Origin of the sequence: Pseudomonas beijingensis, from assembly GCF_030687295.1 — a bacterium.
GTDB classification, from domain to species: domain Bacteria; phylum Pseudomonadota; class Gammaproteobacteria; order Pseudomonadales; family Pseudomonadaceae; genus Aquipseudomonas; species Aquipseudomonas beijingensis.
Genome location: NZ_CP117425.1, coordinates 402694 through 518036, shown reverse-complemented (window position 1 = coordinate 518036; position 115343 = coordinate 402694). Strand labels below are relative to the sequence as shown.

General features: G+C 61.5%; 90 protein-coding genes and 5 pseudogenes (1 of these 95 running past the window's edge). 46 read left to right on the top strand and 49 right to left on the bottom strand.

From position 1 onward, the window contains the following. Positions 1–349, bottom strand: the 5' portion of a protein-coding gene (locus PSH84_RS02355) for a tetratricopeptide repeat protein (protein WP_122567103.1). The gene continues 23 nt to the left of window position 1, outside the view; 349 of the gene's 372 nt are visible here — the first part of the coding sequence; its start codon is at positions 347–349; the stop codon falls past the left edge of the window. 345 nt (positions 350–694) lie between these two features. Here PSH84_RS02355 and pyk point away from each other — a divergent pair, with 345 nt between their 5' ends. Further along, entirely contained in the window at positions 695–2146 is a 1452-nt protein-coding gene (gene pyk / locus PSH84_RS02350; RefSeq protein ID WP_122567104.1) for a pyruvate kinase, read from the top strand. 442 nt (positions 2147–2588) lie between these two features. Here pyk and PSH84_RS02345 read toward each other — a convergent pair whose 3' ends face one another. From PSH84_RS02345 to PSH84_RS02335, 3 genes and pseudogenes are all read right to left on the bottom strand, one after another. After that, positions 2589–3338, bottom strand: coding sequence for an enoyl-CoA hydratase (locus PSH84_RS02345; protein ID WP_305468269.1), 750 nt, complete (start codon positions 3336–3338; stop codon positions 2589–2591). A gap of 28 nt (positions 3339–3366) precedes the next feature. Next, on the bottom strand, positions 3367–4302 hold the full coding sequence (locus PSH84_RS02340; RefSeq protein ID WP_122567106.1) for an iron-sulfur-binding ferredoxin reductase: 936 nt from the start codon (positions 4300–4302) through the stop codon (positions 3367–3369). Further along, a pseudogene (locus tag PSH84_RS02335) lies at positions 4295–5402 on the bottom strand (GGDEF domain-containing protein). The gene PSH84_RS02340 and the pseudogene PSH84_RS02335 overlap by 8 nt, the downstream one beginning before the upstream one ends. 470 nt (positions 5403–5872) lie before the next feature. On the opposite strand from PSH84_RS02335, the gene PSH84_RS02330 reads away from it, so the two are divergent. From PSH84_RS02330 to PSH84_RS02305, 6 genes are all read left to right on the top strand, one after another. Beyond that, positions 5873–7396: a fumarate hydratase gene (locus PSH84_RS02330; RefSeq protein WP_305468270.1), complete on the top strand. Its 1524-nt coding sequence runs from the start codon at positions 5873–5875 to the stop codon at positions 7394–7396. A 502-nt stretch (positions 7397–7898) separates the two neighbouring features. Continuing rightward, complete coding sequence (locus tag PSH84_RS02325) at positions 7899–9665, top strand: sensor histidine kinase (protein ID WP_305468272.1); 1767 nt, start codon at positions 7899–7901, stop codon at positions 9663–9665. Next, the gene (locus PSH84_RS02320) at positions 9658–10983 is read left to right on the top strand and encodes a sigma-54-dependent transcriptional regulator (protein WP_305482246.1); all 1326 of its coding nucleotides are present in this window, start codon (positions 9658–9660) and stop codon (positions 10981–10983) included. Before PSH84_RS02325 ends, PSH84_RS02320 begins: the two co-directional genes overlap by 8 nt. A gap of 419 nt (positions 10984–11402) precedes the next feature. Further along, positions 11403–12722 carry an MFS transporter gene (locus PSH84_RS02315; protein WP_305482245.1) on the top strand — a complete coding sequence of 440 codons (1320 nt, stop codon included), beginning with the start codon at positions 11403–11405 and terminating at the stop codon, positions 12720–12722. 300 nt (positions 12723–13022) lie between these two features. Continuing rightward, a complete protein-coding gene (locus tag PSH84_RS02310) occupies positions 13023–13562 on the top strand; it encodes a heme utilization protein (RefSeq protein ID WP_305468275.1) in 540 nt (179 codons plus the stop codon). Between the two features lie 290 nt (positions 13563–13852). Further along, positions 13853–14473, top strand: coding sequence for a flavin reductase family protein (locus PSH84_RS02305; protein ID WP_122567111.1), 621 nt, complete (start codon positions 13853–13855; stop codon positions 14471–14473). 172 nt (positions 14474–14645) lie between these two features. Here PSH84_RS02305 and PSH84_RS02300 read toward each other — a convergent pair whose 3' ends face one another. Then, positions 14646–14876 (bottom strand): hypothetical protein, encoded by a 231-nt coding sequence (locus PSH84_RS02300; protein WP_305471269.1) that lies wholly within the window; start codon positions 14874–14876, stop codon positions 14646–14648. Positions 14877–14919: 43 nt separating this feature from the next. Next, the gene (locus tag PSH84_RS02295; protein WP_122567112.1) at positions 14920–15273 is read right to left on the bottom strand and encodes a putative quinol monooxygenase; all 354 of its coding nucleotides are present in this window, start codon (positions 15271–15273) and stop codon (positions 14920–14922) included. 327 nt (positions 15274–15600) lie between these two features. On the opposite strand from PSH84_RS02295, the gene PSH84_RS02290 reads away from it, so the two are divergent. Beyond that, positions 15601–16530, top strand: a complete 930-nt coding sequence (locus PSH84_RS02290; RefSeq protein ID WP_305482244.1) for an AraC family transcriptional regulator — start codon at positions 15601–15603, stop codon at positions 16528–16530. Positions 16531–16671: 141 nt separating this feature from the next. On the opposite strand, the gene PSH84_RS02285 is transcribed toward PSH84_RS02290, so the two are convergent. Continuing rightward, entirely contained in the window at positions 16672–18303 is a 1632-nt protein-coding gene (locus PSH84_RS02285; protein WP_305468278.1) for a 5-guanidino-2-oxopentanoate decarboxylase, read from the bottom strand. Positions 18304–18449: 146 nt separating this feature from the next. Between PSH84_RS02285 and PSH84_RS02280 the strand changes: the two genes are divergently transcribed. After that, the gene (locus PSH84_RS02280) at positions 18450–19331 is read left to right on the top strand and encodes a LysR substrate-binding domain-containing protein (protein WP_305482243.1); all 882 of its coding nucleotides are present in this window, start codon (positions 18450–18452) and stop codon (positions 19329–19331) included. A 153-nt stretch (positions 19332–19484) separates the two neighbouring features. Here the strand turns inward: PSH84_RS02280 and PSH84_RS02275 are convergent, their stop codons facing one another. Together PSH84_RS02275 and metE are read right to left on the bottom strand one after the other, a co-directional pair. Continuing rightward, entirely contained in the window at positions 19485–20504 is a 1020-nt protein-coding gene (locus PSH84_RS02275) for an alpha/beta fold hydrolase (protein ID WP_305482242.1), read from the bottom strand. A 273-nt stretch (positions 20505–20777) separates the two neighbouring features. Beyond that, complete coding sequence (gene metE, locus PSH84_RS02270; protein WP_305468282.1) at positions 20778–23090, bottom strand: 5-methyltetrahydropteroyltriglutamate--homocysteine S-methyltransferase; 2313 nt, start codon at positions 23088–23090, stop codon at positions 20778–20780. A 109-nt stretch (positions 23091–23199) separates the two neighbouring features. Between metE and metR the strand changes: the two genes are divergently transcribed. Beyond that, positions 23200–24117 carry a transcriptional regulator MetR gene (gene metR / locus PSH84_RS02265; RefSeq protein ID WP_122567117.1) on the top strand — a complete coding sequence of 306 codons (918 nt, stop codon included), beginning with the start codon at positions 23200–23202 and terminating at the stop codon, positions 24115–24117. A 105-nt stretch (positions 24118–24222) separates the two neighbouring features. Here metR and PSH84_RS02260 read toward each other — a convergent pair whose 3' ends face one another. The 4 genes from PSH84_RS02260 to nosR form a co-directional block, all read right to left on the bottom strand. Further along, positions 24223–24720 (bottom strand): GNAT family N-acetyltransferase, encoded by a 498-nt coding sequence (locus PSH84_RS02260; RefSeq protein WP_122567118.1) that lies wholly within the window; start codon positions 24718–24720, stop codon positions 24223–24225. Next, positions 24717–25355, bottom strand: coding sequence for a LysE family translocator (locus PSH84_RS02255; RefSeq protein ID WP_305482241.1), 639 nt, complete (start codon positions 25353–25355; stop codon positions 24717–24719). Before PSH84_RS02255 ends, PSH84_RS02260 begins: the two co-directional genes overlap by 4 nt. Before the next feature lie 24 nt (positions 25356–25379). Next, positions 25380–25796, bottom strand: a complete 417-nt coding sequence (locus PSH84_RS02250; RefSeq protein WP_122567119.1) for an NUDIX hydrolase — start codon at positions 25794–25796, stop codon at positions 25380–25382. A 215-nt stretch (positions 25797–26011) separates the two neighbouring features. Then, on the bottom strand, positions 26012–27379 hold the full coding sequence (gene nosR, locus PSH84_RS02245) for a response regulator c-di-GMP phosphodiesterase, NosR family (protein ID WP_122567121.1): 1368 nt from the start codon (positions 27377–27379) through the stop codon (positions 26012–26014). A gap of 228 nt (positions 27380–27607) precedes the next feature. Between nosR and PSH84_RS02240 the strand changes: the two genes are divergently transcribed. The 7 genes and pseudogenes from PSH84_RS02240 to PSH84_RS02215 all read left to right on the top strand — a co-directional run bounded on the left by PSH84_RS02240 (position 27608) and on the right by PSH84_RS02215 (position 37817). Further along, the gene (locus tag PSH84_RS02240) at positions 27608–29899 is read left to right on the top strand and encodes a GGDEF/EAL domain-containing response regulator (RefSeq protein WP_305468287.1); all 2292 of its coding nucleotides are present in this window, start codon (positions 27608–27610) and stop codon (positions 29897–29899) included. Next, positions 29896–31770, top strand: a complete 1875-nt coding sequence (locus tag PSH84_RS02235; RefSeq protein WP_305482240.1) for a two-component system response regulator — start codon at positions 29896–29898, stop codon at positions 31768–31770. Before PSH84_RS02240 ends, PSH84_RS02235 begins: the two co-directional genes overlap by 4 nt. Positions 31771–31812: 42 nt before the next feature. Then, complete coding sequence (locus PSH84_RS02230) at positions 31813–32772, top strand: cytochrome-c peroxidase (RefSeq protein WP_305482239.1); 960 nt, start codon at positions 31813–31815, stop codon at positions 32770–32772. Then, positions 32769–34571 carry a DAHL domain-containing sensor histidine kinase gene (locus PSH84_RS02225; RefSeq protein WP_122567125.1) on the top strand — a complete coding sequence of 601 codons (1803 nt, stop codon included), beginning with the start codon at positions 32769–32771 and terminating at the stop codon, positions 34569–34571. The genes PSH84_RS02230 and PSH84_RS02225 overlap by 4 nt, the downstream gene beginning before the upstream one ends. A 590-nt stretch (positions 34572–35161) precedes the next feature. Next, positions 35162–35248, top strand: a pseudogene (locus PSH84_RS28890) (hypothetical protein); the annotation flags it as partial. A gap of 57 nt (positions 35249–35305) precedes the next feature. After that, positions 35306–35974 carry an ATP-binding protein gene (locus PSH84_RS28885; protein ID WP_439800563.1) on the top strand — a complete coding sequence of 223 codons (669 nt, stop codon included), beginning with the start codon at positions 35306–35308 and terminating at the stop codon, positions 35972–35974. A 223-nt stretch (positions 35975–36197) separates the two neighbouring features. After that, a complete protein-coding gene (locus PSH84_RS02215; RefSeq protein WP_122567127.1) occupies positions 36198–37817 on the top strand; it encodes an FMN-binding glutamate synthase family protein in 1620 nt (539 codons plus the stop codon). Positions 37818–37887: 70 nt separating this feature from the next. On the opposite strand, the gene PSH84_RS02210 is transcribed toward PSH84_RS02215, so the two are convergent. From PSH84_RS02210 to PSH84_RS02195, 4 genes are all read right to left on the bottom strand, one after another. Beyond that, positions 37888–39414 carry a glucosyltransferase domain-containing protein gene (locus PSH84_RS02210; RefSeq protein ID WP_305482238.1) on the bottom strand — a complete coding sequence of 509 codons (1527 nt, stop codon included), beginning with the start codon at positions 39412–39414 and terminating at the stop codon, positions 37888–37890. A 103-nt stretch (positions 39415–39517) separates the two neighbouring features. Beyond that, complete coding sequence (locus PSH84_RS02205; RefSeq protein WP_305482237.1) at positions 39518–40468, bottom strand: glycosyltransferase family 2 protein; 951 nt, start codon at positions 40466–40468, stop codon at positions 39518–39520. Beyond that, positions 40465–40839: a GtrA family protein gene (locus PSH84_RS02200; RefSeq protein WP_122567130.1), complete on the bottom strand. Its 375-nt coding sequence runs from the start codon at positions 40837–40839 to the stop codon at positions 40465–40467. Before PSH84_RS02200 ends, PSH84_RS02205 begins: the two co-directional genes overlap by 4 nt. Before the next feature lie 166 nt (positions 40840–41005). Next, positions 41006–42427: an amino acid permease gene (locus PSH84_RS02195; RefSeq protein ID WP_305482236.1), complete on the bottom strand. Its 1422-nt coding sequence runs from the start codon at positions 42425–42427 to the stop codon at positions 41006–41008. Between the two features lie 656 nt (positions 42428–43083). Here PSH84_RS02195 and PSH84_RS02190 point away from each other — a divergent pair. Continuing rightward, entirely contained in the window at positions 43084–46191 is a 3108-nt protein-coding gene (locus tag PSH84_RS02190; protein WP_305482235.1) for a transglycosylase domain-containing protein, read from the top strand. A gap of 224 nt (positions 46192–46415) precedes the next feature. Here the strand turns inward: PSH84_RS02190 and PSH84_RS02185 are convergent, their stop codons facing one another. From PSH84_RS02185 to PSH84_RS02155, 7 genes and pseudogenes are all read right to left on the bottom strand, one after another. Next, entirely contained in the window at positions 46416–46898 is a 483-nt protein-coding gene (locus PSH84_RS02185) for a CS1 type fimbrial major subunit (RefSeq protein WP_122567191.1), read from the bottom strand. A 59-nt stretch (positions 46899–46957) separates the two neighbouring features. Then, positions 46958–47701 carry a molecular chaperone gene (locus tag PSH84_RS02180; RefSeq protein ID WP_122567135.1) on the bottom strand — a complete coding sequence of 248 codons (744 nt, stop codon included), beginning with the start codon at positions 47699–47701 and terminating at the stop codon, positions 46958–46960. A 60-nt stretch (positions 47702–47761) separates the two neighbouring features. Further along, a complete protein-coding gene (locus PSH84_RS02175) occupies positions 47762–49015 on the bottom strand; it encodes a hypothetical protein (RefSeq protein ID WP_305482234.1) in 1254 nt (417 codons plus the stop codon). A gap of 47 nt (positions 49016–49062) precedes the next feature. Next, positions 49063–50313: pseudogene (locus tag PSH84_RS02170) on the bottom strand (hypothetical protein). 46 nt (positions 50314–50359) lie between these two features. Then, positions 50360–51604 carry a hypothetical protein gene (locus PSH84_RS02165; protein ID WP_305482233.1) on the bottom strand — a complete coding sequence of 415 codons (1245 nt, stop codon included), beginning with the start codon at positions 51602–51604 and terminating at the stop codon, positions 50360–50362. A 225-nt stretch (positions 51605–51829) separates the two neighbouring features. Beyond that, positions 51830–54362 (bottom strand): annotated as a pseudogene (locus PSH84_RS02160) (CS1-pili formation C-terminal domain-containing protein). 125 nt (positions 54363–54487) lie between these two features. Further along, positions 54488–54973 (bottom strand): CS1 type fimbrial major subunit, encoded by a 486-nt coding sequence (locus PSH84_RS02155; RefSeq protein ID WP_305482232.1) that lies wholly within the window; start codon positions 54971–54973, stop codon positions 54488–54490. A 427-nt stretch (positions 54974–55400) separates the two neighbouring features. Between PSH84_RS02155 and PSH84_RS02150 the strand changes: the two genes are divergently transcribed. The 4 genes from PSH84_RS02150 (at position 55401) to purT (ending at position 58742) form a co-directional block, all read left to right on the top strand. Continuing rightward, positions 55401–55979 (top strand): helix-turn-helix transcriptional regulator, encoded by a 579-nt coding sequence (locus PSH84_RS02150; protein WP_305468302.1) that lies wholly within the window; start codon positions 55401–55403, stop codon positions 55977–55979. Beyond that, positions 55976–56761 (top strand): siderophore-interacting protein, encoded by a 786-nt coding sequence (locus PSH84_RS02145; protein WP_305482231.1) that lies wholly within the window; start codon positions 55976–55978, stop codon positions 56759–56761. Before PSH84_RS02150 ends, PSH84_RS02145 begins: the two co-directional genes overlap by 4 nt. A 241-nt stretch (positions 56762–57002) precedes the next feature. Next, positions 57003–57470, top strand: coding sequence for a preQ0 transporter (locus PSH84_RS02140; protein ID WP_305468304.1), 468 nt, complete (start codon positions 57003–57005; stop codon positions 57468–57470). 90 nt (positions 57471–57560) lie between these two features. Then, entirely contained in the window at positions 57561–58742 is a 1182-nt protein-coding gene (purT, locus tag PSH84_RS02135) for a formate-dependent phosphoribosylglycinamide formyltransferase (protein WP_305482230.1), read from the top strand. A 195-nt stretch (positions 58743–58937) separates the two neighbouring features. Here purT and PSH84_RS02130 read toward each other — a convergent pair whose 3' ends face one another. Then, entirely contained in the window at positions 58938–61352 is a 2415-nt protein-coding gene (locus tag PSH84_RS02130; RefSeq protein ID WP_305482229.1) for a glucose/quinate/shikimate family membrane-bound PQQ-dependent dehydrogenase, read from the bottom strand. A 498-nt stretch (positions 61353–61850) separates the two neighbouring features. On the opposite strand from PSH84_RS02130, the gene PSH84_RS02125 reads away from it, so the two are divergent. Then, positions 61851–62081 (top strand): VF530 family protein, encoded by a 231-nt coding sequence (locus tag PSH84_RS02125; protein ID WP_003205228.1) that lies wholly within the window; start codon positions 61851–61853, stop codon positions 62079–62081. 6 nt (positions 62082–62087) lie between these two features. Continuing rightward, entirely contained in the window at positions 62088–62741 is a 654-nt protein-coding gene (locus PSH84_RS02120; RefSeq protein WP_122567145.1) for a Pr6Pr family membrane protein, read from the top strand. Positions 62742–62980: 239 nt separating this feature from the next. Here PSH84_RS02120 and PSH84_RS02115 read toward each other — a convergent pair whose 3' ends face one another. From PSH84_RS02115 to PSH84_RS02105, 3 genes are read right to left on the bottom strand one after another with little or no spacing between them, the layout of a single operon-like run. Then, positions 62981–63190: a DUF1289 domain-containing protein gene (locus PSH84_RS02115; RefSeq protein ID WP_018603343.1), complete on the bottom strand. Its 210-nt coding sequence runs from the start codon at positions 63188–63190 to the stop codon at positions 62981–62983. Further along, the gene (locus PSH84_RS02110; protein WP_060740825.1) at positions 63187–63711 is read right to left on the bottom strand and encodes a gamma carbonic anhydrase family protein; all 525 of its coding nucleotides are present in this window, start codon (positions 63709–63711) and stop codon (positions 63187–63189) included. The genes PSH84_RS02115 and PSH84_RS02110 overlap by 4 nt, the downstream gene beginning before the upstream one ends. A gap of 15 nt (positions 63712–63726) precedes the next feature. Next, on the bottom strand, positions 63727–64326 hold the full coding sequence (locus tag PSH84_RS02105; RefSeq protein WP_122567146.1) for a CoA pyrophosphatase: 600 nt from the start codon (positions 64324–64326) through the stop codon (positions 63727–63729). 146 nt (positions 64327–64472) lie between these two features. On the opposite strand from PSH84_RS02105, the gene PSH84_RS02100 reads away from it, so the two are divergent. The 8 genes from PSH84_RS02100 to nagE all read left to right on the top strand — a co-directional run bounded on the left by PSH84_RS02100 (position 64473) and on the right by nagE (position 75322). Continuing rightward, on the top strand, positions 64473–65024 hold the full coding sequence (locus PSH84_RS02100) for an NUDIX hydrolase (RefSeq protein WP_122567147.1): 552 nt from the start codon (positions 64473–64475) through the stop codon (positions 65022–65024). Between the two features lie 41 nt (positions 65025–65065). Further along, positions 65066–65572 (top strand): L,D-transpeptidase family protein, encoded by a 507-nt coding sequence (locus PSH84_RS02095; RefSeq protein WP_305468312.1) that lies wholly within the window; start codon positions 65066–65068, stop codon positions 65570–65572. A gap of 671 nt (positions 65573–66243) precedes the next feature. Next, positions 66244–67035, top strand: a complete 792-nt coding sequence (locus PSH84_RS02090; RefSeq protein WP_436278739.1) for a scabin-related ADP-ribosyltransferase — start codon at positions 66244–66246, stop codon at positions 67033–67035. Between the two features lie 1111 nt (positions 67036–68146). Then, positions 68147–68878, top strand: coding sequence for a GntR family transcriptional regulator (locus PSH84_RS02085; RefSeq protein WP_305482228.1), 732 nt, complete (start codon positions 68147–68149; stop codon positions 68876–68878). A gap of 17 nt (positions 68879–68895) precedes the next feature. Beyond that, positions 68896–70002, top strand: coding sequence for an N-acetylglucosamine-6-phosphate deacetylase (nagA, locus tag PSH84_RS02080; RefSeq protein WP_122567152.1), 1107 nt, complete (start codon positions 68896–68898; stop codon positions 70000–70002). Then, entirely contained in the window at positions 69983–71005 is a 1023-nt protein-coding gene (locus PSH84_RS02075) for an SIS domain-containing protein (protein ID WP_305482227.1), read from the top strand. The genes nagA and PSH84_RS02075 overlap by 20 nt, the downstream gene beginning before the upstream one ends. 54 nt (positions 71006–71059) lie before the next feature. Beyond that, positions 71060–73573 carry a phosphoenolpyruvate--protein phosphotransferase gene (gene ptsP, locus PSH84_RS02070; protein WP_305482226.1) on the top strand — a complete coding sequence of 838 codons (2514 nt, stop codon included), beginning with the start codon at positions 71060–71062 and terminating at the stop codon, positions 73571–73573. 33 nt (positions 73574–73606) lie between these two features. Further along, on the top strand, positions 73607–75322 hold the full coding sequence (gene nagE, locus PSH84_RS02065; RefSeq protein ID WP_305482225.1) for an N-acetylglucosamine-specific PTS transporter subunit IIBC: 1716 nt from the start codon (positions 73607–73609) through the stop codon (positions 75320–75322). Between the two features lie 337 nt (positions 75323–75659). Here the strand turns inward: nagE and PSH84_RS02060 are convergent, their stop codons facing one another. Next, on the bottom strand, positions 75660–75971 hold the full coding sequence (locus tag PSH84_RS02060; RefSeq protein WP_122567156.1) for a YqfO family protein: 312 nt from the start codon (positions 75969–75971) through the stop codon (positions 75660–75662). Between the two features lie 4 nt (positions 75972–75975). After that, a pseudogene (gene purL / locus PSH84_RS02055) lies at positions 75976–79873 on the bottom strand (phosphoribosylformylglycinamidine synthase). Positions 79874–80161: 288 nt separating this feature from the next. Here purL and mltF point away from each other — a divergent pair. Next, entirely contained in the window at positions 80162–81622 is a 1461-nt protein-coding gene (mltF, locus tag PSH84_RS02050; RefSeq protein ID WP_305482223.1) for a membrane-bound lytic murein transglycosylase MltF, read from the top strand. A 188-nt stretch (positions 81623–81810) separates the two neighbouring features. On the opposite strand, the gene pdxJ is transcribed toward mltF, so the two are convergent. The 8 genes from pdxJ to lptF form a co-directional block, all read right to left on the bottom strand. Beyond that, positions 81811–82554, bottom strand: coding sequence for a pyridoxine 5'-phosphate synthase (pdxJ, locus tag PSH84_RS02045; protein ID WP_305482221.1), 744 nt, complete (start codon positions 82552–82554; stop codon positions 81811–81813). 49 nt (positions 82555–82603) lie between these two features. After that, positions 82604–83293: a DNA repair protein RecO gene (gene recO / locus PSH84_RS02040; RefSeq protein WP_122567160.1), complete on the bottom strand. Its 690-nt coding sequence runs from the start codon at positions 83291–83293 to the stop codon at positions 82604–82606. 170 nt (positions 83294–83463) lie between these two features. Further along, entirely contained in the window at positions 83464–84366 is a 903-nt protein-coding gene (gene era, locus PSH84_RS02035) for a GTPase Era (protein WP_072345611.1), read from the bottom strand. Further along, positions 84359–85048, bottom strand: coding sequence for a ribonuclease III (gene rnc, locus PSH84_RS02030; RefSeq protein ID WP_122567161.1), 690 nt, complete (start codon positions 85046–85048; stop codon positions 84359–84361). Before rnc ends, era begins: the two co-directional genes overlap by 8 nt. Before the next feature lie 183 nt (positions 85049–85231). Further along, positions 85232–86086 carry a signal peptidase I gene (gene lepB / locus PSH84_RS02025; protein ID WP_122567162.1) on the bottom strand — a complete coding sequence of 285 codons (855 nt, stop codon included), beginning with the start codon at positions 86084–86086 and terminating at the stop codon, positions 85232–85234. A 5-nt stretch (positions 86087–86091) separates the two neighbouring features. Then, on the bottom strand, positions 86092–87891 hold the full coding sequence (gene lepA, locus PSH84_RS02020; protein WP_122567163.1) for a translation elongation factor 4: 1800 nt from the start codon (positions 87889–87891) through the stop codon (positions 86092–86094). 199 nt (positions 87892–88090) lie between these two features. Beyond that, positions 88091–89152 (bottom strand): LPS export ABC transporter permease LptG, encoded by a 1062-nt coding sequence (gene lptG / locus PSH84_RS02015; protein WP_305468320.1) that lies wholly within the window; start codon positions 89150–89152, stop codon positions 88091–88093. Then, entirely contained in the window at positions 89145–90266 is a 1122-nt protein-coding gene (gene lptF / locus PSH84_RS02010; protein WP_122567165.1) for an LPS export ABC transporter permease LptF, read from the bottom strand. The genes lptG and lptF overlap by 8 nt, the downstream gene beginning before the upstream one ends. 313 nt (positions 90267–90579) lie before the next feature. Between lptF and PSH84_RS02005 the strand changes: the two genes are divergently transcribed. The 5 genes from PSH84_RS02005 (at position 90580) to rlmF (ending at position 97302) form a co-directional block, all read left to right on the top strand. Further along, the gene (locus PSH84_RS02005; RefSeq protein WP_305482220.1) at positions 90580–92070 is read left to right on the top strand and encodes a leucyl aminopeptidase; all 1491 of its coding nucleotides are present in this window, start codon (positions 90580–90582) and stop codon (positions 92068–92070) included. A 60-nt stretch (positions 92071–92130) separates the two neighbouring features. After that, positions 92131–92559 carry a DNA polymerase III subunit chi gene (locus PSH84_RS02000; protein WP_305482219.1) on the top strand — a complete coding sequence of 143 codons (429 nt, stop codon included), beginning with the start codon at positions 92131–92133 and terminating at the stop codon, positions 92557–92559. An 8-nt stretch (positions 92560–92567) separates the two neighbouring features. After that, the gene (locus PSH84_RS01995; RefSeq protein ID WP_122567168.1) at positions 92568–92933 is read left to right on the top strand and encodes a DNA polymerase III subunit chi; all 366 of its coding nucleotides are present in this window, start codon (positions 92568–92570) and stop codon (positions 92931–92933) included. 236 nt (positions 92934–93169) lie between these two features. Next, positions 93170–96016, top strand: a complete 2847-nt coding sequence (locus PSH84_RS01990) for a valine--tRNA ligase (RefSeq protein WP_305482218.1) — start codon at positions 93170–93172, stop codon at positions 96014–96016. A 263-nt stretch (positions 96017–96279) separates the two neighbouring features. Next, the gene (gene rlmF, locus PSH84_RS01985) at positions 96280–97302 is read left to right on the top strand and encodes a 23S rRNA (adenine(1618)-N(6))-methyltransferase RlmF (RefSeq protein WP_122567170.1); all 1023 of its coding nucleotides are present in this window, start codon (positions 96280–96282) and stop codon (positions 97300–97302) included. Between the two features lie 188 nt (positions 97303–97490). Here rlmF and PSH84_RS01980 read toward each other — a convergent pair whose 3' ends face one another. Then, positions 97491–97772 carry an HU family DNA-binding protein gene (locus tag PSH84_RS01980; RefSeq protein ID WP_122567171.1) on the bottom strand — a complete coding sequence of 94 codons (282 nt, stop codon included), beginning with the start codon at positions 97770–97772 and terminating at the stop codon, positions 97491–97493. Positions 97773–98168: 396 nt separating this feature from the next. Here PSH84_RS01980 and yejK point away from each other — a divergent pair, with 396 nt between their 5' ends. Further along, positions 98169–99173, top strand: coding sequence for a nucleoid-associated protein YejK (gene yejK, locus PSH84_RS01975; protein WP_024777637.1), 1005 nt, complete (start codon positions 98169–98171; stop codon positions 99171–99173). 212 nt (positions 99174–99385) lie between these two features. On the opposite strand, the gene PSH84_RS01970 is transcribed toward yejK, so the two are convergent. The 5 genes from PSH84_RS01970 to PSH84_RS01950 form a co-directional block, all read right to left on the bottom strand. Further along, the gene (locus tag PSH84_RS01970; RefSeq protein ID WP_305482217.1) at positions 99386–100321 is read right to left on the bottom strand and encodes a glutathione S-transferase family protein; all 936 of its coding nucleotides are present in this window, start codon (positions 100319–100321) and stop codon (positions 99386–99388) included. A 79-nt stretch (positions 100322–100400) separates the two neighbouring features. Continuing rightward, the gene (locus PSH84_RS01965; protein ID WP_439800549.1) at positions 100401–100724 is read right to left on the bottom strand and encodes a GIY-YIG nuclease family protein; all 324 of its coding nucleotides are present in this window, start codon (positions 100722–100724) and stop codon (positions 100401–100403) included. Between the two features lie 40 nt (positions 100725–100764). Beyond that, complete coding sequence (locus tag PSH84_RS01960) at positions 100765–101235, bottom strand: nuclear transport factor 2 family protein (protein WP_305468328.1); 471 nt, start codon at positions 101233–101235, stop codon at positions 100765–100767. A gap of 87 nt (positions 101236–101322) precedes the next feature. Next, positions 101323–102651, bottom strand: coding sequence for a CynX/NimT family MFS transporter (locus PSH84_RS01955; RefSeq protein WP_305468329.1), 1329 nt, complete (start codon positions 102649–102651; stop codon positions 101323–101325). Then, the gene (locus tag PSH84_RS01950; RefSeq protein WP_305468330.1) at positions 102641–103300 is read right to left on the bottom strand and encodes a FadR/GntR family transcriptional regulator; all 660 of its coding nucleotides are present in this window, start codon (positions 103298–103300) and stop codon (positions 102641–102643) included. Before PSH84_RS01950 ends, PSH84_RS01955 begins: the two co-directional genes overlap by 11 nt. A gap of 157 nt (positions 103301–103457) precedes the next feature. On the opposite strand from PSH84_RS01950, the gene PSH84_RS01945 reads away from it, so the two are divergent. Next, positions 103458–103769, top strand: coding sequence for a type II toxin-antitoxin system MqsR family toxin (locus PSH84_RS01945; protein ID WP_122567178.1), 312 nt, complete (start codon positions 103458–103460; stop codon positions 103767–103769). After that, entirely contained in the window at positions 103766–104248 is a 483-nt protein-coding gene (locus PSH84_RS01940; protein WP_305482216.1) for a type II TA system antitoxin MqsA family protein, read from the top strand. Before PSH84_RS01945 ends, PSH84_RS01940 begins: the two co-directional genes overlap by 4 nt. Before the next feature lie 61 nt (positions 104249–104309). Here the strand turns inward: PSH84_RS01940 and PSH84_RS01935 are convergent, their stop codons facing one another. The 4 genes from PSH84_RS01935 to PSH84_RS01920 form a co-directional block, all read right to left on the bottom strand. Then, positions 104310–105074 (bottom strand): amino acid ABC transporter ATP-binding protein, encoded by a 765-nt coding sequence (locus tag PSH84_RS01935; RefSeq protein WP_003178331.1) that lies wholly within the window; start codon positions 105072–105074, stop codon positions 104310–104312. Between the two features lie 11 nt (positions 105075–105085). Beyond that, complete coding sequence (locus PSH84_RS01930) at positions 105086–106183, bottom strand: amino acid ABC transporter permease (protein WP_122567180.1); 1098 nt, start codon at positions 106181–106183, stop codon at positions 105086–105088. 10 nt (positions 106184–106193) lie between these two features. Beyond that, a complete protein-coding gene (locus tag PSH84_RS01925; RefSeq protein WP_122567181.1) occupies positions 106194–107375 on the bottom strand; it encodes an amino acid ABC transporter permease in 1182 nt (393 codons plus the stop codon). 65 nt (positions 107376–107440) lie between these two features. After that, positions 107441–108472, bottom strand: a complete 1032-nt coding sequence (locus PSH84_RS01920) for an amino acid ABC transporter substrate-binding protein (RefSeq protein WP_305468334.1) — start codon at positions 108470–108472, stop codon at positions 107441–107443. Between the two features lie 472 nt (positions 108473–108944). Here PSH84_RS01920 and PSH84_RS01915 point away from each other — a divergent pair, with 472 nt between their 5' ends. From PSH84_RS01915 to PSH84_RS01895, 5 genes are all read left to right on the top strand, one after another. Continuing rightward, positions 108945–109601, top strand: coding sequence for an alpha/beta hydrolase (locus PSH84_RS01915; protein ID WP_305482215.1), 657 nt, complete (start codon positions 108945–108947; stop codon positions 109599–109601). A 98-nt stretch (positions 109602–109699) separates the two neighbouring features. After that, complete coding sequence (gene rhlB, locus PSH84_RS01910; RefSeq protein ID WP_122567184.1) at positions 109700–111163, top strand: ATP-dependent RNA helicase RhlB; 1464 nt, start codon at positions 109700–109702, stop codon at positions 111161–111163. 123 nt (positions 111164–111286) lie between these two features. Then, positions 111287–112234, top strand: a complete 948-nt coding sequence (locus tag PSH84_RS01905) for an ornithine cyclodeaminase family protein (RefSeq protein WP_122567185.1) — start codon at positions 111287–111289, stop codon at positions 112232–112234. Positions 112235–112382: 148 nt separating this feature from the next. Then, complete coding sequence (locus PSH84_RS01900; RefSeq protein ID WP_305482211.1) at positions 112383–113510, top strand: NAD(P)/FAD-dependent oxidoreductase; 1128 nt, start codon at positions 112383–112385, stop codon at positions 113508–113510. Between the two features lie 87 nt (positions 113511–113597). Beyond that, positions 113598–114224: a helix-turn-helix transcriptional regulator gene (locus PSH84_RS01895; protein WP_122566528.1), complete on the top strand. Its 627-nt coding sequence runs from the start codon at positions 113598–113600 to the stop codon at positions 114222–114224. Between the two features lie 127 nt (positions 114225–114351). Here the strand turns inward: PSH84_RS01895 and PSH84_RS01890 are convergent, their stop codons facing one another. Beyond that, positions 114352–115128, bottom strand: coding sequence for an ABC transporter substrate-binding protein (locus tag PSH84_RS01890; RefSeq protein WP_305482209.1), 777 nt, complete (start codon positions 115126–115128; stop codon positions 114352–114354). Between the last annotated feature and the right edge of the window lie 215 nt (positions 115129–115343).

Sequence of the window (115343 nt, the reverse complement as noted above, 5' to 3'; positions counted from 1 at the left end):
ACGCACTGCGGGTCGGGTAATGACCCAGGCTCTGCAAAGTTTCGAGCCGAGCGCGGGCGCGGAACGCGTATTCGCTGTTAGGGTATTGGGTGATGATGAACTGGTAGGTCTGCGCCGCATCGATAAACAGCTTCTGCCGTTCCAGGCACTGGCCGCGCAGCATCGAGACTTCCGGCTGCATGTAGCGGCGGGCGCGACTGGCGCGGTCGACCTTGGACAGTTCGAGCATGACCTGCTCGCAATTGCCACGGTCATAGGCTTTGTAGGCCAGGTTCATGTGGTGGTTCATCGACCAACGGGTGCAGCCCGTGACGCTCAGGGCCAGGGCAACAAAAAGCACGAATCGCATGGGAGGTTCTCCTGTCTTGAGCTCTGTATCGACCTGGGCCAGAAAATCTTCAGCCCGAAAATGGGCCGGGCGCCGCCCCTCTGGCAAGGGGAATGATGAACGGTGGGAACAGGGATGTGAATGAAGGCCCTGTGGGAGCAAGGCTTGCCCGCGATGGCGCACTCAAGATCGCCATCGCGAGCAAGCTGTGCTCCCACAGGTCATTCCATCGCAGTTCTTCCAAGGCGCAAAAATTTTCAGGAATGTTCATTTCGAAAAACAAACGAAAAAGTAGTGCATATGAACAATGACTACACCCAAAGAGCATAGTAGCCTTCGCTGGCGCTTGAACTTGAGGAGTCTTGCATGTCCGTCCGTCGCACCAAAATCGTCGCTACCCTTGGCCCGGCCAGTAATTCGCCGGAAGTTCTCGAACAGCTGATTCTGGCTGGCCTGGACGTTGCCCGTCTGAATTTCTCCCACGGCACTCCCGAAGAGCACAAGGCTCGTGCCAAGCTGGTACGCGACCTCGCCGCCAAGCACGGCCGCTTCGTTGCCCTGCTGGGTGACCTGCAAGGCCCGAAGATCCGCATCGCCAAATTCGCCAACAAGCGCATCGAGCTGAAGATCGGTGACAAATTCACCTTCTCCACCAGCCATCCGTTGACCGAAGGCAACCAGCAAGTGGTCGGCATCGACTACCCGGACCTGGTCAAGGACTGCGGCGTGGGCGACGAACTGCTGCTCGACGACGGTCGCGTGGTGATGCGTGTCGAGACCGCCACCGCCACCGAACTGAACTGCATCGTGACCATCGGCGGCCCGCTGTCGGACCACAAGGGCATCAACCGTCGCGGTGGTGGCCTGACCGCTCCGGCCCTGACCGAGAAAGACAAGGCCGACATCAAGCTGGCCGCGGAAATGGAAGTCGACTACCTCGCCGTGTCCTTCCCCCGTGACGCCGCCGACATGGAATACGCCCGTCAACTGCGCGACGAAGCCGGCGGCACCGCCTGGCTGGTGGCCAAGATCGAACGCGCCGAAGCCGTGGCCGACGACGAAACCCTCGATGGCCTGATCAAGGCGTCCGACGCGGTGATGGTGGCCCGTGGCGACCTCGGCGTGGAAATCGGCGACGCCGAGCTGGTGGGCATCCAGAAGAAAATCATTCTGCACGCACGCCGTCACAACAAAGCGGTGATCGTCGCGACCCAGATGATGGAGTCGATGATCCAGAACCCGATGCCGACCCGCGCCGAAGTGTCCGACGTAGCCAACGCCGTGCTCGACTACACCGACGCCGTGATGCTCTCGGCCGAGAGCGCCGCCGGCCTCTACCCGCTCGAAGCGGTGCAGGCCATGGCGCGTATCTGCATCGGTGCTGAAAAGCACCCGACCAGCAAGACCTCCAGCCACCGCATCGGCAAGACCTTCGAGCGCTGCGACGAGAGCATCGCCCTGGCAACGATGTACACCGCCAACCACTTCCCGGGCGTGAAGGCGATCATCGCCCTGACCGAAAGTGGCTACACGCCGCTGATCATGTCGCGCATCCGTTCCTCGGTGCCGATCTACGCGTTCTCCCCGCACCGTGAAACCCAGGCTCGTGCGTCCATGTTCCGTGGCGTCTACACCGTGCCGTTCGACCCGGCCGCCCTGCAACCGGGCGAAGTCAGCCAGGCGGCGGTGGATGAGCTGGTCAAGCGCGGCGTGGTGCAGACTGGCGACTGGGTCATCCTGACCAAGGGCGACAGCTACCACACCATCGGCGGCACCAACGGGATGAAGATCCTGCACGTTGGCGACCCGATGGTCTGAGTGACCAAGCGCTGAAAAACAAAAGCCCTGCCATGTGAATGGTGGGGCTTTTTGGTTTTTGCCTGCAAAAAATGTGGCGCTTGGACTGGCCCCATCGCGAGCAAGCTCGCTCCCACATTTTGGACTGCGTACCCATCTCACCTGTGGGAGCGCGCTTGCTCGCGAAGGCGTCAGCCCATTCAAAATGGATGCAAGCTGACCCACCGCTTTCGCGAGCAAGCTTTGCTCCCACATTTTGGACTGCGTACACATCTCACCTGTGGGAGCGGGCTTGCTCGCGAAGGCGTCAGCCCATTCAAAATGGATGCAAGCTGACCCACCGCTTTCGCGAGCAAGCCCGCTCCCACAGGGGTCTTGTGTTGGACACATTATTCATGAACACCACAGATCTACTGTGGGAGCGAGCTTGCTCGCGATAGAGCCGGGCCAGGCACCACAAAACTCAATGCCTGTTGATAAATCCCGACAACGCCTCTAGCGCCTCGGGCGAGCGCAGGCGTTGGGTGAACAGCTTGCCCTCTTCTTCAATCACCTTGCGCAACAGTTCCCGGTCCGGCGCTTTCATCAGTTGCTTGCTGATGCGCACCGCATCAGACGGCAGCGATTCGAAGCGCAACGCCACCTCCCGCGCCTTGGCCAATGCCGCTTCACCGCTGTCCAGCGCTTCGGTGGCAATGCCCCACGCAACCGCCTGTTCGCCACTGAAGCCCTCGCCCAACAGCAGCAATTGCGCAGCCCTGGCCTGACCCAGCAGCCGCGGCAGAATCAGGCTGGAGCCAAACTCCGGGCACAGCCCCAGGTTGACGAACGGCATGCGCAGCCGCGCGTCCCGGCTGACGTAGACCAGGTCACAATGCAGCAGCAACGTGGTGCCGATGCCCACCGCGGGCCCAGCCACGGCGGCGATCACCGGTTTACGACAATCGAGCAGGCTGAGCATGAACTGGAACACCGGGTTATCGAGGTCGTTGGGTGGCTGTTCGAGGAAGTCGACGATGTCGTTGCCGGCGGTGAAGCAATCGCTGGAACCGCTGAGCAGCACCGCGCGAACCTGCGGGTCGCTGTCCGCCACCGCCAGGGCTTGGGCCAATTGACTGTACATGGCCCGGGTCAGGGCGTTTTTCTTTTCCGGGCGGTTCAAGCGCACGGTCAGCACGCCGCGTTCACGGTCGAGCAACAGGGTTTCGGTCATGATCGGTCTCGCGTCTGGAAATCAGCGCTCAACCACGGGGCAGGAAGACGTCGGCCAGCAGTTGATTGCGCGGCAAGCCAGCCAGGTACAAACGCTTGGCAAAGGCCTCGACCCGGTCGGGATGGCCGCAGAGTAAGGCTTGGGTTTGCCGGGAAACAAGCCGCAGTTGCGCCAAGGCGGGCGGCGCCTCGGCCGCGGTCAGCAGCTCCACCGAGAGGTTTTCATGCTTGGCCGCTAGCGCCGCCAGGGGTTTGGCCAGGTAATGCCCGGCCGCGTCATGGGCCACGTGAATAAGGCGAATCGCGCCTTGGTGATGCTGGCGCAAAGCTTCGCGCAACAAGCCGAACAGCGGCGCCAGACCCGTGCCGGCGGCGAGCAGCCACAGCGGCCTGGCGTGCCAGTCGGGGTCATAGTGCAAAGCGCCGCCACGCAGTTCGCCCAGGCGGATCGGGTCGCCGGCCTTCATCTGCCGGGCCGCCTCGATGAACTGGCCGGGCTCGCGACAATCGAGGTGGAACTCCAGAAAACGGTCTTCTTCGGGCAAGCTCGCCAGGGAATACGGCCGGGCCACGTCTCCGGCCCACAGCACCAGATGCTGCCCGGCCCGATACCGCAGCGGCCGCTCGGGGGTGACGCGCAAGCGCAGCACCTCACCGCCCAGCCAATCCACAGCCGCCACCTGGGCGCCCTGGCCATCGCGTTGCGGGTCGAAGGTGTGGATCTGCACATCCTCGACCACCTGGCATTGGCAGGCCAGCCGCCACCCCTGGTCGCGCTGTGTCGGGCTCAAGGCGTCGGGCCGGCTGTCACGCACATCGCCCCCCACGCATTGCACCAGGCAGGCGTGGCAGCTCCCGGCGCGGCAACTGTAGGGCACCGCCACGCCAGCGCCGTTCAAGGCGTCCAGCAGGTTGCTGCCGGCCGCCACCGTCCATCGCCGGCCAGCGACTGTCAGTTCAGGCATCGACGTTCTCCCAGGCGGCGGCGCAACGATTGCGGCCGTCTCGCTTGGCACGGTACAGGGCCTGGTCGGCACGCTGCAACGCGTTGTCCAGGTCATCGCCCATGTCCAGCATCGTCATGCCCGCCGACAGGCTGAGGGCGCCGACCTGCAGGCCGATCAACTCGACTTCGGTGAATGCCAGCCGCAGCCGCTCGCAACAGGCCGTCAGACGCTGGGGATCGCAAGCGGGCAACAACATGACGAATTCCTCGCCGCCATAGCGGGCCAGTACATCGCCCTCGCGCAGGCACGCCGTGGCGACTGCGGCAAACGCCTGCAGCACCTGGTCGCCAGCGGCGTGGCCGTGCAGGTCGTTGATGCGTTTGAAATGGTCGAGGTCGATCAAGGCCAGGCCATGGGCGACGCCGGGCCTGAGGGTGTTGAGTTCGCGCGAAGCCAGGCGCAGGAAGTGCCGGCGATTGAACAGCCCGGTCAATTCATCAGTGGCCACCAGGTCTTCGAGCTGGCGCATCATGCCGCGCAAGGTGTCCTGGTGCGCCTGCAAGGCAAATCGCCGCTGACGCATGCGCTGGCGTGAGGTCTGGACGTAGCGGGCGTAAAACACCAGCCACACCAGCACGAGAAACAGCACGGCCACCTGCAACCCGGCCAGGGTGGGATCGGGAAGCCTGAAGAAGTAACCGTCCCAGAGGGTAATCGCGGTGAAGCTGATGAACACCAGTGACGCGCAGCGCACAAAGGCCCGGCGTGACAGGTGGAACAGCCCGAACAGCAGGATCAGCACATAGAACACCAGGAACACGCCCCGGGCCTGGTCCAGGTGCGCCATCATCCAGGTCTGCCAGCCCAGGCCGATCAACACCTGGACTTCGGTGAGGCTGGGGTCGGCGAAACGCAGGTTGCGGTCGGTGATAAACAGCGCGAACAACCCGGCCTGGCACAGCACGACCAACACGCTGCCGATGATGGCACCGCGCAACGAATCCAGGTAATGCCCACTGAAAAATGCCAGCCACAACAAAACCAGTGCCAGCGCGTACGTCGCGGCCGCCAAAGCGAAGCGTTTCAGCAAAAGACGTTTGAATGGCGTTATGGGTCAATCGTTGACTCACCATGGGAAAGGAAACTGACAGGAGGCGTCCTACGCTACAGGCCAGACGCCACTTTAGTGGCGTGTAGGACAAATGACCATTCAATTCTGGAGCAGAAAAATGGCGTCAAAGCAATGGCCCAGATTGACGCAGTTGTTTGATGCTGGCAGGTGACCCTGTGGCGAGGGGATTTATCCCCCGCTGGGCTGCGAAGCAGCCCTGAAAGTCAGTCAACTCGGTGTGTCAGGGTGTTCGCCTTCAGTCATTTTGGGGCTGCTTCGCAGCCCAGCGGGGATAAATCCCCTCGCCACAAAGGCAGCTCGCTCCCACAGGGTGCCGGCCTGCGATATACTGCCGCGCCTTTTTAGCGTCGCGCCAGCATGCCCGGCGTGCCTTATAGAGGTGCCGCCCGTCGACCGATGCACCCAAGCGGCCGGCACCTTATTGAATGTTCCCGTCTTTAGAGAGGAGCGCGACTCATGACCGTGATCAAGCAAGATGACCTGATACAGAGCGTTGCCGACGCCCTGCAGTTCATTTCCTACTACCACCCCGTGGATTTCATCCAGGCGATGCACGAAGCCTACCTGCGCGAAGAATCGCCGGCGGCCCGTGACTCCATGGCGCAGATCCTGATCAACTCGCGCATGTGCGCCACCGGCCATCGGCCGATCTGCCAGGACACCGGCATCGTGACCGTGTTCGTGCGCGTGGGCATGGACGTGCGTTGGGATGGCGCGACCATGGGCCTGGACGACATGATCAACGAGGGCGTGCGTCGCGCCTACAACCTGCCGGAAAACGTCCTGCGTGCCTCCATCCTCGCCGACCCGGCAGGCGCACGTAAAAACACCAAGGACAACACCCCGGCGGTCATCCACTACTCCATCGTCCCGGGCAACACCGTGGAAGTGGACGTGGCGGCCAAGGGCGGCGGCTCCGAGAACAAGTCGAAGATGGCCATGCTCAACCCGTCCGATTCCATCGTCGACTGGGTGCTGAAAACCGTTCCGACCATGGGCGCCGGCTGGTGCCCACCGGGCATGCTCGGCATCGGCATCGGCGGCACCGCCGAGAAAGCCGCGGTGATGGCCAAGGAAGTCTTGATGGAGTCCATCGACATCCACGAACTCAAGGCCCGCGGCCCGCAGAACCGTATCGAAGAGATGCGCCTGGAGCTGTTCGAGAAGGTCAACCAACTGGGCATCGGCGCCCAGGGCCTGGGTGGCCTGACCACCGTGCTCGACGTGAAGATCATGGACTACCCGACCCACGCCGCCTCCCTGCCGGTGTGCATGATCCCCAACTGCGCCGCCACCCGTCACGCCCACTTCGTGCTGGACGGCACGGGCCCGGCGTCGCTGGAAGCGCCACCGTTGGACGCCTACCCGGAAATCGTCTGGGAAGCCGGCCCGTCGGCCCGTCGCGTCAACCTCGACACCCTGACGCCGGAAGACGTGCAGAGCTGGAAGCCGGGCGAAACCGTGTTGCTCAACGGCAAGATGCTCACCGGCCGCGACGCGGCGCACAAGCGCATGGTCGAGATGCTGAACAAGGGTGAAACCTTGCCGGTGGACCTCAAGGGCCGCTTCATCTATTACGTCGGCCCGGTCGACCCGGTAGGCGAAGAAGTCGTCGGCCCTGCTGGTCCGACCACCGCCACGCGGATGGACAAGTTCACCCGCCAGATCCTCGAGCAGACCGGCCTGTTGGGCATGATCGGCAAATCCGAGCGCGGCCCGACCGCCATCGAAGCGATCAAGGACAACAAGGCTGTCTATCTGATGGCCGTCGGCGGTGCTGCTTACCTGGTGGCTCAGGCGATCAAGAAATCCAAAGTCCTGGCGTTCGCCGAACTGGGGATGGAAGCGATCTACGAGTTCGAGGTCAAGGACATGCCGGTGACTGTCGCCGTAGACAGCAAGGGCGAGTCGGTGCACATCACGGGTCCTGCCATCTGGCAGAAGAAGATCAGCGACAGCCTGGCGGTCGAAGTGCAGTAACAGGCATTTTGGCGCAGTGAAAAAGGCCGGTGGGGCGACAAGTCCACCGGCCTTTTTTGTGCGCACAGAAACCAGCCACAACGGTTTGTATCCAGCATTCAAGTAAAACTGACCCGCCGCTATCGCGAGCAAGCTCGCTCCCACAGGGGATAAGCGGTGAATTGAGGTGCTGTGGTCACCTGGGTCCCAGTGTGGGAGCGAGCTTGCTCGCGATGGCGGTGGGTCAGCCGACATCAATGTTGAATGTGCCGGCGTCTTCGCGAGCAAGCCGCTCCCACAGGGGATAAGCGGTGAATTGAGGTGCTGTGGTCACCTGGGTCCCAGTGTGGGAGCGAGCTTGCTCGCGATGGCGGTGGGTCAACCGACATCGATGTTGGATGTGCCGACGTCTTCGCGAGCAAGCCCGCTCCCACACTGGTCATGGGCAGGCTCAAGTACATGATCGCTCAAAGCAACCGCCATGCTATCGTGCCCGCCCGACTTTCCACTGGTTTACGCCAGCATGCTGCCGACCACCCGTACCTTGCGTCTGTCGTTGTACACCTTGCTGATCCTCACCGGCGCGGCGGTTGCCGCCACCCTCGCCGTGCGCCACGCCGAACGCGTGGCCTTGGAAGAGGACGCCAGCCGGGCCAGCCAACAGTTGGCGCTGTACGCCAACTCGTTGCACACCCTGATCGAACGCTACCGTGCCCTGCCCGCTGTGCTGGCGCTGGATCCGGAGTTGCGCTCGGCCCTCAAGGGGTCGGTCAGTGCGACGCAGCAGGACGCGTTGAACCGCAAGCTCGAACAGATCAATGGCGCCGCCCAGTCATCCACCCTGGAATTGCTCGACCACACAGGCCTGGCCGTCGCGGCTAGCAACTGGCGCCTGCCCAGCAGCTATGTCGGGCACAACTATGGTTTCCGTCCCTATTTCCTCCAGACCCGCACCCAGGGCACCGGGCGGTTTTATGCGGTGGGCGTGACCAGCGGCATCCCGGGGTATTTCCTCTCCAGCGCCGTGACCGGCGACAACGGCGAGTTCCTTGGCGCGATGGTGGTGAAGCTGGAGTTTCCGGAGCTGGAACGCGAATGGCGCCAGGGCAGCGACACCCTGCTGGTCAGCGATGCCCGGGGCATCATCTTCATCGCCAATCGCCCAGGCTGGCGTTATCGCCACTTGCAGCCGCTGACCGACAGCGACCGTGCCGAACTCAAGGCCACCCGCCAATACGACAAACAACCGTTGCAACCCCTGGCCTATGAACCGCTGCGACGCTTCGATGACAATAGCCATTTGGCCCGGGTCGAGGCCCCCGATGGCTCGGCGGACTACCTGTGGGAATCCTTGCCGTTGAGCGCCGAAGGCTGGACCCTGCACTTGCTGCGTCGCCCACAGATCGCCTTCGAGGACCTGCGCAACGCCGGGCTTGCCGCCGCCGGGTTGTGGCTGACGCTGGTGTTCCTGTTGCTGTTTCTCAACCAACGCTGGCGCCTGGCAAGGTTGCGCCAGCGCAGCCGCGAAGAGCTGGAACGGCTGGTGGAGGAGCGCACCCGGGATCTGCGCACCGCCCAGGACGGCCTGGTGCAATCGGCCAAGCTGGCGGCGTTGGGGCAGATGTCGGCGGCCCTGGCCCATGAAATCAACCAACCCTTGACCGCCCAGCGCATGCAATTGGCAACCCTGCGCTTGCTGCTGGATCACGGTCGGGTCGATGACGCCTACAAGGCCCTCAAGCCGGTGGACGACATGCTGACCCGCATGGCCGCCCTCACCGGCCACTTGAAGACGTTCGCCCGCAAAAGCCCCAGCGGCCTGCGCGAACGCCTGGACCTGGCGGCGGTGGTGGACCAGGCCCTGCAACTGCTGGACACGCGCCTGCGCGACGAACAGGTCAGCACCGTGTTGCACCTGACCCGCCCGGCGTGGGTGCGCGGCGATGCGATCCGCCTCGAACAAGTGTTGATCAACCTGTTGCGCAACGCCCTCGACGCCATGGCCGACCAACCCATCAAGCGCCTGGAAGTACGCCTGGAAGCCGATGAGCAATTGTGGCGCCTGAGCGTCAGCGACAGCGGCACCGGGATCGCCGAGGAACACCTGGCCCAGGTGTTCGATCCGTTTTTCACCACCAAGGCCGTGGGCGATGGCCTGGGCCTCGGGCTGGCGGTTTCGTTTGCAATCATCCATGAGTCCGGCGGGCGCCTGAGCGCGGACAACCACGAGCACGGCGCGGTATTCTGCGTGACCTTGCCCATCGATCAGGAGGCGCAACTGCATGCTTGATTCAGTCATGGTCGTGGATGACGAAGGCAGCATTCGCAGTGCCGTCGAGCAATGGTTGAGCCTGTCGGGGTTCCAGGTGCAACTGTTCAGCCGCGCCGACGAATGCCTGGCCCGGTTGCCGGAGCATTTCCCCGGAGTAATCCTCAGCGACGTGCGCATGCCCGGCCTCAGCGGCCTGGAGCTGCTGGCCGAAGTACGCCGCCGCGATCCGGACCTGCCGGTGATCCTGTTGACCGGCCACGGTGACGTGCCCATGGCCGTGGAGGCCATGCGCGACGGCGCCTACGACTTCCTGGAAAAACCCTTCAGCCCCGAAGCCCTGCTCGGCAGCCTGCGTCGGGCCCTGGACAAGCGCACCCTGGTCCTGGAAAACCGCCGCCTGCATGAACAGGCCGACGCCCGGGCCCGGCTCGATGGCACGCTGCTGGGGGTGTCCCGTGCCCTGCAAAACCTGCGGCGCCAGGTGCTGGACCTGGCGGCACTGCCGGTCAACGTCTTGATCCGCGGCGAGACCGGCAGCGGCAAGGAACTCGTCGCCCGCTGCCTGCACGACTTCGGCCCGCGGGCGAGCAAACCCTTCGTCGCGTTGAACTGCGCAGCCATTCCCGAGCCGCTGTTCGAGGCGGAGCTGTTCGGCCACGAAAGCGGCGCCTTCACCGGTGCCCAAGGCAAGCGCATCGGCAAACTCGAATACGCCGACGGCGGTACGCTGTTTCTCGACGAAATCGAAAGTATGCCCCTGGCCCAGCAGGTCAAGTTGCTGCGGGTGTTGCAGGAGAAGAAACTCGAACGCCTGGGTTCCAACCAGAGCATCCAGGTGGACCTGCGCATCATCGCCGCCACCAAGCCCGACCTGCTGGACGAAGCCCGGGCCGGACGCTTTCGCGAAGACCTGGCCTATCGCTTGAACATCGCCGAGCTCCGCCTGCCGCCGCTGCGCGAACGGCGCGAGGACATTCCCCTGCTGTTCGAACACTTCACCCATCACGCCGCCGAACGCCTGGGCCGCCCCGCTGCGCCCCTGAGCGGTCCGCAGTTGAGCCATCTGCTCAGCCACGACTGGCCGGGGAACGTGCGGGAACTGGCCAACGTCGCCGAGCGCCAGGTGTTGGGGCTGGATCAACTGCCCGTCCTGGAGACGGAGCCGGGCCAGTCCCTCGCGGCCCAGCAGGAAGCCTTCGAAGCCCAGTGCCTGCGCGCCGCCCTGACTCGGCACAAAGGCGATGTGAAAGCCGTGCTAGAAGAACTGCAACTGCCACGCCGCACCTTCAATGAAAAGATGCAGCGACATGGCTTGAATCGGGAGATGTTTTTGTAGGGCCCGCTGAATTTGCTGTGTCTGTACCGGCCTCATCGCGAGCAAGCTCGCTCCCACAGGGTGATGTGTACGCCGGACGAATGTGGGAGCGGGCTTGCTCGCGAAGGCGTCGAGTCAGTCGGTATTGAATGGGCTGACACACCGCTTTCGCGAGCAAGCCCGCTCCCACAGGTTGATGTGTACGCCGGACAAATGTGGGAGCGAGCTTGCTCGCGATAGGGCCGCCACAGACGAAGAATCTCTCCCCGCATAAGCGGATTACCGCCCACACACCCAGCCACAATGAGCGGATTTCCGCTCACGCAACGCCCCGCCCCCCTCTAAACCGGCCCTCCGCCACCTGGCACAGCTCCTGCTATAGCCCTGTCAGGCTGCGTTCCCACGCGCTCCACAAAAACAATTAAACGAAGGATCCTTCAATGGACAACTCCAACGCCCTGCCCATTGGGTCGGCTGCCGTGCCCGCCCGTGAAAGAACCACCGCCAGCCGGATCAAATCGATCTTCAGCGGCTCGGTCGGCAACATGGTCGAGTGGTATGACTGGTACGTCTACGCCGCATTCTCGTTGTACTTCGCCAAAGTCTTCTTCCCCAAGGGCGACACCACCGCCCAATTGCTCAACACTGCAGCGATCTTCGCCGTGGGCTTCCTGATGCGCCCGATCGGCGGCTGGTTGATGGGCCTGTACGCTGACCGCGCCGGTCGCAAACGTGCGTTGATGGCCTCGGTGTACCTGATGTGCTTCGGCTCGCTGATCATCGCCTTGAGCCCGAGCTACGAAACCATCGGCGTCGGCGCGCCGATCCTGCTGGTGTTTGCCCGCCTGCTCCAAGGTCTGTCGGTGGGTGGCGAGTACGGCACCTCGGCGACCTATCTGAGCGAGATGGCGACCAAGGAACGTCGCGGCTTCTTCTCCAGCTTCCAGTACGTGACCCTGATCTCCGGCCAGCTCATCGCCCTGGGCGTGCTGATCGTGCTGCAACAATTCCTCACCACCGAGCAACTGTATGCCTGGGGCTGGCGCATCCCGTTCGCCATCGGCGCGCTGTGTGCGGTGGTGGCGCTGTACCTGCGTCGCGGCATGGAAGAAACCGAGTCGTTCACCAAGAAGGAAAAAGCCAAGGAAAGCGCGATGCGCACCTTGATGCGCCATCCCAAGGAACTGTTGACCGTGGTCGGCCTGACCATGGGCGGCACCCTGGCGTTCTACACCTACACCACCTACATGCAGAAATACCTGGTGAACACGGTCGGCATGAGCATCTCCGACTCCACCACCATTTCCGCCGCCACGCTGTTCCTGTTCATGTGCCTGCAACCGGTGATCGGCGGGCTGTCGGACAAGGTCGGGCGCCGGCCGATCCTGATCGCCTTCGGCATCCTCGGCACCCTGTTCACCGTACCGATCCTCACCACCCTGCACACCATCCAGACCTGGTGGGGCGCGTTCTTCCTGATCATGGCGGCGCTGATCATCGTCAGCGGCTACACCTCGATCAACGCCGTGGTGAAAGCCGAGTTGTTCCCTACCGAAATCCGCGCCCTGGGTGTGGGCCTGCCCTATGCACTGACCGTGTCGATCTTCGGCGGCACCGCTGAATACATCGCCCTGTGGTTCAAGAGCATCGGCATGGAAACCGGTTACTACTGGTACGTGACGGCCTGCATCGCCGTGTCGCTGCTGGTGTACATCACCATGAAAGACACCCGCAAGCATTCGCGGATCCTGACCGACTGACCTCCAAGGTCGTACAAACAAAAGGGGCGAACCTGACAGGTTCGCCCCTTTTTTTCGTTCCATGTCTAAAGATTTATCCGACATTAATCTCTGGTTAATGCCTCCCCTCCATCCTCATCCTCAACAGAACGCCATTCGATATGCCGGTAAGGGATCTCATTGACCGTTCTACGGCAACTGACAACATATCGATTAAATAGATTTGTTTTAGCCATTTTTTGCGCTTTTTAATCAAATTAACGAGCGTAATATGAACTCCACACCCAAGGCGCTAACGCCAAAACATTCTGGAGCACGACCATGAAAACCAAACTGATCATCGCCCTGACCCTGTCCGTACTGGCCGCCAATACTTTTGCTGCCGATGGTTTCGACCGCACCAGCTCGGCCATCGCCGCTGATGGTTACGACCGTACTGGCGCTGCCACCCTCGCTGCCGATGGCTTCGATCGCACTAACGGCGCAATCGCTGAAGATGGTTTCGACCGCACCAACGGCGCTACCGTCGCTGAAGATGGTTTCGACCGCACCAACGGCGCCCTCGCTGCCGACGGTTTCGACCGCACCAACGGCGCCCTCGCTGCCGACGGTTTCGACCGCACCAACGGTGCCCTCGCTGCCGACGGTTTCGACCGCACTAACGGTGCCCTCGCTGCCGACGGTTTCGACCGCACCAACGGCGCCCTCGCTGCCGACGGTTTCGACCGCACTAACGGTGCCCTCGCTGCCGACGGTTTCGACCGCACTAACGGTGCCCTCGCTGCCGACGGTTTCGACCGCACTAACGGTGCCCTTGCTGAAGATGGCTTCGACCGCACCAACACTGCTGCCATCAGCTAATCCGATCACCACACCCTCACAGCCCGGCTTCGGCCGGGCTTAGTTGTTTTTGGGGTAAGTGAACCCCCCATGGCTATAACAGCGGAGCACGACTTGTCTGGTTTCAGAGATCCAATGTGGGAGCGAGCTTGCTCGCGATAGCGGTGTTTCAGTCGACAACGATGCTGACTGACCCACCGCTATCGCGAGCAAGCTCGCTCCCACAGGGTTCCAAGGGTGCTGACAAAAACAGTGGGGCCCTGCACTATCTTCAAATCCCTTTAAACTCCCTCGCAGGATCCTCTCCAGCCATGCCCGAAGATATCCACTTCTACGAACCCGCCAATGGCCACGGCCTGCCCCACGATCCATTCAACGCCATCGTCGGCCCGCGCCCCATCGGCTGGATTTCGTCCCAGGATGGCGAAGGCCGCTTGAACCTGGCGCCCTATAGCTTCTTCAACGCCTTCAATTACATTCCACCGATCATTGGATTCTCCAGCGTCGGGCGCAAAGACAGCCTGAACAACATCGAACAGACCGGTGAATTCGCCTGGAACCTGGCCACCCGCCCGCTCGCCGAACAGATGAACCAGAGCTGCGCGATGGTCGCGCCAGAGGTCAACGAGTTCGAACTGGCGGGTTTGACGACCGCCCCGTCACGGGTGATCCAGGTGCCGCGTGTGGCCGAAAGCCCGGTGTCCTTCGAATGCAAGGTCACGCAGATCATTCAATTGCAGCGGGCGGACAAAGGGCTGGTGCCGAGCTGGCTGATCCTCGGCGAAGTGGTCGCCGTGCATATCGCCCAGTGGCTGTTGAAGGATGGGGTGTACGACACCGCCGCCGCCGAGCCGATCTTACGCGGGGGTGGGCCGGCGGATTATTTCCAGCTGGGGCCTGAGGCGTTGTTCAAGATGCATCGTCCAAAGTAGGAGCAACGCGATCCCCTGTGGCGAGGGGATTTATCCCCGTTGGGCTGCGAAGCGGCCCCCCAAACAGTCACCTCAATCTATCTGAGCTACCGAGTTGGCAGGTTTTAGGGCTGCTTCGCAGCCCAGCGGGGATAAATCCCCTCGCCACAAAAGCAATCCCTTCTATGCTGGTTTACCAGACCAACCTGCCCTCGTCGTCGACCCCCTTTAGACGGGTCAACCGCATGGCAGCCGCAGCGTCGGCCTCGGCAGCAGTCTTGAAGGTCTGCTTTTCAAGCACCTTGTTGAAGCGCGGCGCACCTGAGCCGCCGATGGCCTTGGTGGCAATGGCGGCATGGTAGCCGCCTTCCGTGGGAACAACAGCAGAAACAGCTTCAAACGTTTCAAAGGCTTTACGTGCCATGTCTTGTGCATCCCGGCGGTGGAAAATGACGGTCATTAAACCTTCAACCGGCCAGTTTGTGTACCTGCGCCCGGCACCCTTCGGTCGCCTGGGCGGCGGAGACTTCCCGGAAGGTGTGGAAATCCAGGCTGCTCACCACCAGGTCCTGCACCAGCTCGGCGAAAATCGCCATGGCCGGTGAATTGAAGTAGGCGTCCATCGACGGCTGGTTAACCCAGAGCCCGGACACCAGCCACAAATCAGCGTCGCATTGCGATTGCTGCAAGGCAAAGTGCAGGCAACCGGGTGCCTGGCGCGAAGGCGCGATCAGCGTGCTCAGGCGTGCCCCCAGTTGCTTGGAGCACCCGCCGCGGGCCCGGACGAAAGCCATGTGGCTGACGGGGATCTGTGTAGTCATGTTCAACCCTCCCAGGTAATCCGTTGTGCAGCCGGGGACAGGCTGCGACAGGATCAAAGGTTAAGCGCCACGCCGCCAGCTTCGTTAGTCGATTCCTGCCGACCCATTGCACAATCCTGCGCACCCGCCGCACAGAATCCGCCATCGATCCCGTTGCAACTCGAGAAGTTGAAACAAAAGGTTTCAAGCAAGTTTCGCCAGCGTTGCACCGTCATGGCCCATTACGCCGTGCAGGATCAGGCAAGCTTTCAACAGGATGTTGCTACCGCTGCGCCTTGCACAAACATAAGCTTTGCTCATCGCTCCCTATCGCCTGAGGATCCCGGCATGTCGCCACTCGATCACGCCCACGTCCCGCTGGGCACGTACCTGGAACAACAGCGCGCCGAACTCGCGTCGATCATCGACCGCAACACCAGCGAAGACGGCAGCTACGCCACGGCCATCGGCTCGCTGCACCTGTCGCGGCACAGCCAGCCGCACAGATTCGCCCCGGTGCTGGCGCAACCGGCGCTGTGCATCATGGCCCAGGGCAGCAAGCAGGTGTGCCTGGCGGACGAGTCGTTCCAATACGACCCGCTCCATTACCTGGTGGTCTCGGTCTCGATGCCGCTCAGTGGCTGCATCACCGACGTTTCGGCCGGCCAGCCGGTCCTGGCCCTGCGCCTGGACATCGACCCGACGGAAATTACCGCGTTGATCGCCGATGCCGGCCCCTTGGGCGTGCCGACCCGCCCCGCCGGGCGCGGGCTGTATATCGAGCGCCTGGACACGCCGATGCTCGACGCCGTGCTGCGTCTGGCACGGCTGCTGGACACGCCGAAAGACATCGCCATGCTCGCGCCTCTGGTGCGCCGGGAAATCCTCTATCGCCTGCTGCGCAGTCCGCAAGGCTATCGGCTGTATGAAATCGCCATCGCCAACAGTCAGAGCCATCGCATCAGCCAGGCGATCAAATGGCTCAACGGCCATTTCGAACAGCCGCTGCGTATCGATGACCTGGCCCGGGAAGTGAACCTCAGCGTCTCGACCCTGCATCACCGCTTCAAGGCCATGACCGCCATGAGCCCGTTGCAATACCAGAAGCAACTGCGCCTGCAGGAAGCCCGCCGGCTGATGTTGGCCGAGGGGCTGGAAGCCTCGGCGGCGGGGTATCGGGTGGGTTATGAAAGCCCTTCGCAGTTCAGCCGCGAGTACAGCCGGTTGTTCGGTGCGCCGCCGTTGCGGGATCTGGCGCGGTTGCGGATGACCGTTTGAGCTGGGTTTTGTGTTGGGTGGGCCGGCCTCATCGCGAGCAAGCTCGCTCCCACATTGGGTCTGTTGTGAACAAAGAATCTGTGTTCACTGAAGATCCCCTGTGGGAGCGAGCTTGCTCGCGATGGGGCCAATAAAAACACCTCAACACTTCGCTGTCCAAACACCCTGGTCAATCTCAATCAATGTCGGCCCCTGCCGCTCACGGGCCGCCAGCAACGCAGCTCGCAGTGACGGCACATCCTCGATGGCTTGGGCAAAGCAGCCCAAGGCCTTGGCGACACCGATGAAATCCGGGGTATAGATGTCCACGCCTACCGGTTCGATGGCGCGGTTGAGCATGTATTTCTTGATCTCTTCGTAGCCCTGGTTATTCCACAGCAGCACGATCACTGGCGTGCGCGCTTCCACGGCGCTGGCCAGTTCCGGCAAGGTGAACTGCAACCCGCCGTCGCCGATCAGGCACACCACCGCGGGGCGGCAGTGACCCAGGTCCTTGCCGCCGAGCCAGGCGCCGATGGCCGCCGGCAACGCGTAGCCGAGGGTGCCGTAGCCGGTGGAGGCATTGAACCAGCGGCGCGGCTGATCCGGGTTGAAGGTCAGGTTGCCGGTGTACACCGGTTGCGTGGAGTCACCAACAAACACCGCCTCCGGTAGCGTCTGCAAGACCGTGTCGAGAAACAAGGTCTGGGCCCGGGTCGCGGCGTCCCAACTGCCTTGAAGCTCCGCGCGCAACCGAGCGGCACGCGCCGGCCCCCAATCGGCGTGACGCTCGGCCAAGGGGTGCCGGTCCAATTCATCGAGCAAAGCCCGGGCGGCGACACGGGCGTCGGCCACCAGGGCCAAGTGCGGCGGGTAATTGCGCACGGTCTGGTCCGGGTCGATGTCGATACGCAGCAGCGCACCGGGAATCTCGAAGCCGCCGGCGAAGGTAATGTCGTAATCGGTCTCGGCCAGTTCAGTGCCGATGGCCAGCACCACATCCGCCTCGGCCACCAACGCACGGGTGGCCACCAGGCTCTGGGTAGAGCCGATCAGCAACGGATGGCGCGCAGGCAGCAGGCCTTTGGCATTGATGGTCAACGCCACGGGCGCGCCGAGCCGTTCGGCCAGTTCGGTCAATTCAGCCGCTGCGTCGATGGCTCCGCCACCGGCCAGGAACAAAGGCCGTTTGGCCGATGCCAGCTTTGCAGCCATTTGCGCTACGGCACTCGGTGCGGCACCGGCGCGGCTGATGTTCACCGGCACGCTAGCGAGTAAGGCATCGGCGTCTTCAACCAAAACATCCAACGGAATTTCAATGTGCACCGGCCGCGGGCGCCCGGCCTGGAACACCGCGAACGCTCGGGCCAGCACGCCGGGCAACTCGGCGGCGGACATCAGCGTGTGGGAAAACGCCGCGACACCGCCCACCAATGCAGACTGGTTCGGCAGTTCATGCAGCTTGCCGCGTCCACCGCCCAACTGGCTGCGCGACTGTACGCTGGAGATCACCAGCATCGGGATCGAATCGGCGTAGGCCTGGCCCATGGCGGTGGTGATGTTGGTCATGCCGGGGCCGGTGATGATGAAACACACGCCGGGTTTGCCGCTGACCCGGGCGTAGCCGTCGGCCATGAAGCCTGCGCCCTGCTCATGACGCGGCGTCACATGGCGGATGCTGGAACGGGCCAGTCCACGGTACAGCTCGACGGTATGCACGCCGGGAATGCCGAACACCTGCTCCACACCATAACCTTCGAGTAACTTGACCAATACTTCGCCGCACGTCGCCATTGCCATCGCCTTTTTTCTTGTCTTGGACAGAGCCCTGCGGGGCCCTTTTTGTCCTTGGAGTGGCGTTATTGGAACGGGCGAGGCGTGGCGACAACAATGGATAAAAAGTCATACTAGCCATGTCCTCACGTCATGGCTTGATCGAAATGAAACGACTCCCCCCGTTGCCAGCGCTGCACGCGTTTCTGATCACGGCCCAATGCTGCAACTTCACCCGGGCCGCCGAACAACTCCACATCACCCAGGGTGCGGTGAGCCGGCAGATCGCCGGGCTGGAAGATCATTTGGGTTATGCCTTGTTCCAGCGCCAGGCCCGCGGCTTGAGCCTGACCGCCGAGGGCCAGGCGTGGCTGCCACGGGTGCAGCAAGTGTTCAGCCTGATCGGCGAAGCGGTCGAGCAGATCGGCGAGAAGCGCCAGACCCTACAGCTCAAGGCCCCGACCTGTGTGATGCGCTGGTTGCTGCCGCGCCTTTTGCAATGGCAAAAGGAACGGCCGGACGTGCCGGTGGAACTGACCACCACCGTCAGGCACGGGGTGGATTTCCAGCGCGAAGCGTTCGACGCCGCGGTGGTCTATGGCCCACCACCGGACTCCGCGCTGGCATGCCTGCACCTGTTCGATGAACAACTGACGCCCGTCTGCTCCCGCCCGGTCCTGGAAGGTGCGGTGCCGCTGCATGAACCCGCCGACTTGCAACACCACCTGTTGTTGCACCCGGCCCTTGACGAGCGCGACTGGAACGCCTGGCTGGCGGCGGCCGATGTGCACTTGAACCAGGTCAACAAGGGCCAGCACTTCGAAACCCTGGACCTGGCGATGTCCATGGCCTCCCAGGGCACCGGCGTGGCGATTGGCGACTGGGCGCTGATCGGCGACGACCTGAGCGCCGGCCGGCTGGTGATGCCGTTCGAGTTGAAGGTCAAGACCGGGCTGGGCTATCACCTGGTGCACCCACGTAAACCCGAGGCGTCGGGGCCGTTGCAGGAGTTGATGGGGTGGTTGGTGGAGCAGGCACGGGCGCGGTAGCAACGTCACAGCAAGCCCCTGTGGGAGCAAGGCTTGCCCGCGATGAAGGCGACGCGGTCTCTCAGAGATCGAGGTGGCTGTTTCGCGAGCAAGCTTTGCTCCCACAAATCCGCTCGCCACATAAGCCGGGCAGGCCTCAAGCCATCAGGATTATCAGAGCAGATTCGGCGCCTGCGCCGGCTCGATCTGTGCCCAATGCGAAGTGTCTTCACGGTGCTGCTGCAGGTACGGCAACACCGCCCCCAGCAACGGCGCCTTGAACGCATCCTGGAAACGATGGGCCAGGCCCGGGATCAGTTTCAACTGGCTGCCTTGGATGTGCGCCGCCAAGTGCACGCCATGCATCACCGGCAGCAACGGGTCGGCGGTGCCGTGGACGACCAGGGTCGGCACCCGCAGTTGATTGAGCAGTGCCACTCGGCTGGGCTCGGCCATGATCGCCATGATCTGGCGCTTCACGCCTTCGGGGTTGAAGGCTCGGTCATAGGCCACGGCGGCCTGATGCAGCAAGGCCTGGCGATCGTCCACCACCATCGGGCTGCCCAACGCGGCCAACAGATCGGCCTGCTGCTGCAGTGCCGCTTCGCGATCCGGCGCGCTGCGCCGCGACAGCAACTGCACCAGCCCGGCGCTGGGTGCGGGCAAGCCTTCGGCACCGGAACTGGTCATGATCAGGGTCAGGCTTTCGACCCGCTGCGGCGCCATGGCGGCCATGTGCTGGGCGATCATCCCGCCCATACTCACACCCAACACGTGGAAGCTTTGCACCTGCAACGCGTCCATCAGTCCCAGCCCGTCGTCGGCCATGTCCGTCAGGGTATACGGCGCGGCCACGGGCAAACCGAGCTTGTAGCGCAGGGCTTCAAAGGTCAGGTTGGCGCTGCCGGGCGCCTGGCGCCACGTGGACAGGCCGACGTCGCGGTTATCGTAGCGAATCACCCGGAAACCCTGCTCGCACAGGGCGACCACCACTTCGTCCGGCCAATGGATCAATTGTCCACCCAGGCCCATCACCAAGAGCAATGCCGGATCCGAGGCACGACCAACGCTCTGGTAGGCCAGGCTGACCTGATCCAGATCGACATGGTGGGTTGCAACATTGACATCACAACGAGACGCCGCCATCGACGGCAGGCCGAAACACAACGCGGCCAGGAAAATAAGTACACGCATGAAGAAACACCGAAACGCAGAACCCCAGTAGAGCGCGAGTCTGATGAAGTTTGTTCAAGCGCGCTGCCACAGTTGCGTGACAGTTTGATGAAGATTGCCGAGCGGTTGCCTGCGCGAAGGATGTATCTATGGGAAAGGAAGTACCTGTGGGAAAGGATGTACCTGTGGGAGCAAAGCTTGCTCGCGATACAAGCACCTCGATTCCAGAGAAATCGCGTTGGCTTCATCGCGAGCAAGCTTTGCTCCCACAGGTACCCGCTCAAGGCGCCGGTTTCAGGCCAACTGACTACGCAACTGCCGCGCCGCCGCCACCATGTTCACCAGTGCCGCTTCCGTCTCCGGCCAGGCCCGGGTTTTCAGCCCGCAGTCGGGGTTGATCCACAGCCGCTCGGCGGCGATCCGCTTTACCGCCTTGCTCATCAGCGCCACCATCTCGGCCGTGTCCGGCACCCGTGGCGAGTGGATGTCGTAGACGCCCGGGCCGATGTCGTTCGGGTAGTCGAAGGCCTCGAATGCTTCCAGCAACTCCATGTCCGAACGGGAGGTCTCGATGGTGATGACGTCGGCGTCCATGTCGGCGATAGCCTTGATCACGTCATTGAACTCGCTGTAGCACATGTGCGTATGGATCTGGGTTTCGTCGCCCACCCCCGACGCACACAAACGGAACGCGTCAACCGCCCAGTCCAGGTACTCCTGCCATTGTCCGCGACGCAACGGCAACCCTTCACGGAACGCCGCCTCGTCGATCTGCACAATCTTGATCCCGGCTTTTTCCAGGTCCAGCACTTCGTCCCGCAGGGCCAGGGCCAATTGTCGGGCCTGGACCTGGCGCGACACATCTTCGCGGGGGAACGACCACATCAGCATGGTCACGGGACCGGTGAGCATGCCTTTCATGACCCTGTCGGTCAGGCTTTGCGCGTAGCGGATCCAGTCGACAGTCATGGCTTTCGGGCGGCTGATGTCGCCGTAGATGATCGCCGGTTTCACGCAACGCGAGCCATAACTCTGCACCCAGCCGAAACGGGTGAAGGCGTAGCCGTCCAACTGCTCGGCGAAATATTCCACCATGTCGTTGCGCTCGGCTTCACCGTGCACCAACACGTCCAGGCCCAGGCGTTCCTGGATCTGCACGGCATGGCGGATCTCGGTGTGCATGGCGTCCTGATAGTCGTTGGCCGACAACTTGCCCTGCTTGTAGGCCTGACGGGCCAGGCGAATGGCCGGGGTCTGCGGGAAGGAGCCGATGGTGGTGGTAGGAAACGTCGGCAGCGCCAGGCGTGCGCGCTGGCGTTCGATGCGCTGGGCAAACGGTGAATGCCGCTGGCTGTCCTGTGGCCCGATCGCCGCCAGGCGCGCCTGGACCTCGGCTTTGTGAATGCGCGTCGAGCCGGCGCGACGGGCCTGCACCGCGCGGCTGTCGCTCAAGGCCTGCTGCACGGCGGGGGCCTGTGGATCGTTCAGTGCATCGCGCAGCACCGCGACTTCACCACACTTCTGCACGGCAAAGGCGAGCCAGCTCTTGAGTTCGGGATCGAGCCGGTCTTCACGTTCCAGGTCCACCGGGCTGTGCAGCAGCGAACACGAGGTGCTGACCCAAAGGTTGTCGCCAAAGCGCTCCTGGGCCGGTTGCAATTGCGCCAGTGCCTGTTCCAGTTCGCAGCGCCAGACGTTGCGCCCGTTGACCAGGCCCACCGAGAGAATCTTGTACGTCGGCAGGCGGTCCAGCACCTGGCCCAGTTGTTCCGGGTCACGTACCGCGTCGATGTGCAAACCGTCCACCGGCAGGCTCACCGCCAGGCCAAGGTTGTCTTGCAGGCCACTGAAATAAGTGGCCACGAGTTTTTTCAGCGGCGAGTACTGAAGAATGTGGTAGGCCCGCTCGAAGGCGCTTTTCCAGGCCAGGGGCAGGTCGAGGGTGAGGATCGGTTCGTCGATCTGCACCCATTCCACGCCCTGGGCCTTGAGGCGGTTGAGGATTTCACCGTAGACCGGCAGCAGGCGCTCCAGCAGGTCGAGCTTGTCGAACGCCTCGCCCTTGGCCTTGCCCAGCCACAAGTAGGTCAACGGGCCGATGATCACCGGTTTGACCTGATGACCCAAGGCATGGGCCTCGTCCACTTCGTCGAACAACTGTTCCCAACTCAGGGCGAAGGCCTGGTCAGCGGAAAACTCCGGGACCAGGTAGTGGTAATTGGTGTCGAACCACTTGGTCAACTCCTGGGCGTATTGTGCCTGGCCGTGGTCGGCACCGCAGCAACTGGCCGTGGCGCCACGGGCCATGGCGAACAGGGTGTCGAGGGTCGGTCGGCCCTGGGTATTCAGAGTGCTGTGGAAACGCGATGGAACGGCGCCCAGGGTCAAGCTATGGCTGAGCACCTGGTCGTACCAGGCAAAATCGCCGACGGGCAGCAGGTCGATGCCGGCGTCTTTTTGCAGTTGCCAATGCCGGGCCCGCAGTTCACGCCCCACGGCTTGCAACGCGGCCGGGGCCAGGTCGCCCTTCCAGTAGGCTTCGAGGGCTTTTTTCAGTTCGCGGTCGGCGCCGATGCGGGGAAAACCGAGGGTGTGGGCCAGGGCCATGGTGTGCGTCCTCCTGTAAAAGATGGCGCCATTGTCGACAGCTCGACCCACATGAGACAAACTCAACCTTTTCGTGTTGATCACAAGTTTTACTCATGGAGCAACTCCGGTGCTTGAACTCCGTCACCTCAAGACCCTGCACGCCCTGCGTGAAGCCGACAGCCTGGTCGAAGCCGCCGAACGCCTGCACCTGACTCAATCCGCCCTCTCCCACCAGTTCAAGGAACTGGAAGAGCGCCTGGGCATGCAGTTGTTCGTGCGCAAGACCAAGCCGGTACGCTTCACCAGCGCCGGCCTGCGCCTGTTGCAACTGGCCGATGCCGCCCTGCCGTTACTGCGCAGTGCTGAACGGGACATCGCCCGCTTGGCGGGCGGCACCGCCGGACGGCTGCACATGGCCATCGAGTGCCACAGTTGCTTTCAGTGGTTGATGCCGACCATCGACCAGTTCCGCGATGCCTGGCCGGAAGTCGAACTGGACCTGGCCTCGGGCTTCGCCTTCGCCCCCCTGCCGGCCTTGGCCCGGGGCGACCTCGACCTGGTGGTGACCTCCGACCCGCTGGAATTGGCCGGCATCACCTACGTGCCGCTGTTCACCTACGAAGCGATGCTCGCCGTCGCCAACCAGCATCGGTTGGCGGGCAAGGCGTACATCGTCCCCGAAGACCTGATCAGCGAAACCCTGATCACCTACCCGGTGGAGCGCGATCGGCTGGACATCTTCACGCGCTTCCTGGAACCGGCCGACATCGAACCGGCCCAGGTGCGCACGTCTGAGCTGACAGTGATGATGATGCAACTGGTGGCCAGCGGCCGTGGCGTCTGCGGCATGCCGCACTGGGCGCTGCACGAATACAGCTCGCGGGGCTACGTGAAGGCCAAGCGGCTGGGGGAGAAAGGTTTGTTCGCCACGCTGTACGCGGCGGTGCGCACCGACATGCTCGACGCACCGTACATGCGCGACTTTTTGCTGACGGCCAAGGACACGTCGTTTTCTACCCTCGATGGGGTGAGTGCCGTGCGCTGATAGCTTCTGTGGGAGCAAGGCTTGCCCGCGATGGCGATTGCGAAAACGCCATCGCGGGCAAGCCTTGCTCCCACAAAGAACCACACACAGGGGATGGTGGTGGGATTAGAGTTCTAGCCACATATGGATCTTGTCGAGGTATTCGTCGTCCATGCGGATCGCCATCGGTTCGAGGCCGTAGAGGACGAAGCCGCAGCGCTGGTAGAGCTTGAGCGCCGGATCGTTGCCGGCGGTGACGGTCAGTTGCACCAAGCGCAGGAAGGTGTGGCGCCGGGCTTCGTCGAGGGCGGCCTGTACCAGTTGGTGGCCGAGGCCCCGATGACGATGTGCGTCGGCGACGTACATGCCGAACAGCAGCGCCTTGTGCCGGGCTTTTTCCCGGGGTTCCAGGGCCAGGCCGACGATGCCGACCAGTTCTTGCTCGACAAACGCCCCCAGCAGCACATCGAGTCGGCTGCCCAGACGTGCCTCCCACCAGTTGATGGGCAATTTCTCCCGCTCGCTGACGCTGGAGGTGAAGGCCTGGGGATGCAAGGCGTACGCCTGGAGCATCAGCTCGCGATACACCTGGGCATCGCTGGCCCGCAGGCGTCGAATGTTCACGCCGAACGCCGTTGCTCAAGCATCAGGCGCAGCGCCAGGGCACCGAGGACAAACCCCATGAAGTAGCGCTGCACCGCCAGCCAGCTCGGTTTGTGGACAAACCACGAGGCAATGCCGGCGGCGAACAGGGCGATCAGCAGGTTGACGCTGAAACTGACGCTGATCTGGGTCAGCCCGAGGATGATGCTCTGGGTGAACAGCGAACCGTGCTCCGGGCTGATGAATTGCGGGAACACCGACAGATAGAACACCGCGATCTTGGGATTCAGCGCACTGGTGAGAAAGCCCATGGTGATCAGCTTGCGCGTCGAATCCGCCGGCAATTGCTGGGCCTCGAAGGGCGAACGCGCGCCCGGTTTCACGGCCTGCCAGGCCAGCCACAACAGGTACAGCGCGCCGGCCCACTTCAACACCTCATAGGCCATGGGCACCGCCAGGAACACCGCCGTCAGCCCCGCAGCGGCGGCAAACATGTGCACGAAGAACCCCGCCACCACGCCCAACAGCGACGTGACGCCGGCCTTGCGGCCCTGGCAGATCGAACGGGAGATCAGGTAGATCATGTTCGGGCCGGGCGTCAGGACCATCAACAACGCGGCGGCGGCGAAAATCAACAGGTCCGGCAATGGAATCATGGGCGTCAGTCCTTGAGGCGTGAATCAGCAGGTAGCGAGCAGTGTCGCTCGATAAAACGGCAGGATGACCTCGCCTGTCAACGGTGCCAGTACCAGATCGCTGTCGCCGGCCGGGTCGATCCAACGCACCTCTTCGATTTCGGCCGCCGGCGAAACCGGGGCGTCGATGCTCAGCAAGAACACCTCGGCCTGCACGGTAAACCCCGGTTCGTTGGCCGCCGGCGCGCTGAACACGCCCAGGTGGCGGGCCTGGGTCGGGTCGATCCGCAACCCAAGCTCTTCTTCCAGCTCGCGGGCCAGCGCCTGCACCGGTTGTTCATGGGCCTCGATCTTGCCGCCCGGTTGCATGAAGGCTCGGGTGCCGCGCTTGCGCACCAGCAGGGTTTGCCCGTCCGGCCCGAGCAACAGGGCGGCGGCGATGCGGATGAGGGAAGTGGTCATGAGGGATAAAAGCCTTGGCCGGGGAAATGGCGGGGAGATTACAGACCGCAGCGGCGACAGCAAAGCCTGGCGCGACCTCAAAACCAACACAGCCCCCTGTGGGAGCGAGCTTGCTCGCGATAGCGGTATGTCAGTCAAAACATCATTGACTGATACTCCGCTATCGCGAGCAAGCTCGCTCCCACAGGGAATTTGCGTTGTTTGTCAGAGCCCGGTCACCCCAACATCGGCTTCGGCGCCGAAGGGTCGGCCTCCTCTTCGGGGATCTTGACGAACACGCTGTACCGCGCCCCTTCCATCGACTCGAAGGCGATGAGCTTTTCCACCAGCGGACCGCTCAGGATCTTGCCGGCGTTGAGCAGCAACATGCCGTTGTCGGCGTTGAGGTTGCGCGCCAGGATCATGCCGGCCGCCAGTTCCCGGGTGTTCATGACCTTCACCGTCGGATCCGACAAGGTCACGTCTTCCAGGTATTCACCGCAGGCCTTGATGAAATCCTCGATCATATTCGGGTCGTACAACTTGCCGGCGTACTTGCGGATGTAGACCAGCGCTTCGTCGCTGTTCATCTGCCGCTCCAGAATCAACCCGCGCTGCAGCTCGATGAAGTCCACCGCCAGTTTCAACAGCCGCGAGCCAAACGGAATGGCCTCGCCCTTGAGGTGCTCGGGGAAACCGCTGCCGTCCCAACGTTCCTGGTGATGGCGGATGATCCGCGCCGCGTCCTTCATCGGGTCCAGGGTCATCAGCAGCGATTCGCTCTGCTTCGGATAGGCTCGGTACAGCTCGAGCTCAGTGTGGTGCAGCATGTCGGCGGGCGTGACCATCATGTTGTCGGTCCAACTCAGCTTGCCGATGTTGTAGAGCGCCGCGGCCATGGTCAGGTCGCGGTCGGTGGACTCATCAAGGAAATGCAGCCGGCTGTAGACCCTGATCAACTCGATGATCTGCCGGTTGGTCTGCTTGGCCTTGGGCAGGCGCAGGTTGGCGATCAGCGAAAATACCTCGGTGCTGGTCACATAACTGCGCTTGAGCTCGTCATAGGCCAGGTCGAGCATGTCGGCGGTCTGCTGCAGCTCGGAGGTGCGCGACGCCACGCGTTTTTCCAGGGTGGCGTTCAGGGTCTTGAGTTGTTGGTTCTGCTCGCGGTTCAGCGCTTCGAGGCGCTGGCGCTCGCTTTCGGAATGCTGGTGGGCCAGGGCCTGGCGCAAGGCCTGCACCAGTTCTTCATCGTTCCAGGGCTTGCTGAGGTAGCGATAGAGCTGCCCCTCGTTGATGGCCTTGGTCATCATGTCCACATCGGCATAACCGGTGAGCAGGATGCGCAAGGTCGATGGATACAACTTGCGGATCTCGGCCAGCAACGTGGCACCGTCCATGTTCGGCATGCGCGCATCGGTCATCACCAGGTCGACCGGCCGCTCCTTGAGGATTTCCAGGGCCTTGGCGCCACTGTCGGCCAGCAGGATCTCATACGGCTGGCTGCGCAACAGCCGACGCAGGCTATTGAGAATCGACTCTTCGTCATCGACCAGCAGCACCGTCGGCTTCTTTACCGGAACGTCCGGCGTTTGATCTTCCATTTGAAACCCCCTCCTGATTCACGACAACCGTTCTACCTTAGCCCCAAAATACAGGCTAGTAGATTGCGAAAATTTAGACACATTTGCCATCAGTGACCGAGCGCATCGCGATGAGACGGCTATGCTCTACCCCATGAAGGGCCATGTACAGGCCGAATACTCATGCCAGCGAAAGGGATATCAGATGTTTCCAAGGTTCTATCGTCAGCATCAAAGTGGTGCACGGCCATGAGCCTGCCTTTGGATAAAACCAACCGGCGGATCCTGATCGTCGACGACACCCCGACCATCCATGAGGATTTTCGCAAGATCCTCAGCCCCCAGATGAACGCCGAAGACAACCTGAGCAGCGCCGAAGAAGCCCTGTTCGGCGCGCCGGTGGCCGTCTCGAGCATGAGTTTCGTGCTCGATTCGGCGTTCCAGGGCATGGAAGCCCTGAACAAGGTCGAAACGGCGCTGGCCCAGGGGCAGCCCTTCGCCATGGCGTTCATCGACATGCGTATGCCGCCCGGCTGGGACGGCTTGGAAACCATCGAACGGCTGTGGCGCGCCGACCCCAAGCTGCAGGTGGCCCTGTGCACCGCTTATTCGGATTATTCCTGGGAGGATATTTCCGAGCGCCTGGAACTGGGCGACCGCCTGCTCATCCTGAAAAAACCCTTCGATGCCATCGAGATCCGCCAGATGGCCAGCGCCTTGACCGTCAAATGGCAGATGACCGAGGACGCGGCGCTGAAAATGGACATGCTCGAACGGGCGGTCGAGGAACGCACCCGCGAGTTGGCCGACGCCAACATCATCGTGCAGAACAGCCCGACCATCCTCTATCGCCTGCGGGGCGAGCCGCCGTTCCCACTGATGTACATCTCCCACAACATCACCAAGTTCGGCCATGTCGCGGCGCACCTGATCGACTCGCCGGACTGGGCGCAAACCCTGATTCACCCCGACGACCAAGATAAGGTCCACGAGGCCATGGTCCGCGTCCTCGACCGCGACACTGCGGGGGCGTCCATCGAGTTCCGCATGCGCACCGGCGACGACACGTTCCGCTGGGTAGAGAACCGCTACATCCCGGTGCGCAACGAACAGGGCCTGTTGTTGGAGGTGGAAGGCATCATCCTCGACATCACCGAGCGCAAGCTGGCCGAAGAGAAGATCGCCCTGCTGGCCCGCACTGATGGCCTGACCGGGCTGGCCAACCGCGCCACCATGATCGAGCGCCTCCACCAGGCTTTCGCCGCCGCTCGTCGGGGGGCAGCACCGTTTGCCATGTTCTACCTGGACCTGGACCACTTCAAACGCATCAACGACACCTTGGGCCATCCCATCGGCGACCTGCTGTTGCAGGAAGTCGCCACCCGCATCAAGGCCTGTACCCGGGAAAACGACGTGGTGGCGCGCCTGGGCGGCGACGAATTCGCCCTGCTGCAACTGGACGTCCATGAAGCGACCCACTGCGCCGCGCTGGCGGGCAAGATCCGTGATGCGCTGGTGGCGCCGTATTCCCTGGACGGCAACGACGTGCGGATCTCGGTGAGCATCGGCATCGCCCTGTACACCCCGCAAAGCCTGAGTGCCGACAGCCTGATGGCGCAATCCGACATGGCCCTGTACCGCTCCAAGGAAAAGGGTCGCAACCAGTATCACTTCCATAACGAGGAAATTAACCAGGAAGTCACCGACCGGGTCGCCCTGGCCAACGACCTGCGCCAAGCCATCGAAAACCACGAACTGCACCTGCACTACCTGCCGGAAGTCGACCTCGGCTCCGGCAAGATCCTCGGCATGGGCGTGCAAGTGCGCTGGAACCACCCCGAACGGGGCTGGCTGGAACCGGAGGCCTTCATGCCGGCGGCCGAGAAGACCGGGATCATCATTGGCCTGGGGCATTGGGTGCTGGACCAGGCCTGCCAACAAATGCGCCAGTGGCGCGACCAGGGCATGGCGCCGCCGGTGATCGCCATCGACCTGTCCCTGACCCAGCTCAAGACCGGCCCGGAACTGATCTACGACGTGCTGCGCACCACCGCGCGCTGGGAACTGGCGCCCTGGGACCTGCGTTTCGACGTCACCGAAGCGACCCTGGCCCAGACCAAGTGGACCCACAACGACGTGCTGCCACGCCTCTGCGAATTGGGCGTGCAGATCGCCATCGATGACTTCGGCACCGAGTACTCCTCGTTCGATTACCTCAAGACCTACCGGGTCAACCACCTCAAGCTCGCCCAGCGCTTTCTCGACAGCGCCAACGACGACCCCGAGAACGCCACGACGTTGCGGGCGATCATCAACTTCGCCCGGGACGTGGGCATCGGGATCATTGCCGAGGGCGTCGAGACCCAGGAACAACGCACCACGCTGATGTCCAGCGGCGGGGCGATGCAGGCCCAGGGGCATTACTTCAGCACCGTGGTCGACAGTGGCCAGGCCGCCGAACTGCTCAAGGCCGGCGCCATCATTCCCGCGACAGACCATTGGACCCGGCCGGCGAGCCAGCTATCGGAGAGCAATCCATGAACCCCATGTCGGTACCTGCCAACCGGCGGATCCTGGTGGTAGACGACACGCCGGCGATTCACCAGGACTTTCGCAAGATCCTCAGCCCCAGCGGCGGCGGCGATGACTCGCTGGACGACACCGAAAGCCTGCTGTTCGGCACTCCACAGGTCAACCGGCTGCAATTCCAGATCGACTCGGCCTACCAGGGCGAGGAGGCGCTGGAACTGGTCAAGCGCGCCCAGGCCGAAGGCCAGCCCTATGCGCTGGTGTTCGCCGACATGCGCATGCCACCGGGCTGGGATGGCCTGCAAACCATCGAGCAACTGTGGAAAGCCGATCCGCGCCTGCAAATCGCCCTGTGCACGGCCTTCTCGGATTATTCCTGGGAAACCATGTCCGAACGGATCGAGTTCGACGATCAACTGCTGATCCTCAAGAAACCCTTCGACACCCTGGAAATCCGCCAGATGGCCAGCGCCATGACCTGGAAATGGCAACTGGCCCAGGACGCGGCGAGAAAAATGCGCAGCCTGGAACGCACGATCGAAGAGCGCGTCCAGGAATTGCTCAAAGTGTCCCACCTGCTGCAATACGACGTGCTCACCGAGCTGCCCAACAGCATGTTGCTCGGCGATCGCCTGACCCAGGCCATGGCCCAGTGCCGTCGGCATGACCGGCAACTGGCGGTGATGTTCATCGGCCTGGACCGCTTCAAGCGCGTCAATAACGCACTGGGCCATCCGGTCGGCGACGAAATGCTCAAGCGCGTGGCCCGGGCGTTGGCGACCGTGGTGCGTGAATCCGATTCGGTGTTTCGCTACGGTTCCGATGAATTCGTGGTGATCGCGGGGGACATCGTCGAGGCACAGCAAACCAAAGGCGTGGCCGAAAAACTGCTGGCGGCCATCAGCACCCCCCAGCCCATCGACGGCCATGACCTGAGCGTCACCGCGAGCCTGGGCATCAGCGTGTACCCAACCGACGGTTTCGACGCCGTGGCCCTGATCAAGAAAGCCGAGACGGCGATGCGCAACGTCAAGGAGACCGGTCCCAACGACTACCGTTTCTTCACCGAGGACATGAACCGCCGGGCACGGCAGCAACAGACCATCGAATCGGGCCTGCGCCTGGCCCTGCAGCGCAAGGAATTCGTGCTGCATTACCAACCCAAGCTCGACCTCAAGAGCGGCAAGGTGGTCGGTGTCGAGGCGTTGGTGCGCTGGAACAGGCCCGAACATGGCCTGGTCTACCCATCGGACTTCATCCCGGTGGCCGAGGACAGTGGCCTGATCGTTCCACTGAGCCAATGGGTGCTTCAGGAAGCCTGCCAGCAGGCCTGCCGCTGGCAAGCCCAGGGCATGCGGCCGCTGTACCTGTCGGTGAACATCTCGGCCATCGATTTTCGCCAGCGCGGCTTCGTCGAAGGCATCGCCCGCACCCTCAAGGAAACCGGTCTGGACCCGACACAGTTAGAACTGGAGATCACCGAAAGCGTACTGATGCAGAACATCGATACCACGGTCGCCATCCTCAAGGCCATCAAGCAACAGGGGATACGCCTGGCCATCGACGATTTCGGCACGGGTTATTCGAGCCTGAGCTACTTGCAGAAATTTCCGGTGGATGTGCTGAAGATCGATCAGTCGTTCGTCGGTGACCTGAGCATCGACAGCAATGACGCCAAGCTGGTGAGCACCATCATCAGCCTGGGCAAGAGCCTGAACCTGCACATCATCGCCGAAGGGGTGGAAACCCTTGAGCAGCTTGAGTTTCTCAAGAAGCACCAATGCGAGGAGGTCCAGGGTTATTACTTCAGCAAGGCCGTCGAACCGCAGGCCTTTGCCGATTGGATGACCGAGTGGGAAAAACGCCAGAACCCGTTTTCGTGAACACCTGAGTGTCCTCAACCAAAGCTTCAAGGAAAACATCCCATGGCGTTACATGGACTGATTCTGGCTCTCGGCCTGCTCGTGGGAGCAAGCGTGACCGCTCACGCCGAACCCCTGGACGAACCCCTCAAGCCCCTGCCACCGGTGCCGGCCCTGGACCCCAAGCGCGTTCAGTTGGGACTGCGGCTGTTCAATGACCCGCGGCTGTCGGTCAACAACACCCTGTCCTGCGCCAGTTGCCATCGCCTGGACAAGGGCGGCGCCGACGACAAGCCGTTTTCCTTAGGCTTCGACGGCAAACCGGTGGAAGTCAATACGCCGACGGTGTTCAACGCCAGCCTGAACTTCCACCAGTTCTGGGATGGCCGCGTCGATACGCTGGAAGAACAGGTCCACGAGGTCGTGACCAACCCGGTGGAAATGGGCAGCACCTGGGAGGCGGTAGTCAAGCGCATCGCCGATGACCCCGGCTACGCCAAAGACTTCAAGGACGCCTACCCTGACGGCGTGACCAAGCCCAATATCCAGGGCGCACTGGCCGACTACGAGCGCACCTTGCAGACGCCCAACTCGCGTTTCGACCAATACCTGCTGGGTAATACCGACATCCTCACGCCTCGGGAGAAGTTCGGTTACCAGCGTTTCAAGGAGTACGGCTGTATCGCTTGCCACCAGGGCGTGAACATGGGCGGCAACATGTTCCAGAAATTCGGCGTCATGGGCGACTACATCGGCGACCGGGGCAACCCCACCCGGGCCGACGAAGGACGCTTCAACATCACCGGCGATGAAAACGATCGCCAGGTTTTCAAGGTGCCGAGCCTGCGCAACGTGGCCATTACCGCCCCGTATTTCCATGACGGGTCGGCGCCAACCCTGGAACGCGCGGTGGAGGTGATGTTCAAGTACCAGTTGGGCCGTGAGCCCCTGAAGAACGATACCGAGCTGATCGTCGAATTCCTCAAGACCCTGACCGGTGAGTGGGAGGGCAAACCCCTATGACAGTCCTCCGTCGCCTCGGCCTGGCCTTCATCGGCCTCTTGCTGGCGGGCATCCTGTTGTTCATGTACGTCAATTCGGGCGCCCGGCAGGCCGCTTCGTACATCGAGTCCCGGGACCTGATCCGCCTGCTCAAGCAACAGGACGCTATCTGGGACAACGAAGTCCTCAAGTCGCGAATCGCCCTGACCCACAACTACGACCCGCTGGTCTCGCCCCTGCACGAGATGGCACGTTTGTGGCAGCGCCTGGACGCCATCGAATCGGAACCGGGGCGCCACGGGCCGTCACTCTGGGAAGCCCAGCGCGCCGAATACCTCAAATTGGTCAAGGAAAAAACCCGTCTGATAGAACAGTTCAAATCCCATAACGCCGTGTTGCGCAATTCCCTGGCCTTCCTGCCCACCGGCGAGGACGACATCCAGGCCCAGTTCGCCCGGCTGCCTGATACGTACAAACTGGAGTTGCAGAACGTTGCCATCGACACCTACGACCTGTTGCTCAGCAGCATGGAGTTCGCTCAGCTCAGCTCCCCTGAAAGAGCAGCTGAAGTGCTGCTGGGTCTGAACCAGTTGGAGGTCAACAAGGAACGCCTGCCCGAGGGGCTGCTCAACTCCGTCGAAGTGTTGCGCAGACACATCGGGGTGATCTTGCGCGAACAGCCACGGGTCAATGAATTATTACTGGGGATCGAAGCGATTCCCTTGGCCGATCGCCTGGACACCATCACCCAGCTGCTCGAGAAAGACCAGGCAAAAGCCGCCGCCCAGTACGAGCGCAACCACGTTTACCTGCTGGTGTTCGCCACGTTCCTGGTGCTGATCCTGATCTGGTTGGCGATCCGGCTGATACGCAGCTTCGCCGAGATCAAGCGGGTCAACAACGCCCTGCAAACCGCCAACGATGAGCTGGAACAACGGGTCGAGGAACGTACCCGTCAACTCAAGGACACCCAGAGCGAGTTGATGGACACCGCCCGCCAGGCTGGCATGGCGGAAATCGCCACCAACGTGTTGCACAACGTCGGCAACGTGCTCAACAGCGTGAACATCTCCGCCGACCTGGTCAGCCGAAAACTGCGCAGCAGCAAGGCCCTGGGGCTGGGCAAGGCGATGCAATTGATCAACGAACACACCGATGACCTCGGGCACTTCCTCACCGAGGACCCCAAAGGCAAGCTGCTCCCCGGCTACCTCAACCAACTGGTCGAGGCCATCGCCTCGGAGCAGCAGGGCCTGACAGATGAATTGGCCCAGTTGAGCAAGAGCGTGGACCACATCAAGGACATCGTCTCCACCCAACAGTCCTATGCCGGGGCCAACAGCCTGCTGGAACCCCTGGTGGTCAGCGAGCTGCTCGAAGACGCGCTGCGCATGAACTCCGGCGCCCTGACCCGCCATCATGTTACGGTAATCAAGGAATACGGCGACGTGCCGCGGATCATGGGCGACAAGCACCGCTTGCTGTTGATCCTGATCAACCTGATCAGCAATGCCAAATACGCCATGGCCGGGGTGTCCAACCATGCGCGGAACATGACCCTCAAGGCCGCCGTCGTCGATGGCGAGACCCTGCAAATCAGCGTCAAGGACGAAGGCGAAGGCATCGCGGAGGAAAACATGACGCGCATCTTCGCCCATGGGTTTACCACGCGTAAGGAAGGCCACGGCTTTGGCCTGCACAGCTGCGCACTGGCGGCCATCGAAATGAACGGCCACCTCACCGCCCACAGTGAGGGGCCAGGCAAAGGGGCGACATTCCAATTGCAGGTGCCCCTGAAACTTGCAGAAGGTGAACCATGAACAGCATGAGTAACCGCCGCATCCTGTTGATCGACGATACACCCGCCATTCATGAAGATTTCCGCAAGATCCTCACCCCGGAGGATGAGAGCAACACGGACTTGCAGGACATGGAAAGCGCCTTGTTCGGCGAAGCGCCGAAACCTGCCGCCACCGTGTTCGAGCTCGACTCGGCCTACGGTGGGCAAGAAGGCTTGAACAAATTGCTGGAGGCCGCGGCGAAGGAGCGTCCCTATGCCCTGGCCTTTGTCGACATGCGCATGCCCGAAGGCTGGGACGGCGCCAAGACCATCGAAGAACTCTGGAAGCGCGACCCGCAGTTACAAGTGGTGGTTTGTACCGCCTACTCGGATTATTCCTGGGATGAACTGCTCGACCGCCTGAACGGCCACGATCGCCTGCTGATCCTGAAGAAGCCGTTCGACAACATCGAAGTCCAGCAGATGGCCAACACCCTGACCACCAAATGGGAAATGACTTCTCGGGCGCAGTTGAAAATGAACAAGCTCGAAGACCTGGTGGAACAACGCACCCAGGCGTTCAGACAGGCCAGCGAGCTGCTGCAAATGGAGATCGACGAACGCAAGATGCTGGAAACCCAGTTGGTGCAATCGGAAAAGCTCGCCTCGCTGGGCCAGCTGGCGGCCGGGGTGGCCCACGAAATCAACAACCCGATCGGTTTCATTTCTTCCAACCTGGGGGCGTTGGATGGCTACTTCGGCAAGCTCCAGGAAATGCTCAGCGCCTACGGCAGCGCCGAAGAGGCCATCGCCTCACCGGAGCTGGTGGTGAACTTGAGAAAACTGCGCGAACAGGTGGAGCTGGATTTCCTGGTCGAGGACATCCCCTTGCTGATCAAGGAATCCAAGGATGGCATCGGCCGTGTCGGGCAGATCGTCAAGGACCTGAAGGACTTCTCCCGCGTTGACTCCAGCCAGGAATGGCAGATGGCCAATTTGCAGCAGGGCATGGATTCGACGTTGAACATCGTCGCCAATGAAATCAAGTACAAGGCCGACGTGGTCAAGGAGTACACACCGTTGCCGGAGGTGGAATGCCTGCCGTCGCAGATCAACCAGGTGATCATGAACCTGATCGTCAACGCCGCCCAGGCCATCGGCCCCGAACGCGGCACCATCACCCTGCGCAACGGGGTCGGTGATGAAACCGTCTGGATCGAAGTAGCGGACAACGGCTCGGGCATCCCCCCCGAAACCCTGCAGAAAATCTTCGACCCGTTCTTCACCACCAAACCCATCGGCCAGGGCACGGGGCTCGGGCTGTCGTTGTCCTACGGCATCGTGAAAAAACACAACGGCGAGATCACCGTACGCAGCGAAGTCGGCGTCGGCACAACCTTTCGCGTGGAATTACCGGTGCGGCAGATGAAGCAGGCGAGCTGAGCCACACCTGGGGTGAGAACACTGTAGAAGCTGTGGGAGCAAGGCTTGCCCGCGATGGGGACGACTCGGTACTTCAGAAACCGAGGCGCCTGTATCGCGAGCAAGCTTTGCTCCCACAGCCTTGCTCCCATAACAATCCCCTCGCCATAGGGTTGCCCGCCGTTTCGCTGCCAGCGCAGAATGCCTACGCCGCCTCGCCAATCGCTCCCCCCAAGGAAACCGTATGAGCCTGTCTCTGCTGAGCCGCTACGCCTTCTTCGCCGGCTGTGTCATTTTCACCCTCGCCAGCCTGCCGTTTCTGCAACACGACTGGCTCTGGCCGATTGCGCTGGTGACCGGGCTGTTGAGCCTGCTGGGGTTGTTCGACTTGCTGCAAAGCCGCCACGCCGTACGGCGCAACTACCCGATCCTGGGCAATATCCGCTACCTGGTCGAAGGCATCCGCCCGGAGATCCGCCAGTACCTGCTCGAATCCGACAGCGATGCCCTGCCCTTCTCCCGGGCCCAACGCTCGCTGGTGTATTCCCGGGCCAAGAACGAAAGCGCCGACAAACCGTTCGGCACCTTGATCGACGTCTACCAGACCGGCTTCGAATTCATCGGCCATTCCATGCGCCCGGCCCCACTGAGCGACCCCAGCGGTTTTCGGGTGACGGTCGGCGGCCCGCAGTGCACACAGCCGTACTCCGCGTCGGTGTTCAACATCTCGGCCATGAGCTTCGGCTCCCTGAGCGCCAACGCCATCCGGGCGTTGAACCAGGGGGCCAAGCTGGGCAACTTCGCCCACGACACCGGTGAAGGCAGTATCAGCCCCTACCATCGCGAACACGGTGGTGACCTGACCTGGGAGCTGGGCAGCGGCTATTTTGGCTGTCGTACAAGCGACGGGCGCTTCGACCCCGAACGTTTCGCCGCCCAGGCCCAGAACCCGCAGGTGCGGATGATCGAAATCAAGATGAGCCAGGGCGCCAAACCCGGCCACGGCGGCATCCTGCCCAAGCACAAGGTCACCCGGGAAATCGCCGAAACCCGTGGCATCCTCATGGGCGAGGATTGTGTTTCGCCGTCACGCCACAGCGCGTTTTCCACGCCGATCGAACTGATGCGGTTCGTCCAGCAACTGCGTGAGCTGTCCGGCGGCAAACCGGTGGGCTTCAAGTTCTGCTTGGGTCATCCGTGGGAATTCATGGGCATTGCCAAGGCCATGCTGGAAACCGGGATCCTGCCCGACTTCATCGTGGTGGACGGCAAGGAAGGCGGCACGGGCGCCGCGCCAGTGGAGTTCACCGATCACATCGGCGTGCCGCTGCGCGAGGGCCTGCTGTTCGTGCATAACACCCTGGTGGGCCTGAACCTACGGGACAAGATCAAGCTCGGCGCCAGTGGCAAGATCGTCAGCGCCTTCGACATCGCCAGCGTCCTGGCCATCGGCGCCGACTGGGCCAACGCCGCGCGTGGCTTCATGTTCGCCATCGGCTGCATCCAGTCGCAAAGCTGCCACACCAACAAATGCCCCACCGGCGTCGCCACCCAGGACACCCTGCGCCAGCGCGCCCTGGTCGTCCCGGACAAGGCCCAGCGGGTCTACAACTTCCACCGCAACACCCTCAAGGCCCTGGCCGAAATGCTCGCCGCCGCCGGGCTTGAACACCCTTCGCAATTGCAGCCCAAGCATCTGGTACGGCGTATGTCGGCCACCGAGGTCAAGTTGTTCTCTCAGTTGCATGTGTTTTTGAAGCCGGGGGAATTGCTGACGGGTGAGGTCAACGGGGCGTTTTATTCGCGGATGTGGCAGATGGCGCGGGCGGACAGTTTTGAGCCGCGGGAGGTGGTGGCGGCATGAATAATCCCGCAGCAAACCGTTTTCGACGCTATGGAATTTCAACGCCAACGGTAGAGAAACTTTCCCAATATTAATGAGCCAAATCGCGGCAGTTAACAGTGCTGCGATTGATCCGCGCGGGCTCTTTCATAACGATGAAACCATAGTCGCCCAGTAGATAAATTCGGTAATACTGATTGTCCACGACGGGCACATATCCTAGATAGCCGACGTGGGTCGCATTACGCCGCTCACGTTCGACCGCCACGTTGGTGATGCCCATTAACGGCAAGTTTTTCGAAAGCATAAAGTAGTCGATGTTGAGCAGATAATGCAGAACCGGCAGCTGTTTGAACGAGCCGCAAGCGCTTGCCAACCAAGAGTCAGAATAAGTGACGGATATGTAAATCCGCTTGGCTTCGTACAGTGCCCGGTGCGAAGTGATGTCATACCCCAGACTGTAAAGCGCTCCATTGGCGAAGGATTTTTGTAAGGTCAGCACTCGGCCATAAGCGAAGGACAGCGAAAGCGTTGCCAAAAGCGGAATGACCAGCAGCAGCGGCAGTCGACGATGAATCGGCGCAAGGGCCAGATAAGCAAGATAAAACAGCAACATCAACAGCACCCCGAAACCCATCAGGGTGCGAGCACCTTCATTGAAGTCGCGGAAAAACAGCGTGATGCCAGGTACCAACAGGACCAATAAGGGCAGCGTCAGCAAACAACCCAGCAGCATCACCACACTTTTCCAACGTTGCCGTTCACGCACGCACACCCTGCAGGTCAATCGTACGAAACCGATCAGCGCACACAGGACCAGAACGGAGAATATCCAGGTGTATCCGCCGTGAAACAACAGCGCCACCTTCTCCACCACCCGTCCAATATTGATGCTGATCTGCAGAAGCGGATCGGCTTTCCAATTCAATAATGCAGTCCGCTCCGTTCTCATGAGCATGACGGCGGCGGCGAAGTAAATCAGCATCGCCAAGCCAAGCTGAGTCAGCTTCCAACCCAACATTTGCAGCCACTGTAGGCATGGCTCCCGTTTGTATGCCGCCCTGAGCAGTTCTAGGCAACACAGGCCCAGAAACACATTGAAGCTGATCTGATAGAGCCCGAAGGCCAGCACCAACAACGCCGTTGGCACCCACCACTGACGAATTCGCGATGCACCCTGAAAGGTAATTGCGTAAATAACAGCGACCAGACTCAGCGCCATACCCGGACCATCGTATTGATACGACAGGTTCTGCAACAGGAAGGGGTTGTACCAGAGGGGCAACGTAACCAGGCAGCACGCCAGTGTCGGCTGAGGAAAGTAATAAAAGGTCAGGCGAGTCAAAGCCAGGGACATAGCCAACACGGCGAGCAACAAAGGCAGCGGAAAAATGTCCGGCGCGGCGCTGGTGAAGGACAACGTTTGATACAACAATTCACTGAACCAACGTCCTTGGACAGTCCAAGCAGTACCCGCTTCCAGCGTCCGCCAGTTATCGTCGATATAGCGAAAATCAGCGAGGATCAACGGCAGGACGTACAGCAAGCTTGCTGATAAAAAAAATAGCGCGATCTGTTGGCGATTGAGTTCGCGATAGACAAGATCGCTGATTCTCATTTCATCGCTCCCATGATCGTTGCGGTCGATTGATCACTCGCTGCCCCCCTACGATCAAGAATTACAGGTCAACAGCTGGCTTTGTCCACACGGAGCAACTGCGTCATGATTCATCCCGGGGCTTGAGCCGACCTCCCCGGATCATCTCCTTGATGACATACCGCGGCCGGTGCTTGGTTTCCAGATAAATCCGCCCGATGTATTCACCCAATACCCCTATGCCGATCAGTTGCACACCGCCCAGAAATAGAATCGCGGTTATCAACGAAGGATAGCCGGGTACATCATTTCCGAAGAACAACTTGTCCAGGACCATGTAGACGGCATACGCCAGCGAAATCAGCGAGATGCAACTCCCCACATAAGTCCACAACCGCAACGGCACGGTACTGAACGACGTGATGCCTTCGAGCGCCAGGTTCCACAACTTCCAAACGTTGAACTTACTGTTGCCAGCGGCGCGACTCGCGCGGTCGTATTCGATGATGACGGTGTTGAAACCGGCCCACGACAACACGCCTTTCATGAATAGCTGATACTCGGGGAGGGTCTTGATGACTTCCACGACCTTGCGATCCATCAGGCGAAAATCGCCCACGTTGCGTTCGATATGAGGGTAGCCAATCTGATCGAGCAGGCGATAGAACAGTGCAGCACATCCCCGCTTGAGATAACTGTCGGATGAACGATCGCGACGCTTTGCCAGCACCACCTCGGCGCCCTTTTCCCATTCGGCGATAAGTCTCGGAATAACCTCAATGGGATCTTGCAGGTCCACATCCATCGGAATAACCACATCGCCGCTGGCATACTCGACTCCGGCAAACAACGCTGGTTCCTTGCCAAAATTTCGGGAAAAGCTGATCAACAGGACCAGGTTGTCAGCCAACGCAATATCACGGGCCAGGGTGGCGGTCTGGTCGAGGCTGCCATCGTTGATGAATACGATCTCGACGCAATGATCCCTGAGCTGCGGATGCTGGCGGACACTTTTGTAAAACAAGCCGATGGCCTGCTCTTCGTTGTACACAGGAACAATCAGCGAAATATTCATGGACGACGTCCGCGAAACACTACAGACCAGGAAAACAGAAAGCCGAACACCAGACTCAACAGCGAGAATGCCGCTACGGTCAGCAGACCCTGAAGGTGCCAGCGGTCCCCAACGTGACCGACGATAAAACTGAGCACGCCCATGACACAGAGGAAAAACACATAGCTCGTTACCGAGAGTTTAGCCTCGAAGGTGTAAAGCGCGTTGACATAAAAGGAGAACGAGGCAGCCACGCAAAAGGCCGTGAAATTACTCGTTGCCTGATTGAGACCGACAGCCACTCGTAGCACAAAAAATATCTGCCAATGGATCAGCGTATTGGCCAGTCCCACCAGTGAGTAGCTGAGAAAACTTTTCCATATCGCTTTCATACATACTCCCGAGCAGGTCGGTGCTTCAGGCGGTACTTACTCTAGGGTTCTGTCTGTACCCGGTCTACTGTAAGAACTAACAGGTGCGCCGTAGTTCGTTGCCAGAGACTCAACAAAAAAAGAGCCCCGATCATCCGACCGGGGCTCTGTTTTCATCGCCGTCCACTTACGAAGCTGAACGTACCGAACCCTGCACATCACCCGTCGGTTGCAACTTGAAGGTGTAGAACAACACCGTCAGCAACACCAGGAACGCAGGGCCCACATACAACGCCACACGCGTATCGGGGAAGTACGCCATCAACCCCACCACCAGCACCAGGAATGCCAACGCCAGGTACGAGCTGACCGGGTACAGCCACATGCGGTATTTCAACGCCGCACGCTCTGAAGCACTGAGGCTTTTACGGAATTTGAGCTGGGCCAACAGGATCATCACCCAAGTCCAGATCGCGCCGAAGGTGGCGATGGACGTCACCCAGACGAAGACTTTCTCCGGCACCAGGTAATTGAGCAGCACGCCCAGCAGCAACGCGGCGATGGACAGCAGCAGCGCGCGGCGTGGTACGCCGTTGTTGGAGGTCTTGGCGAAACCGGACGGGGCCTGGCCGTTCTGCGCCAGGCTATAGAGCATCCGCCCGGTGCTGAAGATCCCGCCGTTGCAGGACGACAACGCGGCGGTGATCACCACGAAGTTGATGATGCCGGCGGCGGTCTTGATGCCCAGGCGCTCGAAGGTCATCACGAACGGGCTGCCCTGGGTGCCGATCTCGTTCCATGGGTAGATCGACAGGATCACGAAGAGCGCGCCGACGTAGAACAGCAGGATCCGCCAGAACACCGAGCCGATGGCGTTGGGGATGGTTTTCTGCGGGTTCTTCGCCTCTCCGGCGGTCAGGCCGATCATCTCCACGCCCAGGTAGGCGAACATGACCATTTGCAGGGACATCAACACGCCGGACACGCCGTTGGGCATGAAGCCGCCATGGGCCCAGAGGTTGGAAATGCCCAGGGCTACACCGTCGTTGCCGAAGCCAAAGGCGATGATGCCGACGCCGCCGATGACCATGGCGATGATGGTGACGATCTTGATCAGGGCGAACCAGAATTCGAATTCGCCGAAGGCCTTCACCGCGATCAGGTTGATCGAGCCCATGCTGACCAGCGCGGCCAGGGCCCAGATCCAGCGGGGCACGTCGGGGAACCAGATGCCCATGTACACGGCAACGGCGGTGATTTCCGCCACGCAGGTCACCAGCCATAGGAACCAGTAGTTCCAACCGGTCAGGAAGCCTGCCAGTGGGCCGAGATAGTCCTGGGCATAGCGGCTGAACGAACCAGCCACCGGGTTGTGCACGGCCATTTCACCGAGGGCGCGCATGATCACCAGGATCGCCAGGCCGCCAATGATGTAGGACAGCATGATCGCCGGACCGGCCATTTCGATGGCCTTGGCCGAACCGAGGAACAGCCCGACACCGATGCAGGCGCCGAGCGCCATCAGGCGGATATGCCGCTCACCGAGTTCACGTTTGAGCGGACCACTCTGGGCGGTCTCGCCATGGGGCAGATGATTGCCGACAGGCATAGGGATAACCTCGTCTTGTTATTGGATTAGCCACCGAGTGTCCAAAGCCACAGGCCGGTAAGCCTGCCGCCTTGCCGAAACCGGGTCTGTCTTGTGGACAGACCGTCCTGTGGAACGACAACCTCAGGATCAGCGGGTCGTGCAGTATAAAAAGCCAGGGATAGAGAGTTTCACTGTAAAACCTGGAAAATTCAGGGATAAACCTCAGCCAGGATCGGGTTTTGGAGAGGTGTTGTCTGGGAACCAGGTCATTCGGAAAACGCCGCCGAGTATTGCACAACGATGGTGCAGCGTCATGTTTTGGCATGGGGCGAGGGCTCTAGGGCAAGGTTTTCAGACACTAAAACCCTGTGGCGAGGAGTTAATTTGGGGGAGTGATTACCTGTGGCGAGGGGATTTATCCCCGTTGGGCTGCGCAGCAGCCCAACGGGGATAAATCCCCTCGCCACAGGTAATCCCACCACCACAAATAACTCCTTCTCCACAGATAGATCCCCTGACCACAGGGAAACCCTGTTTCCTTGTCCAGACAGGGAGACACAAAGCAATGCCTCTGGTCGTGACAGACCGGTGCCCATAATTTCCCCTCCCCCCACGCCAACCACCGTCTAAGCTTCAAGCAAGTCCGATCAATCTGCTTAATGGATCAGTCGACTATGGGCGCTTTGTGGCAAACCGATTCGAATGAACCTATGGTCCCGACTGAACGTATGGAAGAAGCGCCTTTACCTCAAAAAAAACGCCGCGCACGGCATGGCTGGCGGGCATTCTGGTTGTTGCTGCTGATTATCGTCGTGGTGGTCGGCTTGGCGGTGGCCAAGGAAATGCGCACGTCTCGGTTTCAGGCCCGGGAGCTCAGCAAGTACGCCGCGTCCCTGAGCTATTCGGTGCAGCCGGGGCCCAGCGATGCCATCGTCTACCCTGGCGCAGGCCCGTTCGACCGGCGCCTGGGCTACAGCGCGCTGGGGGAGTTCCTGCCGCGCCTGCTCAAGCGCGACTACGTGATCCAGGCCCAGGCGCGGTTTTCGCCGGCGTTGATGGGCTACGTCGAAAAAGGCCTGTTCGTGCCCTACGCGGAAAAGATCCAGGCCGGGCTGACCATCACCGACTGCCGCGCCGCGCCGGTCTATCAGTTCAAGTACCCGCAGCAGCTGTATGCGAACTTCGAAGCGATCCCGCCCGTGGTGGTGCAGAGCCTGTTGTTCATCGAGAACCGTTTTCTGCTCGACCCCAAGCAACCCTTGGCCAACCCGGCCGTGGACTGGCCGCGCTTCGGCATGGCGGCCTGGTCGCAAGTCGCCAAGCTGCTGAGCCTGCCGGGGCAATCCGCCGGGGGCAGCACCTTGGCGACGCAACTGGAGAAGTACCGTCACTCGCCTGAGGGCCTGACCGTGTCCGGCGCGGAGAAAATCCGCCAGATGATTTCCGCCAGCGTGCGCGCCTATCAGGCCGGCCCGCAAACCCTCGAGGCACGGCAGCGGGTGGTGCGCGACTACCTCAACAGCGTGCCGCTCTCCGCCGTGCCGGGGCATGGTGAAGTCCACGGCATGGCCGAAGGCTTGCGGGTCTGGTATGGCGCCGACTTCAATCGGGCCAATGAACGCTTGGCCAGCACCGCCACCGACCCTAAGAGCCTGGCGGAAAAAGGCCTGGCCCTGCGGGAAATGCTGTCGTTGATGATCGCTCAACGCCGCCCCTCTCATTACCTGACCAAGGGTCGCGATGAACTGGCGAACCTGACCGACAGTCACATCCGGTTGCTGAGGCAAAACGGCGTGATCGACGCGGCGTTGGCCGAGGCGGCCCTGGCGAGCAAGGTCAGCTATCGCGACTGGGTCCAGGACCCGACCGTCCAGCCCAACGAAACCAACAAAGGCATCAGCGCCGCCCGCAGTCGCCTCGCCGCCCTGCTCAACCGCCCGCTGTACGACCTCGATCGCCTCGACCTCTCCGCCACCAGCACCTTGCAAAGCGACTTGCAGGCCCAGGCCACCGACTACCTCAAGCGCCTGGCCGACCCGGCCTTCGCGACCGAGATCGGCCTGATGGGAGAACGCCTGCTGACCCCCACCAGCACCACCCAGGTGCGCTACAGCTTCACCCTGATGGAACTGACCCCCGATGGCTCCCGCGTGCGCGTGCAGACCGACAGCACCGACCAGCCCTTCGACATCAACGAAGGCAGCAAGCTGGAACTGGGCTCCACCGCCAAGTTGCGCGTGCTCACCACCTACCTGCAGATCATTGCCGAACTGCACGAGCGTTATGCCCAGCAGTCCCCGGCGGCGCTGAAGAAAACCGAAGTCGCAGAGCAGGACCGCCTGTCCCGCTGGGCCGTCGACTACCTGATCCAGAACACCGACCGCAGCCTGCCGAAGATGCTCGAGGCCGCGCTGGATCGGACGTATTCAGCCAGCCCCGGCGAAGCGTTCTTCACCGGTGGCGGGCTGCACACTTTCCACAACTTCCGCCGGGAAGACGACGGTCGCATGCCCACCCTGCGCGACTCTTTGCGAGAATCCATCAACCTGCCGTTCATCCGCCTGATGCGCGACCTGGTCCGCTACGCCACCTACGCCGGCCCCAACAACAGTTCCGAACTGCTCAAGGACGACAAGGACCCGCGCCGCCAGGAATACCTGGCCCAGTTCGCCGACCGCGAAGGCACTTCGTTCCTGCTCAGGTTCTGGAAGAAGTACCAGAAAAAGGACACCAGCCAGCGCCTCGAAACCTTTCTCGACAGCATGCGCCCCACGGCGATCCGCCTGGCCGCCGTGCACCGCTATTTCTTTCCCAACGACAGCCAGGAAAATTTCAACCGCTTCGTGCGTGCGCATTTGAAGTCGGCCAAGAGCGCCGAAAAACTCACCGACGAACGTCTCGAACGGCTCTATCAAAGCTATGGCCCCGGCGCCTATGACCTGCCGGACCAGGGTTTCATCGCCAAGGTCCACCCACTGGACTTGTGGTTGATGGGTTACTTGCTGAACCACCCCGACGCCAAGTTCAGCCAGATCGTCAAGGCCAGTCAGTTCGAGCGCCAGGAAGTCTACAGCTGGCTGTTCAAGAGCCGGCACAAGAGCGCCCGCGACAGTCGCATCCGCACGATGCTGGAGATCGAAGCCTTCCTGGATATTCACCAGCGCTGGCAGCAGGTCGGCTATCCGTTCGACCACCTGGTGCCGTCGCTGGCCACCGCCATCGGCAGCTCCGGCGACCGCCCCGCCGCGTTGGCGGTCCTGGTGGGTACCATTCTCAACGACGGCATCCGGCAACCGGCCTTGCGCGTCGACAGTTTGGATTTTGCCGTCAATACGCCCTACGAAACACGCCTGGTCAACGACCCGGAAAGCGGCAAGCGCGTGATGCCGGTGGAAGTCGCCCAGGCTCTGCGCGGTGCACTGTCCCAGGTAGTGGATGCCGGCACCGCGAAACGCGTGGCCGGCAGTTTCAAGTTGGCCGACGGGACGCCGCTGGCCATGGGCGGCAAGACCGGCACCGGCGACAACCGCATCGAAGCGGTCGGCTCCGGTGGGCGAGTGATCAGTTCCAAATCGATCAACCGTACCGCCACTTTCGTGTTCTACATCGGCGACAGCCATTTCGGCACCCTCACCGCCTACGTTCCGGGGGCATCGGCGCAGAACTTCAAATTCACCTCGGCCTTGCCGGTGCAGGTGCTCAAGGGCATGGCACCGTTTCTCTCGCCCTACTTGCAGCCGGGGACTCATACCCAGTGCAAGCCGTTGGTGGCGGAGCAGTAGGAGCTGTCGAGCGAAGCGAGGCTGCGATCTTGCCCCAGACACTTGAGTTTGCTCGTTCGGCTGGCCGGGCACAGACCATTGTGGGAGCGAGCTTGCTCGCGATAGGGTCAGGTCAGGCAACATCAATGGTGGCTGGTCTACCGCTATCGCGAGCAAGCTCGCTCCCACAGGTAATTCAGTGTCGAACGCGCCTCGATCGAACCTGCATGGGGCGGTCGGCAGCCCTACGGCGCAGTCGCGTCGAACACCATGTGCACCGTGCCGTAGTAGTCGCCAGGCTTGTACTCGTCATCGGGCTTGATGGCAGCGATGACGAGCGGCACCTGGCGCCCGGGCCGGGCTTCGGTGGCCGAGACCACCTGGGCCGAATCCAGGGTCAATACGACGTTGTTGAACGTCACCCGCAAGTCAATACGCTCACGGCCATTGGACAAGTACGCCTCTTCCCCCAGGCGTGCGCCGATAGAACCGTTGCTGTTCTTCACCTCGTAGGTCGCCCGCAGTGGGCTGAGTTCGTTGGTGATGGTGCTGAAGGGCAAGCGTTGTTCGCGCTGGACCAATTGCGGGTCGAGGGGCAACACGTAGAAGTCGACCGTCGGGATCGTCACGTAGACTTCGAACGTTTCCCGCTCGACCGCGCCCCAGGCGGTGGCCCAGGGCAACGTCAGGGCGCTCAATGCGAGGGGACGTATCAATGTCTTGAATATTTTGGTCTTGAACATTTTGATTACCTCTGGCGTCAACGACGGTTCGGCGACGGCGGCCATCAACCTTTGATCTCGACGTTTTTTTTCTGATTGCCTTCGACAAGGGTGAAGCGGTATTGCCGCCCCGCTTCCTTGTCGAACGAAAAGCTCTGACCGCTCTTGACGTGATGCTTGGTGGTCGGCTTGCAGTCGTTCTCTTTCAGCGCTACGCAGTCCTTGAACTCATCGATCACCACCACCGTGTTGCCGTTATTGCGCAACTGGTAGCGGCTGGCACTGTCGTCGATCACGGTCTCGTAACGGGTGTTCTTTGGCCGCACGAAAAACACCGTGCCGTAGCCCGCCAACACCTTGACCCCCGCCGCCACGCGGTCCTTTTTATATTGCTCGCGCTCTTCGGCGCTGATGGCGAACTCGTCTTCGGCTTCGGGCACCACCGGCACGAAACGCACCCGGAAGTAGCGCTCCTTGTCGCGGTTGCCCATGAACAGCAAGCGCGTACCCTGCACCCCGTTGGCCGGCACGATCAGCCGCGCCGGGCTGGCCATCAACCCGTCCTTGGCCTGGGCGCTGGCCTGGTTCTGCAGCGGCACTTCCTGGTAGCTGCCGTCCTCGTTGTAGATGATTTCCAGGATGTTGACCTTGACGAACGCCGTGGACGTGCCGCCGTTGAACACCCGTTTCATATAGGTGCTTTTGTCGCCGTCGAGGTAGTCGTACACCACCCCTACACCAATCTGCGGCCCAGCCTGGGCCACACCGCAAAACAGACAGAACCCAACCCATGCCAATAGATGTTTCATCGCTTTTCCAACCTCATGCAGTAAACACAACTCATTGAATGTTGCCGGCCAGCCGGCCACTCAGACTTCCGAATCCCAGATCACCGTGACGTTGCCGCTATAGGCTTTGGCGCCACTGTCCAGCATCTGCTCGACACTGCTCTGGCCCACCTCGAAATGCAGCATTCCCAACCGCCGATCAACGTACAAACCTGGCAAGAACAGCTCGGTGCCACTGCCGTCGCGCAACAGCCGGCGGCGGTTGACCGGTTGCCCGCCGCCATCCGTCAAGCCGTCGGGCAGGGTCACGCTGACGTCCACCGGCACGGCGTGGCCGGTGGCGGTTTCAGAGATCGCGCAGGTGTTGCCGCTGATTTGCTGGCACTCGAGGGCCATCTTGAAACGGGAAGATGCGGATATATGGAAGCGCTGGTCGCGGAACAATCGTGTGGGTTTGCGACCGCTGTTCAGCCAGGCTTGCCAGCCTTCGTTGGGCACCAGTTCGACGCGGTTGCCACCGGGAGGCACTTCGACTTTGAGGGTGTGCTCGACGTCGAGTTTGAAATTGAGGGTGAGCGCGGAATCGTTGGGAAGCATGATGTCGCCCATGTCGATGTCCTGCCCCGGTCCGATGCTATAGGTCAGCGACCCCGTATATTGGCCAGATGACATTTTCAGTGGATTGGGGGTGCGCAGTTCGTAGGCAAAGTCCAAGTGGGAATAAGCCATGCTGGGGATGTAATAGCGGGCTCTTTTGGAGCACACGCTTTCCACTGGCGTCTTCCAAAAAAAACCGTACCAATTGTTGCCATAGGGCTGATTACCGCCGTTTTCACAGGGCCGGGGAGCAACCACCCAACCGTCGCCATAACTGCCCCATAGCCGGTGATGAGCAAGTACGACCGTCACATCTCCCTCTACCAGGTCGACCACATTGACAGGGAGTCGATAGTGCGAACCTATACCCGTCATGCGCACTTCCACGACTTCCGTTTCGCCCGTGCTGGCATGGACAATATGTGCCGTACGCCAATTGGCAGGTACCTTAAACATCGCCCCCTTCCGAACGTCTTCATGACCCGCCTGAATAGGACTGATCGAATTGAAGGTGATCGGCAATCGAATGCTGAACATTTTCTTGTTAGCGCACTGCTCCGGATACTGTGCACAGTAGCCACTGACCGGTGTGGTATTAAGGAATGTGTTCTCCTGAGGCTTGGACGCATCGGGCCTGAACAGCGCGCTGATGTCCTGGTTCAAGGCATTGGCCGCAGGAACGCACGCAATCAACAATGCCCCAACCACGCTGCGCATGTTCACCGGTAAATATTTCATCTATCTCCCACCATCAAATCGGCTCGGAACAGGCCGAGCCAGCCTGTCTAAACTTCCGAATCCCATATCACCGTGACATTGCCGCTGTAGGCCTTGGCGCCGGTGTCCAACATTTGCTCGACGCTGCCCTGGCCCACTTCGAAATGCAGCGCCCCTAACCTGCGATCCACATAAAAACCCGGCTGGAACAACTCGGTGCCACTGCCATCGCGCAGCAGCCGCCGACGGTTGACCGGTTGCCCACCGGCGTCCGTCAAGCCGTCGGGCAGGGTCACGCTGACATCCACCGGTACGGCGTGGCCGGTGCCGGTTTCAGAGATCGCGCAGGTGTTGCCGCTGATGTGCTGGCATTCGATGGCCATCTTGAAACGTGAAGAGGCCGAGATATATGAAAGCGCTGGTCGCGGAACAGCCGCGTCGGTTTGCGTCCGCTGTTCAACCAGGCTTGCCAGCCTTCAGGGGGCACCAGCTCCACGCGGTTGCCGCCGGGGGGGACTTCGACCTTGAGGGTGTGCTCGACGTCGAGTTTGAAATTGAGGGTGATCACCGAGTCATTTGGAAGCATGACGTCACCCATGTCGAAGTCCTGACCCGGCCCAACGCCATAGGTCACCGAGCCCCGGTATTGGCCGGACGACATCCTCAATGGGTTGGGTGTACGCAGTTCGTAGGCGAAGTCCAAGTGGCGGTAGGACATGCTGGGGATCAAGTAGCTGGCCCTTTTCGCGCACACACCTTCGACGGGGGTCTTCCAGAAGAAGTTATAGATAAGGTGGTTCAAGGTCCCGAAGCCGGTGGATTGACAGGGCGAGGGCGCGTACTTCCAGCTCGAACCGCCCCCATAACTTCCTATGAGCGGTTGAGAGGTCTACGCCGCCACCGACCAGTTCAACGACACTGACGGGCAGTTGGTAGCGCGAACCGACACCGGATATGCGGACTTGAACAATTTCAGTTTCGCCCGTCTCGGTATGGGTCACCTGTGCCAGACGCCAAGTGGTCGGCACATCGAACATCGCCCCTTGGCGCGAATCCCCATGATTGGCCTGAATGGGACCGGTCGATTCGAAGACAATGGGCAACTGGAGGCTGAACATTTTTTCCCTGTCGCAGACCGCCGGATACAGCGCGCAATAACCCGAGACCGGGGTGGTATTGAGAAAAGTATTTTCATTGGGTTTCGAGGGATCGGGCCTGAATATTGCGCTGACATCCTTGCTTACGGCATGAGCCATCGATACACAGGCCAACAACATCACCGATACCATGCCTTGCACTGCCACTGGTAACTGCTTCATCTACCCTTCCCTCACATTTGGCTCAGACCGGCCAAGCCATTCCTTTTTAAACTTGCGAATCCCAGATCACCGTCACATCGCCGGAGTAGGTCGTGGCGCCGCTGTCGAGCATCTGTTCGACGCTGCCCTGGCCGACCTCGAAATGCAGCGTTCCCGAGCGCCGGTCCACGTACAAACCCGGCTGGAACAGCTCGGTGCCACTGCCATCGCGCAGCAACCGGCGGCGGTTGACCGGTTGCCCGGCGGCGTCCGTCAGGCCGTCGGGCAGGGTCACGCTGACGTCCACCGGCACGGTATGGCCGGTACCGGTTTCAGAGATCGCACAGGTGTTGCCGCTGACGTGCTGGCATTCGAGGGCCATCTTGAAACGCGAAGAAGCGGAGATATGGAAGCGCTGGTCGCGGAACAGCCGTGTCGGTTTTCGGCCGCTGTTCAACCAGGATTGCCAACCTTCCGGGGGCACCAGTTCGACGCGGTTGCCGCCGGGGGGGACTTCGACCTTGAGGGTGTGTTCGACGTCGAGTTTGAAGTTGAGGGTGAGCGCGGAATCGCTGGGAACCATGATGTCGCCCATGTCGATATCCTGCCCTGGCCCGACGCTATAGGTCAGCGAACCCGTGTATTGCCCGGACGACATTTTCAAGGGATTAGGGGTGCGAAGCTCGTAAGCAAAATCCAGATAGGAAAAACGGAGCCCGGGAATCAAGAAATGGGCCTTTTTGGCACATGAACTTTCTACCGGAGCCTTCCAGAAAAATAAGTAGAACCTCTCGCCATATGCCCCTACACCGCTGTTTTGGCAGGGTGTGGCGGCATACACCCAGCTGGCACTCCATAACAGTTGATGAGCCCTCAGGAGACTCACACCTCCACCTACCAGGTCAATTGCGTCACGGGAAAGTACGTACTCCGAACCAAAACCGGACCAGCGCACTTCAACGGTTTCCGTTTCCCCCGTACCTTCATGGGTGACCTGCAGTGTTCGCCAATTGGCAGGCACCTTAAACATCGCACCTTGCCGATAGTCTGCATGTTGGGCTTGAATGGGGCCGGTCGAAGCGGCGGTCAGCGGTAATCGAATGCTGAACATCTTTGAAATTCTGCATTGATCCGGATATTGCGCGCAGTAACCACTGGTTGGGGTGGTATTGAGAAATGCATTCTCCTGGGGTTTCGAGGCGTCAGGCCTGAATACAGCGGTGATATCCCGCTCCAAGGCGTTGGCTGCCGGCACACACGCAAACAGCAACACCGAGACCACGCTGCGCACTGCAACCGATAAGGGTTTCATTGATACAACCTCGTACATCAAGACAAATCACTGCAAATAGGGGGTGAGGCATTCACCTGTGGGAGCAAGGCTTGCCCGCGATGCAGGCGCCTCGCTCTTCAGGTGGATTGCGTTATCGTTCATCGCGAGCAAGCTTTGCTCCCACAATCTCAGCAGCAAGCTTTGCCCCCACAATCTCAGGAGCAAGCTTTGCTCCTACAATCTCAGCAAGCTTTGCTTCCAAGGTCATGAACGCTGCTTCGTCCCGGCCTCGGCCAGCGTCGTATCGGCCAGGCTGTCCGGCGTGCAGCGCAAGTCACCGATCATCAACACATCGCCTTCGCGGGCGGAGCTGTCCGGGTCGAGGCGGAAGCGGCAGAACAGCTCGTTGCCGTACCGCACTTCCAAGGTTGGGGAGCCGGCATTCATCTCCATGGAGAAGAACCCGTCCACCTCGCTGATGCCGCGGCTGGCGTGGTTGATCACGTGATGGCCCTTGAGCGGCTCTCCCTGCTCATCCAGCAGGCGGCCGAGCACGGTCACGGTTTTCATCACGTTGACCTTGCGGTAATCCACGCCGCCCTTGTTCAAGTGATAACGGGTGCGGGACGGCTCGATGCTCGCCGCCGGTGGATGCACGCCCTCGAAATCGAAGGTCACCATGCTGTTCTTGTAAGCCGTGATCGGCACGAAGTTGCGACCCGGGTGCAAGGTGGTGCTGCCGCCGGTCAAGTCATCGGCCCGCAGGATGATGTCGTCCAGGTCGGTTTCCACGTCGACGATCATGCCGGCGCCGCGGCCATGGGCCAGGCCGGTGAAGGCGGCTTTCTGACCGCCCACCGCCACCGTGCTGCTCAGGTTCAAGCCGCCGGTAAGGTTGTCGTTGTAGGACGAACGCTGGATGAAGCCATCGCCGTACATCGACTCGGTCATGAAACTGGCGATGCCGGACAAGCCCACGCCATAGGTGTCGGCCAGGGCCGTGGCGGAGACGCTTTGCAGCACGTGGTCCTCCAGGTCGCGGCGATAGGACAGCGAGGCATTGTTGTCCCGCGTGCCTTCGCGGGAAGTGCGGGTACCGATGCTGCCCGACCAGTACTCGCCCGGCCCGCCCAAGGCCACGCTGAGGCTCAGGTCCACGCCACGATTGCGCCGGTCGTTGGTACTCGACGTGCCAGGGCGGTCGAACACCGACAACCGCCAGTTGGCATCGCTGCCACCCAGCGTGGTGCGTTGGGTCCAGCCCAGGTCCAGGCCGGTGCCCTGGACATTGCCTTCGCTGTAGGCCAACCGACCGTTGATGGAGTTCCTTGTTGCTCAAGCGATGATTGACCGACAGCGATGAATTGCTGGTCTGGCCGACGTAGACGTTGCGCTGGCGGATACGGGTGCCGTCCGGCAAGGTCTCGTAGGTGTTGCGGGTGTCGAGCCAACTGCGGTTGTGGCTGGCGACGATGCTGCCTTGGCCGTAGCTGTACAGGCCTTGCAGGTCCATGCCGGTGCCGTACTGCTGGGTCTGGTAGACGTTGGCGTACAGGCTGGTGCTGCTGGCGAGGGTCCAGTCGATCGAGGTGCCCACTTGCAGCTTGTCCTGCACCTGGCGCGTGGAGGCGCCGAGGATCACCCGTGGATGCAGCAGGTAGTTGACGCCGAGCCCCGCGGTGTTGAAACCCGAGGGCTGGTCGTCCCAGTTGCTCCACAGCCGGGTTTCGCGGCCGGCGAACAGGTTGTAGCGCCAGCGGTCTTCGGTACTGCTCCAATTGTTCGGCTTGTAGACCAGCTCCTGGCTGGTGGCGGTGGTTTGCCCGTCTTCGATCAGCCGCACTTCCACTTCATAAATGCCGCCGGGCAACGCGCGGGTGTCCAGGCTCTGCAAGCCGGCGCTGACGGCCTGGGTGTTGATCAGCAGGCCGCTGCGGTAAATCTCCACCGAGGCCTGGCGGCTGGCGGTGACATAAATGGGGTAGACGCTGGGTTTGGGATTGTCGACCAGCAGGCTGTCGGAACTGCCGTACATCACCCCCAGCGCGGTGTCCGGGTTGGCGCCGAACGAACGGATCTGGCGATTCAAGCCATCGGAACTGGGCGTGAAGTAACCCAGGCGCAAGAAATTGCCTTCCATTTCCCGTTGGGTGTAGAGCTCATGGACGGCGTGGTAGAGCTTGTCGTCCGGCCCGCCGAGACGCGAGAGCTGAAGGTCCAGGGACTGGCTCCAGTTGCCCACGCTGGAACTGGCATTGAGGCCATACCGCCCACCGGTGTCCTGTTTCTGGCCACCGTTGATATTGAGTTGGTTATTGAAGATCAGACCGAGGCTGCCGCCTTCCGGTTGATCGTAGAAACGCTTGATTTCAGTTGCGCGCTCGACATCCTGGGTCAGGATCGACACTAATGAATTCTCGAGGCTGTAGTGCACGGCCAGCAACCCGCCCGTGCAGTTGGTTTCACAAGCGCCCAATGCTTGTCCCTGCTTGAGGCGTTGTTCCCATTGTTCGCGATCGACGGCTTTTATCGTGCTGTCTTGCGTGTCGGTGAATTCCAACAAGGTAATACGATCATCCCGCGTCAAGACCACCATGGCCTCACCGAGATACTGTTGATTGAGTTCAATACGAACCGCGAGTGGCACATCGAAGAAGTGGGCTTCAAACTCCGCCGGCAGACCCTTGGCCTGGGACAACAGGCTTCTTGGCGTGGTACCGGGGGCGGTTGGCGCGGCCAATGCTGTCGCGCACAAAAATAGCGCGAGCGCACCTGCGATGGGTGTCATCGGAAACATCAACGGATTCTCATATTCAGCGAGCTATCGGGGCGTTTCAGGTACAGGCCGACCGGCTGGGGAGAACCGGCCGGCCTGCGGCGATGCCCGTGGGCGAGGTGAAACTCACCGGGCAGCGAATGGCCTTACGGGCGCGGCACGGCGTCGAAGACGACGGTCATGTCGGCGGTGTACAGGCCGTTCTGGGTAGCCAGGGGCGTGGCCGCGACGATGGTCATGTCAGCCTGGGTGCCTGGGGTGGAGGTGGCATCGTCCACCACTTCCTGCGGCGTGGCGGTCAGGACGACGCCGTTGAAGGCAGTGGTCAGGGCGATGGAGTTGCTGCCGTTGTACAGCGCGGCCGGGCCGCCTTCGATGTAAGCGTTTACCGAGCCTTCGGTGTTCTTCACGTCATAGGTCTGGCGCAACGAAGTCAAGGTGCCGCTGACCGTGTTGTAGCTCATGGTTTCATCTTTACCGAAGTCCGGGTTGCGCGGCTGCACATGGAACTGCTGGGTCGGGATGTTCGCGGTGATGTGAATGGAGGAGCGTGCATCATCGTCAGCGAATGCCAGCGAAGAACCCAGGGCAGCGGCGACCAGGGCAGTACCGGATACGAGTTGTTTGAGCATGTTGTTAACACCTGTTCTTAGCAATAAAGAGAAAAGGTTGAAATGGCAGACCAAGCGCAACTTGGCCCGTCCCTCCAACGCCGTGCATGATCGGCGCTCTTTAACTAAAAAAAAGCAGGCAATTTCCTATAGGCTTGTAGTAAATCGGGCATACGAAAGAGCGAAAAATACGCAATTTTTGATAAAACATAAGTTTGGCTGTAAGAAACAGCCCACATTTTAAGCCTACAACATTTTTATCATTACAAATGTATGCGGCCGCACCCCGCATACATTGGGCATTCATGTAAGGTCACTTCCTGAAACCAAGTAACCCGCCGCAAAAAACAAGATATATCTTAGTTTGCGAAAAATCATTAAATCAAAAGATATATCTTTTATTCAAGGTATATCTGATTGCTATCTATATGCAGAACGGAGACAGCATATGAACGCCCTTTATTCTCATTCCGATTCTTCCTCCAAACGCGAACACGACGGTTTCGAACGACGCCCGACAGGCTCGCGTGGCAGCCGGGCGCCGCGGGTCTTCGCCGCCGGTGATTTGAAAGTGTTGTTGCTGGCGCTGATTGCCGAACAGCCGTGCCATGGCTATGACCTGATCCGTCGGATCGAGCACATGTTCGAGGGCGCCTACAGCCCCAGCCCCGGTGTGATCTACCCGACCCTGACCTTTCTGGAAATGAACGCCATGATCAGTTGCGGCGTCGAAGACGGAAAAAAGTGCTACAGCGTGACCGATGCCGGACGTCTATCTCTTGAGGACCAGGCCGTGGCGCTGGATGAGGTGCGTACGCGCATTGAAATCAGCAAGCGCACGTTGCGCGGCCATGATCGTCCCCCGGAAATCCATGAAGCGGTGTATAACCTGCGCCATGCCCTGCAAAAGCACCATGGCCACTGGAGCCCGGAAGAAATCCGACGGGTGCGCGACCTGCTCGACGCCACCGCCAAAGCCATCGTCGACGGCCCCGACCGTCCCTCTGTCTCGGAGTCAAGCCAATGACCGAAGTCGATCCAAACACCATTCACCGTGTCAGCCACGAGATCAAACGTCGTCGCCTGCAAGTGCTGCGGGTCGAGGACCTGACCCCGCGCATGCGCCGCATCACCGTCGGCGGGCCGGAACTGGCCGGGTTCGTCAGCCTGGGCACCGACGACCACGTTAAATTGCTGTTCCCGCAGAACGCCGAGGAACAGGCCGCCCTGGAAAACTTCAGCCCTAGCGCCAGTAAGGCCCAGGGCCCGATGCCCGAGATGCGCGACTACACCCCGCGCCGCTATGACCTGGACACCCTGGAGATGGACATCGATTTCGTGCTCCACGGCGACGGCCCGGCCGCGACCTGGGCGGCCCAGGCGGCACCAGGGCAATACCTCAACATCGCCGGGCCCCGGGGCTCGATGATCGTGCCGGATATCTTCGACAGCTACCTGTTGATCGGCGACGAAACCGCCCTGCCCGCCATTGCCCGCCGCCTAGAAGGCCTGGCGCCCAACCGCCGGGCCCTGGTGGTGGTGGAAGTGGAAAACGGCGCCGAGCAGCAAGTGCTCCAAAGCCCGGCACAGGTGCACGTGATCTGGGTGTTGCGCGAAGGCCGCCAGGACAACCTGCTGCGAACCGTGCAACAGCTGGAAATGCCCGGCGGCAAGCTGTACACCTGGGTCGCGACCGAGAGCAAAGTGTCGCGGCAGATCCGCAAGGTGTTGCTGGAGGAGAAAGGGTTGGACCAGGACTTTGTGAAGGCGGTGGGGTATTGGAAGCTGGAGGGCAGCGAGGAAGATTGAGGGACGGGCGGTGGCTGAAGTACCCTTCACCCACTGGCTGAACACAACCCTCTTTGGAAGCAAGGCTTCTGGGAGCATGGCTTCTGGGGGCAAGGCTTCTGTGGGAGCAAGGCTTGCCCGCGATGAGGACGATGCGGTCTCTCAGAAATCGAGTCGCCTGTTTCGCGAGCAAGCTTTGCTCCCACAGGGCCATCGCTGTCCTTTAATGTCTTGATCAACCTTCCACCAGGTACCCCGCCCCATGCTTTTCCTGCTCGCCTACATCAGCAGCGTCGTGCTGATCAACTTCGCGTTTTCCGCCGCGCCGCACCTGGACATCATCTGGTCGGCCTGGGGCGGGCTGGTGTTTATCCTGCGGGACATGGTGCAGACCCGCTTCGGCCATGGCGCCATCGTGGCGATGCTGGTGGCGCTGGTGTTGTCCTATGTCACCTCGGACCCGACCATCGCCCTGGCCAGCGCCACGGCGTTCGCGGTGTCCGAGTGCGTCGACTGGCTGGTGTTCACGATCACCAAGCGTCCGCTCCATGACCGGTTGTGGATCAGTTCGGCCTTGAGCATTCCCCTGGACACGTTCATCTTCTTCGGTCTGATCGATGCCCTGACGCCCGCCGTGGTGATCACCGCCCTGCTCTCGAAATTCGCCGGGGTGACCGCCGTCTGGCTGATCATGGCCTGGCGTCTACGCAAACAGGCCGTCGCCGGCTGACGCGGTTCATGTAAAATGCCGCGCTTTCTCCCCATGGGAAGCTCGCCCGGCGCGCGCCCCGATGATCCGCTCCTGTTTGAGGACCTTCAGATGACCCGTATCGGAACCCCATTGTCGCCCACCGCGACCCGCGTTTTGTTGTGTGGCAGCGGCGAGCTGGGCAAGGAAGTGGTAATCGAACTGCAGCGCCTGGGCGTCGAAGTGATTGCCGTGGATCGCTACGCCAACGCGCCGGCCATGCAAGTGGCCCACCGCAGCCATGTGATCAACATGCTCGACGGCGCCGCCCTGCGTGCGGTGATCGAAGCCGAAAAGCCGCACTTCATCGTGCCGGAAATCGAAGCCATCGCCACCGCCACCCTGGTGGAACTGGAAGCCGAAGGCTTCACCGTGATCCCTACCGCCCGCGCCGCGCAATTGACCATGAACCGCGAAGGCATCCGGCGCCTGGCCGCCGAAGAACTGGGCCTGCCCACATCGCCGTACTTCTTCGCCGACACCGTGGACGACTACCGCAAGGCCGTCGAGACCCTGGGCTTCCCGTGCGTGGTCAAGCCGGTGATGAGTTCCTCGGGCAAGGGCCAGAGCCTGCTGCGCAGTGCCGATGACGTGCAGAAAGCCTGGGACTACGCCCAGGAAGGTGGCCGCGCCGGAAAGGGCCGGGTGATCATCGAAGGATTCATCGATTTCGACTACGAAATCACCTTGCTCACCGTGCGTCACGTGGGCGGCACCACCTTCTGCGCTCCGGTCGGCCACCGTCAGGAAAAAGGCGACTATCAGGAATCCTGGCAGCCCCAGGCCATGAGCCCGAAAGCCCTGGCCGAATCCGAGCGCGTGGCCAAGGCGGTGACCGAGGCCTTGGGTGGTCGCGGCCTGTTTGGCGTCGAGCTGTTCATCAAGGGTGACCAGGTGTGGTTCAGCGAAGTCTCGCCGCGCCCGCATGACACCGGCCTGGTGACGCTGATTTCCCAGGACCTGTCGCAGTTCGCCTTGCACGCCCGCGCCATTCTCGGCCTGCCGATCCCACTGATCCGCCAGTTCGGCCCGTCGGCGTCGGCGGTGATCCTGGTGGAAGGCCAGTCGACCCAGACCGCGTTCGCCAACCTGGGCGCGGCCCTGAGCGAACCGGACACCGCCCTGCGCCTGTTCGGCAAACCGGAAGTCAACGGCCAGCGCCGCCTGGGCGTGGCCCTGGCCCGCGATGAGTCCATCGAAGCGGCCCGCGCCAAGGCGACCCGGGCTTCCCAGGCGGTCAAGATCGAGTTGTAAGCAGTATCGCTTGCCTCATGGTGATCTGTGGGAGCAAGGCTTGCCCGCGATGAACGATAACACGGTCCACCTGAAGACCAGGGCGCCAGCATCGCGAGCAAGCTTTGCTCCCACAGTCAACTTGGGGTGACATCGGGCTAAAGAAAAAGGCGACACCCGCAAGGGTGTCGCCTTTTTCATGAGCGCCGGTTTTGCTTAATCCGGCAGTTTGTAGGCAATCACATAATCACCCTGCTGGGTCCCCAGGGAACCATGACCGCCCGCAACGACCAGCACGTATTGCTTGCCGTCCTTGCCGGTGTAGGTCATCGGCGTGGTCTGGGCGCCGGCGGGCAGGCGGCCTTCCCACAGTTGCTTGCCGTTTTTCACGTCGTAGGCGCGCAGGTACTGGTCCAGCGTGCCGCTGAGGAACGCCAGGCCACTGGCGGTGGTGAAGGGGCCACCCAAGCTCGGAACACCCATGCTCAGCGGGATCGGTACCGGCGAGCTGTCACGCACGGTGCCGTTCTTGTGCTTCCACAGGGTCTTGTTGTTGGTCAAGTCCACGGCCGCGACATAACCCCACGCAGGTGCCTGGCAAGGCAGGCCCATGGGCGAAAGCAGCGCTTCGAGGATTACGCCATACGGCGCGCCTTTGTTCGGCTGCACGCCTTCGGTTTCGCTCTTGCGACCCGGGCCGCCGGCCACTTCCGCCGCTGGCACCAGTTTTGACTTGAACGCCATGTAGCTCGGGTTGACGAAGGCGATCTGGCGCACCGGGTCCACCGAAATGCCGCCCCAGTCGAATACGCCGAAGTTGCCCGGGTAGACGATCGAGCCTTGCAGCGACGGCGGGGTGAACATGCCGTCATAGCGCAACGACTTGAAGTCGATCCGGCACAGCATCTGGTCGAACGGGGTCACGCCCCACATGTCGCGTTCCTCGAGGACCGGCGGCACGAAGTTCAGGTCGGACATCGGTTGGGTCGGCGAGGTGTGATCGCCTTCCACCGCGCCTTGCGGCACCGGGATTTCCTTGATCGGCACGATCGGCTGACCATTGCTACGGTCCAGCACGTAGATGCTGCCCTGCTTGGTCGACGCCAGTACCGCCGGTTTCACGCCGTCAGCGGTCTTCAGGTCCATCAGGGTCGGTTGACCACCAACGTCCATGTCCCACAGGTCGTGGTGGGTGAACTGGAAGTACCAGCGCACCTTGCCGGTGGCAATGTCCAGGGCGGTCAGGCCGGCGGCGTACTTTTCCGATTCCGGGGTCCGAAAGCCACCGAACTGGTCAGGGGTCTGGTTGCCCATCGGCAGGTAGAGCATGCCGAGTTTTTCATCGACGCTGAACATGGACCACATGTTCGGCGAGTTGCGGGTGTAGGTCTGGCCTTCGGCAATCGGCGTGGTGTCGTCCGGGTTGCCGCTGTCCCAGTTCCACACCAGCTTGCCGGTGTGCACGTCGTAGGCGCGGATCACACCGCTGGGTTCGTCGGTGGAAACGTTATCGGTGACGTGGCCGCCGATCACCACCAGGTTCTGGGTGACCGCCGGTGGCGAGGTGGAGTAGTAGCCGCCGGCCGTGAAGCCGCCGATGTTGGCGGTCAGGTCGACCTGGCCCTTGTCGCCGAAGTCTTCGCACATCTTGCCGGTGTCGGCGTTGAGGGCGATCAGGCGGGTGTCGGCGGTCGGCAGGAAGATCCGCCGCGGGCACACGGTGCTGGCCGGCGAGGTGCTGGCGGTGCCGGTGGGGCTCTGCTCGGCGGAGGCGTACACGGCGTCATCGTGGTAGGTCACGCCACGGCAGGTCATGTGGGCCCAACCCTTGAAGTTTTCCGCTTTTTGCGTGGAAAGCTTCGGATCGAAACGCCAGATTTCCTTGCCAGTTTCAGGCTCCAGGGCAATCACCTGGCTGTGAGGCGTGCACACGTAAAGCATGCCGTTGACCTTCAGCGGGGTGTTTTCCGCAGTGGTTTCACCCGGGTCGTTCGGCCCTGGCAGGTCGCCGGTGCGATAGGTCCAGGCTTGCTTCAGCTTGCTGACGTTCTCGGGGGTGATCTGCGCCAGGGGCGAATAGCGGTCGCCGTGGGCGCTGCGCCCGTAGGAGTTCCAGTCGCCATCCGGCATGGCCGGTGCGGTGTTGGTCATGCCCGGCACGCTGTCGCGGTCCAGTTGGCCCTTGATCTCACCCGGGTTGGTGAACTGGCTGGCGAGCGCGGCGATACCGGCGATGACCACGGCGGCGCCCAATGCGCGGGTACCCATGGTCGAGGCATCGGCGGTCAACAGTGGGCGGCGGAACCACGGCAGCAACATGACGATGCCCAGGGCAAACAGCATCGCCAGGCGCGGCACCAGTTGCCACCAGTCCAGGCCCACTTCCCACAGTGCCCATACGGTGCTGGCGAACAGCACCAGTGCGTACAGGCCCAGCGCCGCGCGACGGGCCATGATCAGCAGCACGCCGGTCAGCGCCAGGCCGATACCGGCCAGCAGGTAATACAGCGAGCCGCCAAGCGTGCTCAGCTTGACTCCCCCGGCCAGCAGGGCCAGGCCCATCAATAGAAGCAGAATGCCGAGCAGGCTCGGTAGCAGACGGCTTCGACTCAAAGCACCCTCAGTGCTCATAGTGTGATTCTCCGTGACGTTTTAAGGAGTCCCGCGCAAGTAGTCACTGTAGATGACGATCTTGAGGGGGCATGGTTCAGTTGAAAAAGGCAAATTGGCTGCCGCGATCCCTTGTGGGAGCGAGCTTGCTCGCGATGGCGGCGTGTCAGTCGGCTTCAATGTTGAATGTGCGATGGCTATCGCGAGCAAGCTCGCCCCCACAGGTGGTCACCGAGACAGCGCTGTCTTTCAGGACAGGACATTGAGCATTCATCAGATCTTTTCAACAGGAATGAGCTGGACGCAGAGGCTTCAGCACAACAGAAGAAGCGTTTCAGCAGGCGGCGCAAGGATAATGTCCTGATCTCAATAGAGAAAGGGCTTTTGTTGACATGGATCATCTCGGATTCGGTAACAGTGCGCCTGGCTCTAGAGCCCCACGATGAAGGCTATGCTTCCACCACAAGAGCACCTCGGCTAAGGTGCGCGGCTTTACCCTTTTTCGCGCGAAGGCCTCCCATGACCGAACCCAACAACAACCCGCTGCACGGCGTGACGCTGGAACAGATCCTCAACGCCCTCGTGCAGCACTATGAATGGTCGGGCCTGGCTGAACGCATCGATATCCGCTGCTTCAAAAGCGACCCGAGCATCAAGTCGAGCCTGACCTTCTTGCGCAAGACGCCTTGGGCGCGGGAGAAGGTCGAGCGCCTGTACATCAAGTTGATGCGCACCAAACGGCCGGTCTGAGCCGCCGTGGGGATTGATAGAGGTCCTCGCCTCACCCTGCGCCAGCGCTTCGTGTCGGTGACGGCGCTGCTGGCTTGGGCGGGGTTGAGCATCCAGTTGTATCTGATCCTGCTAGGTCGTTGGGAGCTGGGCGCGAGCCTGCTGGGCGGGTTGGTGAGTTTCTTCAGTTTCTTCACGGTGCTGACCAACCTGTGGGTGGCGGTGGTCCTGACCTGGGAACTGACCCCTCGCCCATCCCCGGCCCGCCGCTGGTTCCTGCAGCCCAGCGTACGCAGCGGCGTCGCCGTGAGCATCGCCCTGGTCAGCCTGGCCTACAACCTGCTGCTGCGCCACCTCTGGCAACCCGAAGGCTGGCAGTTCGTGGCCGACGAATTACTGCATGACGTGGTGCCCTTGCTGTACATCGCCTATTGGTGGCGGTGGGTGCCCAAAGGCAGTTTGCGCCTGGGCCACATCGGGCTGTGGATGGTTTATCCCTTGGCCTATTTCGCCTATGTTTTGCTGCGGGGAGATTTACTGGCGGCCTACCCCTACCCTTTTATTGATGTGGCGAGCCTGGGTTATCCACAGGTGTTCATCAATGCTGGGGGGATATTGGTGGGGTTTGTCGGGATTGCGTTGGGGGTGGTGGGGGTGGATCGGTGGGCATCTTTGAAATAGAGGCCTATGCAGAGCATATAGCTGTGTGAGCCGAACCTGTGGGAGCCGAACCTGTGGGAGCCGAACCTGTGGGAGCCGAACCTGTGGGAGCAAGGCTTCTGTGGGAGCAAGGCTTGCCCGCGATAAGGACGATGCGGTCTCTCAGAAATCGAGTGGCCTGCATCGCGAGCAAGCTTTGCTCCCACAGATAGGTGTCCCACAGATATGTGGGACACAGGGTTTGTGTTCACAAGTGGACATCACCGCCTAGCCGGCAACATCCACACCAGCCCACTGGCCTTGGCCCGTTCATGACACAGCGCCAAAACCCCGCGCCGCTCCTCGTTGTCCATCCGACTCCACCGGGTGATTTCCGCCACGGTGCGCTGGCAGCCGGTGCAGATGTCGTCATCATCCAGCGCGCAGATGTTCACGCAGGGCGAAGGCACCGGCCGTTCAGGGGCGCTCATGGTTCCTGCTCGGCCAGGTCGCGGGCATAGCGCTGGGAATTGTGCACATAGTGCGCCGCGCTGGCCACGAGCATGTTCTTCTGGGCTTCGGTCAATTCACGCACCACCTTGCCGGGGGAGCCCATCACCAGCGAGCCGTCGGGAATCTCCTTGTTTTCACCGATCAGCGCGTTGGCGCCGATGATGCAGTGCTTGCCGATCTTCGCGCCATTGAGGATCACCGCGTTGATGCCGATGAGGCTGTAATCGCCCACCGTACAGCCATGGAGCATGGCGTTGTGGCCGATGGTCACGCCAGTGCCGATGGTCAGTGGATACCCCATGTCGGTGTGCATCACCGTGCCGTCCTGCACATTGCTGTCCTTGCCGATCAGGATCAGTTCGTTGTCGCCGCGCAGCACGGCGTTGAACCAGACATTGGCACCCTCTTCGAGGCGGACCTTGCCCACCAGCGTGGCGTTGGGCGCGACCCAGCTCTGTGGGTGGGTTTCGACACGGGCATCGCCCAGGCGATATTTCATGAGGATCCTCGGGTATCAGGTATTGATGTAGCTTTTGGGCGGCGTGTGCAGGTCGATGCCGGCGTCGTACAGCAGGTTGACCAACTCGACGATCATGATCGCCGTCAGCCCCCAGATCTTGTACCCCTCGAAACGATAGCTGGGCACGTACCAACTGCGGCCCTGGTAATCGATCCGGTGGGTGTGTTCGCGCGGATCCTTGCGGAAAAACTCCAGCGGCACGCTGAACACCGCCGCGATCTCGGCATCGTTGGCCTGGTATTCGACGTAGTCCGGAATCACCCCGACATACGGCGTGACCTTGATGCCATGGAGCGAGATCAACGGGCTGAGGGGGCCGATCACTTCCACCAGGCCGGGCGGCAGGCCGATTTCTTCCTCGGCTTCGCGCAGGGCGGTGAAGATCAGATCCGGATCTTCCGGGTCGCGACGCCCGCCGGGAAACGCCACTTCGCCGCCATGGGTCGAGAGCCCACTGGCGCGCAGGGTCAGTACCAGCTCCGGTTCATCGCTGCGGGTGATCGGCACCAGCACCGCGGCTTCAGGGAAACGTTGGTCGGTCTGCAGATCGTGCGGGGTATGGTTGCTTACTCGATGCAGTAGCTCGTCCAGCATGAGACTTCTCGATTTATTCGCTACCTTGCATCATGCACCAATCGTTCAAGCGGCCCAACCCCCGCACCGCGTCGTGTCGCGAAACGACAACTTGCCGACACCGGCCCGCGCACGCCAAGATAGGCGCAGCATTCAGGAACCCAAGCATGAAATTCTGCAGCCAGTGCGGTAACCCGGTGACCCAGCGCATACCCGAAGGCGACTCGCGCCTGCGCTTTGTCTGCGACACGTGCCACGCCATCCATTACCAGAACCCCAACATCGTGGCCGGTTGCGTACCGACCTGGGGCAGCAAAGTCCTGCTGTGCCGGCGCGCCATCGAGCCGCGGCGCGGTTACTGGACCCTGCCGGCGGGCTTCATGGAGAACGGCGAGACCATCGAACAGGCCGCCGTGCGCGAAACCGCCGAAGAGGCCTGCGCCCGGGTGCGAAACTTGAGCATCTATACGCTGATTGACGTACCGCACATCAGCCAGGTACATGTATTCTTCCGCGCCGAACTGGTGGACGAGGATTTCGCCGCCGGGCCCGAGAGCCTGGAAGTGAAGTTGTTCGAAGAAGCGGACATTCCCTGGGACGAGCTGGCTTTCCGTACGGTGGGCCGCACCCTGGAATATTTCTACGCGGACCGACGCAGCGAGGACTACCCTGTGCGTTGCGAATCGATCCCGCCACTGGCTCAGCCTGCCAATACATAAAAAATTAATATAGCCGCGACACCTCTAGGGATACCGTTTCAATGCGCTGGTTGCTTGTCCTGTTCTGCTTGTCGTTCACCGCTGTGTGCCAGGCCGCCGCCGTGGGTACCTACAACGGCAAGGTCATCGAAAAAGTGCTGGTGCTCAAGTCCGCCCATCAATTGCAATTGATCAACGACGGCAAGCCGCTCAAGACCTATCGCATCTCCCTGGGCAAGGGCGCCAAAAAAGGCCCCAAGCTGATAGAAGGCGACAAGCGTACCCCCGAAGGTTTTTATTGGCTGGACTGGCGCAAGACCAGCGACCGCTTCTACCTGTCGATGCACATTTCCTACCCCAACATCAGCGACGCCGCCCGCGCCCGCCGCGAAGGTGTGGAGCCAGGGGGCATGATCATGATCCACGGCACACCGGATTCGGAAGAGAACCCTGAGCAGTTGTTCCATACGCTGGACTGGACCGACGGCTGCATCGCCATGCGCAACGTGGACATGCGCGAAGTCTGGAACCTGGTGCCGGATGGGACGATGATCGAAATCCGTCCGTAGCCCCCGACCACACATGAGATCCCTGTGGCGAGGGGATTTATCCCCGCTGGGCTGCGAAGCGGCCCCCAAATCAGGCAACTCGGTGTGCCAGGAAGATTGAGTTCAATGCTTTAGGACTGCTGCGCAGCCCAACGGGGATAAATCCCCTCGCCACAGGGGGCTCTGTGCTCACTGGTATTTTTGTGACACCCAAAGGCCAGAACTCCCACTTCCTGTTACAAGTCCCCGGAAGCGCAACGCCCCCCTCCCCCAGCCTTGATCTACCCTCAGAACTGATGCGGTGGCTCGACGCCCCGCAGAATCCAACGTGAGATGTGTCACGTCGAAGCATAGGCAGTCATGACGTATGTGATTCGACGGGCTTCACCGTTCAGATAAGGCATCAAATCATGACAACCCATAACAACTTCATACGGGTAACTGCTGTCGCGGCAGTGGTGTTCGCAGGTATGTGGCAACCGGGCGCAGACGCGTGGGGAGCCGATGGAAAAGAGGAGCCGTGGTATACCGCCTGGCTTCAGGTCGCGGCGGATTCGAGCGTGGATATCCGCAAGACCACGCCCTGGTTGCGCTGGCGTACCGACATGGACACGCTCTACCGGGGCGATACGACGGGTCAGGGCCTCAGTGCCTTCACCCAGGGGCTGTTGCCCAAAGCCGATGGCACTCCCGTGGAGCAATGGGGGTACGACTGGATCACCCACGCGAGCGGAAGCGCAGGGACGGTGTTCAGCAGCGCAACCCGCAATCAACTGATCGCCCAGCACTACGCCAGCGAGTGGGTGTACGAGTTCAGGGCCCCCCACGGAATCGATCAGGTGCAATCGGGGGGGCCCTTTCCCGGTGAGGAGGAAATCAGCTACCCGGGCGGGGTCAAGGCGCACTTTATCAAGCAGGCCTGCAAGGCACACAATCTTGCCGATTGCAGGACGAACCCAAACTACCGGGAGCCCACCGGCCACGAGACGATGCGGGAGGTCGCGGTGATGGCCATCGACTGGAACCGGCTGACGCCTCGAGAGGGTTTGGCATGGGTAAAGTCCCAGGAATCCCTTTGGGCCGTCGGCTCTACGAAGGTCAACCCCGTGCAGGGCGCGGATGCGCTGACCAATGGGTTACGGGGCTTGAACTCTTTGCCACCGAACTTGAGATTCGCGATGTATCAGGAGGATCATCTGGCGCAATCGATCGTTGTGGCATTTCGCGACTATAGCGAAGCCAAGCTCTGGGCCACCCAGGAAGCCTCGAACGGCGGCTGGGTCTATGAAGTCAGGCCCAACAGCGTGGCGGTGGATTTGTCGGTACGTAACGCGGGTTCCCGTGAAGGCGCCTTCGCGTTCATCGGCGGTATCAAGGGAGGCTTGTTGATGAACGCCCGGCGTTTCGAGAAAGGCGTGAGTGAACCGGTCGAGTGCATTGGCATAGAGAAAGAAGTTTGCCGGCGCGAAAACATCCACCAATAGTTTTCCAGCCTCGCGGTGCAGTCAGGTTGGTTGATGCTGTTTACTCAAGGCTCGTGTGAACCATTGTGGCGAGGGAGCTTGCTCCTTCGCCACAGGATCGGTGTTCTGCCGGTTTTTTTGTGTTCGTCTTTCGATTTATCGCGAGCAAGCTCGCTCCCACAGTGGGTTTGTGTGGACCACAGGATTTGTGATCGACACCAGTCCCTTGTGGGAGCGAGCTTGCTCGCGATGAGGCCAGCAAACCCAATATCCATGTGACTGAACCACCGCCATCGCGAGCAAGCTCGCTCCCACATTGGATTTTCAGCCGCCACAACACTCATATACGCCGCAAACACCTTGTGGGAGCGGGCTTGCTCGCGAAGAGGCCAGTACATTCAACATCCTCGTTGGCTGTTATGCCGCCTTCGCGAGCAAGCCCGCTCCCACAGGGGAATCGGAGTACGACTGGGAGAGCCAGGTCGGCTGTCAGGCCGCCTCGCGAGCAAGCTTTGCTCCCACAGATCTGACGGGTGTACGACTGGGTGAGCCAGGTCGGCTATCAGGCCGCCTCGTGGTGGGGTGGACGTTGATCTCAGCGCCCCGTTAACCACGCTGGCCGAACGCAGGCATTGCGCAGTGGGCATCCCGGCATGGATGCCGGGTTAGCCGCGCTGGGCCATGGATGGCCCTTCGCGGCGGGCCCACGGAGCAATGCCGGAGTGAGGGCACACCGAGCCTAAGCGAGGTGCCAAGTGGTGGGGCAGAAGCGCTTTGGTTACTTTCGACTGGGCCGGCTTCCGGGCTTTTCGAAAGTGACCCGCCGTCAGGGCGGAACCCTAAGTGGCCATTACCGAAGAAACGGATATACACACCGCCCAAAAAACAAACTACTAAAAATAAATATCAAATTTCAAACCCCCGCCCCATGCATACCACTGACCTCTAAAAACGCTGTAATTCAACACCCCACCTCCACCACCCTAATACCACTTAAAAAACAACCCTTAGAAACCCCCATAAAACACTAGCCAACCCCAAAAAAGCACCGTTGACATGGTATTCAAGTGGTATTAGCTTCCACCCCAATCACCGAGCGACAACGCCCACAAAAACCGCATCGGACAAACAAATGAACAACATCCTGACCCTGCGCCCCGACGACACCCAACCCACCCCGCTCTACCTGCAACTGGCCCGCAACCTGGAAGCCGCCATCCACGCCGGCCAGTGGAAAGCCGAGCAAGCGATGCCGTCCGAACGCAGCCTGAGCGAGCAACTGGGCATTTCCCGGGTCACCGCCCGCAAAGCGCTGGAAGTGCTGTTCGAACAAGGCCTGATCCGCCGCAACCAAGGCTCGGGAACGTTCATCACCCCGCGCCTCGAACAACCGCTCTCGCGCCTTAGCGGCTTCAGCGAAATGCTCCGCCTCAAAGGCTTCGTGCCCGGCTCCCAATGGCTGGAGCGGGAAATCACCCCGCCAACCCACGAAGAACTGATTCGCCTGGGCCTGTCGCCCACGGACAAAGTCGCCCGGCTCAAACGGCTGCGCAAGGCCGACGACACGGTCATGGCCATCGAGATGAGCACCCTGCCCGCCTCGATCATTCCCAAGCCACAGGCGGTAGGCGATTCGCTGTATGAATTCCTCGACGGCATCGGCAAACCGGTGGTACGCGCCCTGCAACACATCCAGGCCATCAACGCCTCGGACGAGTTCGCCGCCCTGGTGGGCATCGCCCCCGGCACCGCGATGCTGCTGATGACCCGGGTCTGCTACCTGGAAGACAACACGCCCATCGAAGTCACCGATACCTATTGCCGCAACGACTACTACGACTTTGTCGCAGAGTTGCGGCGCTAGACGATCAGAGAATCCCAATGTCCGAAGACAACATCCTCACCGCCAACGGCTGGATACGCGGCCGCCTGGTCCATGAACACGGCAAGGTCGTGTCCATCGACGGCCAACCCTGCGACCCGACGAGCAACGACCTGCCCTACCTGCTGCCCGGCTTCATCGACCTGCATGTGCACGGCGGTGGCGGCAAGGACATCATGGAAGGCGCGCCGGCGTTCGAAACCATTGCCCGCACCCATGTGCGCTTCGGCACCACGGCGCTGCTCGCCACCACCATGACCGCGCCGAGCGAAGAAATCGCCAGCGTGCTCAAGGCCCTCGGTGAGTTTTGCGAACAGCGGCCCAGCGGCAGCGCACGCGTGTTGGGGGTGCATTTGGAAGGTCCCTATATCAACCCCGGCAAACTCGGCGCCCAACCGAACTTCGCCCACACCGCGTTGATGGCCGAAGTGGAGACCTACCTGGGCCTGGCACCGATCCGGGTAATCACCATCGCGCCGGAGATCGCCGGCCACGACGCTTTGATTCGCACCCTCAGCGCCCGGGGCGTGCGCATGCAGATCGGCCATACCCTGGGCAGTTATGAAGAAGGCGTCGCGGCACTCGCCGCCGGAGCCAGCAGTTTCACCCATTTGTATAACGCCATGAGCCCGCTGCATCACCGCGAACCGGGCATCGTCGGCGCGGCGCTGGCCCATGCGCAATATGCCGAGCTGATCCCGGATCTGCTGCACGTGCACCCCGGGGCCATGCGCGTGGCCTTGCGTTCGATCCCGTGCCTGTATTGCGTCACCGACTCCACCGCCGCCGCCGGCATGCCCGACGGCGAATACAAGCTGGGCAGCCACACCGTCACCAAATGCCTGGGCGGGGTGCGCCTGGCCGACGGAACGCTGGCCGGCAGCACCCTGACCATGGACCAAGCCCTGCGCAACCTGGTGAAAATCGGCCTGCCCCTCGACGAAGCCTCGCAACGCCTGTCGCAATTCCCCGCCGACTACCTCGGCCTGCCCGAGCGCGGACGCCTGCAACCCGGCGCCTGGGCCGACTGTGTGCGCCTTGACCGAGCCCTGAACCTGACCGACGTGATGGTCGAAGGAGAAGCCATTGACTTCCAAAATGCTTGAAGAGGCCCTGAGCTCGTGCGACGCCGTCGAGCGCCAATTGCAGCGATTGGACCCGGCCCTGCAGGAAATTGCCGGGCGCCTGCGCCGTCAGCCGCCGCAAGTGGCGATGACCGTGGCCCGTGGCAGCTCCGACCACGCCGCCAGCTACTTCGCCTACTTGACCATGCAACAACTGGGTTTGCCGGTGGCCTCATTGCCGATGTCGGTCGTGACCATGCAACAGGCGCCGCTGAAGGTCAGCGGCCAGGTGGCGTTCGCGTTCTCCCAATCGGGGCAAAGCCCGGACCTGGTGAACAGCCTGCGTCTGTTGCGCAAGCGTGGCGCGTTGAGTGTGGCGATGGTCAACGCAGAGGATTCTCCGCTGGAGGCAGCCTGTGAATTCAGCGTGCCCTTGTGCGCCGGCATCGAAAGCAGTGTCGCCGCCACCAAGAGCTTCATCGCCACCCTCAGCGCCAGCGCGCGCCTGGTAGCCCATTGGAAAGACGATGCCGAGTTGCTTGAAGCCGGCACCGCGCTGCCCGCAGGCCTGCGCGATGCCGCGAGCCAGGATTGGAGCGCCGCGGTCGAAGCCCTGCGCGACTGTCAGCGCTTGATGGTCATCGGCCGTGGCGCCGGGTTCGCCATCGCTCAGGAAGCGGCGCTCAAATTCAAGGAGACCTCGGCGATCCAGGCCGAAGCCTTCAGCAGCGCCGAGGTCCGCCACGGACCGATGGCGTTGATCGACGAGCATTACCCGCTGCTGGTGTTCGCCCCCCGCGGTGCCGAGCAGGCCGGCGTGTTGAGCCTGGCCGCCGACATGCGCCAGCGCGGCGCTCGGGTGCTGCTGGCCGCGCCCGATGACATCGCCGAGCGTGACCTGACGCTGATCCGCGCCGAACACCCGGCCCTGGACCCGATCCTGGCGATCCAGAGTTTTTACCGGATGGCCGCCAGCCTGGCCGAGGCCCGAGGCCTGGACCCGGACCAGCCACGGCACTTGAGCAAGGTCACCCGGACCCACTGAACCGACGGCTTTCTTTTAATAGAAGGCCAATGAGATTTCGAAGAGAGCGAGCCCATGTCCAACAACAATAAAGAGCTGACCCTCAGCGCCCCGCTCAGCGGGCCGGTGCTCACCCTCGCCAACGTCCCGGACGCGGTGTTCGCCAGCGGCGCCATGGGCGACGGGATCGCCATCGATCCGCTGAACGACACCCTCTACGCCCCCTGTGACGGCGAAGTGATCCACGTCGCTCGCACCGGCCACGCCGTGACCTTGCGGGCCGACAACGGCGCCGAACTGCTCCTGCACCTGGGGCTGGACACCGTCGAGTTGCAGGGCGACGGGTTTTCCATGCTGGTCAAGGAAGGCACGCGGGTCAGCAACGGCCAGGCGCTGCTGCGTTATGACCTGGACAGCGTGGCGCAGCGCTGCAAAAGCCTGGTCAGCCTGCTGATCATCACCAATGGCGAGCACTTCCTGGCTCGGCCCATTACCCTCAAAGGGGTCAAGGTCGGCGAGCCATTGCTACACATCGTCGCCAAGACACCGGGTGAAACACGCGACGATGAGCCGGACATCGGCATTGAAGTGTTCGGCCAGGTCCGTATCGCCCATCGAGGCGGCCTGCACGCGCGGCCGGCGGCCTTGGTTCGCCAGACCGCCCAAGGCTTCAAGAGTCGCTCGCACCTGCACTTCAGCGGTCGATCGGCGTCCTGCGACAGTGTGATGGGCATGATGGGCCTGGCGATCACCGAACAGGCCGAAGTGCACGTCAGTTGCCGTGGCAGCGATGCCGAAGCGGCGTTGCAAGCGCTGCTGACCACCCTGTCCACCGCCCTGGCCGAAGAGGCCCACGCCGAAGCGCCGCCGGCCAAGGCACCCAGCCGTAGCGCCGAAGACGGTGTGCTGCTCGGCGTATGCGCCGCGCCCGGCCTGGTGAGCGGACCGCTGGTTCGCTTGCAAGGCATTCAGTTGCCCGAGGATGGCGGGGGTCACGACGTCACCGAACAACGGCAACGGCTGCGCGATGCCTTGGCGCACGTCAGTCGCGAGATCCAGTTGACCCTGGAAAACGCCAAGGCCCGACGTCACGTCGATGAGCAAGCGATCTTCAGTGCCCACCTGGCGTTGCTGGAAGACCCGGTCCTGCTGGACGCCGCTGACCTGTCGATCGAGCAAGGTTGCGCCGCGCCCCACGCCTGGAGTCGCTCCATCGACGTGCAATGCCAAGTGCTGCGGCAACTGCAAAGCACGCTGCTGGCCGAGCGCGCCAATGATCTGCACGACTTGCGCCAGCGGGTCCTGCGGGTGCTGTTGGGGGAAGCCTGGCAATTCGACGTACCGACGGGCGCCATTGTTGTCGCGCAGGAGCTGACCCCGTCGGACCTGTTGCAACTCAGTGCCCAGGGCGTGGCCGGTGTGTGCATGGCCGAGGGCGGCGCGACGTCCCACGTGGCGATCCTGGCCCGTGGCAAAGGCCTGCCCTGCCTGGTGGCGTTGGGCGAGGCACTGCTTGCACTGGCGCCGGGGCAATCGGTGGTGCTGGACGCTGACGGTGGCCGCCTCGAACTCAAGCCAACCGCCGAGCGCCTGGCGCAGGTGCAGCAAGCACAGACCCGACGCGCAGCCCTGCGCACCCAGCAACAGACCCTCGCCCACACGCCGGCGCGAACCGTCGATGGGGTGGAGGTTGAAGTCGCCGCCAACGTAGCCTCCAGCGCCGAAGCCAATCTGGCCTTCGCCAACGGCGCCGATGGCGTTGGCTTGTTGCGAACCGAATTCCTCTTCGTCGACCGCCACACCGCCCCCGACGAAGAAGAGCAACGCCAGGCCTATCAGGCCGTGCTCGATGCCATGGGCGACAGGCCGGTGATCATCCGCACCATCGACGTCGGCGGCGACAAACAACTGGACTACCTGCCGCTGCCGGCTGAAGCCAACCCGGTGCTCGGCCTGCGAGGCATTCGCCTGGCCCAGGTGCGCCCGGAACTGCTGGATCAACAACTGCGGGCCCTGTTGCAAATCCGCCCGCTGCAGCGCTGCCGGATCTTGTTGCCAATGGTCACCGAGGTCGACGAACTGCTGCACATCCGCCAGCGGCTCGATGCCTTGGGCGCCGAACTCGGCCTCAGCGAACGCCCGCAATTGGGGGTGATGATCGAAGTACCCGCCGCCGCCCTGCTGGCCGAACAACTGGCCGAGCACGCGGACTTCCTGTCCATCGGCACCAACGACCTGTCCCAGTACACCCTCGCCATGGACCGCGACCATGCAGGTCTCGCCGCCCGGGTCGATGCCCTGCACCCGGCGCTGTTGCGGCTGATCGCCCAGACCTGCGCCGGCGCGGCGAAGCACGGGCGCTGGGTCGGGGTATGTGGAGCCCTGGCCTCCGATCCCTTGGCGACGCCAGTGCTGGTGGGCCTGGGGGTGCGCGAGCTGTCGGTCAGCCCGCCCCAGATTGGCGAGATCAAGGCGCGCGTGCGCCAGCTCGACACCGTCAAGTGCGCGTGCCTGAGCGCCGAATTGCTGAACCTGGCCAGTGCCGCCGCCGTGCGCCAGGCCTGTCATCAACACTGGCCCCTGGGCTGAGCCCCGTCGAACAACAATAAAAGGAGAGACGCCATGTACCAGCATTTCATTGAAGGTCTGCAACGCCTTGGCCGGGCGCTGATGTTGCCTATCGCGATCCTGCCGATCGCCGGCCTGCTGCTGCGCCTGGGTGACACGGACCTGTTGAATATCGCGATCATCCACGACGCCGGCGGAGCGATTTTCGCCAACCTGCCGATGATCTTCGCCATTGGCATCGCCGTGGGTTTCGCCCGGGACAACAACGGCACGGCGGGGCTGGCCGGGGCCATCGGCTACCTGGTCATGATCGCGACGCTGAAGGTGCTCGACGCGACCATCAACATGGGCATGCTCGCCGGGATCATCAGCGGCCTGTTGGCCGGTGCGCTGTACAACCGCTTCAAGGACATCAAGCTACCGGAGTACCTGGCGTTCTTTGGCGGCCGGCGCTTCGTGCCGATTGTCACCGGTTTCAGCGCCGTGGGCCTTGGCCTGGTGTTCGGCCTGGTCTGGCCGCCGATCCAGCACGGCATCAACAGCTTCGGCGAGCTGCTGATGGCCAGCGGCAGTTTCGGCGCGTTCGTCTTCGGCGTATTCAATCGATTGCTGATCGTCACCGGCTTGCACCACATCCTCAACAACATGGCCTGGTTCATCTTCGGCAGCTTTACCGACCCGACCACCGGCGCGGTGGTCACCGGTGACCTGACCCGTTATTTCGCCGGCGACCCCAAGGGCGGCCAGTTCATGACCGGCATGTTCCCGGTGATGCTCTTCGGCCTGCCCGCCGCGTGCCTGGCGATGTACCGCAACGCCCTGCCCCAGCGCCGCAAAGTCATGGGCGGGATTCTGCTGTCCATGGCGCTGACCTCGTTTCTGACCGGTGTCACCGAACCGATCGAATTCGCCTTCATGTTCCTTGCGCCGCTGTTGTACCTGGTCCACGCGCTGCTCACCGGCCTGTCGATGGCAGTGACCAATCTGCTGGGCATTCACCTGGGTTTTACCTTCTCCGGGGGCTTTATCGACATGGTCCTGGGCTGGGGAAAATCCACCAACGGCTGGTTGGTCGTCCCGGTGGGCCTGGCCTACGCAGCGATCTATTACCTGGTGTTCGACTTCTGCATCCGTCGCTTCGACCTGAAGACGCCGGGGCGTGAAGAGGTGCCGGCGGGCGACAAACCGGCCATCGCCGAAAACCAGCGCGCCGCTGCCTACATCCAGGCCTTGGGCGGCGCTGACAACCTGATCACCCTCGGCGCCTGCACCACGCGCCTGCGACTGGACCTGGTGGATCGCAACAAAGCGTCCGACGCCCAGCTCAAGGCCCTCGGCGCCATGGCCGTGGTCCGCCCCGGCAATGGCGGCAGCCTGCAGGTGGTGGTGGGGCCGATGGCCGACAGCATCGCCGACGAAATCCGCTTGGCGTTGCCCTCTTCCGAACGGCCAACCAACGCGCCCGTGGCCGCCGTGGCTGAGCCTGCCCTACCGACCGTCGTCTCTGAAGCCGAAGCGCAGCAATGGCTCGCGGCCCTGGGCGGTGGCGCGAATGTGGTGCAGCTCGATTGCGTGGCGATGAGCCGTTTGCGGGTGCAGTTGGCCGATGGCAAGGGGTTGTCGGAAAGCCAGCTCAAGGCGCTGGGTTGCCAGGGTGTCAGCTCGCTGGAAGATGGTGTGTGGCACTTGTTGTTGGGGGAGAAAGCGCCGGGGTTGTGGCGGGTGTTGGAGGCGGCGGTGCTGAGTCGTAAGGCAGATGTCAAAGCCTAGATCTTCCGCTACTTGATAGTCCGCCATCGCGAGCAAGCTCGCTCCCACAGGGTTCGGTGTCGATCACTTGTTTTGTGAACAACACAAACCCACTGTGGGAGCGAGCTTGCTCGCGATGAGGCCGGCACAAGCAACATCAAATATCTGATACACACCATCCCCGTGGCGAGGGAGCTTGCTCCCGCTCGGTTGCGCAGCAACCGCCAAAAAGCTTGGGGCCGCTGCGCAGCCCAGCGGGAGCAAGCTCCCTCGCCACAAGGGTTCGTGTACACAGAATCGCGGGCAATAAAAAACCCGCTGAATCAATCAGCGGGTTTTTCATTCAGGCGCCAGGGGATCAGAAATCCTCCAACCGCCACACTTCATACGCCGGTGTCTCGTAGGGATGGCTCTGTTTCAGCGCCTCCACCACGGGGCGGATCAACTCGTCGGCCACGACAAGCTCCACTTTCCATTCCTCGACCTGCTCGACCTGCCCCGCCTCGCCAATGAACGGCTGGCTGCCGTCCAACGGGCGAAACTGGCCCAGACCCAACACTTGCCAGGCGCAGTGGTCATAGTCGCCAATTCGCCCGCCACCGGCGGCGAACACAGCGCTTTTGACCTCGTCCACATGGCTGGCCGGGACGAAAAAGCAGAGCTTGTACACCGCCTTAGTTCACCCAGACGCGGGCGTTGCGGAACATGCGCATCCATGGCGCGTCTTCGTTCCAGTCGTCCGAACGCCACGAGTTCTGCACCGCGCGGAACACCCGTTCCGGGTGCGGCATCATGATCGTGACGCGGCCGTCGCGGCTGGTCAGGCCGGTGATCCCGCGTGGCGAGCCGTTCGGGTTGGCCGGGTAGGTTTCGGTGACCTTGCCGTGGTTGTCGACGAAACGCAGCGACACACAACCGGACAGGTCGGCTTCGAGCAAGGCTTCTTCACTTTCGAATTCCGCGTGGCCTTCACCGTGGGCGATGGCGATCGGCATGCGCGAACCGGCCATGCCCTGCAGGAAGATCGAGTTCGACTCCTGCACCTGGACCATCGCCACGCGGGCTTCGAACTGCTCGGAACGGTTACGCACGAAGTGCGGCCAGAACTCGCTACCCGGAATCAGCTCGTGCAGGTTGGACATCATCTGGCAACCGTTGCACACGCCGAGGGTGAAGCTGTCGTTACGCTCGAAGAACCCTTGGAACGCATCGCGGGCACGGCTGTTGAACAGCGCCGACTTGGCCCAGCCTTCACCGGCACCCAGCACGTCGCCGTAGGAGAAACCGCCGCAGGCAACCATGCCCTTGAAGTCGTTCAGGTCGACACGACCGGCGAGGATGTCGCTCATGTGCACGTCGATCGCGTTGAAACCGGCGCGGTCGAACGCCGCCGCCATTTCCACCTGACCGTTGACGCCCTGCTCGCGCAGGACCGCCACTTGTGGGCGAATGCCTTTCTTGATGTAGGGCGCGGCCACGTTTTCGTTGACGTCGTAGCTGAGCTTGGCGCTCAGGCCCGGGTTGTCTTCTTCCAGCAGCGCGTCGAATTCCTGCTCGGCGCACTCGGCGTTGTCGCGCAGGCGCTGGATCTGGTAGCTGGTTTCCGCCCACTGGCGCTGCAACAGGCGGCGCTGGCCTTCGAAGACGGTGTCACCATTGAAGGTGATGTTGATGTGGGCGTTGTTGATCGGCTGGCCGATCACCGAGACGCAATCGGCCAGGCCGGCGGCGCTGAACTGGGCGAGGATGTCCGGGGTGGCGTCCTGGCGAACCTGGATCACTGCACCCAGTTCTTCGTTGAACAGGATGGGCCGGGATCTCGGCTTTGGACTCGGCGACGCTGTCGAGGGTCAGGCTCAGGCCGCAGTGGCCGGCAAAGGCCATTTCCACCACGGTGGTCAGCAAACCGCCGTCGGAACGGTCGTGGTAAGCCAGCAGGTGACCGTCGGCATTGAGGCCCTGGATCACGGCGAAGAACGCTTTCAGGTCTTCAGCATCATCGACGTCCGGTGCTTGCGAGCCGAGCTTGCCATGCACCTGGGCCAGGATCGAGGCGCCCATGCGGTTCTGGCCACGGCCCAGGTCGATCAGGATCAGATCGGTAGTGCCCTTGTCCATGCGCAGTTGCGGGGTCAGGGTCTGGCGGATGTCGGTGACCGGGGCGAAACCGGTCACGATCAGCGACAGCGGCGAGGTCACGCTCTTGTCCACGCCTTCGTCGTTCCAGCGCGTGGCCATGGACATGGAGTCCTTGCCCACCGGAATGGTGATGCCCAGCTCAGGGCACAGCTCCATGCCGACAGCCTTGACGGTGTCGTACAGGCGGGCATCTTCACCCGGGTGGCCGGCGGCGGACATCCAGTTGGCCGACAGCTTGATGTCGGAGATCTTGCCGATGCGCGAGGCTGCGATATTGGTCAGGGTCTCGCCGATCGCCATGCGGCCCGACGCCGGAGCGTCCAGCAGTGCCAGCGGCGTGCGCTCGCCCATCGCCATGGCTTCGCCGGTGTAGACGTCGAAGCTGGTGGCGGTCACGGCCACGTCGGCCACCGGCACCTGCCATGGGCCGACCATCTGGTCACGGGCCACAAGGCCGGTGATGGTGCGGTCGCCAATGGTGATCAGGAAACTTTTGCTCGCCACGGCCGGGTGGTGCAGTACGCGTTCGATAGAATCAGCGACGTCGAGCGTCGACGGGTCGAAATCATCGCCCAGCTCGGCTTCGCGAACCGCCGAACGGTGCATGCGCGGGGCCTTGCCCAGCAGCACTTCCAGCGGCATGTCCACCGGGCTGTTGCCGAAGTGGCTGTCGGTCACGGTCAGTTGCGGCTCGGCGGTGGCTTCACCGACCACGGCGAACGGGCAGCGTTCACGTTCGCAAATGGCCTGGAAGCGCTCGAAGTCAGCCGGGCCGACCGCCAGGACGTAACGCTCCTGGGATTCGTTGCTCCAGATTTCGTGCGGGGCCATGCCCGGCTCGTCGTTCGGAATGTTGCGCAGTTCGAAGCGACCACCACGGCCACCGTCGTTGACCAGTTCCGGGAAGGCGTTGGACAGGCCACCCGCGCCGACGTCGTGGATGAAGCTGATAGGGTTGTGTTCACCCAACTGCCAGCAACGGTCGATGACTTCCTGGCAACGGCGTTCCATTTCCGGGTTTTCCCGCTGGACCGAGGCGAAATCCAGATCCGCCGAGCTGGTGCCGGTGGCCATGGAAGAAGCGGCGCCGCCACCCAGGCCGATCAACATGGCCGGGCCGCCGAGGACGATCAGCTTGGAGCCGACCAGGATCTCGCCTTTCTGCACGTGTTCGGCGCGGATGTTGCCCATGCCGCCCGCGAGCATGATCGGCTTGTGGTAACCACGAACTTCTTCACCACGGGGGGTGGTGATGGACTGTTCGAAGGTACGGAAGTAGCCGGTCAGGGCCGGACGACCGAATTCGTTGTTGAACGCCGCACCGCCCAGGGGACCTTCGATCATGATGTCGAGGGCGTTGACGATGCGCTCAGGCTTGCCGTAGGGCTTTTCCCACGGCTGTTCGAAGCCCGGGATCTGCAGGTTCGACACGGTAAAGCCAGTCAGGCCGGCCTTGGGCTTGGCACCACGCCCGGTGGCGCCTTCGTCGCGGATCTCGCCACCGGAACCGGTGGACGCGCCCGGGAACGGCGCAATGGCGGTCGGGTGGTTGTGGGTCTCGACCTTCATCAGGATGTGCACCGGCTCCTGGACCGCACCGTACTGGCGGGTCTCAGGGTTCGGGTAGAAACGCCCGGCAACGTTGCCGACGATCACCGCGGCGTTGTCCTTGTAGGCCGACAGCACACCTTCGTTGTGCATCTGATAGGTGTTCTTGATCATGCCGAACAGGCTTTTTTCCTGGCTCTGGCCGTCAATGTCCCAACTGGCGTTGAAGATCTTGTGCCGGCAATGCTCGGAGTTGGCCTGGGCGAACATCATCAGTTCGATGTCGTGGGGGTTGCGCTTCAAGCCCTGGAAGGCGTTGACCAGGTAATCGATCTCGTCTTCGGCCAGGGCCAGGCCCAATTCGGCGTTGGCTTTTTCCAGCGCGGCACGACCGCCGCCCAGTACGTCGATGGCAGTCAACGGCTTGGGTTCGGCGTGGCTGAACAGACCGGCGGCCTGCTCCAGATTGCCCAGCACGACTTGGGTCATGCGGTCATGCAGGCCTTCGGCGATCAACTGGGCCTCGGCCTCGCTGAACTCACCGGCCACATAAAAGGCAATGCCGCGCTCCAGGCGCTGGATTTTCGCCAGGCCGCAGTTGCGGGCGATGTCACTGGCCTTGCTCGACCATGGCGAAATGGTGCCGAAACGCGGTAATACCAGGAACAGGCGACCGGCCGGCTCCTGGACAGGAACACTGGGGCCGTACTTCAGAAGGCGCGCGAGCACCTGCTGTTCGTCGCCGGTCAAACCGCCGGTGACTTCGGCGAAGTGAGCGAATTCAGCATACAAGCCGCTGACAGCCGGAACCTTCTGGCTCAGTTGCTCAAGGAGTTTGCTGTGGCGAAAGGCAGAAAGGGCAGGAGCGCCGCGCAGGATCAACATCTTCGGGACAGCCTCGGGAAGGGGGTGTGCTTTGAGGCCGTGCATTCTAGCCTAAACCGCCGGCAACGGCACCCGAAACGGCACGCACGGTGCTGGCCGAATGTCGGTCTTTGCGCATTCAGCGATACTGGACACCCGTGCCAAGGTTCGCGCAGAGATATTTTTCAGCGACGCAAAGCCCGCCGCACGCCGGCCGGCCGGTGTTGCGGACATGTTTTGCAACCGCTAGCAGACTGGCCTTTTGCTGTCGAGATATGGCGGTAGGGGCCGTTTGCGTATACTGCGCAGATGTTTTCCCCAACGGCTTTGCGTCCGCGATATGCCAAATGGCTGATCGCAACCGGACTCTTCCTGGTGCTCAGTGGTTGTGTTGAGAAACCCAACACACTGGAGCGCGTAAAGGAGGATGGCGTGCTGCGGGTGGTTACCCGAAACAGCCCCGCCACCTACTTCCAGGATCGCAATGGTGAAACCGGCTTCGAATACGAGCTGGTGAAGCGCTTCGCCGACGATTTGGGTGTGGAGCTCAAGATCGAGACCGCCGACAACCTCGACGACCTGTTCAGCCAGATCGGCAAGCCCAACGGTCCGGTATTGGCGGCCGCAGGCCTGGTCAGCAGCGAACCGCGCAAGAAGCAGGTGCGCTTTTCCCGCTCCTACCTGGAAGTCACCCCGCAGATCATCTACCGCAACGGCCAGTCACGCCCCACCGACGCGGCCGCCCTGGCGGGCAAGAAGATCATGGTGCTCAAGGGCAGCACCCACGCCGAACAACTGGCGCAGTTGAAGCAGCAATACCCTGGCATCGAATACGAAGAGTCCGACGCGGTTGAAGTGGTCGACCTGCTGCGCATGGTCGACGAGGGACAGATCGACCTGACCCTGGTGGATTCCAACGAAGTGGCGATGAACCAGGTGTACTTCCCCAACGTGCGCGTGGCCTTCGACCTGGGCGATGCCCGCAGCCAGAGCTGGGCGGTGGCCCCCGGCGAGGACAACAGTCTGCTCAACGAGATCAACAGCTACCTGGAGAAGGTGCAAAAAAACGGCACTCTGCAGCGGTTAAAAGACCGTTATTACGGGCACGTTGACGTCCTTGGCTACATGGGCGCCACCACGTTCGCCCAACACTTGCAGCAACGCCTGCCCAAATACGAACAACATTTCAAGGCCTACGCCAAGAAAGAGAAAGTCGACTGGCGCCTGCTGGCGGCGATCGGCTACCAGGAATCGCTGTGGCAACCGACGGTCACGTCCAAGACCGGCGTGCGTGGCCTGATGATGCTGACCCAGAACACCGCCCAGGCCATGGGCGTGTCCAACCGCCTGGATCCGAAGCAAAGCATCATGGGCGGCGCCAAGTACCTGGCCTACATGAAGGAGCAGTTGGACGAGAGCATCGAGGAGCCCGACCGCACCTGGTTCGCCCTCGCCGCCTATAACGTCGGCAGCGGCCACTTGGACGACGCCCGCAAACTGGCGGCCAAGGAAGGGCTCAACCCGAACAAGTGGCTGGATGTGAAGAAAATCCTGCCGCGCCTGTCCCAGAAACAGTGGTACAGCAAGACCCGCTACGGCTACGCCCGGGGCGGCGAGCCGGTGCATTTCGTGGCGAACATCCGTCGCTACTACGACATCCTGACCTGGGTGACGCAGCCGCAGCTCGAAGGCGATCAGGTGGCCGAGGGCAACCTGCATGTGCCGGGTGTCGACAAGAGCAAGCCGAGCCAGGAATCCCCGCAGCTATAACAGCTGCCCTTCCCCACAGTTTTGCTTGGACTATCCACAAATTTTATATCCACCCAAGATCCCCTGTGGGAGCGAGCTTGCTCGCGATAGCGGTCTGTCAGTCAACATTCATGTTGAATATCAGGCCCTCATCGCGAGCAAGCTCGCTCCCACAGTTTTGATTGGGGGGCTCACACGTTTTGTGGGGGTCAGGACTTGGCGGCAGCCAGGATCAGCGCTTTCATTTCCGCCACCGCCGACTTGAACCCGACGAACAACGCATGGGCCACCAGCGCGTGGCCGATGTTCAGCTCGTTGATGCCCTTGATGGCCGCGATGGCTTGGACGTTGTGATAGTGCAGGCCGTGGCCGGCATTGACGATCAAGCCCTGGGCCAGGCCAAAGGCGACGCTATCGGCGACCCGCTGCAACTCATCGGCCACGTCCGTAGGGGTTTGAGCATCGGCGTAACGACCGGTGTGCAGTTCGATGGCCGGGGCACCGACCCGCTTGGACGCTTCGATCTGCCGTTCGTCGGCATCGATGAACAGCGACACTTCAGCGCCGATTTTCGACAAGCGTTCCACCGCCAGGCTGATCCGCGACTCCTGCCCTGCCACGTCGAGGCCGCCTTCGGTGGTCAGTTCCTGGCGCGTTTCCGGCACCAGGCAGATGTGCGCCGGGCGGATGAGCTCGGCGAACGCCATCATTTCTTCGGTCACGCCCATTTCGAAGTTCATGCGGGTTTGCAGCACGTCCTTGAGCAGCAGCACGTCGCGCTCCTGGATGTGGCGACGGTCTTCACGCAGGTGCACGGTGATGCCGTCGGCCCCCGCTTCTTCCGCGTCCAGTGCGGCCTTGACTGGATCCGGGTAACGCGTACCGCGGGCCTGGCGCAGGGTGGCGACATGGTCGATGTTCACGCCGAGAAGAATGCGATTGCTGGTGCTCACGAAAAGGCTCCTGAAGGGACGAATAGTCGGCCCACAGCATACGGGTTGATCAGGGCTTGCGAAACAGCTCGCGACTGACCAGGGGCCGACCGCCCAGATGTACGGCCAGGGCCTGGCGCATCAGGCGCTTGGCTGCCGACAAGGCGCCCGGAGCGCTCCAGTCGGCCTCGGCCATGGCCAGCAGCTCGGCGCCGTTGAACAACCCCGGTTGCAGCAGGTAGACCCGCTCCAGGCCGGCATCCACTTGCAAGCGGTAGAGGCCGTCGGCGGCGATGGGTTCACCGTGCAGGTCGGTGTTCAGGGCGAAGCCATAGCCCAGGTCATCCAGCAGCCGCCATTCGAACGAACGCAGCAGCGGCTCCAGGGGACGGCCTTCGGCCAGGGCCAGCAGCGTGGCGGCGTAGTGGTCGAAGACGGCCGGATGAGGGTCTTCGGCGGGCAGCAGGCGGATCAGCAGTTCATTGAGGTACAAGCCGCTGAACAACGCCTCGCCGTTGAGCCAGGCAGCGACGCCGTTGCTTTCCATGCGCCCGACGTTCTTCAACTCGCCCCGGCCGCGGAACTCGACTTCCAGCGGCACGAACGGTCGCGCCAGTGTCCCCGCCTTGCCCCGCGCCCCCCGCAACACCGCCCGCAACCGCCCTTGGGGCGTGAGGAAGTCCACCAGGGCGCTGCTTTCGCGGTAGGCGCGGCTGTGGAGGACGTAGGCGGGTTGGGCGATGGGTTGGGTGGGGGACATGGGAATCGCAGTTCTCAATAAACGAGCACAGTTTACAAACAACCACAAACCAATGTGGGAGCGAGCTTGCTCGCGATGGCGGACTGTCAGTCAACATCCATGTTGAATATCAGGCCCTCATCGCGAGCAAGCTCGCTCCCACAATGTTCTCGGTACATCCGGTTATGCGATCAGAGGTCGCCGTAACCCAACGAACGCAACGCCCGCTCATCATCGGACCAGCCACCCTTCACCTTGACCCACAGGTTGAGCATGATCTTGGAATCGAACAGCAACTCCATATCCTTGCGCGCCTCGGTGCCGATGCGCTTGATGCGCTCACCCTTGTCGCCAATGATGATTTTCTTCTGGCCGTCACGTTCGACGAGGATCAGCGCATGAATATGCAGGGTCTTGCCCTGTTGCTTGAACTCTTCGATCTCGACGGTGATCTGGTACGGCAGCTCGGCGCCCATCTGGCGCATGATTTTCTCGCGCACCAGCTCGGCGGCAAGGAAACGGCTGCTGCGGTCGGTGATCTGGTCTTCAGGGAAGAAATGATCGTTTTCCGGCAGGTGTTCGGCAATCACCCGCTCCAGCGCGTCGAGGTTATGGCCGTGCTGGGCAGAGATCGGGATGATCTGGGCATTGGGCAACTGTTCCTGCAACCAGGACAGGTGCGGCATCAGCTCGGCCTTGTCTTCAATGCGATCGGTCTTGTTCAGCGCCACGATCAAGGGGCCGGTCACGTACTGGACGCGTTCGAGGACCATCTGGTCTTCTTCGGTCCATTTGGTGCGGTCGACCACGAAGATCACCACGTCGACGTCTTTCAACGCCGCCGAGGCAGTCTTGTTCATGTAGCGGTTCAGGGCCTTTTCGCCGCCCTTGTGCATGCCCGGGGTGTCGACGTAGATCGCCTGCACGGCGCCTTCGGTCTTGATGCCGAGCATGTTGTGACGGGTGGTCTGGGGCTTGCGCGAGGTGATCGCCAGCTTCTGGCCCAAGATGTGGTTCAGCAGCGTGGACTTGCCCACGTTCGGCCGACCGACAATGGCGACATAGCCGCAGCGGGTGACGGTTGTATCAGTCATTGCCATTCTCCACGCCCAGGGCAATCAGTGCTGCGGCGGCCGCTACCTGTTCGGCAATACGACGACTCACACCTTGACCCCGGCTTTTTTCATTCAATAGGACGACTTCGCATTCGACGAAGAAGGTACGGCAATGCGGCTCACCCTGGATATCCACGACTTCGTAGCGCGGCAGATCGCAACTGCGCGATTGCAGGAATTCCTGCAAACGGGTCTTCGGGTCCTTGTTGGTGTCCACCAACGTCAGGCTGTCGATCTCGGAAGTCAGCCAGGCCAGCACGCGTTCGCGCGCCATTTCCATGCCTGAATCCAGGTAGATCGCGCCAATCAACGCTTCCAGGGCATCGGCCAGGATCGACTCACGACGGAAACCGCCGCTTTTCAGTTCTCCGGAGCCCAGTCGCAGGTATTCGCCCAGGTCGAAACCACGGGCCAGTACGGCCAGGGTCTCACCTTTTACCAATCGCGCGCGCAAACGCGACAACTGGCCTTCGCGGGCCAGCGGGAAGCGCTCGAACAGCGCCTCACCGGCCACGAAGTTAAGGATGGCATCACCGAGGAATTCCAGGCGTTCGTTGTTGCGCCCGGCAAAACTGCGGTGAGTGAGGGCCAGGAGCATCAGGTCCGGGTCCTTGAAGGTGTAGCCGAGCTGACGCTCGAGACGGCTTAGAGAAACGCTCACGGTTTACCCACGCTGAGTTCGTGGCTGGATTCCACCGCCATGGTGGCAACGCACCATTGGCTTGGGACAATTAACGCTGTGTTCAAAAATGACGTCCTGACTATCGTTGGCTTCATGCCCCCGGGCAACCTTGTAAGGCTCCAGAAAAGCATTCGGCGCTGTGTTCAACAGCGCCGTGTGTGATTACTTGATCAGGCCAACCCGCGAGAAATTCGGCAGGTGACTGAGTTTGGGTTCCGGCCAGCTCATCCAGACTGCAAAGGCCTTGCCGACGATGTTCCGGTCCGGGACCATGCCCAGCATGTCCTTGGGAATGTTCGGATCATCCCAGTAACGGCTGTCGTTGGAGTTGTCGCGGTTGTCGCCCATCATGAAATAGTGCCCCGCCGGCACGGTCCAGGAACGGTCCGGCGTGGCGCGGTAGCGGCTCATTTCCTTGCGGATCAGGTGTTCGGCCTCGCCGAGTTTTTCCCGGTAGAGTTCGGCACTGCCCAGCGTACCCGGCTCGGAGCCGAGCAACTGTTCAGCGACTGATTCGCCATTGACGAACAGACGCTTGTCGGCGGTGTAGCGGATCGTGTCGCCCGGCAGGCCGACCACGCGCTTGATGTAGTTGACGTTCGGATCGCTCGGGAAGCGGAACACCATGACATCGCCGCGTTGCGGGTCACCCACCTCGATGACTTTCTTGTCGATCACCGGCAGGCGGATCCCGTAGGAGAACTTGTTCACCAGGATGAAATCGCCCACGTCCAGGGTCGGCTTCATCGAACCGGACGGGATCTGGAACGGTTCCACCAGGAACGAACGCAGCACCAGCACGATGAACAGCACCGGGAAGAACGACTTGCCGTATTCGACCAGCAGCGGTTCCTTGTTGAGCTTTTCGATCACCACACCATCAGGCTGGCTGACGCTGCCCTGATAAGAGGCGATGGCCGCCCGGCGCCGAGGCGCCAGGAACAACAGATCAAGCAACGCCAACAGACCGCAGACAAACACGGCGATAACCAGCAACAGCGGGAAATTTAGCGACATAGGACCTAACTATCCAACCTGAGCACCGCAAGGAAGGCTTCCTGTGGAATTTCCACGTTACCGACCTGCTTCATGCGTTTTTTACCGGCCTTCTGCTTTTCCAACAGCTTGCGCTTACGGCTGACGTCGCCGCCGTAGCATTTGGCCAATACGTTCTTTCTGAGCGCCTTGACGGTTGTACGCGCCACAATCTGCCCGCCAATGGCGGCCTGGATTGCCACATCGAACATCTGCCGCGGAATCAGTTCCTTCATCTTCTCGGTCAATGCACGACCTTTGTAGTGCGCGTTGTCACGGTGCACGATCAATGCCAGGGCATCGACTTTCTCACCGTTGATCAGCACATCCAGCTTCACCAGATTAGCCGATTGGTAACGATCGAAATGATAGTCCAGCGAAGCATAGCCGCGACTGGTGGATTTGAGACGGTCGAAGAAGTCCAGCACCACTTCGTTCATCGGCAGGTCGTAGGTCACCTGGACCTGCGTGCCGAGGAACAGCATGTCGTGCTGCACGCCGCGCTTCTCGATGCACAGGGTAATGACGTTACCCAGGTGCTCTTGAGGCACAAGGATGTTGGCCCGCACGATCGGCTCGCGCATGTCTTCGATGGCCGACAGGTCCGGTAGCTTGGACGGGTTGTCGACGTAGATGGTTTCGCCGTTCTTGAGCAGCAGCTCGAAAATAACCGTCGGCGCCGTGGTGATCAGGTCCAGGTCATACTCGCGCTCCAGGCGCTCCTGGATGATTTCCATGTGCAACATGCCCAGGAACCCGCACCGGAAGCCGAAGCCCAGGGCGTCGGAGCTTTCCGGGGTGTATTGCAGGGATGAGTCGTTCAGGGTCAGCTTTTGCAGGGCTTCGCGGAAATCCTCGAAGTCGTCGGAGCTGACCGGGAACAGACCGGCATAGACCTGCGGCTGAATGCGTTTGAAACCAGGCAGCACATCGACGTCGGGGGTGGAGCTCAAGGTCAGGGTGTCACCGACCGGCGCCCCGTGGATGTCCTTGATGCCGGCGATGATGAAGCCCACTTCACCGGCCTTCAGGTCGACGGTGGCGGTGTGTTTCGGGTTGAAGACACCGACACTGTCCACCAGGTGGATCTTGCCGGTGGACTTGACCAGGATCTTGTCGCCCTTCTTCACGCGGCCGTGGCGCACGCGAACCAGGGAGACCACGCCCAGGTAGTTGTCGAACCAGGAGTCGATGATCAACGCTTGCAGCGGATCTTCGATGTTGCCGGTTGGCGCAGGAATGGTGTGCACCAGGCGTTCGAGCACCTCGTCCACGCCCAGGCCGGTCTTGGCGCTGCAGGTGACCGCGTCGGTGGCGTCGATACCGATGATCTTCTCGATTTCTTCCTTCACGCGGTCCGGATCGGCCTGGGGCAGGTCGATCTTGTTCAGCACCGGCATGACTTCCAGGCCCTGTTCGATGGCCGTGTAGCAGTTGGCAACCGACTGGGCCTCGACGCCCTGGCCGGCATCGACCACCAGCAATGCACCTTCACAGGCCGCCAGCGACCGGCTGACTTCATAGGTGAAGTCAACGTGGCCGGGGGTATCGATGAAGTTCAACTGATAGGTGACGCCGTCGCGGGCCTTGTAATAGAGGGTAACGCTGTGGGCCTTGATGGTGATCCCGCGCTCACGCTCGAGGTCCATGGAGTCCAGGACCTGGGCTTCCATTTCACGCTCGGCCAGGCCGCCGCACATCTGGATGAAGCGATCAGCCAGCGTCGACTTGCCATGGTCAATGTGGGCGATGATGGAGAAATTGCGGATATGACTCAAATCACTCACGGATCAACACTCAAAAAGGCTGCAGGCATGGCCCGCCGAAAAATAGCCGGGAATTGTACCTGATACACCGCGCAAGTGGGAGCAAAGCTTGCTCGCGAAACAGCCACCTCGGTTTCTGGAAGACCGCATCGCCTGTGTCGCGAGCAAGCTTTGCTCCCACATAGCCTTGCTCCCACAGCCCCCTGCTACAGGTGCGTGTTCAACCCGCCCGGCGCAACAGCCAGAGCCCGGCCAACGCGCAGATACCGGCCGGCACCAGCACCGCAAACAGTGGCGAGAAACCGAACACCAGGCTCGATGGCCCCAGCAGATCCTGGGCGATGCGGAAGGTGAAGCCCACCAGCACGCCGGTAAACACTCGCTGACCCAAGGTCACCGAACGCAGCGGGCCGAAAATGAAGGAAATCGCCATCAACACCAGGGCGGCAGTGACCAGCGGCTGCAACACCTTGACCCAAAAAGCCAGCCAGTAGCGACCGTTATTCAGGCCCTGGTCCGCCAGGTAGTGGATATACCCCCACAAACCGGTAATCGACAGGGACTCCGGTGCCATCACCACGGTGCTGAGCAACTGCGGGCTGATCGACACGTCCCAACGTTCCTGTGGGGCGGCGACCACCTCGGTGCGCTTGTCATGGAACAAGGTGGTGGTGACGTCATTCAGCTGCCAGTGATCCTCGGCGAATTTGGCGCGCTTGGCGAAGCTCGACGACAACATGTGCCGCTGCTCGTCGAAGCGATAACGGGTCACGCCATAGAGGATGCCGTTGGGCTGGACCGAGTTGATGTGGATGAACTCGTCGCCCTGGCGGTGCCACAGACCGTGCTTGGCGCTTTGCGCATCACCGCCACCCTGGGCCAGGGAACGGTTGGCCTGGGCGGTGTTCTCGGTGGCCGGGGCGATGTATTCGCCGATCAGCAAGCCCACCAGCATCAGCACCAGCATGGGCTTCATCACCGCCCAGACGATCCGACCAATGGACACGCCGGCAGCGCGCATGATGGTCAGCTCGCTGTTGCTGGCCAGGCTGCCCAGGCCGATCAGGCAGCCGATCAGCGCCGCCATCGGCAGCATGTCGTACAGGCGCCGAGGCGCGGTCAGCAGCACGTAGCTCGCCACGTCCGCCAGCGTGTAGGTGTCGCTGACGTCGCTCATTTCATCGATGAAGGCAAACAGGGTCGCCAGGCCAAGGATGATCCCCAACACCGCGAGGATCGCCATGAACACGCTGCTGCCGATGTAGCGGTCGAGTTTAACCACGGGCCACCTCCAACGCGCCGCGACGGCTGGCCAGCTTCAGGCGCAGTGGCTCCCAATAGAGCAGCCCCAGGCCGATGGCCAGGAAGATGCCATGCACCCACCACAAGCCCAGTGTTGGCGGAATCTTGCCCTTCTCCAAGGCGCCGCGAGCGGAAATCAGGATGGTCAGGTAAGCCATATACAGGAGAATCGCCGGCAGCAGCTTGAGGAAGCGGCCCTGGCGCGGGTTGACCCGCGACAGCGGCACCGCCATGAGGGTCACGATGAACACCAGCAGCGGCAACGACAGGCGCCATTGCAGCTCGGTGCGGGCACGAATGTCTTTGTTGCCCAGCAGGCTGGCGGTAGACATGGCGTCGCGGTCGGTAACTTCCTCGCTGACTTCGGGCTTGGGCAGCAGCACGCCATAGGTGTCGTACTTGATGGCCCGGTAATCGGCCTGCCCCGGCTTGCCGTCGTAGCGATAGCCGTTTTCCAGGATCAGGTAGCGGTTGCCTTCGGGGCTGATTTCCTGCCGCCCCTTCTCGGCCACCAGCACGGAAATGCCACGGTCCTTCTTGGTGTCCGAAGACAAGTTCTTTTGCGTAATGAAGACGCCACCCAGGTCGATCCGGTCATCCGAGAGCTGTTCGGTGTAGGTCACCCGCGTGCCGTCGCGCAGGGCCTGGAAACGCCCTGGCACCAGGGTGTCGAATTCGGTCATGGCGTCCTGCTGGTTGATCAGCAGTTGGAACTGGTTGGCGCCCTGGGGCGACAGGCTCAGGCTCAGCCAGGCCACCACCAGCGCCACCAGTGTGGCCGGGAACAGGGTCATGCGAAACAGGCGTTGCTGGCTCATGCCGGTGGCCGACAGCACGGTCATTTCGCTGTCCAGGTACAAGCGCCCATAAGCCAGCAAAATGCCGAGGAACAACCCCAGCGGCAAGATCAACTGCAAGAAGCCCGGCAGGCGGAACCCCATGATCAGGAACAGGGAGCCCGGATCCAGGGCGCCGGAGGCCGCCTGGGCAAGGTATTTGATGAAGCGTCCGCTCATGATGATGACCAACAGCACAGCGCTCACTGCGCTCAGGGTCAACAGGACTTCGCGGGATAGATAACGAAAGACGATCAAACCAGACACTCCAGGATTGTCAGGCTAAGGCGGCCAAACAAGAAACGTATCGAGCCAGCTCACGCAGCGAGCCGCCAAAAAAAAGAGCCGCATTATCCTGTGATTGGAGGCGCCTGTCACTTCGCACGCTTTAAACCGGTGCTTAAAGCCAAAAGTTAGCGCCGTCGAGGGTTGTCAGGCTCGGTCACCGGGGTTCAAACTGCGGCCTTTGTCGCCGGCACGTACCGGCGTTCTCTATATAGAAGACAGCTGTTCAGCGCGCCACTGTTTCTTCGGCGCCTGGCCTCTTGACCATTCACTCAGGGATCCGGACATGGAACTGGTTGTAAAAAGCGTCAGCCCAGAAACGTTGAAAACCGCCACGCTGGTGGTTGCCGTCGGTGAAAACCGCAAGCTCGGCGTCGTCGCCACCCAGCTCGACAGCCTGAGCGGCGGTGCCATCAGCGCCGTGCTCAAGCGCGGCGACCTGGCCGGCAAGGTCGGCCAGAGCCTGTTGCTGCACAGCTTGCCCAACCTCAAGGCCGATCGCGTGCTGCTGGTAGGCGTAGGCAAGGACGCCGAACTGGGTGACCGTCCGTTCCGTAAAATCATTGCCGGCGTGCTGGGTACTCTCAAGAGCCTGGGCGGCACTGATGCCGTCCTGGCGTTGGACGAGTTGGTGGTCAAGGGCCGCGACAGCTACGGCAAGAACCGTCTGCTGGCCGAAACCCTGGTGGACGGCGAATACCAGTTCGACCAGTTCAAGAGCCAGAAAGCCGAACCCCGCGCCCTGAAAAAAGTCACCCTGCTGACCATCAAGGCCGCCCAGGCTGAAGTCCAACGCGCCGTGACCCACGCCACCGCAATCGCCAATGGCATGGCTTTCACTCGCGACCTGGGCAACCTGCCACCGAACATCTGCCACCCGACTTTCCTCGGCGAACAGGCCAAGGCGTTAGGCAAAGAATTCAAGGGCCTGAAGGTCGAAGTCTTCGACGAGAAGAAGATCAAGGACCTGGGCATGGGCTCGTTCTACTCCGTCGGCCAGGGCAGCGCCCAGCCGCCACGCCTGATCGTCATGCAGTACAACGGTGGCAAGAAGTCCGAGAAGCCCTACGCACTGGTCGGCAAGGGCATTACCTTCGACACTGGCGGCATCAGCCTCAAGCCAGGCGCCGGCATGGATGAAATGAAGTACGACATGGGCGGCGCCGCGAGCGTGTTCGGCACCCTGCGTGCAGTGCTCGAACTGCAACTGCCGATCAACCTGGTGTGCATTCTGGCCTGCGCCGAGAACATGCCCAGCGGCACGGCCTCGCGTCCGGGCGACATCGTCACCACCATGAGCGGCCAGACCGTGGAAATCCTCAACACCGACGCCGAAGGCCGCCTGGTGCTGTGTGACGCCCTCACCTACTCCGAGCGCTTCAAGCCGCAAGCGGTGATCGACATCGCGACCCTGACCGGCGCCTGCGTCGTCGCCCTCGGTGCCCACACCTCGGGCCTTTTGGGCAACAACGACGAACTGATCGACCAACTGCTCAGCGCCGGCCAGCAAGCCGACGACCGCGCCTGGCAGTTGCCATTGTTCGACGAGTACCAGGAACAACTGGACAGCCCGTTCGCCGACATCGCCAACATCGGCGGCCCGAAAGCCGGGACCATCACCGCGGCGTGCTTCCTGTCGCGCTTCACCAAGAATCTGAACTGGGCGCACCTGGACATCGCCGGCACGGCCTGGACCAGCGGCGGCAAGGACAAGGGCGCCACCGGTCGTCCGGTCCCCCTGCTGACCCAGTACCTGCTGGACCGCGCCAAGGCCTGATACCAATGACCGTCGTTGGCGTTGCCCTCGGGTGGCGTCATCGACGGCTCAGGAACCGCAATGACCAAAGTCGATTTCTATATCCTGCCCAGCGCCGATCCGTCGGCGCGGCTGGATTTCGCCTGCAAGCTCACCGATAAGGCCTGGCGCATGGGGCACCGCATCTACCTGCATTGCAGCGATGCTGCCCAGCGCGAGGACCTGGACGCACGCCTGTGGGCGTTCAAGGGCGAGAGCTTCGTGCCCCACGGCCCGGCCGAAAGCGAACCCGAGGGGCTGATCGTGCTGGGGCTGGGGGATGACTGCGGTCAGCACCAGGACCTGCTGGTCAACCTCGACCTGAAAGTACCGGCCTTTGCCCAGCGCTTCGCCCGCGTGGCGGAAGTGGTGGTGGAAGACCCGGCCAGCCGACAAGCCGCGCGGGAGAGTTTCCGTTTCTACCGCGAACAGGGCTATCCTCTGCAAGACCACCGTTTACAGCGACTCTGAGCCCTACGATGGACACTCCAAAATCGCCACAAAAGCCCACACACCTGCTGGATGACCTCGAGTCGATCCGCCAACTGCTCGGCGACGACAACCTGCAACCGCCGCTGCTGACCGACACGGTCGTGCACGAGCCGGTGCATGACGAGCAGATTCCCCTGCTGTTCGATCCGATCAACGGCCAGCCGGAACCCGAACCTGCCGCCAAGGCCGAAGCCAAAGGCCCCGACGCCCTGCTGCACCTGGACAGTGAATTGCGTGCTGCGGCGCAGTTGATCCTGCAAGACGTCATCGACGACTTCGCCCCACACATCGAAACCGAGATCAAGCGCCGGCTGGATGCGCGGATGGAGCGGTTGTTGAGCCAGTACGAATAACACTGGACGCCTGACTGAATGCACTTCCTGTGGGAGCGAGCTTGCTCGCGATGGGGCCGGCACATCCAATATCGGTGCAGGCTGAACCACCGCTATCGCGAGCAAGCTCGCTCCCACAGGTTCACAGTACCCACACATATGCCCGACTAGCCGCTCGCAGCTTGTGGCTTGCACCAGCCCCGCCCGCTATACTTCCCGGCTTTTCCTGAATAAATGCCAATAGGGTCCCGCCGCGCATGGATAAGACCTACCAGCCGCACGCCATTGAAACTTCCTGGTACAACACCTGGGAGTCCGAGAATTATTTCGCTCCGCAAGGCGCGGGCGATTCCTACACCATCATGATCCCGCCGCCGAACGTCACCGGCAGCCTGCACATGGGCCACGGTTTCAACAACGCGATCATGGACGCCTTGATCCGTTTCCGTCGCATGCAAGGTCGCAACACCTTGTGGCAGCCGGGCACCGACCACGCCGGTATCGCCACGCAGATGCTGGTGGAACGCCGCCTCGAAGCCCAAGGCCAGAATCGCCATGACCTGGGTCGCGAGAAATTCCTCGAGAAAGTCTGGGAATGGAAAGACGAATCCGGTGGCAACATCAGCCGCCAGATCCGTCGCCTCGGCTCGTCCGTGGACTGGAGCCGCGAGCGCTTCACCATGGATGACGGGCTTTCGGAAGCGGTGAAGGAAGCCTTCGTGCGCCTGCATGAAGACGGCCTGATCTATCGCGGCAAGCGCCTGGTCAACTGGGACACCAAGTTGCACACGGCCATTTCCGACCTCGAAGTGGAGAACCACGACGAGAAAGGTTTTCTGTGGAACTTGAAGTACCCCCTGGCCGACGGTGCCAAGACCGCCGAAGGCAAGGATTACCTGATCGTTGCCACCACGCGTCCGGAAACCATGCTGGGTGACTCCGCCGTCGCGGTGAACCCGAACGATGAGCGCTACCAGGCGCTGATCGGCAAGTTCGTCGAACTGCCTCTGGTTGGCCGGCGCATCCCGATCATCGGCGATGACTACTGCGACCCGGAATTCGGCACCGGCTGTGTGAAAATCACCCCGGCCCACGATTTCAACGACTACGAAGTTGGCAAGCGCCACAACCTGCCGCTGCTGAACATCTTCGACAAGAACGCCAATGTCTTGCCGGCCGCCCAGGCGTTCAACCTCGATGGCACGCTGAACGAAAGCGTCGACGGCCAGATCCCGGCCGAATACGCCGGCCTGGACCGCTTCGAAGCGCGCAAGCAGATCGTCGCGGCGTTCGAAGCCGCCGGCCTGCTGGTCAGCTTCGACGATCACGCCCTGAAAGTCCCGAAAGGCGACCGCTCCGGCACCATCATCGAGCCGTGGCTGACCGACCAGTGGTACGTGTCCACCAAACCGCTGGCCGAGCCGGCCATTGCCGCCGTGGAAGACGGCCGCATCCAGTTCGTGCCCAAGCAATACGAGAACATGTATTTCTCGTGGATGCGCGACATCCAGGATTGGTGCATCAGCCGTCAGCTGTGGTGGGGTCATCGCATTCCGGCCTGGTACGACGAGTCGGGCAAGGTCTATGTCGGCCGCGATGAAGCCGAAGTCCGCGCCAAGCACAACCTCGGTCCGGACGTGGCCCTGGCTCAGGACAACGACGTCCTCGACACCTGGTTCAGCTCGGGCCTGTGGACCTTCTCGACCCTGGGCTGGCCGCAGCAGACCGAGTTCCTGAAGAAATTCCACTCCACCGACGTGCTGGTCACCGGCTTCGACATCATTTTCTTCTGGGTCGCCCGGATGATCATGATGACCATGCACTTGATGAAAAACGAAGACGGTACGCCACAAGTACCATTCAAGACGGTCTACGTCCACGGTCTGGTGCGCGACGGCCAGGGCCAGAAGATGTCCAAGTCCAAGGGCAACGTCCTCGACCCGCTGGACATCATCGACGGCATCGACCTGGAAACCCTGGTACAGAAACGCACCTCCGGCCTGATGCAGCCGAAACTGGCGAAGAAGATCGAGAAGGCCACCCGCGAAGAATTCGCCGAGGGCATCGCCAGCTACGGCACCGATGCCCTGCGTTTCACCTTCTGCTCGCTGGCGTCTACCGGTCGCGACATCAAGTTCGACATGGGCCGCGTCGAAGGCTACCGCAACTTCTGCAACAAGATCTGGAACGCCGCGCGCTACGTGCTGGATAAAGGCGAAGACTGCGGCCAGAACGGCGAGGCCTATGAGCTGACCCTGGCCGATCGCTGGATCATTTCCCAGTTGCAGCGCACCGAAGCCGAAGTGACCCGCCAGCTCGATCAGTTCCGTTTCGACCTGGCGGCACAAGCCTTGTACGAGTTCATCTGGAACCAGTACTGCGACTGGTACCTGGAACTGTCCAAGCCTGTGCTGTGGGACGAAAACGCACCGGTCGAGCGCCAGCGCGGCACCCGTCGCACTCTGGTGCGCGTGCTGGAAGTGGCCCTGCGCCTGGCGCATCCGTTCATGCCGTTCATCACCGAGGAAATCTGGCAGCGCATCGCACCGCTGGCGGGCATCCAAGGCAAGACGATCATGCTGCAACCGTGGCCGGTGGCCAACGAGACCCGCATCGATCCGGCGGCCGAGGACGACATCGAATGGCTCAAGACCTTCATGCTGGGCCTGCGCAACATCCGCGCCGAAATGAACATCGGCCCGGGCAAGCCGCTGACCCTGTTCCTGAAGAATGCCAGCGCCGAAGACCTGCGCCGCCTCAACGAAAACGAAGCGCTGCTCAAGAAGCTGGCGAAGCTCGAATCGGTGACGGTGCTGGCCGCCGGCGAAGAAGCCCCCCTGTCGGCCACCGCCCTGGTCGGCGAGATGGAAGTGCTGGTGCCGATGGCCGGCCTGATCGACAAGGCCGCCGAACTGGCGCGCCTGGACAAGGAAATCCTGCGTCTGAAGGGTGAAGTGCAGCGGGTCGGCGGCAAGCTGTCCAACGCCGGCTTCGTCGACAAGGCGCCGGCCGAAGTCATCGAGAAGGAACGGGCCAAACTGGCCGAGGCCGAACAGGCCCTGGGTAAGCTGGCCGAGCAGCATGGGCGGATCTCCAGCCTGTAACGGCGGTTCGCAACAGAAGAAGGAGGCCTTGGTGGCCTCCTTTTTTCTGCATGGCACTTTCTTACAACCAATGAGGTCCCCTGTGGGAGCGAGCTTGCTCGCGATGACGGTGGGTCAGCTTGCACTATGTTGAATGTAACGCCGCCATCGCGAGCAAGCTCGCTCCCACAGTAGATAGTGTTGGACGTTGCAGTTGGGTTCACAAGGGCTGGATGTGGGACAATACCCGCCACTTTTTGAACCCTCCCCGAATCGACCCGCCCATGACTGCCCCTCGCTCCCCAAAACCTGCCCGCCAGAAGCCCAAGCCCGCCGAGGCCAAACCCGTGGCGCCGCGGGAGAAGGCCAGCCTGCACCCGCGTAACCGTCACCAGGGCCGCTATGACTTCCCCGCGTTGATCAAGTCCACGCCTGAATTGGCCAAGTTCGTGATCATCAACCCCTACGGCAAGGAAAGCATCGACTTTGCCAGCCCCGAAGCCGTGCGGGTGTTCAATCGGGCGCTGCTCAAATCCTTTTACGGCATCGCCCACTGGGATATCCCGGCCGATTATCTGTGCCCGCCGGTGCCAGGTCGTGCGGACTATGTGCACTTCCTCGCCGATTTGCTCGCCCGCCACAACGACGGTGAAATCCCCCGCGGGGCGGCCGTGAAGGTGCTGGACATCGGCACGGGTGCCAACTGCGTCTATCCGCTGATCGGGTACAGCGACTACCGCTGGCACTTCCTCGGCTCCGAGATCGACCCGACCGCCATCGCCTCGGCCAAGGCCATCGTCCAAGCCAATGGCCTGAACAAAGCCATCCAGTTGCGCCAGCAAGCCAACCGCAAACAGATCCTGTTGGGTCTGCTGGAAGACGGCGAACGGTTCGACCTGACGATGTGCAATCCACCGTTTCACGCCTCCCTGGAGGAAGCCACCAAGGGCAGCCAGCGCAAGTGGCGGGCGCTGGGCAAGGCCGACCCGAAGCGCAAGCTGCCGGTGCTGAATTTTGGCGGTCAGGCCGCAGAGTTGTGGTGCGAGGGTGGGGAAGCCCGGTTCGTGACGCAACTGATCGGCGAGAGCGCGCAGGTGGCAGGGCAAGTGCTGTGGTTCAGCACCCTGGTGTCGAAGGCATCGAATCTGCCGGCGATTCAGGCCGCACTGAAAAAGGCCGGGGCGCTGCACAGCCAGGTGGTAGAGATGTCCCAGGGCCAGAAGCAGAGTCGATTCGTGGCCTGGACCTTTCAGTCCGAGGCACAGCAGCAGGCGTGGCGCCAGTCGCGTTGGGTTCGCAAGGGCTGAGTGGGAGCACGGCCAGTGGGAGCAAGGCTTGCCCGCGATGAAAGCGACTCGGTTTCAGAAAGATCGCATCGCCTGTGTCGCGGGCAAGCCTTGCTCCCACAAAATCCCCTCGCCACAGGGCCACTTTTTCCAAGGCAATAAAAAACCGTGCCCGGATCGCTCCGAGGCACGGTTTTTTTACAGCGGTCTTACTTGTTGACCGCGTCGGTCAGGCCTTTGGCCACAACCAGCTTGATCACTTTCTTGGCAGCGATTTCGATGGCAGCGCCAGTCGAAGGGTTACGGCCGGTACGGGCAGGACGCTCGGTGACTTTCAGCTTGCCAACACCTGGCAGAGTGATTTCGCCGCCATTTTCCAGCTGATCAGCCACGATTTGGCCCAGTTGGTCCAGCAGCGCACGCACGGTAGCTTTTGGTGCGTCTACAGCTTCAGCCAAATCGCCGATCAGTTGGTCTTTAGTAAGAGCCATGTAGTGTTCCTTCCCTATCAAATTCATATGGATTGCAGAGTGCAGTGTCAGCCATCGAGCCCGATCCCTGTGGATCAGACACCCTCGGCAATCACCACGACGGATCGGGGTAATAGATGCCGAAAACCGGGTTTGGTTCGACCTGACAGATGCTGAATGCACGCTTAACGCAGTGACTTCGCGTAAGACCGGGCAAAACTAGCACAACGCCTCTGAAATATCCGCCTCTAGCTACCCATTTGGTCAGCTTTCTTGCGCTAAAACGTTAAAAAAATGCATATAGGCGGTCGGACGGGTCTGAAAGGGCCTTTGCGGGGTTCCAAAACCAGTGATTGCGGTACACTGGGCCCTTTTTCGGGGAGCGCGCCCTCCTCTCTTTCATCAGCCGAGAAACCCATGCCGATCCGTCATTGCATCGTCCACCTGATCGACAAAAAACCCGACGGCACCCCTGCTGTGCTCCATGCCCGCGACTCCGAACTGGCAGAGTCCACGGCCATCGAGAACATGCTCGCCGACCTCAACGAAAGCTATAACGCCAAGCAAGGCAAGGCCTGGGGCTTTTTCCATGCCGAGTCCGGGGCGCATCCGTTCAGCGGCTGGCTGAAGGAGTACCTGGACGGCGGCAAGGATTTCACCGCGTTCAGTCGCGTGGCGGTGGAACACCTGCAAAAGCTGATGGAAGAGTCCAACCTGTCGGTGGGCGGCCACGTGTTGTTCGCGCATTACCAGCAGGGCATGACCGACTACCTGGCCATCGCCCTGCTGCACCACAGCGAAGGCGTGGCGGTGACCGATGAACTGGACGTGACACCGTCCCGCCACCTGGACCTGGGCCAATTGCACCTGGCGGCTCGGATCAACGTGTCGGAATGGCAGAACAACAAGCAGTCCAGGCAGTACATCTCGTTCATCAAGGGCAAGAACGGCAAGAAGGTCTCGGAGTACTTCCGCGACTTCATCGGCTGCCAGGAAGGCGTCGACGGCCCCGGTGAGACCCGCACCCTGCTCAAGGCCTTCAGTGACTTCGTCGAAAGCGAAGACCTGCCGGAAGACGATGCCCGGGAAAAGACCAAGACCCTGGTGGACTACGCCAGTAGCCAGGCCAAGCTCGGCGAGCCCATGGGCCTGGAAGAACTGTCCGAGCTGATCGACGAAGATCGCCCGAAAGCCTTCTACGACCACATCCGCAACAAGGACTACGGGTTGTCCCCGGAAATCCCGGCGGATAAACGTACCCTCAACCAATTCCGTCGCTTCACCGGCCGCGCCGAAGGCTTGTCCATCAGCTTCGAAGCGCACTTGCTGGGCTCCAAGATCGAGTACGACGAGGAAGCCGGTACGTTGATCATCAAGGGCTTGCCGACGTCGCTGACTGATCAGCTCAAGCGCCGCAACTGATGCTCGGCGGGGTGCTGAAGATATAGGTTCGAGGGCGCCTCATCGCGAGCAAGCTCGCTCCCACAGTAATTGGCGGCAAACGCAGATCCGCTGAACGACATACCCTCCTGTGGGAGCGAGCTTGCTCGCGATAGCGGACTAACATTCAACATCAATATCGACTGATCTGGCGCCATCGCGAGCAAGCTTGCTCCCCCAGGATCATCCGTTGTTCATCGGGCCTCGATCCGGAAGCCAAACCGCGGAAAGTGCACATGCACCACCCCGCCACGTTCGTCTTCACGACGCAGAATCAACTCCTCGCTACCCGCAAACACCAACTCCCCAGCCACCGGATCAACGCCATAGTCCGTCGCGGCGATGGTCACCGACTGCCCTGCCGTGAACCCATTCGGTTCATCGAATGCCTCATTCGGCAGCGCTGCCAGTGTCGCGTTGCGGGCAACCTCCAAGGCCTCTTCGGAACTCATCTGGCTCGATGCACCATGGCCAAAGCCCAGCACCCGCGCCAGCCATGCCGATACCGCCGGATACGTGTCCACCAGCGGCGAAGTCACCGGCGTGGCCTTGAGGAACCAAAGCGGATGGGCCATGGCGAAGTCGGCAATCGATGGATCACCCAACAGGAAATCGCCCTCCTCGCGCTGCAGCTGTTGCTCGAGACGCGCCATGATCGTCGGCCACTGGTGCTTGGCCTGCTCTGCGGCCAAACGCGTAGTCGTGCCGCCACTGAACAACCCGGCGCGGTCGCTGACGAACGCCTTGATGGCTTCAGGCGATAGCTTGGCGAACCGCACCGCCACCGACTCCGGCTGGAACACCAGGCTCACGGCATGCTGGAACACCACCGAATCGGCCCAGGCGGCAAAGGACGCGGCCAGCATTTCCCGGCCTTCGGGGAACAGTGCCGGCGAGGCTTTTTCCTGCTCCAGCCGGCGGGCCATCAACGACGTATCGCAATAGATGTCCGCGCCAATCTGCAATACCGGGGTCTTGCGATAGCCGCCCGTCAGTGCCGTCAGGTCAGGCTTGGGCATCATTGGCGGTATGTTCACCGAACGCCAGGACAGGCCCTTGAAGCCCAGTAACAGCCGGGCTTTTTCCGCGAAAGGAGACGTTGGGTAATGATGAAGAATCAGCTCTGACATGAGATTCGCCACTGCAGGAATGAAGCCTTGCAGCTTAGCGCGCCTGACCGGGCCAGCCTACAGGCCTGATAAAGGCCTATCAGCCAGGCTGATGAAGCGACAGCCCACTGGCCACCAGGCATTCCTTGGCGCTTTTCTTGAGCTTTTTGATCAGCCGCTCCTGACGCAGGGCCTCGCCTTTGTCGCGACAAGCCTCGGTATACACCAGGGCCACGGCCGGGCTGGACAGGAAGAAGCGCGCGCCCTTGCCGCTTTGGTGCTTGACGAAGCGCCGTACCGGGTCATCACTGATGCCGCAGTACAGCGAGCCATTGGCAGCCCGCACCAGGTAGACGAACCAGGTTTTGTCCGCTTCGGCGGGACCTTGTACAGGCAGATCGGGAGAGAGGTCGGCGGTCGTCACAAGAGGTTCAACAGGTGGACAAAGACAAGCCGCGATCTTATCAGCGACTGGCCTGGAACGCCCGCAGTCCCTTGAGCGCCTGGGCCCTGACGGCGTTGTGCACCAGAGGCGTCCACCCCAACAGCAGGCCCTTGGTGCCCAACGCCTGGCGGGACCAGCGCCACAGATCAAAGCTGTCACGGTGCTCGCAGATCTTGCCATCGCGAAAAACGAAGCGCGCCTGGATGTCGTTGATCACGATGTTGCCGGTCTGGCTGAACAGGTAGGTCGCTACCCAATGCGCCTCGCCGGTACGCTCGTCGCTGCGCACGTTATCGAAGGTCAGGGAAAAGTCCTTGGCCCGGGTCGTCAACATGCGCCACATGTCGCCGGCATCGCGCCCGCGCAACTCGCCAAACGCCGGATCGCTGAACACCACGTCGTCGGTGTAGCAGGCGCTCATGGCCTCGGCGTCCAGGCGCTGGAAAGCCTGATAAAAACGGGTGATCAAGGCGTTGTGGGCATCACTCATGGACCGGCTCCGAAAAACGTTTCAGTAGGCCTGCACGATAATCTGCCGCCGCCGGGAAGACTATCGTCATTCGCCATGAAAATGATATCAACTACGGTCAGTGACTCTTTCGCTGCTGACTCCGACATATAACGCCCGGCCTGCGCCGATGCCTGCGATGATCGCTCCCAGGCCAATCAGGCCGAAGATCCAGCCCAGGGCATTCCAGCCGCCGGTCAAGTCGTGGACCACGCCCACCGCGAAGGGCCCCAGCGACGCCAGCGTATAACCAAAACCCTGGGCCATGCTGGACAGGTTGGCGGCCACATGGGCATCCCGCGAACGCAACACGATCAGCGTGAGCGCCAGGCTGAAGGTCGCGCCCTGCCCCAAGCCCAGCAGGATCGCCCAGCCCCACAAGCCGTCGATGGGTGCGTAGAGGCAACCGAACAACCCGCCCAGGGTCATGACCATGACGATCACGATAGCCAGGCGCTGGTCCTTGCCACGCGTTGCCAGCCAGGGCGCGGCGAGGGAGCTGATCAACTGCACGATGACCGAGCCGGACAGCACGAGCCCGGCCTGGGTCGGGGTCAGGCCACGCCCAATCAGGATCGAGGGCAGCCAACCGAACACGATGTAGGCCAGGGACGATTGCAACCCCATGTACAAGGTCACTTGCCAGGCCAGGGGATCACGCAGCAAGCCGCGGACCCGGTACGCCACCTGATGGGCACCGTGCTTCTCGCCCACTTGTGGCAACCAGAACACTGCAGCCAGCAGCGCCGGAACCACCCAGAACCCCAGGCCCAAGGCCCAATTGTGGCCAAGGTGCTCGCTCAACGGCACCGTTGCCCCGGCCGCCATCGCCGCGCCCAGGCACAGCGCCATGGTGTAGACACCGGTCATGGCGCCGGCCTGTTTGGCGAAGTCGCGCTTGACGATGCCCGGCAGCAGCACGCCGATCACGCCGATGCTCGCACCGGCCAGGATACTGCCGGCGAACAGCCCGACCTGACCGAACGCACTGCGCAGGACAATCCCCCCCGCCAGTGTCAGCAAGATCCCCAGCACCACGCGCTCGGCCCCGAAGCGCCGCGCCAGCACCGGCGCCAGCGGTGCGAACAGGCCCAGGCAAAGCACAGGCAACGTGGTCAGCAAACCGGCCTGGGCAGCCGACAGGCCAAGGCTTTTTGACACTTCGCTGAGCAACGGCGCCATGCTCGACAACGCCGGACGCAGGTTCAACGCCACCAGGATCAGCCCGAGCAGCAACAACCAAGGCCGGCGCACCAGGGGATGGCGCTGCTGGGCCTGTTCATCGTCGGCCTCGGCGTCGATCAACAGTTCTTCGAGTTCGGCGGCGCGTTTGGACGCCGTCGAGGTAGCAGGGTCAAGCAGATCGCGGGACATGGAAAGCTCGGATTCAGGGTTCATTGATCAACTGCCGGCAGAGGGCCTTGGCCTGCTCCGGGTCTTGGCGTTCGACGGCTTCGAGAATTTCGACGTGCAGGTCGAACACATGTTGATGGCGGGGAATGATGCTGAGGCTCTGGCGCAATTGTGCGCCGATGACGCTGGAAAAGTAGCGATAGAGCTCGCTCAGCGCAGGGTTGTGCGCGGCGTCTACCAGCAGGCGGTGGAACACCAGGTCGCAGGCGATGTAGTGCTCCAGGTCGCCGTGGTAATGCTCGCTACTGGCTTGCAGCGCCCGGCGCAAGGCAAGCAAATCCTCATCGGTTCGCCGCAGCGACGCCAGGCCAATGGCCTCGACTTCCAGGATGTGCCGGGTTTCCCGGGCCTGTTCCAGCGAACAGCGCGACAGCACCTTGAGGGTATCCAGCGGATCGACCACCGCCCGCACGTAGCTGCCGTCGCCCTGGCGGATCTCGATCAGCCCGGAAAAGGCCAGCACGCGCATCGCTTCGCGCACCGTGTTGCGGCTGATCCCCAACTCCGCCACCAACTCCGGCTCGGTGGGCAGGCGCTGGCCGACGGACCACACACCATCGCTGATGCGCTGGCGCAATTGCTCCAGAGCTTGATCGACCAGGGAGCGTTTTATTAATGGGGAAATAGCTGACATGGGACTCGCCTTTTCATCCAATCATAGGATGAATTTTCTGACATGTTAGTCAGCTTCGCGTAGGACGGCAACCGCCTAGGGTCAATGGGAGGGAAAAGAAACTAAATTATTGATTGGTCAAAATTACCCTTTGAGGGTAATTTTGGAACAGGACCTTATGAACAAGAGCACACCCCATTACGACCTGGGCGTGATCAAGGCGGATATCAAGCGGCTGGGAGGAAAGGCATTCACCACCACCGCGACAAAAACCGCCGGGACGCTGGGCTTGACAGTTTCGGACATGTTGGAGGTTGCGTGTGGACTTCAGCGCCAGCAGTTCTACAAGTCCGTAACGACCTACGACGACCATCGGGTCTGGCACGACGTCTACCACACCCACTCACAGGGTCTGGAAATTTACATCAAGGTGACCTACCGCCCAAGCGGAGGCCCACCGGTGATCTCATTCAAGGAGAAAACCCCATGAAAGCTCAACAGTGCTTCAGCTGTGGCGCTCCGCAGGGCATGTCGCATTTCGAAGGCCGCGCAGAAACCCTGTGCGTCAAGGGACTGGAACGTCGGATCGATGACTTGTCTGGCTGGGAATGCCAAATGTGCGGCGAGGTCGAACTCGACCCCGGTTGTTCGGATCGTCACACGAACGCAGGGGATGAACTGGTCATCGCCGCCAGGAAGATGATTGGCGAAGAAATGAAACGCATCCGTCGCAAACTGCATCTATCCCAAAAAGAAGCGGTGGCGCTGTTGTCAGGTGGCGGGCACAACGCGTTTTCCCGCTATGAGCGCGGTGAGGTATTGCCACCAAAAGCGTTGATGCTGCTGATGCGCCTGCTTGATCGCTACCCGCATTTGCTTGCAGATGCGCAAGCCCTGGCTGAAGGCGCGGACTTGAGAGGATTCAAGACGACGGTGCACAAGGAGCACGAAACCCTCACGGCTTCCTGAGCAGCCGAAGCAGCAAAAAATAAACCCGGACAAGTCCGGGCTTATTTCATTGCCTAAGGGATCAATGCAGGATCTGGCTCAGGAACAGCTTGGTGCGGTCGTTCTGCGGGTTGTCGAAGAAGTCGTTCGGCGCGGCCTGTTCGACGATTTCCCCCTTGTCCATGAAGATCACGCGGTTGGCCACGGTGCGGGCGAAGCCCATTTCGTGGGTCACGCAGAGCATGGTCATGCCGTCTTCGGCCAGGCCGATCATGGTGTCCAGTACCTCTTTCACCATTTCCGGGTCGAGGGCCGAAGTCGGCTCGTCGAACAGCATGATTTTCGGTTTCATGCACAGGGCACGGGCGATGGCCACACGCTGTTGCTGACCGCCGGAGAGCTGGCCCGGGTATTTGTGCGCCTGCTCTGGAATGCGTACGCGCTCCAGGTAGTGCATGGCGATTTCCTCGGCCTTGCGCTTGGGCATCTTGCGTACCCACATCGGCGCCAGGGTGCAGTTCTGCAGGATGGTCAGGTGCGGGAACAGGTTGAAATGCTGGAACACCATGCCGACTTCACGGCGGATCGCTTCGATCTGCTTGAGGTCGTTGGTCAGTTCCACGCCGTCGACCACGATGCGACCCTGCTGGTGCTCTTCCAGACGGTTGAGGCAGCGGATGGTGGTGGACTTGCCGGAGCCCGAAGGGCCGCACAGCACGATACGCTCGCCCTGCTTGACGTTCAGGTTGATGTCTTTCAACACGTGGAACTGGCCGTACCACTTGTTGACGCCCTGCATCTGAATAATGCCTTCAGGGCTCACAGGCTGTTTGATCGCTTCACTCATAAACTACGCTCCTAACGCTTGTGGCCAGTGTCCAGCTTGCGTTCCAAATGCATGGAATAGCGGGACATACCAAAACAGAAAATCCAGAACACCAGGGCGGCGAACACATAGCCTTCAGTGGCCATGCCCAGCCATTTCGGGTCGGCGGCAGCTTGTTTCACACTGTTGAGCAGGTCGAACAAGCCAATGATGATCACCAGGCTCGTGTCCTTGAACAACGCAATGAAGGTGTTGACGATACCCGGGATGACCATCTTCAAGGCTTGCGGCAGAATCACCAGGCCCATGCTGCGCCAGTACCCCAGGCCCATCGCCGCGGCCGCTTCGTACTGGCCCTTGGGAATGGCTTGCAGGCCGCCGCGCACCACTTCGGCCACGTAGGCCGACTGGAACAGGATCACCCCGATCAATGCCCGCAGCAGCTTGTCGAAATTCATGCCTTCGGGCAGGAACAGCGGCAGCATCACCGACGACATGAACAGCACCGTGATCAACGGCACACCGCGCCAGAACTCGATGAAGGTCACGCAGACCACGCGAATCGCCGGCATGTTCGAGCGCCGGCCCAGGGCCAGGACGATGCCCAGTGGCAACGCGCCGGCGATACCGACAGTGGCGATCACCAGGGTCAGCATCAGGCCGCCCCATTGGCTGGTTGCCACCGTGGCCAGACCGAACACCCCACCGTGCAACAGGCACCAGGCAATGATCGGGTACAGCACCAGGAAGCTCAGGCCGTAGATCGCCTTGCGCGGGAAGCGCGAGATGAACAGCGGCGCGACACCGAGCACGGCCAGCCACACGGTCAGATCTACGCGCCAGCGCAGATCCGTCGGGTAATAGCCGTACATGAACTGGCCGAAACGCTGCTGGATGAACACCCAGCAGGCGCCTTCCTTGGTGCAGTCGGCCTGGGTGGTGCCGACCCAATTGGCATCGAGGATAGCCCAACTGAGGATCGGCGGGACCACGAGGTAAATCAGGTAGAACGCGAACAGCGTCAGCAGCGTATTGAGCCAGCTGGAGAACATGTTCGCGCGCATCCATGCCATCGGCCCGAACACTTTGCTCGGCGGCGGCATATCAGGTTTGAAAGTATGGGATGTCATGCGCTTTTCCTCACCGCTCGATCAGCGCAATGCGCTTGTTGTACCAGTTCATCAGCAAGGAAATGCTGATACTGATCGCCAGGTACACACTCATGGTGATCGCGATCACCTCGATGGCCTGGCCGGTCTGGTTCAACACCGTGCCGGCAAACAGCGAAACCATTTCCGGGTAACCGATACCGGCTGCCAGGGAGGAGTTCTTCGCCAGGTTCAGGTATTGGCTGGTCAACGGCGGAATGATCACGCGCAGGGCTTGCGGGATGATCACCTTGCGCAGGGTCGGACCGTTGCGCAGACCCAGCGAGTGAGCCGCCTCGGTCTGGCCATGGCTGACCGACTTGATGCCCGAACGCACGATCTCGGCGATGAACGCCGCGGTATACACCGTCAGCGCCAGGGTCAAGGCCAGCAATTCCGGAATCAGTACCCAGCCACCGACGAAGTTGAAACCCTTGAGCTCCGGCATTTCCCAATGCACGGGAGCACCGAAGATCAGCGTGCACAACGCTGGGATTACCAGGAATAGCGCCAGGCCCACCCAGAACTTATGGAACGGCTCGCCGGTCGCTTCGAAGCGCTTGTTGGCCCAGCGGGTCATCAGCACGATGGCGACAATCGCCAGCACGACACTGGCCACGAACGGCCAGAACCCTTCCGCCACCAGCGCCGCCGGCATGTTGAGGCCGCGGCTGCTGACAAAGAAGGTGTCGCCGAAGTTATGGCTGTTGCGCGGCCCCGGCATGGTCAGGAACACCGCGAAATACCAGAACAGGATCTGTAGCAGCGGCGGGATGTTGCGGAAAACTTCCACATACACCGTCGCTACTTTGGCGATGATCCAGTTTTTCGACAGTCGGGCCACGCCGACGATGAAACCGAGGATCGTTGCCAGGATCACGCCGATGAACGTCACCAGCAGTGTGTTGAGCAACCCGATGACAAAGACGCGGGCATAGCTGTCCGCTTCGGTGTAGTCGATCAGGGTTTGAGCGATGCCAAAACCGGCACTGCGCTCCAGGAAGCTGAAACCGGAAGTGATGCCCCGGTGCTCGAGGTTGGTCTGCGTGTTATCGAACAGAAACCAGCCCAACGAAATAACCGCCACGATGGTGACGATCTGAAATACCCACGCACGCACTCGTGGATCGCTGAGGCTGAGCCTCTGCTTAGGTGCGCCGATTGAATTTTGCATGAAGTGCCCCGCAAGGAATGGAACAGAACATCACCCGGTGGTTGGCCCACCGGGTGATAGAACCATCAGCGCACTGGTGGTGCGTATTGAATGCCGCCAGCGTTCCACAGAGCGTTCAGCCCGCGATCGATTTCCAGCGGAGTACCCTTGCCGAGGTTGCGCTCGAACACTTCACCGTAGTTGCCGACTTGCTTGACGATCTGCACGACCCAGTCTTTCGGCAGCTTCAGGTCCTTGCCGTATTCACCGTCAGCGCCGAGCATACGGGCGACGTCCGGGTTCTTGGTGGACTTGGCTTCGGCTTCGACGTTTTTCGAAGTGATGCCGGCTTCTTCAGTATTGAGCATGGCATAGCCAGTCCAGCGCACTATTTTCGACCACTCTTCGTCGCCATTACGCACGACCGGGCCCAGTGGCTCCTTGGAAATGGTTTCTGGCAGAACCACGTAGTCCTTCGGCGAAGCCAGCTTGCTGCGCTGGGCGAACAGCTGGGACTTGTCGGAGGTCAGCACATCGCAGCGACCGGATTCCAGCGACTTGGCGCTTTCATCGGAAGTGTCGAAAGTGATGGGGGTGTACTTCAGGCCATTGCCGCGGAAGTAGTCGGAGACGTTCAGTTCGGTGGTGGTACCGGCCTGGATGCAGATGGTTGCGCCGTCCAGTTCCTTGGCGCTTTTGACGCCCAACTTGTTGTTGACCAGGAAGCCGATGCCGTCGTAGTAGGTAATGAAGCCTGGGAACACCAAGCCCATGCCGGCATCACGGGAGCTGGTCATGGTGGTGTTGCGTGACAGGATGTCGATTTCGCCGGACTGCAGCGCGGTGAAACGCTCCTTGGCATTCAATTGGCTGAATTTGACCTTGGTCGCATCGCCGAATACGGCAGCGGCCACGGCGCGACAGAAGTCGGCGTCGATACCCTGAATCTTGCCGGTGGAATCAGGCACCGAGAAACCCGGCAGGCCATCACTCACACCACACTGCACAAAACCTTTCTTCTGTACGGCATCCAGGGTTGCACCCGCCTGAGCGAACCCACTGACGCCGAGTACTGCTGCTGCAGTCACGACTGCCAGGGTGGATTTCAGTAACTTCATTCAAACCTCCAGTTTTGCTCTTGTTGTGTCGGAGCTCGAGCCCTGTCGCACCCTTATGGGGCATTGCCGACCCTTGTTGGCTTTTTTTAGGGTCAACCGACGTCTGGACCTTCGCTATGAGTCTAATAATGAGGATGTCCGTAAACAGTGGTCATGCCCATCTCTCACCAAACGGCCGAACGGGCTGTAGCCCTTCACGTTCGCGAAGCCCGTAGCGGCTATTGGCGAACATTCATCACCGGATTTCTGATATCCCATGCGGCGCGTCTAACTGATAGTGTTACCGCGCAGCGCAAGAATCATCACTCAGCTACCCCATAGCAAAGCCCGTACCAGACCGCTGCGCTTGGGCCATGTAAAACACGTCAAGACAAAAACTTTCAACTTTGCGACATCTAATTAACTGAGGCACCGGGAGCGCACTGTAATCACGCACTGATTGAGCGCACCCGCACAGATTTGGAGCACAGCCATGACCGACCCCTTGATTCTCGAGCCCAGCGGCACTGTTGATGCGTGCGTTATCTGGCTCCACGGCCTGGGTGCAGATCGTTATGATTTCATGCCGGTCGCCGAAATATTGCAGCGAACGTTGACCCAGACCCGTTTCGTTCTACCCCAGGCCCCCACCCAGCCAGTAACGATCAACGGCGGCTATGAGATGCCCAGTTGGTACGACATCCGTGCCTTGAGCCCGGCGCGGGCCATTGACGAGCAGCAACTCGAAGCCTCGGCGCAACGGGTCATTGGCCTGATCGAAACCCAGCGAGCCAGCGGAATAGACGCCTCGCGGATTTTCCTCGCCGGTTTCTCCCAAGGTGGCGCGGTGGTCTATCACACTGCCTTCGTGAAATGGCAGGGGCCACTGGGCGGCGTGATCGCGCTGTCTACTTATGCACCGACGTTCAGCGATGAACTGCAACTGTCGGCCAGCCAGCAACGCATTCCGGTGCTGGCGCTGCACGGCCAATACGACGAAGTGGTACTCAATCCCATGGGCCGGACCGCAAAAGAGTATTTAAAGCAGCATGGTGTCACCGTGACATGGCAGGAATACCCAATGGGCCACGAAGTGTTACCCGAGGAGATTCAAGACATCGGCACCTGGCTGGCCGAACGGTTGCGCTAAGCGGCCAATCGCCACGCCGGTCCTTTGACGATCCCACTACGCCGCGCCCGTTTCTTGCATTACACTGGCCGGCGTACATTCCTTAACCAATCGATGAGATGACCGTGCTCAAAGCACTCAAGAAGATGTTCGGTAAAAGCGAGGCCGAGCAACTCGCGCCTGGCTCCCCTGCGCCGACCCACGGCCCGAGCCGTACCGATGCGCAACAACCGCGCCGGGCGGCCCCCGTTGCACAGGCGAAACAAGAACCCGTCGCCCAGCCTGTTACGCCCCCCGAGCCCGAGACACCACGCAACGAAGCCCCCCGGCCGCGCCGCGAACGCGCACCGAAACCGCCGGTCGTCGCCTGGAAACTCGAGGACTTCGCCGTAGAACCCCAGGAAGGCAAGACGCGCTTCCACGACTTCAAGCTCGCCCCGGAACTGATGCATGCCATCCAGGACCTGGGTTTCCCGTATTGCACGCCGATCCAGGCGCAGGTGTTGGGCTACACCCTCGCCGGCAAAGACGCCATCGGTCGCGCCCAGACCGGCACCGGCAAGACCGCCGCGTTCCTGATCTCCATCATCACCCAATTGCTGCAGACCCCACCGCCCAAGGAACGCTACATGGGCGAACCGCGGGCGCTGATCATCGCGCCGACCCGCGAGCTGGTGGTGCAGATCGCCAAGGACGCCGCCGACCTGACCAAGTACACCGGCCTGAATGTCATGACGTTCGTGGGTGGCATGGATTTCGACAAGCAGCTCAAGCACCTCGAAGCCCGCCATTGCGACATCCTGGTCGCCACGCCGGGCCGCCTGCTGGACTTCAACCAGCGCGGCGACGTGCACTTGGATATGGTCGAAGTGATGGTGCTGGACGAAGCCGACCGCATGCTCGACATGGGCTTCATTCCGCAAGTGCGCCAGATCATTCGCCAGACCCCACCGAAAAGCGAACGCCAGACCCTGCTGTTCTCCGCCACCTTCACCGAAGACGTGATGAACCTGGCGAAGCAGTGGACCACCGACCCGGCCATCGTCGAGATCGAAGCCGAGAACGTCGCCAGCGAAAACGTCGAGCAACACATCTACGCAGTCGCCGGTGCCGACAAATACAAGCTGCTCTACAACCTGGTCAACGACAACGGTTGGGAGCGCGTGATGGTGTTCGCCAACCGCAAGGACGAAGTGCGGCGCATCGAAGAACGCCTGGTGCGCGATGGCGTCAACGCCGCCCAGCTTTCGGGCGACGTGCCCCAGCACAAGCGCATCAAGACCCTCGAAGGTTTCCGCGAGGGCAAGATCCGCGTGCTGGTTGCCACCGACGTGGCCGGTCGTGGTATCCACATCGACGGCATCAGCCACGTGATCAACTTCACCCTGCCGGAAGTCCCGGACGACTACGTGCACCGTATCGGCCGTACGGGTCGTGCCGGGGCCGCTGGGGTTTCGATCAGCTTCGCCGGTGAAGATGACTCCTACCAGCTGCCGTCGATCGAGGCGTTGCTGGGTCGCAAGATCAGTTGTGAAATGCCTCCGACCCACCTGTTGCGACCGGTCGAGCGCAAGCGCCCTTAACCGTCGCCACAGAGCAAAAAGCGCAGCCAGGACCGGCTGCGCTTTTTTTTGCCCCGGGATATTGCTCAACAAAACTAAAAGTCCATAATGGACAAATTAGTTTATTAAGCACCCGGAGCCTCCATGCCCAACACGCCCTTTGTGATGACCCAAGCCCAGGCCCGCGAACTGCTTGGGCAAATCGACGTGCCGCACATCCTGCGCAAGCTGTTCCGTGATCTCGCAGCCGGGCAAGCGGTGCAGCCGCCCCAGCAATGGGTGGCGTTTCCCCAAGGCGCCGGGGACTTCATCAACTACTTGGGCGTGCTGGCCGAAGACCAGGTCTACGGGGTCAAGACCTCGCCCTATATCGTGCGCGAGCAAGGCCCATTAGTGACCGCCTGGACCTTGCTGATGTCGATGCAGACCGGCCAGCCGCTGCTGCTGTGCGATGCCGCCGAGCTGACCACTGCCCGTACCGCCGCGACCACCGCCGTCGCCGTCGATGCCCTTGCACCGGACAACGCCAGGCGCCTGGCGGTCATCGGCAGCGGCGCGGTGGCCCGGGCGCACGTGCACTACGTCAAGGACCTGCGGGACTGGCAAGCTATCAGCCTCTATTCGCCAGGCCTGAAGGCCAAGTCGGCACAAGAACTTGCCTCCATCACCGACCTGGACCCTCGCCTGCAAATCGCCGACAGCCTTGAAGCGGCGCTGCACGATGCCGACGTGGTGATGCTCTGCACCTCGTCCGCCAACGCCGTCTTTGACCCGCAGACCCTGGGCAAACCGGCACTGATCACTTCCATCAGCACCAACGCCCCACGTGCCCACGAAATACCGCCCCAGCGCCTCAACGACATGGACGTGTTCTGCGACTATCGTCAGACCACCTCGGGCTCGGCCGGTGAAATGCTCATCGCCAGCGAACAGCACGGCTGGGAGGCGTCGCGCATCGTCGGTGACTTGCCTGAATTGCTCAGCGAACACGTGGCGCGTCCCGACTACCAACGCCATGTGTTCTTCCGCTCCATCGGCCTGGGGCTGGAGGATGTTGCGCTGGCGAATGCCCTGTATCGACTTCACAACTGACATCCCCCGATTCTCTTGTGGGAGCGAGCTTGCTCGCGATGGTGGCCTGACAGTCGATATTGAGAGTGACTGATCCACCGCCATCGCGAGCAAGCTCGCTCCCACAGGGGGCTTCGAGTTCCCGAGCACATGCTCCGCAGGAGAATTCATGACACAAGCAGACTTCATCATCATCGGCGGCGGCATTGCCGGTGCTTCCACCGGTTACTGGCTGTCACCCCACGGCCGGGTGATTGTGCTCGAGCGCGAATCCCATCCGGCCTACCACTCCACCGGACGCTCGGCGGCGCTTTACAGTGCCGCCTACGGCACCCCGCAGGTGCGGGCGCTGACCCAGGCCAGCCGGGATTTTTTCGACGCCCCGCCAGCCGGTTTCTGCGAGCACCCGTTGTTGAGTCCACGGGGCGAAATGACCGTGGACTTCACCGGCGACCCGGCCGAGCTGAACAATCAGTACCTGAGCGCCAAGGCCACGGTGCCGCAGATGCAACTGCTCAGCGCCGACGAAGCCTGTGTGCGGCTGCCGATCCTGCGGCGGGACAAGGTCCACGGGGCGATCTATGACCCGACGGCCTGCGACATCGACACCGATGCGCTGCACCAGGGCTACTTGCGCGGCATCCGTCGCAGCGGCGGCGATGTGCACACCGACAGCGAAGTACAGCAATTGAGCCGCGATGATCAGGGGGTGTGGCAGGTGAAGACTGCCAACCAGACGTTCACTGCGCCGGTCCTGATCAATGCGGCCGGTGCCTGGGCCGATCACATTGCCGAAATGGCCGGTGCCCGGAAACTGGGCCTGCAACCCAAACGGCGTGCGGCGTTCATTTTTGCTGGCCCCGAGGGCGTGGATATCCATGACTGGCCAATGCTGGTGAGCCTGGACGAATCCTTCTACATGAAGCCCGACGCCGGCATGTTCCTCGGCTCGCCGGCCAACGCCGACCCGGTGGAACCCCACGACGTGCAGCCGGAAGAACTGGACATCGCCATGGGCATCTACCAGATCGAAGAAGCCACCACCCTGACTATCCGCCGCCCGACCCGCACTTGGGCCGGATTGCGCAGTTTCGTCCACGACGGTGATCTGCTGTCCGGTTTCGATCCACAGGTGGCCGGGCTGTTCTGGGTCGCGGCCCAGGGCGGCTACGGCATCCAGACGTCACCGGCCATGGGCCAGGCCAGCGCGGCGCTGGTGCGTGGCGAACCGCTGCCCGAGGCCCTGGCCCGTTTCGGCCTGAGCAGCGCCATGCTCTCCCCCAAGCGCCTGGGGTGAGCCAACCGAGGTGACGCATCGCCACGATTGCGGCACACTCCCCGCGCCCCTGTTCCACGGGGCGCTGACGCTGCCTGGAGCCCTGTCATGACCGCTTCGCCACCCGATCCTGCACTGGAAAACTTCCGCACCATCGCCGACGCTATCGCCACGCTGTTCTACCCCCACGCCGAAGTGGTGCTGCACGACCTGCGCAGCCAGAAAGTCGACTACATCGCCAATAACCTGTCCAAGCGCGAGATTGGCGATGACTCGTCCCTGGAAGACATGCTCAGTGAGGACGTCAGCGAACGGAACATCGGGCCGTACGAAAAACTGAACTGGGACGGACAGAAGATTCGCAGCCTCAGCAGCGTGCTGCGCGACGCCAACGGTCATCCGCTGGCAGTGCTGTGCATCAACCTGAATATTTCGTTGTTCGAAAATGCCAAGGCCGCATTGGATTTGTTCCTGTCGCCGGGCAAGTTGATTCCCCAGCCGGATTCACTGTTTCGCGATGACTGGCAGGAGCGAATCAACACCTTCCTGCACGCCTGGATGCGCGAACGCCAGCTGAGCCTGAACCTGTTGACCCGCGATCACAAACGCGAGTTGGTGCTGGCGCTGCATGCCGAAGGCGCGTTCAAGGGCAAGAGCGCGTCCAACTATGTGGCCAATGTGCTGAACATGGGGCGGGCGACGGTGTACAAGCATTTGAAGGAACTGAAGGGCTGAGGTTTTGGTTTGCCTGGCCTGGCCTCATCGCGAGCAAGCTCGCTCCCACAGGGGATCCGTGTAGAACACACTATTTGTGTTCTATGAGATCCAATGTGGGAGCGAGCTTGCTCGCGAAGGCGATGTATCAGTCGCCGTAGATGTCTGACTTGAAATACTTGGCCTGGATCTTCTGATACTCCCCATTGGCCCGAATCCCATCGATGGCCTTGTTCAAGTCCGCCACCAATTGGGTATTGCCTTTGCGCACCGCAATACCAGCGCCCTCACCCACATATTTCGGGTCCTTAAGCTCGGGGCCGACAAACGCATAGCCCTTACCGCGAGGCATCGACAGGAAGTCTTCCAGCGGGATGGTGTCGGCGAAAATCGCGTCCAGGCGACCGGATGCCAGGTCCATGTAGATTTCTTCGTTGTTGCTGTAGCGCTTGACGATCACACCCTTGGGTTCGAGCACTTCAGTGGCGTAGCGGTCAGTGGTGGTGGCTCGCTGCACGCCCACGGTCTTGCCCTTGAGGCTGGCGTACTGGTCATCGACCACCGCTCCTTCCTTCATGACTAGGCGCGATGAGGTGAAGTAGTACTTGTGGGTGAAATCCACCGACTTCTTGCGTTCTTCGGTGATGGTCATGGACGACAACGCCAGGTCGATCTTCTTCACCTTCAGCGAGGGGATCAGCCCGTCGAACTCACTCTCGATCCATTCGCACTTGACCTGCATCTGCGCGCACAGGGCATTGCCGATGTCGTAGTCGAACCCTTCGATCTTCCCTTCCGAAGTCTTGGAAGCAAACGGCGGATAAGCCGCTTCGATGCCGATGCGCAGGATTTTCTCTGCGGCGAACAGGCTGCTGGAGGCCAACAGACTCAAGGCCAGGCCGGGGATGAGGGGGAATTTGCTCATGATGTTCTCTCGCGGGTTGTTGTTGGTTTGGCAGAGAAAGGTGGGCGCAGCTGATTTGTACTTATAAATCCATACTGGACTTTAATGTACATATCGTCAATCGGTAGGCAGGGGAATGTGATGGGAGGTTGATGGCCTTATCGCGAGCAAGCTCGCTCCCACAGGGGATCCGGGTACAACAAAGATCCAGTGTGGGAGCGAGCTTGCTCGAGATG

Coding starts and splice junctions, on each gene's coding strand:
- pyk (WP_122567104.1), top strand. CDS start 695: ATGTCCGTCCGTCGCACCAAAATCGTCGCTACCCTTGGCCCGGCCAGT.
- PSH84_RS02345 (WP_305468269.1), bottom strand. CDS start 3,338: ATGACCGAAACCCTGTTGCTCGACCGTGAACGCGGCGTGCTGACCGTG.
- PSH84_RS02340 (WP_122567106.1), bottom strand. CDS start 4,302: ATGCCTGAACTGACAGTCGCTGGCCGGCGATGGACGGTGGCGGCCGGC.
- PSH84_RS02330 (WP_305468270.1), top strand. CDS start 5,873: ATGACCGTGATCAAGCAAGATGACCTGATACAGAGCGTTGCCGACGCC.
- PSH84_RS02325 (WP_305468272.1), top strand. CDS start 7,899: ATGCTGCCGACCACCCGTACCTTGCGTCTGTCGTTGTACACCTTGCTG.
- PSH84_RS02320 (WP_305482246.1), top strand. CDS start 9,658: ATGCTTGATTCAGTCATGGTCGTGGATGACGAAGGCAGCATTCGCAGT.
- PSH84_RS02315 (WP_305482245.1), top strand. CDS start 11,403: ATGGACAACTCCAACGCCCTGCCCATTGGGTCGGCTGCCGTGCCCGCC.
- PSH84_RS02310 (WP_305468275.1), top strand. CDS start 13,023: ATGAAAACCAAACTGATCATCGCCCTGACCCTGTCCGTACTGGCCGCC.
- PSH84_RS02305 (WP_122567111.1), top strand. CDS start 13,853: ATGCCCGAAGATATCCACTTCTACGAACCCGCCAATGGCCACGGCCTG.
- PSH84_RS02300 (WP_305471269.1), bottom strand. CDS start 14,876: ATGGCACGTAAAGCCTTTGAAACGTTTGAAGCTGTTTCTGCTGTTGTT.
- PSH84_RS02295 (WP_122567112.1), bottom strand. CDS start 15,273: ATGACTACACAGATCCCCGTCAGCCACATGGCTTTCGTCCGGGCCCGC.
- PSH84_RS02290 (WP_305482244.1), top strand. CDS start 15,601: ATGTCGCCACTCGATCACGCCCACGTCCCGCTGGGCACGTACCTGGAA.
- PSH84_RS02285 (WP_305468278.1), bottom strand. CDS start 18,303: ATGGCGACGTGCGGCGAAGTATTGGTCAAGTTACTCGAAGGTTATGGT.
- PSH84_RS02280 (WP_305482243.1), top strand. CDS start 18,450: ATGAAACGACTCCCCCCGTTGCCAGCGCTGCACGCGTTTCTGATCACG.
- PSH84_RS02275 (WP_305482242.1), bottom strand. CDS start 20,504: ATGCGTGTACTTATTTTCCTGGCCGCGTTGTGTTTCGGCCTGCCGTCG.
- metE (WP_305468282.1), bottom strand. CDS start 23,090: ATGGCCCTGGCCCACACCCTCGGTTTTCCCCGCATCGGCGCCGACCGC.
- PSH84_RS02255 (WP_305482241.1), bottom strand. CDS start 25,355: ATGATTCCATTGCCGGACCTGTTGATTTTCGCCGCCGCCGCGTTGTTG.
- PSH84_RS02250 (WP_122567119.1), bottom strand. CDS start 25,796: ATGACCACTTCCCTCATCCGCATCGCCGCCGCCCTGTTGCTCGGGCCG.
- nosR (WP_122567121.1), bottom strand. CDS start 27,379: ATGGAAGATCAAACGCCGGACGTTCCGGTAAAGAAGCCGACGGTGCTG.
- PSH84_RS02240 (WP_305468287.1), top strand. CDS start 27,608: ATGAGCCTGCCTTTGGATAAAACCAACCGGCGGATCCTGATCGTCGAC.
- PSH84_RS02235 (WP_305482240.1), top strand. CDS start 29,896: ATGAACCCCATGTCGGTACCTGCCAACCGGCGGATCCTGGTGGTAGAC.
- PSH84_RS02230 (WP_305482239.1), top strand. CDS start 31,813: ATGGCGTTACATGGACTGATTCTGGCTCTCGGCCTGCTCGTGGGAGCA.
- PSH84_RS02225 (WP_122567125.1), top strand. CDS start 32,769: ATGACAGTCCTCCGTCGCCTCGGCCTGGCCTTCATCGGCCTCTTGCTG.
- PSH84_RS28885 (WP_439800563.1), top strand. CDS start 35,306: ATGCTCAGCGCCTACGGCAGCGCCGAAGAGGCCATCGCCTCACCGGAG.
- PSH84_RS02215 (WP_122567127.1), top strand. CDS start 36,198: ATGAGCCTGTCTCTGCTGAGCCGCTACGCCTTCTTCGCCGGCTGTGTC.
- PSH84_RS02210 (WP_305482238.1), bottom strand. CDS start 39,414: ATGAGAATCAGCGATCTTGTCTATCGCGAACTCAATCGCCAACAGATC.
- PSH84_RS02205 (WP_305482237.1), bottom strand. CDS start 40,468: ATGAATATTTCGCTGATTGTTCCTGTGTACAACGAAGAGCAGGCCATC.
- PSH84_RS02200 (WP_122567130.1), bottom strand. CDS start 40,839: ATGAAAGCGATATGGAAAAGTTTTCTCAGCTACTCACTGGTGGGACTG.
- PSH84_RS02195 (WP_305482236.1), bottom strand. CDS start 42,427: ATGCCTGTCGGCAATCATCTGCCCCATGGCGAGACCGCCCAGAGTGGT.
- PSH84_RS02190 (WP_305482235.1), top strand. CDS start 43,084: ATGGGCGCTTTGTGGCAAACCGATTCGAATGAACCTATGGTCCCGACT.
- PSH84_RS02180 (WP_122567135.1), bottom strand. CDS start 47,701: ATGAAACATCTATTGGCATGGGTTGGGTTCTGTCTGTTTTGCGGTGTG.
- PSH84_RS02175 (WP_305482234.1), bottom strand. CDS start 49,015: ATGAAATATTTACCGGTGAACATGCGCAGCGTGGTTGGGGCATTGTTG.
- PSH84_RS02165 (WP_305482233.1), bottom strand. CDS start 51,604: ATGAAACCCTTATCGGTTGCAGTGCGCAGCGTGGTCTCGGTGTTGCTG.
- PSH84_RS02155 (WP_305482232.1), bottom strand. CDS start 54,973: ATGCTCAAACAACTCGTATCCGGTACTGCCCTGGTCGCCGCTGCCCTG.
- PSH84_RS02150 (WP_305468302.1), top strand. CDS start 55,401: ATGAACGCCCTTTATTCTCATTCCGATTCTTCCTCCAAACGCGAACAC.
- PSH84_RS02145 (WP_305482231.1), top strand. CDS start 55,976: ATGACCGAAGTCGATCCAAACACCATTCACCGTGTCAGCCACGAGATC.
- PSH84_RS02140 (WP_305468304.1), top strand. CDS start 57,003: ATGCTTTTCCTGCTCGCCTACATCAGCAGCGTCGTGCTGATCAACTTC.
- purT (WP_305482230.1), top strand. CDS start 57,561: ATGACCCGTATCGGAACCCCATTGTCGCCCACCGCGACCCGCGTTTTG.
- PSH84_RS02130 (WP_305482229.1), bottom strand. CDS start 61,352: ATGAGCACTGAGGGTGCTTTGAGTCGAAGCCGTCTGCTACCGAGCCTG.
- PSH84_RS02125 (WP_003205228.1), top strand. CDS start 61,851: ATGACCGAACCCAACAACAACCCGCTGCACGGCGTGACGCTGGAACAG.
- PSH84_RS02115 (WP_018603343.1), bottom strand. CDS start 63,190: ATGAGCGCCCCTGAACGGCCGGTGCCTTCGCCCTGCGTGAACATCTGC.
- PSH84_RS02110 (WP_060740825.1), bottom strand. CDS start 63,711: ATGAAATATCGCCTGGGCGATGCCCGTGTCGAAACCCACCCACAGAGC.
- PSH84_RS02105 (WP_122567146.1), bottom strand. CDS start 64,326: ATGCTGGACGAGCTACTGCATCGAGTAAGCAACCATACCCCGCACGAT.
- PSH84_RS02100 (WP_122567147.1), top strand. CDS start 64,473: ATGAAATTCTGCAGCCAGTGCGGTAACCCGGTGACCCAGCGCATACCC.
- PSH84_RS02095 (WP_305468312.1), top strand. CDS start 65,066: ATGCGCTGGTTGCTTGTCCTGTTCTGCTTGTCGTTCACCGCTGTGTGC.
- PSH84_RS02085 (WP_305482228.1), top strand. CDS start 68,147: ATGAACAACATCCTGACCCTGCGCCCCGACGACACCCAACCCACCCCG.
- nagA (WP_122567152.1), top strand. CDS start 68,896: ATGTCCGAAGACAACATCCTCACCGCCAACGGCTGGATACGCGGCCGC.
- ptsP (WP_305482226.1), top strand. CDS start 71,060: ATGTCCAACAACAATAAAGAGCTGACCCTCAGCGCCCCGCTCAGCGGG.
- nagE (WP_305482225.1), top strand. CDS start 73,607: ATGTACCAGCATTTCATTGAAGGTCTGCAACGCCTTGGCCGGGCGCTG.
- mltF (WP_305482223.1), top strand. CDS start 80,162: ATGTTTTCCCCAACGGCTTTGCGTCCGCGATATGCCAAATGGCTGATC.
- recO (WP_122567160.1), bottom strand. CDS start 83,293: ATGTCCCCCACCCAACCCATCGCCCAACCCGCCTACGTCCTCCACAGC.
- era (WP_072345611.1), bottom strand. CDS start 84,366: ATGACTGATACAACCGTCACCCGCTGCGGCTATGTCGCCATTGTCGGT.
- lepB (WP_122567162.1), bottom strand. CDS start 86,086: ATGTCGCTAAATTTCCCGCTGTTGCTGGTTATCGCCGTGTTTGTCTGC.
- PSH84_RS02005 (WP_305482220.1), top strand. CDS start 90,580: ATGGAACTGGTTGTAAAAAGCGTCAGCCCAGAAACGTTGAAAACCGCC.
- PSH84_RS02000 (WP_305482219.1), top strand. CDS start 92,131: ATGACCAAAGTCGATTTCTATATCCTGCCCAGCGCCGATCCGTCGGCG.
- PSH84_RS01995 (WP_122567168.1), top strand. CDS start 92,568: ATGGACACTCCAAAATCGCCACAAAAGCCCACACACCTGCTGGATGAC.
- PSH84_RS01990 (WP_305482218.1), top strand. CDS start 93,170: ATGGATAAGACCTACCAGCCGCACGCCATTGAAACTTCCTGGTACAAC.
- rlmF (WP_122567170.1), top strand. CDS start 96,280: ATGACTGCCCCTCGCTCCCCAAAACCTGCCCGCCAGAAGCCCAAGCCC.
- PSH84_RS01980 (WP_122567171.1), bottom strand. CDS start 97,772: ATGGCTCTTACTAAAGACCAACTGATCGGCGATTTGGCTGAAGCTGTA.
- yejK (WP_024777637.1), top strand. CDS start 98,169: ATGCCGATCCGTCATTGCATCGTCCACCTGATCGACAAAAAACCCGAC.
- PSH84_RS01970 (WP_305482217.1), bottom strand. CDS start 100,321: ATGTCAGAGCTGATTCTTCATCATTACCCAACGTCTCCTTTCGCGGAA.
- PSH84_RS01960 (WP_305468328.1), bottom strand. CDS start 101,235: ATGAGTGATGCCCACAACGCCTTGATCACCCGTTTTTATCAGGCTTTC.
- PSH84_RS01955 (WP_305468329.1), bottom strand. CDS start 102,651: ATGAACCCTGAATCCGAGCTTTCCATGTCCCGCGATCTGCTTGACCCT.
- PSH84_RS01950 (WP_305468330.1), bottom strand. CDS start 103,300: ATGTCAGCTATTTCCCCATTAATAAAACGCTCCCTGGTCGATCAAGCT.
- PSH84_RS01945 (WP_122567178.1), top strand. CDS start 103,458: ATGAACAAGAGCACACCCCATTACGACCTGGGCGTGATCAAGGCGGAT.
- PSH84_RS01940 (WP_305482216.1), top strand. CDS start 103,766: ATGAAAGCTCAACAGTGCTTCAGCTGTGGCGCTCCGCAGGGCATGTCG.
- PSH84_RS01935 (WP_003178331.1), bottom strand. CDS start 105,074: ATGAGTGAAGCGATCAAACAGCCTGTGAGCCCTGAAGGCATTATTCAG.
- PSH84_RS01930 (WP_122567180.1), bottom strand. CDS start 106,183: ATGACATCCCATACTTTCAAACCTGATATGCCGCCGCCGAGCAAAGTG.
- PSH84_RS01925 (WP_122567181.1), bottom strand. CDS start 107,375: ATGCAAAATTCAATCGGCGCACCTAAGCAGAGGCTCAGCCTCAGCGAT.
- PSH84_RS01920 (WP_305468334.1), bottom strand. CDS start 108,472: ATGAAGTTACTGAAATCCACCCTGGCAGTCGTGACTGCAGCAGCAGTA.
- PSH84_RS01915 (WP_305482215.1), top strand. CDS start 108,945: ATGACCGACCCCTTGATTCTCGAGCCCAGCGGCACTGTTGATGCGTGC.
- rhlB (WP_122567184.1), top strand. CDS start 109,700: ATGACCGTGCTCAAAGCACTCAAGAAGATGTTCGGTAAAAGCGAGGCC.
- PSH84_RS01905 (WP_122567185.1), top strand. CDS start 111,287: ATGCCCAACACGCCCTTTGTGATGACCCAAGCCCAGGCCCGCGAACTG.
- PSH84_RS01900 (WP_305482211.1), top strand. CDS start 112,383: ATGACACAAGCAGACTTCATCATCATCGGCGGCGGCATTGCCGGTGCT.
- PSH84_RS01895 (WP_122566528.1), top strand. CDS start 113,598: ATGACCGCTTCGCCACCCGATCCTGCACTGGAAAACTTCCGCACCATC.
- PSH84_RS01890 (WP_305482209.1), bottom strand. CDS start 115,128: ATGAGCAAATTCCCCCTCATCCCCGGCCTGGCCTTGAGTCTGTTGGCC.